Annotated in this window: 103 protein-coding genes and 1 tRNA gene (2 of these 104 running past the window's edge); 30 read left to right on the forward strand and 74 right to left on the reverse strand. The window is 63.0% G+C overall.

Translation table 11 applies throughout. The annotated features are described in order from the left end of the window. The 18 genes from KP004_RS11425 to prsT all read right to left on the reverse strand — a co-directional run. Window positions 1-694, reverse strand: partial view of an O-antigen ligase family protein gene (locus KP004_RS11425; protein WP_216798673.1) — the 5' portion only. Its footprint begins 587 nt before the window's first position; only the first 694 of its 1,281 coding nucleotides appear in the window; it begins with the start codon at window positions 692-694; the stop codon falls past the left edge of the window. Between the two features lie 7 nt (window positions 695-701). After that, on the reverse strand, window positions 702-1,913 hold the full coding sequence (locus KP004_RS11430) for a glycosyltransferase family 4 protein (protein WP_216798674.1): 1,212 nt from the start codon (window positions 1,911-1,913) through the stop codon (window positions 702-704). Further along, window positions 1,910-3,460, reverse strand: coding sequence for a phosphotransferase (locus KP004_RS11435; RefSeq protein WP_216798675.1), 1,551 nt, complete (start codon window positions 3,458-3,460; stop codon window positions 1,910-1,912). The genes KP004_RS11430 and KP004_RS11435 overlap by 4 nt, the downstream gene beginning before the upstream one ends. A gap of 2 nt (window positions 3,461-3,462) precedes the next feature. Further along, window positions 3,463-4,227, reverse strand: a complete 765-nt coding sequence (locus KP004_RS11440) for a class I SAM-dependent methyltransferase (RefSeq protein ID WP_216798676.1) — start codon at window positions 4,225-4,227, stop codon at window positions 3,463-3,465. Window positions 4,228-4,250: 23 nt separating this feature from the next. After that, window positions 4,251-5,723 carry a lipopolysaccharide biosynthesis protein gene (locus KP004_RS11445; protein WP_216798677.1) on the reverse strand — a complete coding sequence of 491 codons (1,473 nt, stop codon included), beginning with the start codon at window positions 5,721-5,723 and terminating at the stop codon, window positions 4,251-4,253. A gap of 39 nt (window positions 5,724-5,762) precedes the next feature. Continuing rightward, window positions 5,763-6,941 (reverse strand): glycosyltransferase family 4 protein, encoded by a 1,179-nt coding sequence (locus tag KP004_RS11450; RefSeq protein ID WP_216798678.1) that lies wholly within the window; start codon window positions 6,939-6,941, stop codon window positions 5,763-5,765. Beyond that, the gene (locus KP004_RS11455) at window positions 6,942-7,595 is read right to left on the reverse strand and encodes an exosortase C-terminal domain/associated protein EpsI (protein ID WP_216798679.1); all 654 of its coding nucleotides are present in this window, start codon (window positions 7,593-7,595) and stop codon (window positions 6,942-6,944) included. Continuing rightward, on the reverse strand, window positions 7,582-8,421 hold the full coding sequence (gene xrtA, locus KP004_RS11460) for an exosortase A (RefSeq protein ID WP_216798680.1): 840 nt from the start codon (window positions 8,419-8,421) through the stop codon (window positions 7,582-7,584). Before xrtA ends, KP004_RS11455 begins: the two co-directional genes overlap by 14 nt. Before the next feature lie 26 nt (window positions 8,422-8,447). After that, complete coding sequence (locus KP004_RS11465; RefSeq protein ID WP_216798681.1) at window positions 8,448-9,644, reverse strand: DegT/DnrJ/EryC1/StrS family aminotransferase; 1,197 nt, start codon at window positions 9,642-9,644, stop codon at window positions 8,448-8,450. Window positions 9,645-9,656: 12 nt separating this feature from the next. Beyond that, complete coding sequence (locus KP004_RS11470; protein ID WP_216798682.1) at window positions 9,657-10,691, reverse strand: FemAB family XrtA/PEP-CTERM system-associated protein; 1,035 nt, start codon at window positions 10,689-10,691, stop codon at window positions 9,657-9,659. After that, on the reverse strand, window positions 10,688-11,578 hold the full coding sequence (locus tag KP004_RS11475; protein ID WP_216798683.1) for an XrtA system polysaccharide deacetylase: 891 nt from the start codon (window positions 11,576-11,578) through the stop codon (window positions 10,688-10,690). The genes KP004_RS11470 and KP004_RS11475 overlap by 4 nt, the downstream gene beginning before the upstream one ends. Continuing rightward, a complete protein-coding gene (locus KP004_RS11480) occupies window positions 11,575-12,816 on the reverse strand; it encodes a TIGR03016 family PEP-CTERM system-associated outer membrane protein (RefSeq protein ID WP_216798684.1) in 1,242 nt (413 codons plus the stop codon). Before KP004_RS11480 ends, KP004_RS11475 begins: the two co-directional genes overlap by 4 nt. After that, window positions 12,813-13,967 (reverse strand): XrtA/PEP-CTERM system-associated ATPase, encoded by a 1,155-nt coding sequence (locus KP004_RS11485; RefSeq protein WP_216798685.1) that lies wholly within the window; start codon window positions 13,965-13,967, stop codon window positions 12,813-12,815. The genes KP004_RS11480 and KP004_RS11485 overlap by 4 nt, the downstream gene beginning before the upstream one ends. Before the next feature lie 18 nt (window positions 13,968-13,985). Next, window positions 13,986-14,837, reverse strand: coding sequence for an XrtA-associated tyrosine autokinase (locus tag KP004_RS11490; RefSeq protein WP_216798686.1), 852 nt, complete (start codon window positions 14,835-14,837; stop codon window positions 13,986-13,988). 52 nt (window positions 14,838-14,889) lie between these two features. Further along, on the reverse strand, window positions 14,890-16,377 hold the full coding sequence (locus tag KP004_RS11495) for an XrtA system polysaccharide chain length determinant (protein WP_239026776.1): 1,488 nt from the start codon (window positions 16,375-16,377) through the stop codon (window positions 14,890-14,892). 16 nt (window positions 16,378-16,393) lie between these two features. Beyond that, the gene (locus KP004_RS11500; protein ID WP_216798687.1) at window positions 16,394-17,200 is read right to left on the reverse strand and encodes a polysaccharide biosynthesis/export family protein; all 807 of its coding nucleotides are present in this window, start codon (window positions 17,198-17,200) and stop codon (window positions 16,394-16,396) included. Window positions 17,201-17,217: 17 nt separating this feature from the next. Further along, a complete protein-coding gene (locus KP004_RS11505) occupies window positions 17,218-18,573 on the reverse strand; it encodes a TIGR03013 family XrtA/PEP-CTERM system glycosyltransferase (RefSeq protein ID WP_239026777.1) in 1,356 nt (451 codons plus the stop codon). A 78-nt stretch (window positions 18,574-18,651) separates the two neighbouring features. Continuing rightward, window positions 18,652-21,297: an XrtA/PEP-CTERM system TPR-repeat protein PrsT gene (prsT, locus tag KP004_RS11510; RefSeq protein ID WP_216798689.1), complete on the reverse strand. Its 2,646-nt coding sequence runs from the start codon at window positions 21,295-21,297 to the stop codon at window positions 18,652-18,654. A 443-nt stretch (window positions 21,298-21,740) separates the two neighbouring features. Here prsT and KP004_RS11515 point away from each other — a divergent pair, with 443 nt between their 5' ends. The 3 genes from KP004_RS11515 (at window position 21,741) to KP004_RS21130 (ending at window position 24,117) form a co-directional block, all read left to right on the forward strand. Then, window positions 21,741-22,382 carry a PEP-CTERM sorting domain-containing protein gene (locus KP004_RS11515; RefSeq protein WP_216798690.1) on the forward strand — a complete coding sequence of 214 codons (642 nt, stop codon included), beginning with the start codon at window positions 21,741-21,743 and terminating at the stop codon, window positions 22,380-22,382. 159 nt (window positions 22,383-22,541) lie between these two features. Then, a complete protein-coding gene (locus KP004_RS11520; protein WP_216798691.1) occupies window positions 22,542-23,216 on the forward strand; it encodes a CAAX prenyl protease-related protein in 675 nt (224 codons plus the stop codon). Window positions 23,217-23,394: 178 nt separating this feature from the next. Further along, window positions 23,395-24,117: a PEP-CTERM sorting domain-containing protein gene (locus tag KP004_RS21130; RefSeq protein ID WP_239026778.1), complete on the forward strand. Its 723-nt coding sequence runs from the start codon at window positions 23,395-23,397 to the stop codon at window positions 24,115-24,117. 257 nt (window positions 24,118-24,374) lie between these two features. Here KP004_RS21130 and KP004_RS11530 read toward each other — a convergent pair whose 3' ends face one another. From KP004_RS11530 to KP004_RS11545, 4 genes are all read right to left on the reverse strand, one after another. Beyond that, entirely contained in the window at window positions 24,375-24,527 is a 153-nt protein-coding gene (locus tag KP004_RS11530; RefSeq protein ID WP_239026779.1) for a GSU3473 family protein, read from the reverse strand. 191 nt (window positions 24,528-24,718) lie between these two features. Further along, window positions 24,719-24,952: a hypothetical protein gene (locus KP004_RS11535; protein WP_216798693.1), complete on the reverse strand. Its 234-nt coding sequence runs from the start codon at window positions 24,950-24,952 to the stop codon at window positions 24,719-24,721. A 56-nt stretch (window positions 24,953-25,008) separates the two neighbouring features. After that, window positions 25,009-25,827 (reverse strand): flagellin N-terminal helical domain-containing protein, encoded by an 819-nt coding sequence (locus KP004_RS11540; RefSeq protein ID WP_216798694.1) that lies wholly within the window; start codon window positions 25,825-25,827, stop codon window positions 25,009-25,011. Window positions 25,828-26,088: 261 nt separating this feature from the next. Further along, window positions 26,089-28,122 (reverse strand): M1 family metallopeptidase, encoded by a 2,034-nt coding sequence (locus KP004_RS11545; RefSeq protein WP_239026780.1) that lies wholly within the window; start codon window positions 28,120-28,122, stop codon window positions 26,089-26,091. A 132-nt stretch (window positions 28,123-28,254) separates the two neighbouring features. Here KP004_RS11545 and KP004_RS11550 point away from each other — a divergent pair, with 132 nt between their 5' ends. Next, complete coding sequence (locus KP004_RS11550; RefSeq protein ID WP_239026781.1) at window positions 28,255-29,118, forward strand: ChaN family lipoprotein; 864 nt, start codon at window positions 28,255-28,257, stop codon at window positions 29,116-29,118. 51 nt (window positions 29,119-29,169) lie between these two features. Here the strand turns inward: KP004_RS11550 and KP004_RS11555 are convergent, their stop codons facing one another. Next, window positions 29,170-30,390 (reverse strand): porin, encoded by a 1,221-nt coding sequence (locus tag KP004_RS11555; RefSeq protein ID WP_239026782.1) that lies wholly within the window; start codon window positions 30,388-30,390, stop codon window positions 29,170-29,172. Window positions 30,391-30,700: 310 nt separating this feature from the next. On the opposite strand from KP004_RS11555, the gene lexA reads away from it, so the two are divergent. The 3 genes from lexA to dinB are packed head-to-tail and all read left to right on the forward strand — an operon-like array spanning window position 30,701 to window position 32,789. Then, entirely contained in the window at window positions 30,701-31,306 is a 606-nt protein-coding gene (gene lexA, locus KP004_RS11560) for a transcriptional repressor LexA (protein ID WP_216798696.1), read from the forward strand. Window positions 31,307-31,310: 4 nt separating this feature from the next. Beyond that, entirely contained in the window at window positions 31,311-31,556 is a 246-nt protein-coding gene (locus KP004_RS11565; protein WP_216798697.1) for a hypothetical protein, read from the forward strand. Between the two features lie 3 nt (window positions 31,557-31,559). Beyond that, a complete protein-coding gene (dinB, locus tag KP004_RS11570) occupies window positions 31,560-32,789 on the forward strand; it encodes a DNA polymerase IV (protein WP_216798698.1) in 1,230 nt (409 codons plus the stop codon). A 49-nt stretch (window positions 32,790-32,838) separates the two neighbouring features. Here dinB and KP004_RS11575 read toward each other — a convergent pair whose 3' ends face one another. From KP004_RS11575 to KP004_RS11585, 3 genes are read right to left on the reverse strand one after another with little or no spacing between them, the layout of a single operon-like run. Continuing rightward, on the reverse strand, window positions 32,839-34,008 hold the full coding sequence (locus tag KP004_RS11575) for a glycosyltransferase family 4 protein (RefSeq protein WP_216798699.1): 1,170 nt from the start codon (window positions 34,006-34,008) through the stop codon (window positions 32,839-32,841). A gap of 21 nt (window positions 34,009-34,029) precedes the next feature. Next, window positions 34,030-35,367, reverse strand: coding sequence for a putative sensor domain DACNV-containing protein (locus KP004_RS11580; RefSeq protein ID WP_216798700.1), 1,338 nt, complete (start codon window positions 35,365-35,367; stop codon window positions 34,030-34,032). 16 nt (window positions 35,368-35,383) lie between these two features. After that, window positions 35,384-36,670, reverse strand: a complete 1,287-nt coding sequence (locus tag KP004_RS11585) for a nucleotide sugar dehydrogenase (RefSeq protein ID WP_216798701.1) — start codon at window positions 36,668-36,670, stop codon at window positions 35,384-35,386. Window positions 36,671-36,983: 313 nt separating this feature from the next. Here KP004_RS11585 and mutS point away from each other — a divergent pair, with 313 nt between their 5' ends. Together mutS and KP004_RS11595 are read left to right on the forward strand one after the other, a co-directional pair. Next, entirely contained in the window at window positions 36,984-39,593 is a 2,610-nt protein-coding gene (gene mutS, locus KP004_RS11590; RefSeq protein WP_216798702.1) for a DNA mismatch repair protein MutS, read from the forward strand. A 26-nt stretch (window positions 39,594-39,619) separates the two neighbouring features. Then, a complete protein-coding gene (locus tag KP004_RS11595; RefSeq protein WP_216798703.1) occupies window positions 39,620-40,891 on the forward strand; it encodes an N-acetylmuramoyl-L-alanine amidase in 1,272 nt (423 codons plus the stop codon). Window positions 40,892-40,985: 94 nt separating this feature from the next. Here KP004_RS11595 and KP004_RS11600 read toward each other — a convergent pair whose 3' ends face one another. Continuing rightward, complete coding sequence (locus KP004_RS11600) at window positions 40,986-43,094, reverse strand: DUF3426 domain-containing protein (protein ID WP_216798704.1); 2,109 nt, start codon at window positions 43,092-43,094, stop codon at window positions 40,986-40,988. Window positions 43,095-43,250: 156 nt separating this feature from the next. On the opposite strand from KP004_RS11600, the gene KP004_RS11605 reads away from it, so the two are divergent. The 6 genes from KP004_RS11605 (at window position 43,251) to phoU (ending at window position 47,872) form a co-directional block, all read left to right on the forward strand. After that, window positions 43,251-43,949 carry a DUF1573 domain-containing protein gene (locus KP004_RS11605; RefSeq protein ID WP_216798705.1) on the forward strand — a complete coding sequence of 233 codons (699 nt, stop codon included), beginning with the start codon at window positions 43,251-43,253 and terminating at the stop codon, window positions 43,947-43,949. 90 nt (window positions 43,950-44,039) lie between these two features. Beyond that, window positions 44,040-44,116, forward strand: a tRNA-Arg gene (locus KP004_RS11610). 319 nt (window positions 44,117-44,435) lie between these two features. Next, complete coding sequence (pstC, locus tag KP004_RS11615; protein ID WP_437178128.1) at window positions 44,436-45,440, forward strand: phosphate ABC transporter permease subunit PstC; 1,005 nt, start codon at window positions 44,436-44,438, stop codon at window positions 45,438-45,440. Further along, window positions 45,437-46,279, forward strand: coding sequence for a phosphate ABC transporter permease PstA (gene pstA, locus KP004_RS11620; RefSeq protein WP_216798706.1), 843 nt, complete (start codon window positions 45,437-45,439; stop codon window positions 46,277-46,279). Before pstC ends, pstA begins: the two co-directional genes overlap by 4 nt. A gap of 93 nt (window positions 46,280-46,372) precedes the next feature. Continuing rightward, window positions 46,373-47,131, forward strand: coding sequence for a phosphate ABC transporter ATP-binding protein PstB (gene pstB, locus KP004_RS11625; protein ID WP_216798707.1), 759 nt, complete (start codon window positions 46,373-46,375; stop codon window positions 47,129-47,131). Between the two features lie 69 nt (window positions 47,132-47,200). Then, window positions 47,201-47,872, forward strand: coding sequence for a phosphate signaling complex protein PhoU (phoU, locus tag KP004_RS11630; protein WP_216798708.1), 672 nt, complete (start codon window positions 47,201-47,203; stop codon window positions 47,870-47,872). Window positions 47,873-48,228: 356 nt separating this feature from the next. Here the strand turns inward: phoU and KP004_RS11635 are convergent, their stop codons facing one another. From KP004_RS11635 to pstS, 4 genes are all read right to left on the reverse strand, one after another. Then, complete coding sequence (locus tag KP004_RS11635) at window positions 48,229-49,080, reverse strand: MetQ/NlpA family ABC transporter substrate-binding protein (RefSeq protein ID WP_216798709.1); 852 nt, start codon at window positions 49,078-49,080, stop codon at window positions 48,229-48,231. A 30-nt stretch (window positions 49,081-49,110) separates the two neighbouring features. Continuing rightward, window positions 49,111-49,779 (reverse strand): methionine ABC transporter permease, encoded by a 669-nt coding sequence (locus tag KP004_RS11640; protein ID WP_216798710.1) that lies wholly within the window; start codon window positions 49,777-49,779, stop codon window positions 49,111-49,113. Window positions 49,780-49,794: 15 nt separating this feature from the next. Beyond that, window positions 49,795-50,559 (reverse strand): methionine ABC transporter ATP-binding protein, encoded by a 765-nt coding sequence (locus KP004_RS11645; RefSeq protein WP_216798711.1) that lies wholly within the window; start codon window positions 50,557-50,559, stop codon window positions 49,795-49,797. A 344-nt stretch (window positions 50,560-50,903) separates the two neighbouring features. Continuing rightward, entirely contained in the window at window positions 50,904-51,932 is a 1,029-nt protein-coding gene (gene pstS, locus KP004_RS11650; RefSeq protein WP_216798712.1) for a phosphate ABC transporter substrate-binding protein PstS, read from the reverse strand. A gap of 311 nt (window positions 51,933-52,243) precedes the next feature. On the opposite strand from pstS, the gene KP004_RS11655 reads away from it, so the two are divergent. Then, on the forward strand, window positions 52,244-54,856 hold the full coding sequence (locus KP004_RS11655) for a GGDEF/EAL domain-containing response regulator (protein WP_216798713.1): 2,613 nt from the start codon (window positions 52,244-52,246) through the stop codon (window positions 54,854-54,856). A 145-nt stretch (window positions 54,857-55,001) separates the two neighbouring features. On the opposite strand, the gene KP004_RS11660 is transcribed toward KP004_RS11655, so the two are convergent. Further along, a complete protein-coding gene (locus tag KP004_RS11660; protein WP_216798714.1) occupies window positions 55,002-56,621 on the reverse strand; it encodes an NADP-dependent glyceraldehyde-3-phosphate dehydrogenase in 1,620 nt (539 codons plus the stop codon). A gap of 224 nt (window positions 56,622-56,845) precedes the next feature. Here KP004_RS11660 and KP004_RS11665 point away from each other — a divergent pair, with 224 nt between their 5' ends. Then, entirely contained in the window at window positions 56,846-57,349 is a 504-nt protein-coding gene (locus KP004_RS11665) for a ferritin-like domain-containing protein (protein ID WP_216798715.1), read from the forward strand. Between the two features lie 12 nt (window positions 57,350-57,361). Here KP004_RS11665 and KP004_RS11670 read toward each other — a convergent pair whose 3' ends face one another. Continuing rightward, window positions 57,362-57,688 (reverse strand): type II toxin-antitoxin system HicB family antitoxin, encoded by a 327-nt coding sequence (locus KP004_RS11670; protein ID WP_216798716.1) that lies wholly within the window; start codon window positions 57,686-57,688, stop codon window positions 57,362-57,364. After that, window positions 57,685-57,939 (reverse strand): type II toxin-antitoxin system HicA family toxin, encoded by a 255-nt coding sequence (locus KP004_RS11675; protein WP_216798717.1) that lies wholly within the window; start codon window positions 57,937-57,939, stop codon window positions 57,685-57,687. The genes KP004_RS11670 and KP004_RS11675 overlap by 4 nt, the downstream gene beginning before the upstream one ends. Window positions 57,940-58,118: 179 nt before the next feature. Between KP004_RS11675 and KP004_RS11680 the strand changes: the two genes are divergently transcribed. Together KP004_RS11680 and KP004_RS11685 are read left to right on the forward strand one after the other, a co-directional pair. Then, entirely contained in the window at window positions 58,119-59,096 is a 978-nt protein-coding gene (locus KP004_RS11680) for a GlxA family transcriptional regulator (protein WP_216798718.1), read from the forward strand. Window positions 59,097-59,243: 147 nt separating this feature from the next. Continuing rightward, the gene (locus tag KP004_RS11685) at window positions 59,244-59,519 is read left to right on the forward strand and encodes a DUF2917 domain-containing protein (RefSeq protein WP_216798719.1); all 276 of its coding nucleotides are present in this window, start codon (window positions 59,244-59,246) and stop codon (window positions 59,517-59,519) included. Between the two features lie 10 nt (window positions 59,520-59,529). Here the strand turns inward: KP004_RS11685 and KP004_RS11690 are convergent, their stop codons facing one another. From KP004_RS11690 to KP004_RS11770, 17 genes are all read right to left on the reverse strand, one after another. Continuing rightward, window positions 59,530-59,970, reverse strand: coding sequence for an EamA family transporter (locus tag KP004_RS11690; protein WP_216798720.1), 441 nt, complete (start codon window positions 59,968-59,970; stop codon window positions 59,530-59,532). Window positions 59,971-59,981: 11 nt separating this feature from the next. Next, window positions 59,982-61,700, reverse strand: coding sequence for a hybrid sensor histidine kinase/response regulator (locus KP004_RS11695; RefSeq protein ID WP_216798721.1), 1,719 nt, complete (start codon window positions 61,698-61,700; stop codon window positions 59,982-59,984). Window positions 61,701-61,874: 174 nt separating this feature from the next. Further along, the gene (locus KP004_RS11700) at window positions 61,875-62,438 is read right to left on the reverse strand and encodes a manganese efflux pump MntP (RefSeq protein WP_216798722.1); all 564 of its coding nucleotides are present in this window, start codon (window positions 62,436-62,438) and stop codon (window positions 61,875-61,877) included. 216 nt (window positions 62,439-62,654) lie between these two features. Then, on the reverse strand, window positions 62,655-62,993 hold the full coding sequence (locus tag KP004_RS11705) for a DUF2845 domain-containing protein (RefSeq protein WP_216798723.1): 339 nt from the start codon (window positions 62,991-62,993) through the stop codon (window positions 62,655-62,657). A gap of 76 nt (window positions 62,994-63,069) precedes the next feature. Beyond that, window positions 63,070-64,170, reverse strand: coding sequence for an ABC transporter ATP-binding protein (locus KP004_RS11710; RefSeq protein WP_216798724.1), 1,101 nt, complete (start codon window positions 64,168-64,170; stop codon window positions 63,070-63,072). Beyond that, window positions 64,167-64,865, reverse strand: a complete 699-nt coding sequence (locus KP004_RS11715; protein ID WP_216798725.1) for an ABC transporter permease — start codon at window positions 64,863-64,865, stop codon at window positions 64,167-64,169. The genes KP004_RS11710 and KP004_RS11715 overlap by 4 nt, the downstream gene beginning before the upstream one ends. A gap of 167 nt (window positions 64,866-65,032) precedes the next feature. Further along, on the reverse strand, window positions 65,033-65,899 hold the full coding sequence (locus KP004_RS11720; RefSeq protein WP_216798726.1) for an ABC transporter substrate-binding protein: 867 nt from the start codon (window positions 65,897-65,899) through the stop codon (window positions 65,033-65,035). Window positions 65,900-66,173: 274 nt separating this feature from the next. Further along, window positions 66,174-66,986: a TOBE domain-containing protein gene (locus KP004_RS11725; RefSeq protein ID WP_216798727.1), complete on the reverse strand. Its 813-nt coding sequence runs from the start codon at window positions 66,984-66,986 to the stop codon at window positions 66,174-66,176. A gap of 271 nt (window positions 66,987-67,257) precedes the next feature. Beyond that, window positions 67,258-68,037 (reverse strand): TIGR04290 family methyltransferase, encoded by a 780-nt coding sequence (locus tag KP004_RS11730; RefSeq protein ID WP_216798728.1) that lies wholly within the window; start codon window positions 68,035-68,037, stop codon window positions 67,258-67,260. Window positions 68,038-68,099: 62 nt separating this feature from the next. Continuing rightward, on the reverse strand, window positions 68,100-69,155 hold the full coding sequence (locus KP004_RS11735; RefSeq protein WP_216798729.1) for a CgeB family protein: 1,056 nt from the start codon (window positions 69,153-69,155) through the stop codon (window positions 68,100-68,102). Beyond that, window positions 69,152-70,261 carry a CgeB family protein gene (locus tag KP004_RS11740; protein ID WP_216798730.1) on the reverse strand — a complete coding sequence of 370 codons (1,110 nt, stop codon included), beginning with the start codon at window positions 70,259-70,261 and terminating at the stop codon, window positions 69,152-69,154. The genes KP004_RS11735 and KP004_RS11740 overlap by 4 nt, the downstream gene beginning before the upstream one ends. A gap of 167 nt (window positions 70,262-70,428) precedes the next feature. Next, on the reverse strand, window positions 70,429-71,523 hold the full coding sequence (locus KP004_RS11745; RefSeq protein ID WP_216798731.1) for a CgeB family protein: 1,095 nt from the start codon (window positions 71,521-71,523) through the stop codon (window positions 70,429-70,431). A gap of 57 nt (window positions 71,524-71,580) precedes the next feature. Further along, the gene (locus KP004_RS11750) at window positions 71,581-72,726 is read right to left on the reverse strand and encodes a glycosyltransferase family 4 protein (protein ID WP_216798732.1); all 1,146 of its coding nucleotides are present in this window, start codon (window positions 72,724-72,726) and stop codon (window positions 71,581-71,583) included. A 213-nt stretch (window positions 72,727-72,939) separates the two neighbouring features. Next, window positions 72,940-73,941 carry a Gfo/Idh/MocA family protein gene (locus tag KP004_RS11755; RefSeq protein WP_216798733.1) on the reverse strand — a complete coding sequence of 334 codons (1,002 nt, stop codon included), beginning with the start codon at window positions 73,939-73,941 and terminating at the stop codon, window positions 72,940-72,942. 13 nt (window positions 73,942-73,954) lie between these two features. Next, a complete protein-coding gene (locus KP004_RS11760; RefSeq protein ID WP_216798734.1) occupies window positions 73,955-74,926 on the reverse strand; it encodes an MDR/zinc-dependent alcohol dehydrogenase-like family protein in 972 nt (323 codons plus the stop codon). Next, entirely contained in the window at window positions 74,926-76,986 is a 2,061-nt protein-coding gene (locus KP004_RS11765; protein ID WP_216798735.1) for an NAD-dependent epimerase/dehydratase family protein, read from the reverse strand. The genes KP004_RS11760 and KP004_RS11765 overlap by 1 nt, the downstream gene beginning before the upstream one ends. After that, window positions 76,983-78,104, reverse strand: a complete 1,122-nt coding sequence (locus KP004_RS11770) for an NAD-dependent epimerase/dehydratase family protein (protein ID WP_216798736.1) — start codon at window positions 78,102-78,104, stop codon at window positions 76,983-76,985. Before KP004_RS11770 ends, KP004_RS11765 begins: the two co-directional genes overlap by 4 nt. A gap of 461 nt (window positions 78,105-78,565) precedes the next feature. Here KP004_RS11770 and treZ point away from each other — a divergent pair, with 461 nt between their 5' ends. The 4 genes from treZ (at window position 78,566) to KP004_RS11790 (ending at window position 83,222) form a co-directional block, all read left to right on the forward strand. Beyond that, complete coding sequence (gene treZ, locus KP004_RS11775) at window positions 78,566-80,443, forward strand: malto-oligosyltrehalose trehalohydrolase (RefSeq protein ID WP_216798737.1); 1,878 nt, start codon at window positions 78,566-78,568, stop codon at window positions 80,441-80,443. Then, window positions 80,440-82,479, forward strand: a complete 2,040-nt coding sequence (locus KP004_RS11780) for an amylo-alpha-1,6-glucosidase (protein ID WP_216798738.1) — start codon at window positions 80,440-80,442, stop codon at window positions 82,477-82,479. Before treZ ends, KP004_RS11780 begins: the two co-directional genes overlap by 4 nt. Window positions 82,480-82,486: 7 nt before the next feature. After that, window positions 82,487-82,696, forward strand: a complete 210-nt coding sequence (locus KP004_RS11785; protein WP_216798739.1) for a hypothetical protein — start codon at window positions 82,487-82,489, stop codon at window positions 82,694-82,696. A gap of 229 nt (window positions 82,697-82,925) precedes the next feature. After that, a complete protein-coding gene (locus tag KP004_RS11790; RefSeq protein WP_216798740.1) occupies window positions 82,926-83,222 on the forward strand; it encodes a DUF2795 domain-containing protein in 297 nt (98 codons plus the stop codon). Window positions 83,223-83,270: 48 nt separating this feature from the next. Here the strand turns inward: KP004_RS11790 and KP004_RS11795 are convergent, their stop codons facing one another. After that, window positions 83,271-83,594, reverse strand: a complete 324-nt coding sequence (locus KP004_RS11795) for a BON domain-containing protein (RefSeq protein WP_216798741.1) — start codon at window positions 83,592-83,594, stop codon at window positions 83,271-83,273. Window positions 83,595-83,762: 168 nt separating this feature from the next. Between KP004_RS11795 and KP004_RS11800 the strand changes: the two genes are divergently transcribed. After that, window positions 83,763-84,179 (forward strand): hypothetical protein, encoded by a 417-nt coding sequence (locus KP004_RS11800; RefSeq protein ID WP_216798742.1) that lies wholly within the window; start codon window positions 83,763-83,765, stop codon window positions 84,177-84,179. Here the strand turns inward: KP004_RS11800 and KP004_RS11805 are convergent. Continuing rightward, window positions 84,176-84,931: a uracil-DNA glycosylase family protein gene (locus tag KP004_RS11805; protein WP_216798743.1), complete on the reverse strand. Its 756-nt coding sequence runs from the start codon at window positions 84,929-84,931 to the stop codon at window positions 84,176-84,178. The genes KP004_RS11800 and KP004_RS11805 overlap by 4 nt on opposite strands. Before the next feature lie 34 nt (window positions 84,932-84,965). Here KP004_RS11805 and KP004_RS11810 point away from each other — a divergent pair, with 34 nt between their 5' ends. Further along, entirely contained in the window at window positions 84,966-85,886 is a 921-nt protein-coding gene (locus tag KP004_RS11810; RefSeq protein ID WP_216798744.1) for a zinc dependent phospholipase C family protein, read from the forward strand. Window positions 85,887-85,892: 6 nt separating this feature from the next. Here the strand turns inward: KP004_RS11810 and coaBC are convergent, their stop codons facing one another. From coaBC to KP004_RS11885, 15 genes are all read right to left on the reverse strand, one after another. Next, window positions 85,893-87,098 carry a bifunctional phosphopantothenoylcysteine decarboxylase/phosphopantothenate--cysteine ligase CoaBC gene (coaBC, locus tag KP004_RS11815; protein WP_216798745.1) on the reverse strand — a complete coding sequence of 402 codons (1,206 nt, stop codon included), beginning with the start codon at window positions 87,096-87,098 and terminating at the stop codon, window positions 85,893-85,895. 8 nt (window positions 87,099-87,106) lie between these two features. After that, complete coding sequence (locus KP004_RS11820) at window positions 87,107-87,736, reverse strand: MBL fold metallo-hydrolase (protein ID WP_216798746.1); 630 nt, start codon at window positions 87,734-87,736, stop codon at window positions 87,107-87,109. A gap of 69 nt (window positions 87,737-87,805) precedes the next feature. Next, on the reverse strand, window positions 87,806-88,975 hold the full coding sequence (locus KP004_RS11825; protein ID WP_216798747.1) for a 3'-5' exoribonuclease YhaM family protein: 1,170 nt from the start codon (window positions 88,973-88,975) through the stop codon (window positions 87,806-87,808). A 791-nt stretch (window positions 88,976-89,766) separates the two neighbouring features. Beyond that, window positions 89,767-91,338: an NAD(P)/FAD-dependent oxidoreductase gene (locus KP004_RS11830; RefSeq protein ID WP_216798748.1), complete on the reverse strand. Its 1,572-nt coding sequence runs from the start codon at window positions 91,336-91,338 to the stop codon at window positions 89,767-89,769. Between the two features lie 10 nt (window positions 91,339-91,348). Further along, window positions 91,349-91,756, reverse strand: a complete 408-nt coding sequence (locus tag KP004_RS11835) for a response regulator (RefSeq protein WP_216798749.1) — start codon at window positions 91,754-91,756, stop codon at window positions 91,349-91,351. A 72-nt stretch (window positions 91,757-91,828) separates the two neighbouring features. After that, complete coding sequence (locus KP004_RS11840) at window positions 91,829-93,019, reverse strand: hybrid sensor histidine kinase/response regulator (RefSeq protein ID WP_216798750.1); 1,191 nt, start codon at window positions 93,017-93,019, stop codon at window positions 91,829-91,831. An 88-nt stretch (window positions 93,020-93,107) separates the two neighbouring features. After that, on the reverse strand, window positions 93,108-93,551 hold the full coding sequence (locus tag KP004_RS11845; protein ID WP_216798751.1) for a universal stress protein: 444 nt from the start codon (window positions 93,549-93,551) through the stop codon (window positions 93,108-93,110). Between the two features lie 33 nt (window positions 93,552-93,584). Continuing rightward, window positions 93,585-93,965: a response regulator gene (locus tag KP004_RS11850; protein ID WP_015719816.1), complete on the reverse strand. Its 381-nt coding sequence runs from the start codon at window positions 93,963-93,965 to the stop codon at window positions 93,585-93,587. Window positions 93,966-94,204: 239 nt separating this feature from the next. Then, window positions 94,205-95,074: a helix-turn-helix domain-containing protein gene (locus KP004_RS11855; protein WP_216798752.1), complete on the reverse strand. Its 870-nt coding sequence runs from the start codon at window positions 95,072-95,074 to the stop codon at window positions 94,205-94,207. A 1-nt stretch (window position 95,075) separates the two neighbouring features. Then, window positions 95,076-95,828, reverse strand: a complete 753-nt coding sequence (locus tag KP004_RS11860) for a tetratricopeptide repeat protein (protein WP_216798753.1) — start codon at window positions 95,826-95,828, stop codon at window positions 95,076-95,078. Between the two features lie 102 nt (window positions 95,829-95,930). Then, complete coding sequence (locus KP004_RS11865) at window positions 95,931-96,848, reverse strand: PfkB family carbohydrate kinase (protein WP_216798754.1); 918 nt, start codon at window positions 96,846-96,848, stop codon at window positions 95,931-95,933. A gap of 89 nt (window positions 96,849-96,937) precedes the next feature. Further along, window positions 96,938-97,801 (reverse strand): S-methyl-5'-thioadenosine phosphorylase, encoded by an 864-nt coding sequence (gene mtnP / locus KP004_RS11870; RefSeq protein WP_216798755.1) that lies wholly within the window; start codon window positions 97,799-97,801, stop codon window positions 96,938-96,940. A 62-nt stretch (window positions 97,802-97,863) separates the two neighbouring features. Next, the gene (rlmN, locus tag KP004_RS11875; RefSeq protein WP_216798756.1) at window positions 97,864-98,895 is read right to left on the reverse strand and encodes a dual-specificity RNA methyltransferase RlmN; all 1,032 of its coding nucleotides are present in this window, start codon (window positions 98,893-98,895) and stop codon (window positions 97,864-97,866) included. 65 nt (window positions 98,896-98,960) lie between these two features. Further along, window positions 98,961-99,374, reverse strand: a complete 414-nt coding sequence (gene ndk / locus KP004_RS11880; RefSeq protein ID WP_183346629.1) for a nucleoside-diphosphate kinase — start codon at window positions 99,372-99,374, stop codon at window positions 98,961-98,963. A gap of 147 nt (window positions 99,375-99,521) precedes the next feature. Further along, a complete protein-coding gene (locus KP004_RS11885) occupies window positions 99,522-99,722 on the reverse strand; it encodes a hypothetical protein (protein WP_183346630.1) in 201 nt (66 codons plus the stop codon). Between the two features lie 482 nt (window positions 99,723-100,204). Between KP004_RS11885 and amrA the strand changes: the two genes are divergently transcribed. Further along, window positions 100,205-100,756 (forward strand): AmmeMemoRadiSam system protein A, encoded by a 552-nt coding sequence (amrA, locus tag KP004_RS11890; RefSeq protein WP_216798757.1) that lies wholly within the window; start codon window positions 100,205-100,207, stop codon window positions 100,754-100,756. Window positions 100,757-101,053: 297 nt separating this feature from the next. Here amrA and KP004_RS11895 read toward each other — a convergent pair whose 3' ends face one another. From KP004_RS11895 to KP004_RS11915, 5 genes are all read right to left on the reverse strand, one after another. Continuing rightward, entirely contained in the window at window positions 101,054-102,379 is a 1,326-nt protein-coding gene (locus KP004_RS11895; RefSeq protein WP_199388241.1) for a citrate (Si)-synthase, read from the reverse strand. Window positions 102,380-102,595: 216 nt separating this feature from the next. Beyond that, on the reverse strand, window positions 102,596-103,786 hold the full coding sequence (locus KP004_RS11900) for a M24 family metallopeptidase (protein ID WP_216798758.1): 1,191 nt from the start codon (window positions 103,784-103,786) through the stop codon (window positions 102,596-102,598). Between the two features lie 127 nt (window positions 103,787-103,913). Beyond that, window positions 103,914-105,563, reverse strand: coding sequence for an AMP-binding protein (locus KP004_RS11905; RefSeq protein WP_216798759.1), 1,650 nt, complete (start codon window positions 105,561-105,563; stop codon window positions 103,914-103,916). 977 nt (window positions 105,564-106,540) lie between these two features. Beyond that, the gene (locus KP004_RS11910) at window positions 106,541-107,503 is read right to left on the reverse strand and encodes a D-2-hydroxyacid dehydrogenase (RefSeq protein WP_216798760.1); all 963 of its coding nucleotides are present in this window, start codon (window positions 107,501-107,503) and stop codon (window positions 106,541-106,543) included. A 10-nt stretch (window positions 107,504-107,513) separates the two neighbouring features. Then, window positions 107,514-108,104, reverse strand: a complete 591-nt coding sequence (locus tag KP004_RS11915; protein ID WP_216802527.1) for a DUF502 domain-containing protein — start codon at window positions 108,102-108,104, stop codon at window positions 107,514-107,516. A 343-nt stretch (window positions 108,105-108,447) separates the two neighbouring features. On the opposite strand from KP004_RS11915, the gene KP004_RS11920 reads away from it, so the two are divergent. The 4 genes from KP004_RS11920 (at window position 108,448) to mtaB (ending at window position 113,666) form a co-directional block, all read left to right on the forward strand. Then, window positions 108,448-109,806 (forward strand): S41 family peptidase, encoded by a 1,359-nt coding sequence (locus KP004_RS11920; protein ID WP_216798761.1) that lies wholly within the window; start codon window positions 108,448-108,450, stop codon window positions 109,804-109,806. Continuing rightward, the gene (miaA, locus tag KP004_RS11925) at window positions 109,803-110,732 is read left to right on the forward strand and encodes a tRNA (adenosine(37)-N6)-dimethylallyltransferase MiaA (RefSeq protein ID WP_216798762.1); all 930 of its coding nucleotides are present in this window, start codon (window positions 109,803-109,805) and stop codon (window positions 110,730-110,732) included. Before KP004_RS11920 ends, miaA begins: the two co-directional genes overlap by 4 nt. A 696-nt stretch (window positions 110,733-111,428) precedes the next feature. Next, entirely contained in the window at window positions 111,429-112,097 is a 669-nt protein-coding gene (cysE, locus tag KP004_RS11935; RefSeq protein WP_216798763.1) for a serine O-acetyltransferase, read from the forward strand. A 270-nt stretch (window positions 112,098-112,367) separates the two neighbouring features. After that, entirely contained in the window at window positions 112,368-113,666 is a 1,299-nt protein-coding gene (gene mtaB / locus KP004_RS11940; protein ID WP_216798764.1) for a tRNA (N(6)-L-threonylcarbamoyladenosine(37)-C(2))-methylthiotransferase MtaB, read from the forward strand. Here mtaB and KP004_RS11945 read toward each other — a convergent pair. Continuing rightward, a protein-coding gene (locus tag KP004_RS11945; RefSeq protein WP_216798765.1) for an ATP-binding protein crosses the window boundary here: on the reverse strand, window positions 113,663-114,609 show its 3' portion. It continues 274 nt past the right edge of the window; the window shows 947 of its 1,221 coding nt (coding positions 275-1,221); the start codon falls outside the window, past its right edge; it ends in the stop codon at window positions 113,663-113,665. The two genes, mtaB and KP004_RS11945, sit on opposite strands and share 4 nt — an antisense overlap.

Raw genomic sequence — 114,609 nt, forward strand, 5'->3', positions numbered from 1 at the left:
AGCTCGAGATGATCCCGGCGAGTGCGGCTGCCGGGAACAGCCCGAAGAACCACTGCTTCCATCTCGGCCACCCCTTTCTGAGGGAGAGGAAGAAGTAGGCCGACAGCGAAAAAAAGATGCACATCTCTATGCCGAACTCGCCTGAATTGGCAAACCAGCCGGGCCCGCCGCCGGTGCCGTCCTTGCCGAAGCCAAACCCTATGCTCGCCCAGCCTCTGAAGGCGAACTGCGCCATCTTGAAGTTGTAGACGAGGAACACCAGCATCATGAGGAGAAAACTGTCTTCGGTATCGAAGGCGTTGGCAATCAGCAGGTAGACCAGGAACCAGGATATGACGATGTATATCTTCGACAGCGAGGTCTCGGTGGAGAGCCCCATGATGCTGGATGAGAAGATCACCACCAGCAGCAGGAAAAAAAGCTTCCCCGCCGGGTTCCTCACGAAGTTCTTCTTGGTAAGCACCAGCAGCAGCATCGAGACGACGATGGCCACCGCGGCGTACGGCATCACGTCCAGCACCGGGTACAGAGTCTGGGGACGGATGTACTCGAAGAACAGGTACAGGTTGACCGCCCAGAACAGCAGGTCCTGCCGCCTGACGAAGGCAAGGAGAGAACGAAGCTCAAGGTTCTTGAGATCGCCCCCCGCATCCGGAAAATCCACCGTTGTTGCAGCGCTTTTGACCGCTTCCATGGTGCACCTACCTCATCTGTTTGGCATAAACATCTTGCATCTTGTCGGCGTACATCCTGCTGTCGAAGTGCTCCCGCACCCTGGCCAGTCCGCGCCCGCCCATTTCCCTCGCCAGCCCCGGTTCCTGCAGCAACCGCACGATGGCAGCCGCGAGATCATCCGGATCCCCGGGCTGAACCAGGGTCCCGGTTTCCCCGTCGACCACTATGTCGAGCGGCCCGCCTCCCCTGGTGGCGACCACCGGCTTGCCCATCGCCATCCCCTCGATGACGACCATGCCGAAGGGCTCGGCCCTGGTCGAGGCGTGCACGACGACGTCCATGAAGTTCATCAGGGGGGGCACCTGGTCGCGGTAGCCAAGAAAGACGACCTTCCCCGTCAGCCCCAGGTCGGCCACCAGTTTTTTCATCTCGACCTCGTAGCTCTCGTCGCCGTCGGAGGCCCCCCCGACGATAAAGCCGATCGCCCCCGGCACCTGCCTGGCGACCTGTTGCGAGGCGAGAATGAATTCCCTGACACCCTTCCACTGGATGATCCTGCCGAACAGCCCGTAGCGGCGCGATTCCCTGGGGACGTTCAGCTCCGCGTAGAGATGGTCGCACGCATCGGCGGTTGCGAAGTTCTCGAGATCGAGTGCGTCATGGACCAGCGTGATCTTTTCCTCCGGCACTCCGAGGTCGCGCAGGTTGTCGGCTATCGCCCCGGAGATGGCGATATGGTGGTCGATCCACCGCGCGTACAGCCTGGTGGCGAAGCTCACCTCCTCGAAATCCCTCAGGTGAGCCACGCACGGAACCCCGAGGAGCTTTGCCGCCATTATCCCGGGCAACTGGCTTCCCAGGATGTTATTGAGGTGGACCAGGTCGATCTTGTGTCTGCGCCCTATGTTATAGTACCTGATTGCCTCGGGCAGATACACATAACAGATCCAGAACAGTGATCTCAGAACGGTTAACAGCCTGGCAAAGGCCTTCAGCTTGAACAAGGGAAACGGCGCGATGCGCCTGTAGATCCTGTTGTCGATCCAGGGAAGCTTCGGGATGTAGTGATAAACAACCTGCCCCTCGAAGGCCCGGCGCAGGTACTCTATCGGCTGCCCGCTGACCACGACGCATTGGAAGCGCTCATCGAGGGCCCGGACCAGGTAGCCCAAGCTGATGATGGCGCCGCCGAAGGTGAAGGTGTTGTCCAGATACAGCACGCGGATCGGTGATTTCATAGCGGTTCCCTCGCGAGCAACATCTGGTGCGCGGCCACGTACTCGCCGCAGTGCGCCTGAAACAACTTGTGATACCGGGCTGAGCGCGCCAGGTACCGCAAAAAGGTCACGTAGTGCAGCAGCGCCCCCTGGCCGCAGCCCAGGTAAAACGCCGCCAGGGGAAGACCGGCGAGGGGTAATGCCAGCACCGCTTCGAAGGCAGCAAAGAAGTTGCACCCGCGCCGGATACGCTCCTTCTGGATGTAGTGGTTGACCAGGTCCACCGCCGGGAACTCGCTTTTCCTCCCGGTATCCCAGTCGATGACACCACGGACGGTACCGGTCACCGGATGGACCAGCACGTTGCCGTACCCGAAGTCACCATGAGAGGAGACAAGCTCCAAAGAGCGGCCCAAAAGCGCCTTCTTGATACCGGATACGGTGGTGCACAACGAGTCGAAGAAGGATTGGTCGATCGCCGGGCAGGCCCGGATCACCTCCATGTCCTCCCGGAACAGCGCGTCCAGGGTCGCCTGGTCCAAAAGCACGCGGTGCCCGCTGGCTTCTGCCAGCCGCGTCAAGAAGAGCTCCATGTCCCGGTCGGTGCGGCGCCGGATCCAGGGGGTCAGCCTTTTCCAGGCCAGCTCGCCGGGGAGCTTCGTTTCCAGGTAGACGGTGACACCGGGCCTCGTGCGCCGTCCCAAAGGGGTCGGGATCAGGCGCTGCAAAGCGGCGTCGCCAAGGCTGCGCAGATACCCGAGGTACTGCGCGTTCCTGGCGATTATGGCGTCGGAAGCCGCATCGAAAACCAGGCGTGCGACGAAGCGCCGCCCCGTCCCCTGCTCCGCGAGGAACAACACCACGGCACCCCGCGAACGGACGTCCACGCGCTCCACGAAACATGCGGAGCTCCCGCCGACATGGGCGGAGACCATATCGACCACGTCCCCGATGAGCATGCGCCCCCAGGAAGCCGAAGGGAGGACGACCACGACAGCACGCCTGGCAAGAAACCGGGCAAGCACCCCCTTTCTCGTCAGAGAAGCCGCCGGGAAAGCGTCATACCGCGTTGGGCGACCGGAAAAGTCAGCCGCAACGAGTTCCTGCAAACCTTCCCCCCCTGCAGCCGCAAGGAACCGCCGGGAGAGCGGGACGGCTTCAGGGCAGAGCCTTTCCAGGCGCCCCCGGAAAAGCTGCCACCGTTCGGCGAAGGTCAGCGGGCACGGGTCTTCCCCTCTTCCCCGCGACAACAGGGGGTTTTCCGCGACAATGACCACCACGCGATTCGCCGCTCCCCCGGCGCGCCCCTCAAGCAGAGCCGGTAATTCCCGCGACGAGCGCAACGCGGAAGAGTGCAAAAGGATCGTGGAGAACGGCTCCAGTTCGGATGGGTCGGACGGCAGCGAGTCGGCCGGCACGGCGCCGGCGTGTAATTCGCGCAGATGGCCAAGCCGCTCCCCGATGACGAGGACCCCTCCGGCCGCCCCTTCCGTATCGCGGCGGGTTTCGGACGCCGCCGCGGCTTCCGGCGTCGCCCCCCCACGAACTGTGGCCTCTGCGCACGACATTGCTAACGTTTCACCCCTATGGTCATGAAGCTTTCCGCGAATGATTCAAACGGGCCGCCGATCCTTTTCCTGTACAGATTTCTCTGCAACAGGTCGCACACCTTGATGCCGAGGTGCGTCGACCAGGGAAAGTAGTAGGAGCCCAGACAGACGGGGAAGGTCTCGACCCGGTCCAGGCCGCTGTCCCGGTAGAGCCCCTCCAGGTCGGCCCAGTCGATCCAGCCCGACTGGATGACGTCCCCCGCCGATTCCTCCTTTTTCTTGTCCATCCAGCGCGGGCTCTTGGTGATGATGATGAGGTGCCCCCCCGGGGCCAGGAGCCGGGCGCACTTGCCGATGACGGCGGCCTTGCTGTCCATGTACTCGAGGGCGCGCACGGAAAAGATCACGTCGAAGCTACGCTCGAACGCAACGTCGTCGCTGCCGAAATCACCGCACCGGGCCTCGATGCCCGCCGCGGGAAAGCGTTCGGCGAGGACCTTCAGCATTTCCGTCGAGATGTCGACGACGGTCAACTGCCGGGCCCTTTTCAGGCAGAGGTCCGTCCACGTGCCCGGACCGCACCCGATCTCGAGCATGCGCTCCACGGTGCCGGCAAGCCTGCCGAGGGCGAAGTCGACGGAGGCCTTGGTCTGGCGGTAGTGACTGCGGCTGATGGGGTTATTGTTCCAGCGGTAATCGAGGTAGCCGACGCCGAGCTCCCCTACCAGGCTCTCGTAATGGCTTTTGGTGGCGACGGACAGCGTCTTATCGATGGTTTCGGACATGTATCTCTCCCTGTGGCCCGGTTTCAGGGCCGCTCCGGCTGCAAGAATTTCAAGGTGTTGCGGACATAGTGCACGGCCTGCTCCCTTTCATGAAGGGTGAGGGCCACGCGGCATGCGGCAAGCACGAAGACGGTGAAGAGCGCTCCTCCGCCAACCAGGCCGGTGAGCAGCGAGTAAGAATCGAAGGCGGTTTTCGCGACATAGGTCCCGACAGCCAGAACCGATACCAGGGCAACGGGGAGCCAGTCATAGGCAAGCGGCAGCACCCGTTGCGACGCATAGTAGACCCAGAAGAACCTGGCCGCGTAAACGACCACGGTCGCCCAGGCCGCGCCGTAGGCCTGCCATTTCGGGATGAGCAGGAAGTTGACGACCAGGACCAACACGCTGCTAAACACCGCGCACACCGCGTAACTGCGGGTCTGATTCTGTACCAGCAGGCCGAAGTTGCAGAACGCGGTCCAGGCCTGCAACACGGCTGAGACCAGGAGAAGCGGCACCAGGGCATAAGCCGGATGGAACGACTTTTCCGCCATGATCTCGACGGTCTCCCTGGCGAAGATGGCCACGAAAAGAGCCGACGCGATGACGAACAGACTGAAGTAACGGAACACCTGGAGAAAGACGGCCTGGCCGTCGGGCTTCTTGTAGATTTCGAAACGCTGCGGCTCCCAGATCTGCTGGAAGGGGACCACGGCGAAGCAGGTGAGTATGAAGCCGAACTTGTACGCGAGCGAATAGATCCCCACGGTGGTCAGGTCTGCATAGGAGCGCAGGAAGAACCGGTCGGAAAAGGTGAGCAGGAAGCTCCCCAGGGACCAGAAGATGATGGGGAACCCGTAGCGCACCATCTCCCGTGCCTTGACGCCGCAGAACCTGAGCCCGGTCTCGCGTATCGTGTAGATCGACAACAGCACCGAGAGCGCCAGGTTGACGATCAGGGTGCTCTTCAGTATCCCGAGCGGCCCCGCCTTGAGGAGCACGACGAAGGAGATGTTCAGGGAAAGCTGGAGCACCAGTTTCAACAGGCTGAAGCCGACGAACAGCGCGGATTTCTGCCGGACCTTGAGAAAGATGCTCGGCAGCTCGATGCCGACGCTGAAGAACAGCGAAAAAAAGGCCACGACGAAAAAGGGCGTGTGGGCACTATCGGAAAAGACCAGCTCCGAGAAGCTGCCGGCAAAGCACAGGCACAGCAGCGCGGTGACTGCAAAGATCGCACTCATCAGGATGAATGCGGTGCTGATGACGGCGTTCTTGTCGCTTTCGTCGTCATATTTCGCATAGAACCGGTACACGGTGGCCGCTATCCCGAGACCTGCGACCATGGAAATGACGTCGGTAGTGAGCCCCACCAGTTCGAGTATCCCGTAGTCACGTGGGGACAGGTAACGGGTGTACACCGGCAGCAGCAGGAAGCTCGCCGCGCGCTGTGCGAAGGTTCCCACCGTGTAGGTGAGGGTATGTCTGCTGAGGCCTTTGAGAATGTCGCTCATAATGCACCGGATGAAAAACGGCACGTGCCTGAAAAGGCACTAGCCGGCCAGGATATCTTCTATTACAGCTCCGACGGAGGCGACGTAGCGGTCGAGGGAGAACCGCGACAGGACGATCTGCCGTCCGGCCGCCCCCATCCTCTCCCGGAGCGAGCGATCGGCAGCCAGGGTGAGCATGGCCTGCGCAAGAGCGGCCGCGTCACCCGGCGGCACCAGGATTCCGGAACTGTTGTCGTCAATGATCTCGGGTATGCCGTCCACACGGCTCCCGATAGCGGGTAACCCGCAGGAAGCGCCCTCGATGAGCGAGACGCCGAAGGCCTCCCTGCGCGAGGCAAGGAGGTTGATATCGAATACCTGCTGGTAAAGCGCCAGTGGTTCGGCCACCTCTCCCAAAAATGTCACCGCCCGCTGCACCCCCATGGTCTCGGCGGCACGCCTGAAGGCGGGTTCGTCCGCGCCGCTTCCCGCGAGCACGAGGTGCAGGGCGGCGTTACTCTCGCGTGCCAGCGCGAGCGCCTCCAGCACGACGTCGATCCCCTTGCGGTAAATCAGCGACCCCACCTGCCCCAGGACGATCCGGTCGGCGGGTATGCCCAGTTCCGCCCTCTCCCCCCCGTCCCGCTGCCGTGCGGGTGTGAAGCGCTCCGTATCGACGCTGTTGTAAATGACGGTCGAGAGCCCCTTCGGCCTGACCTTGCCGCAGAACTCGTCCCTTATGGCCCGGCTTACGAACACGCGCGCGGTGACCCTGTTCATCCGGTACAGCAGGATGTACCTGAGGTTGTACGGCGACCTGACGTGGGATACGATGGGCACCCCGGCCAGCTTGGCCGCGTAGTAGCCGGCCTGGGAGGGAAGGCCGTTGTTGCAGTAGACCAGCCGGATGTCGTTCCGTTTTATGTAGCGGGCAAGGGAAAAGACGGTCCGGAAGAACGAGGCCACCTGCAGGCGGAGGTAGCGGCCGTCGACCATGACCTCGGGGATCTCGGCGCAGCGGGCGGTCACGCCCGCGGCCTCCAGGGCCTGCCGGTACCGTTCCCGGTTGCAGATGGCGAAGAGCCCGAACCTTTCCCTGTCCAGTCCGTACATGATCTTCAGGAGCGAGATCTCGCTCCCCCTCATGGCGTCGTCGCCGTAATGCAGAAACAGCAGGTTGCAGCGGCCGTTCCGCCCTCCCTTGCTCGCTACTGCCGGCAGCGAGTCCACGGCGGCCACCTAGCGCTCCACCGGCCAGTAGCCGGGGAGCAGGTTCATCACCTTTTCGGCGAATGCGCCGGTCGTCTTCTTGGCCGAAGGCACCATCGCATCGGGAGCCGCCATGTACACCTCGACGAACGCGCCGTCGTTGCGGTTTCGCAGCACGCGCCCCTTGAAGCGTTCCAGATTCTGCCGCCAACCGGTGGCGACCACCTTGGTTCCGGCGGTCTGGTACCAGTGCAGCATGACGGTGCTCGCCCCGTCTTTCCTTGCGAGGACGTAGTTCACCGGGACGGGCTCCGGCCTTCCCTGCTGTTTCAGGGTCACGGTCCCGGTGTCCACGATGGCAGCACCTGCGCCGGGAAGGCAGGCGTATGGGTTGTGCCCGGTGCGCCCCCCTTTGGCCGTGCCGTAGTAGCCAATATAGAGAGTGACGACCTGCCCGTCGGCGTTGCGGTAGTGGCGATAGACATGCTGGTCCGCGTTCAGCTCCCGGTACACCAGCTCCGGGAAGACATCGTCAATGCCCCGGTAATCGCCGATGGTCATGGGCAATTTCTCCAGGTTGGTCCGCACCACGACGACCCGGGGACGGGCCGCGATGAACCCGGCGGCGGTCCCGGCGCAAACCAGCAGCACGAGTGCGAACAGGAAGACCTTAGTTCCGATCATGGGACACCTTCCTGGTAAGCAGCAGGTGGATCATCCAGAGCATGAGCAACCCGAATGCGAAAACCGCCAGACCGGAGAAATCGTGCAGGAAGCCGCGGGCGACCCTGTCGCCGAAATAGTTGGCCAGTATGCCGGTCCCGCTGATCCGGATGATGTTGGCAGTCATGGCGATGGGGACCGCCGCGACCACGATGAGCGCCCGCCGTTGCCAGCCGACCGGGGCCAGGTAGGCGAATATCGAACCCAGCATGGTGAGCGACATGATCGACCTGATGCCGCTGCATGCCTCCGCGACCTCGAGCTGCGTCCCCACGAAGTAAAGCATGTTCCCCTCGCGGTACACCGGGATGGCGCACATCTGGATGATCCAGGCGGAGAGCCGTGTGGCGATCAGCTGCAGCGGCATCGAGACGAGACTCATCACCGAGTAGGGAACCGGGACCATGAAGAGCAGGAACAGGACCGGGAAGGCCATGACCCGGATCCACGCGTTGCCCAGACAGAACCAAAGGAGGCCGAAGAGGGACGCCACCATGGCTATGCGCGCCGGGAAAGCGGCCCCGCCCGCGAAGCTCACGAGGTAGATCGCCAGGCTCGCTGCGAGGATAACGCCTCCCCACTTGGCACAGTCGATCTCCCCCGCGCTAAGTTCGCCCTTTTGGTGCCACAGGAAGTAGAGCGTCACCAACGGGACCAGGAAGCCATGGTTGTTGTCGGAATGGCTACCCCACTCCCCCACCATCTCCGGCACGATGGGTGAGAAGACCGCTAACCAGAGGGCGACCAGCAACGAGAGCTTTATCTTGTCGTTTCGCGATAAAGGCATGCAGATTCTCTCCATGAACCCTCAGTTCAACGGGCCCGGTACGACTCCCGCACCAGCCCCAGCAGATCCTCGAGGTCGCGCATCCTTACGTACGGGTGCAAAGGTATCGTCACCAACCGGTGCGCCACCTGTTCGGCGCAGGGAGCGGCGCAGGCCGCCATGCCCCGCAGTTGCGGGATGTTCGGGACGGCGTCCGGGTAGGCCGTTGCCGCCCCCAGCCCGGCCGCTTCGCTTTTTTCGATCAACCACCGCCTCTGCTCCCCATCCTCGAGCAGAACGGGAAACCTGATCAGGTTGGCGAGCGCCCCCCCGAGAGGGGCCGGCACCTCGAGCCCCGCCCGCTCCAGGACGGCCGCACGCTCAAGACGCGCCGCGCGCATCCGGGCCAGTTTGTCCTGCCACCCAAGCGTCAGCCCCGCCTGAAACGCGCCCAGCCGTTTGATCCCGAAACCGGGTTCGAAGGTGGTGTCCCCTATCCCGAGGAACGGCAGGGCCTTGGGAAGCCAGAACAGGCCGGGGCGGACCAGGACACAGAGCACGAGCGCGTAGCAAAGGGCCGTCACACCATCGATCCACCCTTCACGCGGCAGCGCCCCGGTGATCCGCCCTATGGCAGCGCCCAGTCGCGCGTCCCCCGTCAGGATGATGCCGCCGGAAACGGTGGAGAGGGCCTTGCCGCGCCCCAGGCTGAAGAGCGCGACGTCCCCGAGGGTGCCGAGCTTTCTTCCCCCGGCCTCTCCCCCCATGGCCTGGGCCGCATCCTCGACCACCGCGACCCCGTACCGGGAAGCGGCCCGCCTGAGCCGCTCCACGTCGGCGGGAAGGCCGAAGAGGTGGGTGGAAACCGCGCACAGGACACGCCCCCCGGCCAGGGCCTCTTCGAGCTTCGCCCAGTCGAAATCGAGCGTGCGGGGATCGATATCGCAGGGGCGCACCTTGAGCCCGGCCCTCACCACCGCCGCGGGGACCGAGTAGCAGGTGTAGGCGGGGATGAGGACCTCGTCCCGGCCCGCGCCGGTTTCCTTAAGGGCGGACAGGATCACGGCGAGGGCCGCCTTCCCGGAACTGAGCAGGAAGACGTGGGGCATGTCGTAGTACCGCTTCAGCTCCTCCTCGAACCTTTCGAGGGCCTTGTCGCCCGAGAAAAAGGCCCGGACGCCGCAGAGGATTTCCCTCAAGGATAACGGTGTGGCTGCCGGGGGAAGAGTTCTGCCGATGCGCATGGGACCGCTCCTCTAAGGTATGTTCCTCACGATGGGGGGACCCAGGATTCTGGTGAGCGCGACCGGCAGCCTCTGCCACCCCTTCACCGCGAGACGGAACTTCGGGTTGGCGGGGTTGAGCTCCGGAGGCCTCACGCCGTCTGCCAGGAGGTACTGCCAGTAAAGGGGGACCGGCTCAGCGCCCCACTGCCTCTTGAAGTGGTAGGTCCCCTCCCCCGGGGTCGAGCGCCCGAAGTCGAACTGTCGCGCCCCCGCACCGATGGCGAGCCTGATGGCCTCCCAGTAGAGCATGTTGTTGGGGCAGCAGTCCCGGAAGTCACGGTTGGAGGAGGCCCAGGGTACCTCGACCGTGTCCCGGAAACGGGTCATGATGCCGGAGGCGATGGTCTCGCCGTCCGCAAGCACCGAGATGACCCGTGCCTGGGCGTCCCGGGCCTCCAGCACGTTCTCGAAAAACGCCCGGCCGTACACCGGTGTCCCAAGGTCGCGCATGTTGCGGCAGAACACCCGGTAGAACCCGTCCAGCAGCTCCCGCCCCCCCGTGGCGACCTGCAGCCCGCTTTTTTGCGCCTTGCGCACCTGGTTGCGCAGCTTGGGGCCGAAGCTCCCCCACTGGCCGTCCGGGTCGGCGGCGAGGTCCAGGATCATGGTGACCTTGTGACTGCGGGTAGCCAGCCCGGGGAGGGGCTCCCCCAGGTGACGAAGCTCGAGGTAGGACGCGCCGCGTTCGGCCATGAGCCGCTCCCCCTCCGCCAGGAGCGCGTCCCGCGCGGCGGGGTCGCTGCAGAGCACCCCGCCGTAGTTGAAGAAGGGGACCGAAACCAGGAAGCTGCCAAAGAGCATGCTTTTCATATGGACGACCGGGAGCACCCCCACGGTCGTGCCGCCGGAATGGGCCAAGAGGTAATGCCCCGGGTGCCCGAAACTCTCCTCCAGCACCCGCCTCCAGAAGTAGCGGTGGTAGCTGGTCGCGGCCGGGTGGGAGCAGACGAAGCGGTCCCACTCCTGTCCGTCCCCACGGTAGCGCTCGACCGAGACCACGTTCATGAGTACACCCCGGTGATCTCGGCGAGGGGCTTTTCCCCTCCTGCCCCCGACAGCGCCTCGCTCATGGTGCCGAAGCGGATCCCCGACAGCAGTTGCCGCAGCTTCCCCTCCGTCTTGGCAAGGTTCAGATAGTGCCGGAACCGGGACTTCATTCCCGCGCGGATGCGCGGCTGGTCCGGGTCCATCTCCCAGGGGTGGAAGTAGAGCACCGCGGGCTCCCCTTCCCTGGCGTTGATCGCGTCTATGCAGCGGCCGAGCAGGGAGGCCGGGAAGAGCCTCAGGTACCCTCCCCCCGCCACCGGCAGCAGGAACTCCCGCCCCGCCAACCGGAGGGGGTAGGTGCTGAGGGGAAACTCCCGGATCACCCCCGAGGGGCGGCGTATGAGATGCGGAAAACGCGGCGCACCCGGCAGACCGTAGATGTCGTGGTAGACCGGGAAGATGCTCGAGTCGAAGCGGAACCCCTCCTCGATCAGGATGTCCAGCGCCCAGAGCGACCGCCTCGTTATCGAGTAGCTGGGCGCGCGGTAGCCGACCACCTGGTCGCCGGTGATGTCCTCCAACAGCGCCTTGGCGCAGCGCACGTCCTCGCGGAACCTCTGCGGCCCGATGCGGTAGACGAGTTCGTGGCCGAAACCGTGGCAGGCGATCTCGTGCCCCCGGTCCCGCACCTCCCGCACCAGGTGCGGGCAGCGCCTGGCCACCCAGCCGAGGATGAAGAAGGTCCCCCTGACGCCGAATGAATCGAACAGGTCCAGCACCCGCGCCGTGTTCCCCTCCACCCTGAGCGGGTACTGGTCCCACCTGTCCCGTTCCACGTACGGATCGAAGGCGGAAACCTGGAAGTAGTCTTCCACATCGACGGTGAGGGCGTTCACGACGTTCATCTGGTCAGCCTCATCTCCACGATCACGCGGTTTGCCTCGACTCCCCCCAGTGTGCTCCCAAAGCTGTTGCGATAGGTGATGTAGGTGTAGTTGGTGCCAAGCACCACGTGATCGCCGAGGGAATAGTCCAGACCGACCCCACCGGTCATGTGGTAGGGGTACTCCGAGCCTCTGTGTCCCTGCAGACGGTCCCCGGAAAGGTTCATAGTCATGGCAAGAACCGGGAGCAGCTCGTAGCGGCCGTTCAGGCCGAGATAGATCTTTTTCTGCACCTCCCCCGCGGCCCGCTGCTGCTTGTCGAACTTGGAGTAGGAGGCGTTGAAGCCCGCCGACCCGCGCGAGAAGCTGCGGTTCAGGGAGGCGTAATGGGTGACGGTCCTCGTGATGATGGTCTGCGGGTCCTCGGCGTACTGCACCTTGGTTCCGGCAGCCGCGTTCACCACTCCGAAGTCATGCCCGGCACCTACGTCCCAGAAAGGGTTGTTCATGCTGGCGCCGTTGTCGAAGCGCTGCCAGTCGTAGCCCAGGTTACCGTAGATAAAGGTACCGGGGCGGTAGTCATAGCGCAGCCCGGCATATACCTGGTGCAGATCGAGGTTGTTCATGCTGGTAGTGACGCGGGCGTAGCTGTAATAGGTGCTGAAGACAAGCCCTTCCTTCACCTCTTTGCTCCAGGTGGCGAAACCGTCATGCTCTTGTTTGTCGATCCCCAGTCCGCTCCAGTAGCGGGTGTCGCGGTAGCGGTAGCCGGTCTTCAACGAGGAGTCGCCGGGAAGGCGCCACGTCACGTAGGGGGATATCAGCGCGTTGTTCTGCAGGGTCTGATTCACCACCAGGCTCTCGGTGACCACATCGCGCACCACGTCGGTCGACACACGGCTGTAGCTGTCCGAGAGGTCCAGGTGGAGGAAGTCATCCAGGAACTTGAAGGCTCCCGTCATGGAGGCGCGGTGATCGAATTCGTCGCTTCGGCTTCCCTTGGCGAAGTAGCGGTAATCGATGCCGTAGGAAAGAGCCGCGGCGAACCCGCCCCCGTCGGCCTTCAGGGCGAGGTTGGGCTGGACCCGGGTCACGTAATCGGTGACCGGACTGCGTGCGTTCTGGAACAGGTTGTCGTTGTACTCCTGACCGACGACGAGCGACGGGGTGAACCGGTAATCGGCGGCCAGCGCCGGGGCCCCGGTGGAGAGCGCCGCCACAGAGGCCAGGCAGGTGATGCCTAAGAGAGCGTTTCTCATTTCTTGCCTCCCATGCCTACCCCGTCCATGAGACGCCGCGCAAACCCCGCGGCGGGACGGTCCGGCGCAGAAAGAGCCAGCCCCTGCACGGCGCTGGAGACCGTGGCGAGCCTCTCACCCAATTCGGCGACCCGCCGGTCCTGCTCCGCGGCCCGGTGGGAGAAGTCGGCCTGCATCTTGTGCATGGTCTCCGCGACGCTCTTCAGGGCCTGGGGAAGCCTCGCGGAGAGCTCGTCCTCCATGGCCTCCAGACGCCGCTCGATGCGCCCCAGGAGCTCCTCCCCCGCTTTACCGCCGGGAAGGGCGCCCTCGGGAGGGAGGTCGGGACCTCCCCCCCAGTAGGTCCTCTCGAAGTCGAGGTCGGCCCCCACCTCCTCGGTCATCTGCGCGGTGACGGTGCGGACCTCGTCCGCGAAGGCGGCCAGCATGAGAAAATCGCAGATGATGTTCACTAGGCGCGGGATGCCGCGGCTGAAGCGGTAGATGAGCTCCACGGCCTCCTCGGTGAAGTGGACCGCCTCGGGGTTGCCGGCGACCTTCATGCGGTGCAGGATATAGGCCCGGGTCTCCTCCAGGGACAGGGCGTGCAGGTGGCAGCTCACGCTGATGCGCTGGCGCAGTTGCATGAGCCCTGGGCTCGCCATGGTGTCGCGCAGCTCGGGCTGCCCCACCAGGATGATCTGCAAAAGCTTGTTGTGCGAGCTCTCCAGGTTGGAGAGCAGGCGCACCTCCTCGAGCAGGCCGGCCTCCAGGTTCTGTGCCTCGTCGATGATCAGGATCGGGTGGTTGCCGGCGGCGTACTGATCGAGCAGGAAGTCGTTCAGGTCCCTGAGCAGGGAGACCTTGTCCTTGCCCGCCGCGTCCATGCCGAATTCCTCGTTGATCATGGCCAAAAGCTGCTCGATGCTGACCCGGGTGTTGAACACCTTGGCGAGCACCACGCGCTCGTACTTCTTGCCGATCAGGTCGCGGATCAGCGTGGTCTTGCCGCTCCCCACGTCGCCGGTCAGAAGGAGAAAGCCCGCCCGCTCCCTGATGCCGTAGTCGAGGTAGGTGACCGCCTTGCGGTGCGACCGGGAGAGATAGATGAAATCGGGGTCGGGCACCAGTTCAAATGGTTTCTTTGCAAAGCCGAAAAATTCCAAGTACATGATCTGTCGCCTCGCTGGTTACGGCGCCCCCTGGTAATGCTTGTAGTAGGAGTAGCGCTCCCCATGCCCAACGTCGTCGGCGCCGTTGTACACCACCCCCAGGAGCCCGGGTCCCTTCACCGCCTCGTACGCCTCCAGGAGCTCGTCCTGGGAAGGAAGCCGCTCCCTCACCACCAGGAGCACCCCGTCGACGATGTTGGCCAAGACCCGGCTCTCCGCGAAGGGGAGCAGCGGGGGCGTATCGAAGATCAGGTAGCGGTCCGGGTAGCGGTGTTTCAACTCGTCCACAAGGACACGCATCTTCTGCGAGGTGAAGAGCTCCACGGGGTTTTCCACCCGGCTCCCGGAGCGGATCAGGGAGAGCTTGCCCAGGCCGGTCTGCACGATGGCCTGCGGGATCTCCGCCGTCCCCTTCAGGATGTCGGCAAGCCCCACCCCCTGCTCGATCTCGAGGTAGTGGTGCAGCGAGGGGCGGCGCAGGTCGGCGTCGACCAACAGCACGGTGTGGTCCAGCCCCTGGGCCAGGCTCACCGCAAGGTTCAGGGCGGTCAGGCTCTTCCCCTCGCCGGGAACGGAGCTCGTCACCATGATCGCGTTTTTGAAGGGCTCCCCGTCGGTCAGCTTGACCAACACCGACTTCAACTTGCGGTACTCCTCGGCCGCCGGGCTGTGGGGATCGAGGAGGTTCACCAGGAAGGGATGCTTGGGCGCCAGCACCCGCTCGGGGGGGACCGTCGGCGGCACGCCGGCCGGGGCCTGCGTGTGAACTGAACGGTCGACCTCGGCCGCGCTCCCATCGCCCGGTTGCTGCGGGATCCCTTCCTTTCTCAGCTGGGCGGCTTTTTCCATCGCCATTTCTATTCTGCTCATAGATAACCTCTCTGCCGCCGCTCCCCCCTCGCGCGGGGTGGGCGGGGCGTCGCTAGTGCATCATCCCCTTGATCCCCTGGCTGACCGGCGCCAGGTGGTCCAAAAGCCTGTCCATGTAGGGCAGATCGAGAAGTTCCATGGCCGGGAACACCAGCAGGAGCAGGAAGTACAGGGCCGCCCCGGCGAAGATGCGCAGCGATCTCCTGCGCAGCTTCAGCGCCTGCGGCAGGTCCAGCATGCGCGGCACCACGGCCAGCACCGGCACCCCCAGCCCCTTCACCATGGAGACCTCCTTCACCGACCCGTCCAACTGGTCGCGCAGCGCCAGGAAGCCGAGCCCCCCCGCCACTCCGGCGAGTATGCCCGCGAGCATGATGATGAGCCGGTTGGGACTCGACGGCTTCACCGGGAGTACGGCCGGATCGACGATGCGGAAGGTGGTGGACTTGTCCTGCACCTCCATCTGCTTGGAGACCTCGGACTGGCCGTGCCTGGAATAGAGCTGGTCGTAGATCTTCTTCTGGTTCTCGCGCTCCACTTCGAGCTTCGCGAGTCCCGCCTTGGCGGTCGGGATGCTCTGCAGGGTCTGCTTGCTCTGGGATATGTAGCGCCTAAGCCCCGCCTCCGCGTTCTTCAAGGCGGTGACCTCGGACTCGATCTTGGCCAGCTCCTGCGGGTCCAGGGGCTGCGGTTCCGCCCCCTTTCTCGCCTTGAGCTGCTCCTTGACCGTCTCGATGTCGCTCTTCACGGTGAGGACCTCGGGGTAGCTGTCGGTGTACTGCACCCTCAGGTCGTCCAGCCTTTTTTGCAGCGCGAGCAGCTTGGACTGCAGGGGGTCGTTGGCCTTGCGGGTCGCCTGGCGCATCCCCTCCAGCTGCCTGCGCCTGAGCTCCAGGTCGTAGAGCTTTTGCTGGGCCAGGTTGATCTCCTCGAAGAGTTTCCCCTCGTCGATGGAGATGATCCCCCCCTTCTCGCGCTTGTAGGCGTTCAGGTCGTTCTCGGCTTTCTGCAGCTTCACGTTGAAGGCGGAGATCTGCTCGGAGAGGAACTTGGTGGCGTCGTAGGACTCGCCCCTCTTGGAGGAGGTGTTCTGCTCGATGTACAGCCGCACCAGGGTGTTCACGAAATCGCGCGAAATCCTCGGGTCGGAGTGCACGAAGGAGATGATGAAGAGGTTGTTCTTCTCCTTCACCTTCACCGTGATGTTCTTTTGCAGCTCCTTGATGAGCTCCTCGTTGTTCGCCTCCTTGCCGAGGTTCATGTCCAGGCTCTCCATGGTCTTGGTGAGCAGGGCGCGGCTGGTGATGGCATAGGTGAGGACGTTGATGGTGTCTTCCATGGAGGGGGTCACGGTGATCCCCTTGACCAGCTCGCTGATCACGTTTTTCTCGATGAAGACCGTGCTCGACGACTCGTACTTGCGGGGCAGGAGGTAACTCACCGCGAAGACGACGGTCATGATGACGAGGGCGCAAAGGACGTAGAGCTCCTTGTGCCGGGCCACGAGCTGCATGTATTTCCTGTATTCGGATTCCTGCACGGCTACCCCCTTGAGCTTAGAAAAAGGCTTCCTTCACCAGGACGTAATCCCCGGCCTTCAGGTCGATGTTCTGGGAGAGATCCCCCTCCTTGAAAAGCTTCTTGGCCTTGACCTCCAGGGAGCGGGACTGCTCCCCCTCCTTCCTCCTGACCACCACGTCGTTCTGGTCGGCGAACTTCGTGAAGCCCCCCGCCTCCAGGATGGCCTCCATCACCTTCATCCCCTCGCGGTACTCGATGGACTTGGGCATGTTGACCGCCCCGAGGACGTAGACGCTGCGGTCGGTCAGAAGCGGCACGAACAGCGAGTCGTTGGTCTCGATCACCAGGTCCTGGGTGGTGTCCCCCTGGATGAAGAGGCGGTGCAGGTCGACCTTCAGCTTCTTGCCGTCGCGCAGCAGGTACGCGTTTCTCAGGTCGGCCGTCTTCACCTCCGGGAGCATGCACAAAAGCTGCAGCAGCGTGGTGCGCCGGGACAGGTCATAGACGTTGGCCTTGACGCCGGAGCCGAAGATGTAGACCTTGGAGTTGGTGATCTCGCGCACCGTGACGGTCACGATGGGATTTTTCACCAGTTCCTTGAGGCGCCCGGCCAGGTGGGTCTGCAGCTGGCTCGGCGTGCTGCCGCTGGCGACCACCTCGCCCAGGCCGGGGACGGTGATCTTGCCGTCGGGGCGCACCCGCACCGGGAAGTTCAGTTCCTTCACGCCCCAAACGGCGATGTCGAGGGCGTCCCCCTCGCCGATGACGTAGTCCCCCCCAAAAACCGACAACGGGAAGCTGCAAAGGACCAACAGCAACAACAGCCAGTACCTCATCCTCATGACATCCTCCTTTCACCTCATCTTCCCCGCCCGAACAGGACCACCTTCACCGTTTCCATGAGGATCTGGGTGTCCAGAAAGACGGATAGGTTCTTGATGTAGTACAGGTCGTAACGGAGTTTCTCGATGGCGTCCTGCACCGTCGAGCCGTAGGGGTAGCGCACCTGGGCCCAGCCGGTCAGCCCGGGCTTGATGGTGTGGCGCTTGGAATAGTAGTAGATCTCCCGCTTCAGTCGTTCCACGAACTCCGGCCGCTCCGGCCGTGGGCCTATGAAGCTCATCTCGCCGCGCAGCACGTTGAACAGCTGCGGGATCTCGTCGATGCGCGAGTTCCTCAAAAAGGCGCCGACCCGGGTGATGCGGGCGTCGTTCTTCGCGGCCCAGACCGCGCCGTCGCGCTCCGCGTCCTGGCACATGGAGCGGAACTTGTACAGGGTGAAGCTCCTCTCCCCGAGCCCCACCCGCTCCTGGGCGAAAAAGAGCGGGCCGGGGGAATCCAGCTTGATGGCCAGGGCGATCAGGGGGAAGGCAGGCGCGGCAAGCAACAGCCCTGTCAGGGAGAGCATGATGTCGACGCAGCGCTTGTACACGTTGACGAGGGCGGTGTGGTGAAAGCCGCTGGAGAAGATGATCCAGCTCGGGGTCATCTCCTCCAGGAGAAGCTTTCCCTGCACCGTCTCGTAGAAGGTCGGCGCGTCCAGGACCTCGATGCCGTTTAGCTTGCAGCGCATCATCTCCTGCAAGGGGAGCACCCCCCTCCTTTCGGTCAGTGCCACCACGATGGTCGAAACCTTCAGGTCCCGCGCGGTCTGGAGCAGATCGTCGCTTTCGGGGATGATCTGGGAGCTGAACAGCTCAGGCTGGTGCACGGTCTGCTCCGGGCGGTGCCGCTCGTCGCACTCCAGAAAGCCGGCCAGGGTGAAGGAGCCGCTTTGCGAGCTCAAAAGCCCCCCCAGCTGGCAGGCCAGGTCGCCGGTGCCCAGGATCAGCACCCGGTGCGCGAAGGGGACCCTGCGGGCACCGATGCCGGAGATCGCGTACCAGGTGAACTGCAGGATGATGAAGAAGCCCAGGGCGAAGAAGAGCACGCCGCGCCCCAACATCAGTTCAGGCGAGAGGTAGTAGACCACGGAAAGGAAGAAGAACGCGGCGCACCCCGCCTGCACGCAGGTGGCCAGTATGTCCCGCTTGCGGCTCTCCTTGGGAAGGACATACACCTCCATGAGGTAGGAGGAGAACAGGACCACGACCACGAACAGGGCCGCCGCCATCATGGCCTGGTCGGGCTGCCATTCCGCTTTCAGGATCAGTCCGCCGAACCTGGCCCACGCCGCGAGGAGCAGGGCCGCGAGGGCGAGGACGGCATCAACCAAGATGTATAAGGTAACCCGAAGATCCATAAGATGCCGTACCGTTTCTCCCCATGCCAGCGCCCGTCGGCGGGAGCGCTGCTACTTCGTCAACTGTGCCAGCAGCGTCTGGGCCGCCTTCCGGTCGGGATGATCCCCCATGGCCAGGGATTCCTGGAGCGCCTTCCGTGCTTTGCCGCGGTCCCCCACCAGCTGATACGCCAGCCCGAGATGGTAGCGCACCGTCGGGTCGCCCGGCAGCATGTTCGCCGCCCGTTCCAGCGCCTTCACGGCATCGGCGCCGCGGCCGTTCCGGCACAGGGCGTAGCCGACCGTGTCCAGGATGCCCGGGTTGCCGGGTTCCTGGAAAAGTGCGGCAACGGCAAGTTTCAGGGCGTCCTCCTTGCTCCCGTAGCCGTCCGCGCTCAGGTAGGCCAGGTTGTTCAGGGCAGGCACGAAGCGCGGATTTCTGTTCAGCATCGCCCGGTAACGGTCAGCGGCCTCGCGCTGCTGCCCCGTCCTCTGCAGAAGGTTCGCCACGGCAAGCTGCGCGGGGAGCGACTCGGGCTGCACCTTGAGCGCCTCCTGATAGCTTTTCATGGCGGAGGCTGTGTCGTTTTTGGCGCGGAAGAGATCGCCGAGGAGCAGGCGCGGTTCCGCGCTACCCGGCGCTATCCTGGCCGCCTTGTTGGCCTCTGCAAAGGCGGCGGCGGTGTCTCCGCTTCCCTGGTGGACCCGGGCGAGGACGAGATGCCCCTGGGGCGAGCCGGGATGGCGCGCGATCAGTTTCTCGGCCTGCTCTATCCCCTTCCCCTTCTCCTTCATGGCCAGGTAGGCTCCCACTTTCAGCAGGGTGCCCTGGTCCGGCTCGAGCGCCTCCACCTCGTCATAGACCTTGAGCGCCTTTTTGTATTCCTTTTGCGCCAAAAGGATCCGCGCCTTCGCCTCCAAAGGCGCGAGCGCGCGGGGGTCGAGCTTGGCGGCCTCGTCGAGCACGCCGAGCGCCTTGTCGGGGGCGTTCTTCTTCTGGTAATAGGCCGCGAGCACGAGGTACGCCTCGAGGCTCCTGGTCTGTTGCGCTTTTTTGTAGTAGCCGAGGGCATCGGCGTCTTTGCCGACCAGCTCGCTCAGGGAGGCAAGCCCCAGCAAGGCCCGCAGGTTGCCGGGGACCCTGGTCTGCAACTCGGAGAGTTCGGCCATCGCCTTCGGGTAATCACCAGTGGCGGCGTAAAAGCCGGCCAGGTTGTGGTAGCTCGCCGGGAACAGGGGGTCGGAGCGTTTGGCCTGCGCGAGGCTCTTCAGGGCGCCGGCCTTGTCGGCTGCGGCGAACTGCAACCCGGCCAGCGCGTTGTACAGCGGGGCGTCCCCCTTGCCCCCGGTCATGCCGGAACGGACCAGGGCGAGCGCCTTGTCACGCTTGCCCTGCTGTTGATAGTAGGAGGCGAGCAGCAGCCTGCTGTTCAGGGCGTCCGGGGCACCCTTCACCGCGAGGGCCAGTTCGCTCTCTCCCTCGGCGCCCTTTCCTTTGCTGAAGTAGAAGGCGCCCTTCTTGATGTGGGCCTGGACCAGTTTCGGGTCCAGGCGCGTGGCGACGTCCAGCTCCCGCATCCCTTCTTCGTAGAACCCCTGCTGCAGGTAAGCGCTCCCCAAGAGGCTGTGGGCCACGGCATCGGAGTCGTCCTGGGCCAGGATCTTCTTCACCTCGGCAATGCCGTCGTCCACCCGCTTCTGCGCCAAAAGGGTCTGGGCGATCATGAGCCGGGCCTGGCGCGAGGTGGGGACCCGGTCCACGATCACGCGGAACTGGCTGAGCGCGCTTTCCAGTTCTCCCTTGTTGTAATAGCTAAGCCCCAGGAACTGGTAACCGTCCGAGGAGGGTGCGAGCTTCACCGCCTGCATGAGGAAGGTGATGGCGTCGTCGTACTTCTTCCTGTAGAAGCTGACCACCCCCTTCAGCTGGTACCCCTCACCCTTTTTCGGGTACTGCTTCATCATCTGGTCGGCAGACGCCTCGGCGGCCTCCAGCTCACCCTTCTCCACCCGGATGAGGCCCAGCTTGTAGGCGGCATCGGTTCGCCCCGGGTCCAGCTGCACGATCTTTTGGTACCACCCCGCGGCACGGTCGGCGCTGCCGGCTCTAAGCTCCAGGGAACCGAGCATCGAGAGGGCCTGGAAATTCTTCTGGTCCCCCTGCACGACTTCGCCAAGCAGCGTCCTTGCCTTGTCCACCCGCCCCAGCGCGAGATCGACGGAAGCAAGCTGCAGCTTGGTGGCGGGACGCTTCGGGTCCGCAGCGAGAGAGCGCTCCAGAAGCCCCAGCGCTTCCTGGTATCTGCCGCGCACGGCATAGGCACTCCCCAGCGCCTCGAGCCCCTGGGCGTCGTCCCGGTGCACGGCCAGGTACCTTTCGGCCATCTTGCCCCCCTGCTCCCCTTTGTGCATGGCGTTGTAAAGCCGTGCCAGCTCGAGCAGCACGTCGTCGCGGGAAGGGTTCAGGGTGAGGACCTTGGTGTACTCCTTTTCCGCCTGCTCGTTTTTGCCGAGAGCGGCATAGGCCTTGGCGAGCTGCAGGCGGGCATCGTAGAAGTTGGCGTCTTTTTCGAGGGCGTTTTTGAAATAGACCACTGCACCGGCAGGATTACCACCGCTGAGCTGCTTCACCCCCTCCTCATAAAGGGTTTCCTTTGTCTTGCTGCCACAACCGGAAAGGCTAAGCAGCACCAGCAATAGCATTAAGCCCAGTTTCATTGCCAACCTCCAGACAGCTCTGACGGCGTCCACAGTAAATTAGATACAATTAAAACTTTCTAACACACTCTTAGCAGAATGGCTTTCACTTTTCAAGCTAATTCTCAGGCCACTGCGGCTTGGGCTGTGAGTAAAAACCGCCATCAGAGCCTGAAACAGGCAGGTCCTGCACTTCGCCTGCACGTCGTTTACCGCCATGCCGGGAGGGTTCGGTCCCGGCAGCAGGCCCGCCTCCCCAGCCGGGTTTGCCAGACAGTGGCGGCAGCAGCGGCACGATTCGGAAGTTGTCTCCCTGTCGAATATTTTTACACATGGCGGCGACGCTGCAAGCTTGAACGGCGTTTCAGAAGCCTATGTTAGCGATTTTTAACATAAGGCACGCCTCTTGCTCTAGCCGCTGTCACATTTGAATTTGTTAACTAAACCAACAAAAGGAGACAAAAATGAAGGGTTTTGCGGCATTAGTGGCTGGTGCTTTGCTTTTCATGGCGACGGGCGCAGCCCAGGGGAGTTACATCACCCTGAGCAATTCGGAACTGCTGACGGCTACTGTGATCGGCTCCAACAACCAGGAGGAGTATGGCGGCTGGTTCAAGGCGCTTGACTACACCCCGACGGGAACCTTGTTCATCCAGAACATGTCCAGGCCGATGGCCCCCGGCGCCCTCCCCTATTACGTGTACAGCTACGTCGGTGTCGACGCCGCCCGCGCCGGCAAGAGCGACCTCACCGGAGTCGACAGCTTCGAGCTGAGACTGGCCAACGTCAACAACAGCCCCTGGGAGCTGGCCCTTTTCGTCCAGGCCGATGGCGCCACCTACCTCAGCGACTACCAGGTGGTTCCAAACCAGAAAAACCCGGTCGACATGAAGAACTTCAGCTTCGACCTCTCACTGCTGGGGCCGGACCGCACCGACGTGGAGTACCTTGGGTTCGCGGTAAGAAGCATGCTGGACTACGACCCGAGCAACCCCGACGCGTACCATGTCTTGGCCGCTCCTGTCCCGGAACCGGGCACCGTGCTGCTGTTGGGTACCGGCATCTTCGGTCTCGCCATCTACGGCAAACGCCGCAAGAGGGCTTAGCTGCATCGACAATCAGCGCCTCTTGGCGCGTTTGAAAGGATATTCTGGGGAAAGTGATGCCGACTTTCCAGATAGCCAGGTGGACAGGCGGGTACCTATATGGTAGACACCTTCCTCATGAGAGTTACTTCGGCTCCCCAATACAGGTTGCGCAGCGTCATGCTGCCACGTGTCCTCCCCTTCGCCGTTTTTATGGGGTTCATCGCCCTTGAAGAAGGGTTACGCACTGACGTCGTGAAACCATGGCTGTCACTGCCGGACACGGCCCTGAACACGCTGTACCCGCTCAAGGCCGGCGCAACCGCGCTGCTGCTCCTTTTTTTCTGGAACAGATACCGGGAACTGCGCCTGCGGGATCTCAATGACCTCAAGGCCACCACGCTTTCCCTTTGCGTCGGAGCGGCAACCTTCTTGCTCTGGATCAAACTCCCGGTGACCTTGCCGATGGTGGGCGCCCCGGCCGGGTTCGACCCGGCCCTGTTCTCCGAGGGCGGACCGCGCCTGCTGATGACGGCGGCCAGGGTCGCGGGCGCGGTATTGGTGGTCCCGGTCATGGAGGAGTTGTTCTGGCGCTCGTTCCTGCTGCGCTACCTGATCCAGGCGGATTTCGAGTCGGTCCCCATCGGCCGTTTCAACTGGGGAGCCTTCACCGCGACCACTGTTTTGTTTGCCCTTGAACATCACTTTTTCCTGGCAGGCCTGGCAGCCGGGGCGGCCTACAACATCCTCCTGTACCGGACCCGCAGCATCGCCCACTGCGTGCTTGCCCATGCCGTCACCAACATGGCCCTCGCCTGCTACGTCCTTGGCACCGGCAGGTGGTATTTCTGGTAGAGCTTGATGGGCGGTTTGTCGAAGAACTTTACACCCTTGCCACCTCCCCTGGCGGTTGAGGAGCAAACGCATGTCATCCTGAGAAGTTGCAGAACTGGCCCGGCCTTTGCTAGATGATTACCGCAGCTGGCGTTATGTATGTCAACCAATCAGGTTACGGGAGCAAAAGGAGGAAGCCATGAGAACGATCAGGCAGGTAACGACGGTTATTGCGGCATTGGGATTGTTCATAGGTGCTGCGGTAGCAAACGCCTCAGTTGTTGATCTGACCACTTCCCCGTCCAGCGGTAGCATAGGGGTCGTGAACTTCTCAACCAACGATCAACATCCGACAGGCACCGGATACATCAACCCATTTCTGAGAATCCAGAAGGAAGGTACGGAAAGCGGCTACAACACCGACGCGCAAAAACCGCCACTCGATGACAAAGCAAGCATTTACACCCACTCCCTGCTGCTGTCGAACTTGGTCGCCACCGATGGCTACTACAAGTTTCTTTTGGACATCAACCAGACCGACCACAACCCGTTGCTCGATCTGACCGATGTGAAACTGTTTGTGGGCGGTACCGGGGATTCCAGCAAGCCGAACTTCACCGACCTCGGCGAGCAGATATGGGGCTTCTCCAGCGGCGATGTTGTCCACATGAACTATGACTTGAATCCTGGCAGCGGATGGGGTGACATCTACATGTATGTCCCCACCAGCCTCTTCACCGGCAAGAGCGGGTATTTCACCCTTTACTCCGAGTTCGAGGGCGCTAACGACGGTTTCGAAGAGTGGGCTGCCATGACCAGTAACCCTCCGCCGGTACCCGAACCCGGCACCTTCCTGCTGCTCGGCACGGGCTTCCTCGGCCTGGCCGTCTTCAGCAAACGCCGCAGAAACAACGCGGCATAACCGTCTGAACGGAAGACTAAGTCTTCACTTGAACAGCTGAAACACCCATAGTCTCGACAAAAATACTCCCCTTGGACCGACGCCCGAGGGGAGTATTTTTTTTGCGCTGGAGAACTATAAAAGGAAAGGATAAAAAAAGGGTGCCGTCTGCTTCGACAGCACCCTCTGCAAAAGGAGCGGCAAGCGTCTGCCGGCTTGTTGTTAGAAATCCCGACACCCCGGGGGGGGTGCTGTAAAGCAAATCGACAGTTCCCCGATCAGGCCGCCGCGCTGCCGGGATGCCTTCGTTCGGGACCTGCATAGCTCTTCTTTACTCTCGACGATCGGATCGGGTCGACTCCCACGATGACCCAGCCGGACGAGCGCAGGAACCTGGCGACGACACCGGCCTCGATGAGGCTTTCCAGCATGTAATCTTTTACGTAGTCATACCTCTTGTTTGTCCAATGCACTTGAACCAGCATAACTGCCCCCTCGCGCTGCAGCTTTTGTCAACTTAGCGCAGTTTCTGGTTATGACCTTCGTCAGCAGATACTTTTGCAATTCTCAGACCGGCCTTACCGATTATTGCTTCGCCTGCGTAGGGGGGGCTTCTCAGTGGCTAGAACTGCCCGAGGACGACCAGGGCCAGCCTCGAGGAATTGGCGAGTGGGGGCTGCGCTTCCTGCTGGGCCTTCATGAGTTGCTGGATATTGGCACCTTCCCGCCGAAGATCGACGGCGGCGGCGCTCTCTCCCCCCGCCGCTGCAGTCGCGTCCGGGGAGGCGGGCTGAGGGCCGGTTCGGGCGCCATCCTTGAGCAGGCTGCACATCGGCGGACGCTGTGATCGTTTCATATCCGCTCCTTACCCTGGGGGAAGGCGGGATGGCTGCGCCATCCCGCCGGGAAAAGCTAGAACAGCCTGAGGATGGCCTGGGCCGCGGCGGAGGAGAGGCTCAAGGAGGTGGTGCCCAGCGACTGGCGGGTCTGCAGCATGAGCATGTTGGCGCCCTCTTCGTTCATGTCGGCGAGGGTCAGGTTGTCGGCGCCGGTCTGCAGGGTGTTGATCATCTGGTCCGTGAAGCTTTGGCGCGTGGTGATGATGTTGAGGTTGGCGGCCAGCGCCTGGGTGTTCACCCTGAGGGTCGAGATGGCGGTATCCATCTTGGCGGTATCCGTGGTGATGTCCGAAACGGTCTGCCAGTTGCCGCTGGCCGCGGTGAGGCTAAGGCCGTTGGAGTTCGCCAGGAAACCTACCACGTCGAGGGTGGAGGTGGCGTCCTCGTTGAAGTTGACCGTGAGGGTGTTGATGTCGCTCAACAGGTTGAGACCGCGATAGCCCGAATCGGAGGAAAGGTTGTCGATCTGGCTGCGGATCGTGTTGTACTGGTTGGCGAGCTTCGACTGGACCGTTGTGTCGCTGGTGGAGAGGGCGGATTGGGCAACACCTTTGGCTGCGTTGATCAAGCCGGTGATGGCGGTGATGCCTGCGTTGGTCGCCGTTACCGTCTGCACCGCTTCGGACATGCCGTCCTTGCGATCGGAGAGGTCGCTGGCGCGCTGGTTGGCGTTTTGGGCGGCGAAATAGTTGGTCGGGTTGTCCAGCGCGCTGTTGACCTGCTTGCCCGACGACAGCCGCTGCTGGGTCCGGTTCAGCAACTGGCTGGTGTTCTGCAGGTACAAAAGGTTGGTCCTCATCCCGGCGGTCAAAGAGATATCACTTACTGTCATGGCGTTACTCCTTTTCTGGGCGGCCCGGCGTTCTGCCGGTGGTTTTCCAACCGCTTGCGTTGCTCGCACGGAAAAAGGTCGCAGAGTGGCCAGTTCGGCGCCCCCTCCGCACGCACGTAGTCTGCTTATCGACCTCGGGGAGTATATCTTAAATTTTTTTTAATTCAAAAAAACAAAGGGAATGGGTGGAGATGTTGCGGACGGAGCTTGAGCGCGGTTCCGGCGCCCCGGTGATGGGGCGCCGGCGGGGTCTACGAGGGGCTATTGGGGAAAGCGCGACACCACCCCAGCGTCGGCGGGGGCTGCGGTCGCCTTGCGTCGGTTGGCGCCGCCGGAGAAGAAGAGGTCGCCGTATTTGCCGTAGTGGGTCACCTTGGGGCCGTACTGGGCGGCGGCGGCCTGCGACCCCGGTTCGAACAGCGCAAACACTCCGCCGGCAGGCGTCCTGCGCTGCAGTACCGTGAAGCGCAGCGAGTCCGCTGGTGCCGCCTCCCCCGCCGGGGGCTCCGCGCCGGGAGGCAGCAGTGACAGGTCACCGGGAATGCCGCAAAAAAGCAGGTCGTGCGCCGCGGCCTGCTCGGGTCGCAGCGCCGCCTCGTCGACGATGCCCGCCTTGCCTTGGGAGAGCGAGGCGAGAAAGGCCCTGAAGCTCCCCTGGTCGGCCCGGCAGTTCCGGGTGATGACCCCGATCAGGTTGCCTGAGCCCTTGATGCTGTTCACGGTGGCCGGTATCTCCCCCGGGGCGAGGATGCGGAAGATCTCCGCATCCGGGTCGAGCAGCAGGCGCTGCGGCTCCCCGGGGGCGGCGAGCTCGAAGCCGGCGGCATCCCGTGCCGCAACCGCCACCAGCCGGGTGCGCGCCCCCGCCGAGGTTTCCAGCCGCAGCGGGACGTCCTGCGCGAAGTAGGGCGGGGACTGTCGCACCGTTCCGGTCACCTGCCATCCGGCTTCCTGGCGCCGGCTCCGCGCGTCGCCCAGGGAAAGTCTCGCTCCCCCGGTGCGCTCGATGAGGGACCTGATATCGGAAAGGTCCTTGCCGGAGGCCCGGGTGAAGGCATTCAGGAGGTCGCTCCATGAGGCGGCGCGGTACATCCGCTGCCGCACCACGTCCTTTAGGGCGCCGAAGAAGGCCTGGTCGCCGATCCGGGAGCGGATCATGTGGAACACCATGGCGGCCTTGCCGTAGCCGATGGCCCGGGAGGCGGGATCGTTGCGGCTCACGAAGGCGGAGAGCGGAAAATCGTTTTCAGGGGTGACCAGGGAGGCGTAGTCGATGAGGAGCTGCCTGCGGTATTCCACCGCCTCGGACTGCGAGCGGCGCTCCTTGAGCAGGTAGTCGGCCAGATAGGTCACCAGCCCCTCGCACCAGTTCCCTTCCGACAGGTCGACATCGATGCCGTTGCCCCACCAGGAGTGGGCGATCTCGTGCGGCAGACTGGTGTCCACGATGAAGGGGAGCCTGATGACGGAGCCGCCCAGCAGGGTGAAGGAGGGGAACCCGTAACCGGTGGGGAAGAAGTTCTCGACGATGGCGAACTTCTCGAAGGGGTACGGGCCGAAGAGCTCCTGGTACAGGGCGAGGTACCTGGCCGCCGCATCCAGGTAGCGCGGCGCGAGCCCGGCGTTGTCCCGGTAGAAGTAGCTGTAGAGCGTGATCCCCGCAGCCTTGCGCTCCTCGACCAGATAGGGGCCGGCGCACAGCGACAGCCCGCCGACCGGGCGTTCCTCCTGCCACACGGAACGGGTGGTGCCACCGGAGGTCTCCCGGGAAAGCCGGGCGCCGAAGGTGACCGCTTCGATGCCGGCCGGCGCCGTGACGGCGATTTTGCGGCGGGCGGGGACCTGCTCCGGAAGCGGGTACCACAAGGCGCCCCCGCCGAGGAAGGTACCCTCGCTGCCAATGGCGGCGTTGACGCCGTAGCTTGGATCCTCGCCGGCCGCGGGATGCCGCGACACCTGGTCGTTGAAGCCGGCCCGGAATGAGATCGCCACGCTGTTTTCGCCTTGCGGGAGCTCCATGTCGATGGCACCGGAGCGGAAGGTGAAGGGAAGGTCGCGCCCGCCGCAGCGCACGGACTCGATCCGGGCGGTTTTGGCAAGCCTCAGACGGACCGACCGGGTACCGGGGGCGAAGACGATGCGGGTGTCACCGGTGATCTCGTGCCGCGGGGGATCGATGGTTACCGCGATCTCCTGGCTTGCCACGGCGGGAGCCCCCGAGGCCACGGCGAAAAGGGGGAGCGCCGCAACGATCAGTACGGAAAAAAGCGATGACAAAACGGCAACCAGCTTCACAGACACCTCCCGCGGCGCGGCTCCCGCACCATGAAGCCTCTCGCGACGCCGGGCGAGAAGCGATTAAAGTTGTGATCGTAGCGGCGTTGGTGTAGGCTGCGGCTTCCAACCAAAACGGACCGAGGACCTTAGATGACCATGCCCAAGACCTTCGCCCTGTTCTTCGCCGTACTGTCCATCCTGACGCTCCCTTGCCACGCCCGCGCCGGTCAGTCGATCACCCGCGTCAGCGACCGGCAGGCGGTCCCCCTGCAGGAAGTTGTCGCCAAGGCCGAGGCAGCCGACCTGGTGCTGATCGGCGAGGTGCACGACGAGGCGCGGCACCACGACCTGCAGCTGGAGGTGATCCGGGAGCTCAAAGCGCGCAAGCTGCCGCTGGCCATCGGGGTGGAGGTGATGCAGTCGGACTACCAGAAGGAGCTGGACGCCTTCGTCGCGGGAACCATGTCCGAGGCGGAGTTCCGCCCCATCTTCGCCAGGAACTGGTCCTACGACTGGCGCCTTTACCGTGACATCTTCATGTTCGCCCGGGAAAACAGGATCCCCATCATCGGCCTGAACGTCCCCAAGGAGCTGGTGATCAAGGTTTCGCGCGGCGGCTACGCCTCGCTCACCCCGGAGGAGCGCAAAAACCTCCCAGAGGGGACGACCTGCGACCTGAACAACCCGCACACGGAATTTCTCAAACAATCCTTCGGCGAGATCTTCAAGCACAACGCCAAGGGGCGGGTGTTCCAGTACTTCTGCGAGGCCCAGACCCTGCGCAACTCCGGCATGGCGACCAACGTGGCCCGCTACCGCAAAAAGGCGCCCAAGACCAAGATCGTGGTGCTCAGCGGGGTCTGGCACGCGGTGAAGAACGCAATCCCGGAGCAGCTCGCACGCCAGGGGGCGAAGCTCTCCACCCTGGTGCTCATGCCCGAGATCAGGGAGTTCAGCGACGGCAAGGCCTCTCCCGATTTCGTCGACTACCTGGCCAGCTTCCCCTCACGTTGAGGGGAGGCCGTGCCACATTAAGTCCATTTCCTCGCGATTGCAAGTTTTCCCTCAGAACAGCTTGTTCCACATCAGCGTGACGCCGTTGCCCGAACGGCCGTTGCGCATCACCCCCGACTCCCAGCTCCAGGCCAGGTAGAGCGACGAATCCCAGACAAAGGCGCTGTCCAGGGCGACGGTGGCGGCCGCGCCGTGCATCTCGTCGAAGTCGACCCGGTTGTTGCCGACCGCGCTGGAGCGGTCCGCCCAGATGTAGGAGCCGAGCGTGCTCAGGTAGAGAAAGAAGGTGAGCTCGCGACGGTAACCCGCGCTGGCGGTGGCATAGCCGCGCGCCAGCACCCGGTCGTAGATCACCCCGGAATAGTGCGGCCAGGCGAGGTCGTACTGCTCACTCGGGAATGGTGCGCCGTTCAGGCGGAAGGCGTTGAAGCGGTCCCCCCTCCCCTGTGCCGTGGCCCCGGCGTAAAGGCTGAACAGGAGCCGGTTGCGCTCGGAGAGCCCCGGCACCCCCGCTGCCGCGACCAGGTACCCCTCCACCTGGGTGTAATCGAGGTCTCCCGTGCCGGCAACCCCGGTCTCGCCGCTCCAGCTGTCCCGGTGCAGGTGATCGACGTCGAACCCTGCGGCCACCCCCTCATGCGGCAGCTCCAGGAGGTTGCGGCGCAAGCCGTCGTAGCGGCAACGCAGCCGCGCGCCGTAAAGGGGGGTGTTGGGGGGGACCCAGAGGCCGGGAGCGCTGTCCGTCTCACGGTGGGCGTAGAAATATCCCCCGCGCGCCACCATCTGCACCCTGAGATCGTTGTCGACCTGGAAGGGATAGACCGGCCGGCGCCAGCCGACGCCGAGGGACCCGAGCAGGACGCCGTGATAGAGGGCGGTGCCGCGGATCTCTTCGCCGTTGCGCAGTTCCCGTCCCGCCACCGGCAGCGTGTCGTTCTCGAACTGGGCCACCAGGTCCCATCCCCCGAGGTCCCGCAGGTAATCGAGCTCGTTGACGAACACCGCCACCATGGCCCGGGCGTAGCCGCGCTCGGTGATGCGCCGATGGTAGAGGGCGGCCACCGGGATGATCGGGCTCTGCCCCTGGGCCGGCGCCAGCAACGAGGCGCCCACCGTGATCGAGGTCATGTCGGCGCGGTCCACGGCAGGGATGTCGACCTGCTGTCCCATGAAGGTCACCCGCTTCGCCTCGCCGGCAAGCGGGGTGTGATACACCGCTTCGTCGGCCGCCAGTGCGAGCGAGCAACAGAGCAGGAGCAGGCATGTCGCCATGACGCCCAGGGCCACCCTGCCCCCCCGGTCTGCGCCCCCTCTGGTACACCTTCCGGCGGACCGGCCGCCTCCGTTACCACCTCTCCCGCCTCTTTGTCTCCACGTCGCTGCACCCTTCACCTGCGTGACCTTGCTTGCCATGGCGGCCTCCGTTTTGATCTGGCTGGCGCTGCATCACCTGGAACACCGCTACACTATAATTTGAAAAATTTAATACTCAAGACGGCAGTCTCGGTCCGATTTGGGTATTGACACGGGATGGTTACCACCTGATAAGGTTGTCATCAGATAACCAGGAGGTGATCAACCAATGGAGCAACTGACGTCACGGCAGCAGCAGGTGCTGGAGATCGTTGCCGAGCACATCGAAGACTACGGCTACCCCCCCACCCTGCGCGAGATAGGGGCGAAGCTCGGTGTGAGCGGAACGCTTGGGGTCCTGAAACACCTGGAAGCGCTGGAGAAGAAGGGGTACCTGCGCCGCCAGGAGGGGAGCACCCGGGGGATCACCCTGAACCGGCAGGGTCAGGGAGCGAGTCTGCCCATCGTGGGGACGGTCCGGGCCGGGGCGCTGCACCCGGCCATCGAGGACATCGAGGGGCACTTCACCATCGACCGCTCCCAGCTGGACAAGGGGGGGACCTTCTTCCTGCGCGTGAAGGGGGATTCCATGATCCACGCCCACATCAAGGAGGGAGACCTCGCGCTGGTGCGCCCGCAACCGGACGCGCACAACAGGGACATAGTGGTCGCCATGGTGGCCGGAGAGGCAACCCTGAAGAGGTTTTACCGCGAGGCGAACCGGATCCGCCTGCAGCCCGAGAATCCCAACTACGCACCCATCTTCGTACAGGAGGGTGACGGCGAGGTGTCCATCGTCGGGAAAGTTGTTGGCATCTACCGGCAGATGGAGTAATTTCATGCAGCGCCTGTGCGACAGCATAAGGGTCGCCGCCATCTTCGCCCCCGGCGCCGGGATCCGGCCGGTCTGGTTCGAGTGGCGCCGCCAAAAGCACGCCGTCACCCGCCTCTCCTACTCATGGCAGGACTCCCTGGGGGGCGCCACCCGCTTGCACTTCGCGGTCTGTGACGACAGCAACATCTACGAACTGATGTACGACACCTCCGACCAGAACTGGACCCTTATGGGGGTCGAGGAGCAGTAGGACTTGGCAGAGCAGCGCATCATCCTGCACATCGACATGAACGCCTTCTTCGCCTCGGTGGAGCAGCAGTCGAACCCCGCCCTGCAGGGGAAACCGGTTGCCGTCATCGGCGCGGCCAAGCGCACCATCGTCACCACCTGCTCCTACGAGGCGCGCGCCTTCGGGGTCAAGACCGGGATGAACAGCTGGGAGGCGCGCCAGAAGTGCCCGGAACTGATCTTCGTGGTCGGCAACAACAAGAAGTACAGCTACACCTCGAAGCAGATCATCGGCATCATGCGCGAGTACACCCCGCTCGTGGAGGTCTTCTCCATCGACGAGGCGTTCCTGGACGTGACCGGGAGCCTGAGCCTCTTCGGCACCCCGGAAGCGATCGCCGGGATGATCAAGGAGCGCATCCGGGAGCGTTTCGGGCTCACCTGTTCGGTAGGGATCGCGCCCAACAAGCTCCTGGCCAAGCTCGCTTCGGACATGCAGAAGCCCGACGGGCTCACGGTGATCGCACCGGAGCGGGTGGCCCAGGTCATGGAGCGGCTGCCGATCCAGCAGCTGTGCGGCATCGGCGCCAAGACCCAGCAGCAGCTGGCGGCGTTCGGCATCAGGACCTGCGGCGAGCTGGCGAGGTTCCCGGTCGACATCCTGAAGAAGAAATTCGGAGTTACCGGGGAGCGGCTGCACTACATGGGGCTGGGTGTGGACGACGCGCCGGTGGTCCCCGAGGAGGAGGCCGAGGAGGTGAAGAGTGTTGGTCACAGCACCACGCTGGACGCCGACCTGTGCCAGCGCTCGGAGATACTGGCGGTGCTGCTGCAGCTCTCCGAGATGGTGGGGAGACGGGCCCGGAAATACCGCGTCACCGGCAAGACCGTGACCCTGACCGTCCGCTACCCGGATTTCACCACCTTCTCCCGCCAGATGAGCCGATCGGCCCCCACCAACAACAGTGACGAGATCTACCGGGACGCGGTACAGCTGCTGGACCAGCTGGAGCTTGCTCAGCCGGTCCGCCTGCTCGGCGTGCGCATCACCAACCTCACCCACCAGGCCGAGCAGCTGCCGCTGTTTGAGAGCGAACGAAAAAAGGCGCTCGTGGCGAGCGCCATGGATCGTGTCAACAACAGGTTCGGGGATTTTTCGGTCACCTTCGGCACCCTGCTCGGCAAGGAATGCGGCGCCAAGGTCATTTCGCCGGCCTGGAAGCCGGAGGGGGTTCGCAACGTAGACGCGGAGTGAGCGGTACCGCGGGATGAAGGTTAACGAGAGCGGTCCTGCGGGCGGGCTGTCACAGCCTCCGGATCAGCTGCAGCAACAGCCTCCCGTTTGCCGCCGGGTCGAAGTAGCGCCGGCACTTGTCCGCCCCGCTTCGGCCGATCTTCGCGGCGGTTTCCGGGTGGTCGAGGCAGTACTCGAGGGCACCGGCGATGGCGGTGACGTTGCCGGGCTCGACGATGATGGCGTCCTCCATATGGCTCAGGTAGCGGCGCACGTCTCCCACGTCCGAGACGATCACCGGGTTGCCGGTGGCCAGGTATTCGCCCAGTTTGAAGGGGAAACCAGCGTTGGCGTAGGTCGAGCCGGTCCGGGTCACGCAGAGAACGTCCGCCCCCTGCAAAAAACGGTAGAAGGCACTGTTCTCCAGGTAGCCGATGTACTGTATCGCGGGGTTCGCCGCGATGCGCGGCTGGTAGAGCTTGACGCTCGCCCCGGTGCCGCAGAGCATGAGGGTGCAGTTCCCCTTCTTTTCCTGCACCTTCTCGAAGGCGTCCAGGAGCTGCTCGATGCCGTCCTTCCTGGCGAACGACCCCGCGTAGACGATCCTCATCGGCCCCGGTTCCCTTTCCCCGACACCTTGCGCCTCGCACTTGGCCGAGATCGGGATCAGGCACAGCGGTACCGACAGCGCAACCTTCTTGCCGTAGAGCTTTCTCAGGTAATTGGAGATGACCACCACGCCGTCGGCCAGCCCCAGAAAGAACCGGTCCAGGACCTCGCCGGCCAGCCACCTGAGCTTCCCGGGGAGGCTCAGCTTGTCGTCGATATAGGTGCTGTCCTCGACGATGTCGAACACGACGAAATACCCCATGCGCTTCGCCGCCAGGATGAAAAGAAGATTTTCGACCGTCACCCCGCCGTAGCTGTAGAGCACGTTTCTCACCTGCGGGACCCGCCACTGCTTCAGGGCGACGATCCCGTCCCTGTGATACCTGAACAGGGCCGGAAGCAGGGAGAACCCGAGCTTGAGATCGGCCCCGATGCGCCGGTACGGGGTCCCCTGATAGCTCCCTTCCAGGTCCTCGTCCGGGACCTCCCCCGTGGGCCTTAGCTGCAGCACCCTGGTGCTCGCCGAATTGAGGTTCAGATAATCCAGGAAATGCTGGATCCGCTTGGTCGATGCCATCCCCGAGGGGTAGCCGAATTTCCCCATGAATACCACGTTGATGTCGCTTCCCATGACAGGCTCTCCCGTTTCCCGCTAAAACCCCGGCACACCGGTGGGAATCTGATCCCAATAGGTGACCGAGCCGTTGTGCCAGCGTACGATCTGGACGCTCTCGTCCTGCGAGATGACGATGGCGATGGCCTGGTGCAGCCGCTGACAGAGGCGATACGCCGCCCGGTGCCTGGTGCCCACCCCCTCGCTCAGTACCGACTCGCACTGTTCGCCCTCCGTGTCCAGGGCATGCGCCACCATTCCCACGCTGTCGAGATCCCCCGATATGACGCCGCCGAAGCCGAGCAGCTCCTGGCGCTTGGTGATGACCACCGCGCCGTCCACGGCGGAGAGCGCCGCGATGAAGTGGGCGACGTCGAAGATGGCCTCGTCCAGAAGCGCTATGTTCTCGTTCTTGCTGTTGACGTACTCGTGCCACCCCACCATCCTCCCCTCCGAGGCCGCGCTCCCGTTGATCTCCGCCAGGGTATTCATGATACGCAGGGTGAGCGACAGGAAGCGCTGCCGCGAATCGAATTCCAGGAACTGGTACTTCAGGGTCAGGTACGGGTTCTGCTCCATGATCTCCTCGGCCATCTCCGCCGGCAGGTACACCAACAGGCCGCCATGGTTGGAATTCCTGATCACGCTGATAATGCGGCGGATCGCCTGCTGGCCGATCTTGCTGCCGAACTGCGGGTCAAGGTCGGCCCAGGGGCGCTCGGCGCGCTGCCGTGCCTTGCGGTGCAGGGCGAAGGTTTCGTCGTTCAGGGAGGCGAGGCTCTTCATCATCCAGTCGGAGTTGAAGACGTCGAGGGTAGGACAGTTGATCTGCCCCCCGTTCAGCGAGGCGATGATCTCGTCCCCGATGCAGACCGAGATCTGCCCGGGACCGGTGACGTAGACCACCAGGCTGGGCGGCATGGGGGGGGAGGTTTTCCTGCCGCCGTACACGGCATGCATCCAACGGGTCCCCGAGTGGAGCAGCCCCCAGATCTGGGCGCCCAGGGCCGGGTCGATGAAGATGCCGATCAGGGTGCGGTAGAAGTCGGCGGCGGGCGCCAGGCGGTGCAGCTCGTACTCGTTGAAGGGACGCGTCCTAGAGAAGATGAGGCGGTGCATCCCGGTCGGCGGCCCCTCGTGGGCGGCGAACAGGTAGGAGTCCCTGATGATCAGTCGGAACATGACGGGGCGCTCCTCCTCGCGCAAAAGGCTCGCCTGGTAGCAGGTCGAGATCACCTGTTCCAGTACCCCGCGTTCGGGGAGCTGCAGGCTCCCCCGCTCCGCCTCCGGGCAAACCCGGTCCAGGAAAGCCTCGTCCCGCCACCGCGCGTGGATGAAGGCGACCAGTTCCCTGGGGTAGCTATGTCCCTCTCTCATGCCGTCCTCCACCCCCTCACAGGCACCAGACCCTGATCCCCGCGGCGGCCATCTGACGGTTGTCGTAGATCCCCTTGACGTCGATCAGGACCGGGTTCTCCACCATGAGGCTCGCGAACTTGGCCGGGGTCCACTGCCGGTAGACGTCGTGGGCCACCGCCACGATGACCGCCACGGCCGGTTGCAGCCGGTCCGGCTCCTTGAGCGTCACCCCGTAGGCACTCCTGGCCTCCAGGGGATCGGCCATCGGGTCGCAGACCTGGATCTTCAGCCCGTAGTCCCCCAGCTCGGCCAGGATGTCCACCACCTTGGAGTTCCTGAGGTCAGGGCAGTTCTCCTTGAAGGTGAGACCCAGCACCGTCACGTAGGAGCCCAGCACATGGTGCCCCGCCCTGATGATCTCCTTAACCGCACGCTGCGCCACGAATTTCCCCATGCCGTCGTTGATGCGCCGCCCGGCGAGGATCACCTGCGGGATGTATCCGATCTTTTCGGCCTGGTAGGTCAGATAGTACGGGTCGACGCCGATGCAGTGCCCCCCGACCAGCCCCGGTTTGAAGTTGAGGAAGTTCCACTTGCTCCCCGCCGCAGCCAGCACCTCGCTGGTGTCGATGCCGAGCCGGTCAAAGATGAGTGCCAGCTCGTTCATGAGGGCGATGTTCAGGTCGCGCTGGGTGTTCTCGATCACCTTGGCCGCCTCGGCAACCCGGATGGAGGGAGCCCGGTGCACCCCCGGGACCACCACCTCGGAGTACACCGAGGCGACCACGTCCAGAGTGCGGGTGTCCTGGCCGGAAACCACCTTCAGGATACTGGTGAAGGTGTGCTCCTTGTCGCCGGGGTTGATCCGCTCCGGGCTGTACCCCACGGTGAACTCTTCCGGGCTCTTCATCCCCGAAACCCGCTCCAGGATGGGGAGGCAGATCTCCTCGGTCACACCCGGGTACACCGTGGACTCGTACACGACGATGTCCCCCTTCTTGAGGGCCTTCCCCACCGTCTCCGACGCGCTGCACAACAGGGAAAGATCGGGCTGGTTGGCCGGATCGACCGGGGTGGGAACGGCCACCACGTGGAAGTCGGCCTCGCGCAGGTCCTCGATCCTGTTGGTGTAGCAGATGTCCGCGCTGACGAGTTCCTCGGCGGCGACCTCGCCGGTCCGATCGCACCCCGCGCGCAACTCGTCGATCCTTGTCGTGCTGATGTCAAAGCCGATGGTGCTGCGCATCTTGCCGAACGCCACCGCCACCGGCAGGCCGACGTAGCCCAACCCCACCACCGAAATCTTACGTCCGTGCCCCATGCCGCACCTCCCTTGCCGGCCCCTTGTGCCGGTCGTTCACGCCTGCGTCACCTTCGCCCCATTCCTGCTGCCCATAGCGCGGACAGCAGCGCCCCCCGCCCCCACAAAAAAACATTAGGCAATTTTAAGTTATTTGCCGCAAAGCTCCAGAGAGCGGGTGCAAAAAATGCATTTTTTCGCCGCCCCCCCGACGACGCCCCTCCCCGCTCCCCCGGGCCTACCGTTTCTTGGCTAACCAGGGCGGGGAAGCTTTACATGACCCCGCGATTTTGCTAAGATGCCCGCGTTTCTCTTCCCCCGAAAAGGTTTCCAAATGTCTGAAATGACGCCCATGATGCGGCAGTTCCTCGAGATTAAGGCAGAACACCCCGACGCCATCCTCTTCTTCCGGTGCGGCGACTTCTACGAAATGTTCCTCGACGATGCGGTGAAGGCCTCCCGCATCCTCGGCATCACCCTCACCTCGCGCAACAAGAACGCCGACGGGTCCGAGGTCCCCCTGTGCGGGGTCCCCTACCATTCCTGCGCCCCCTATATCGCCAAGCTGGTCGAGGCCGGCGAGAAGGTCGCCATCTGCGAACAGGCCGAAGACCCCAAGCTCGCCAAGGGGATCGTGAAGCGCGAGGTGGTGAAGGTGATCACGCCCGGTCTCGTGGTCGAGGATGCCTCGCTTTCCCCCAAGGAAAACAACTACCTCCTCGCCCTTTGCTGCGACGGCGAGTGCTACGGCCTCTCCTACCTGGACCTCTCCACCGGCGAGTTCCGCGTCACAGAGCTCTCCGGTCTGCAGGCGGCACTGGCCGAGGTGGCCTGCATTGCGCCGCGCGAGATCATCCTCCCCTCTTCCTTCCGGGAGCCGCAACGGTCGAAGGAGATGGCGCCGGTCGCCACCGACCGCAGCGTCACCTACTTCGAGGAGTGGGTCTACGACACCGACTACTGCAACCGCCTGATCGGCAACCAGTTCAAGGGCGCCAGCGCCGAGACCCTGGGGTGCCACACCCTGCCGGTGGCGCTGCTCGCGGCAGGGGCCGTGCTGCACTACCTGGTGGACACCCAGAAGGGGAATGCCCCGCACGTCACCGGGATCACCCCCTACAGCCAGAACCAGCACCTGCTCCTGGACGAGTCGACCCGGCGCAACCTGGAGCTCACCCAGACCATCTCCGACGGCAAGAGGAAGGGGTCGCTGCTGGGGCTCATGGACCGCACCGTCACCGCCATGGGGGGGAGAAAGCTCAAGCAGTGGATCAACTACCCGCTCATGGACCAGGAGAAGATCCTCCGGCGCCAGGACGCGCTGCAGGAGCTGATCGAGGCACCCGGCGTGAGAGCCGAGCTGAAGACGCTCCTGTCCGGGGTCTACGACCTGGAACGCCTGAACGGGCGCATCAGCCTCGCCTCGGCCTCGGCCAAGGATCTGGCCGCGCTCAAAGCGTCCCTTTCCCGGCTTCCCGCCATCAAGGAGCAGGTCGCCGCCTGCGCGGCACCCCTTCTGAAGGAGCTGGACGGCGGCATCGACCCGCTCTCGGAGATCTGCGACCTGATCACCCGCGCCATCGTCGAGGATCCCCCGTTCGTCCTGCGCGACGGCGGCATCATCGCCGACGGCTACAACGCCGAACTGGACGAGCTGCGCGCCATCAGCCGCGAGGGTAAGGGATTCATCGCCCGGCTGGAGGCCCAGGAAAAGGGGCGCACCGGCATCTCCTCGCTCAAGATCCGCTACAACAAGGTGTTCGGCTACTACATCGAGGTGACCAAGGCCAACGTCTCCGCCATCCCCGAGGACTACATCAGGCGGCAGACCCTCGCCAACGCCGAGCGCTACATCACCCCGGAACTAAAGGAATACGAGGAGAAGGTGCTGGGGGCCGAGGACCGCATCAAGGACCTCGAGTTCAACCTGTTCCAGGAGGTCCGCGAGGCTGCCGCGGCGCAGGGGGAGCGGATCGCCAGGAGCGCAGACCGCCTGGCCTGCCTGGACGTCTTGGCCTCGCTCGCCGAACTCGCCCACGACAAGGGGTATTGCCGGCCCGAGGTGCACGACGGCAGCGAGCTCTCCATCACCGAGGGAAGGCACCCGGTCATCGAGGATATGTACGCCTCGGAGCGCTTCGTCCCCAACGACACGCTGCTGGACAACGGCGAGAACCAGCTGATCATCATCACCGGCCCCAACATGGCCGGTAAGTCGACCTTCATGCGCCAGGTGGCGCTGATCACCCTGATGGCGCAGATGGGGAGCTTCGTCCCGGCCGAGAAGGCCCGGATCCCGCTGGTGGATCGCATCTTCACCCGTGTCGGGGCCTCGGACAACCTGGCCCGCGGCCACTCCACCTTCATGGTGGAGATGATGGAGAGCGCCGCGATCCTGAGGGGTGCGACGGCCAAGAGCCTGGTGATCCTGGACGAGATCGGTCGCGGCACCTCCACCTTCGACGGGGTCTCCATCGCCTGGGCCGTCGCGGAGTTCCTGCACGACAACAAGGCGCACGCGGCGAAGACGCTCTTCGCTACGCACTACCACGAGCTCACCGAGCTCGCCGTCACCCGCCCCGGGATCAAGAACTTCAACATCGCGGTCCGCGAGTGGAACGAGCGCATCATCTTCCTGAGAAAGATCGTTCCCGGCGGAGCCTCGCACTCCTACGGCATCCAGGTGGCGCGCCTGGCCGGGCTTCCCCAGGCGGTGATCGACCGCGCCAAGGAGATCCTCGCCAACCTGGAGAAGGGTGAGTACGGCGAAGGTGGCGTACCGCGGCTGGCGCGCGGCAAGAAGACCCCGCCCCCCTCCCCGCAGCTCTCGCTCTTCGATGCGGGGGAGGACCTGATCCGGGAGAGGCTCAAAGGCGTGGAAGTGGCGCTCTTGACGCCGCTTGAGGCGCTGAACCTGGTGGACGAACTGAAGAGGATGATCTAGATGGCACCGACGAGAGGGCAAGGCGCATGAAGCGTAGGGAATTCGTGAAATACCTCGGGCTGGCCGCCCCCTACTGCCGCTGGCTCGCCTGCCGGACCGTGGCGGCGCAGGGCTCTTTGCTGCTCGCGCCGCTTTGGAACGGAACTGCCCAGGCCGCCCCCGGCGCCCCCCTGGTGCCGGTCACCGAGCTGAAACACTGGTCCACCCCTGACTACACCAGGGTTTCCATCACCCTGGATCAGGAGGTGCACTTCGAGCACCACAAGCTCCCGAACCGGCTCTACCTCGACCTGCAGGGGACCCACCTCAACCCCGGCGTCAAGGACCTCAACATCGGTGACGGCTTGCTGAAAAGCGTGCGCATCGCGCAGTTCGCGGCCTCCACGGTGCGCGTAGTGCTCGACCTGGACAGCATCAAGGAGTACAAGGTCTTCACCTTTTCCGACCCCTTCCGTGTCATCGTGGACGTGAAAGGGGACCGCAGGCAGGAGATCTCGGCTTCCAAAGAGGTCATCGAGAGCGCGCCTACCGAGCCCAAGAACGTGGAGAAGGTCAACCCGCCGGAGAAGGCGAAACCGGTAGAGAAAGAGAAAGGTAAACAGGCGAAGTTCAAGCCGGGGCGGATCCGCAGGATCGTGATCGACCCGGGGCACGGCGGACACGACCCGGGCGCGGTGAGCCCATCGGGGACACGTGAGAAAGACATCGTGCTGCAGATCGGCCTGGACCTGGCCCAGAAGATACGAGAGGAGTTGGGCCTCGATGTCGTCATGACCCGTTCCACCGACGTCTTCATCGAGCTGCAGGAGCGGACCGCGATCGCCAACAAGGTGGGGGCGGATCTGTTCGTCTCCATCCACGCCAACGCCTCGCTCAACCGCAACGCCAACGGGATCGAGACCTACTACTTGAACCTCGCCAAGACCGAGAAGGTGGCCCAGTTGGCCGCCAAGGAAAACGGCACCTCACTGGAGAAGGTAAGCACGCTGCAGGCGATCCTTTTCGACCTGATGGCCAACTACAAGCTGAACGACTCCGCCCATCTCGCCGACGAGGTGCAGAAGTCGCTCTACAAGAAGGCACAAACCGGATATCCCACGGTGAAGAACCTCGGAGTGAAGCAGGGTCCCTTCTACGTCCTGGTCGGCGCCACCATGCCCAGCATCCTGGTCGAGACCGCCTTTTTGAGCAACGAACGGGACGAGCAGAAACTGAAGGATCCGCACTACCAGGCGCTCACCGCCGACGGCATCCTGGCCGGGATCAAGGGGTACATCACCAGCCTGAACAAGGCCTGAGCAACCGGCGACGTATTTTCTTCTCCCGTTGTAAAACGCAAAAAGGCCGGCATTATGCCGGCCTTTTTTATTGTCGTCTGCTTGTCTGTTCCGGTTACTGCCCTGAGGCCACCGTGGAGCCGACCACCTCGACACCGAAGTCGGCCGCCTCCTTGGGCACGTTGGCAAGAGCCACCACGAAACCGATGGAATGGTCCGGCTTGACGCCGAGATTGGAGAGCGAGTCGCCGAACTGGTTGTTCATGATGGACTCAATCTTCGCCATCGGCAGCGTGCTCAGCTGTTCCGCTGAGAGGCGGTTGCCACAGTAAGCTGTCTTTTGCACCAGCACCTTGCCCGCCTTGTCGAAGATGCTCACCTTCACCTGGATCGAGGCACGCGCCTTGCGGAAGGAGTTGACCGCTTCGCCGTTGACCACGAACAGCTCGCCCGCCTCCTTGTTCTGGTGGAACGAAGCCAGGGCGTTCTTGATGGTGATGCGCCCTTCCTCGGGGACCTCGATGCCGAACCACTTGGCTACGAAGCCGATGCCGTACTGATCAAGCTTTTTCATCGCCTCCGGACCGCTTTGCAGCAGGTACAGGCCGGCACCGCTCAGTGCCAACACCACGACCACGCAGATCCCCACGATGGCGATGGTAACAGCGGAACGCCCCTTGCGCCTGGAAGATATCGACAGCGGGGGGAGTTCCTCGTCGAAGCCTTCCTCCGGAACGGCGGCGGCGAAGGACTTGTCGCCGAAGCTGAAGTCCAGTGACGACTTGGCCGCCGGTTTGGGCTCTGCGGGTTCGGTGGAACCGGCGGGCTCCTCCTTGGCCTGGGCAGCGCTGACAGCCGCGGCAGCCCCTAACAGGCCCGCAGCAGCGGCCGCCGGAGCGGCTGTTTCGCTCGCCTGCGCAGCCTTGGACGTCTCGGAAAAAGAGAAGTCACTGAAGCTGAACTCCTCGTCCTTAGCAGGGGCAGCCTCCTCCTTGTCGCTCTCAACAGCAGCACTCGCAGCTCCACCCCCTGCGGCCTCGCTCGCGGCATCTTCTTCAAACGAGAAGGATCCCACCTCCGGTCCGGCAGGCTCTTCCTTGGCGGGAGCCGCCGGCTCTTCAAAGGAGAAGTCGCCGAAATCAAACGAATCGGTGGCAGCAGCAGGGGCAGGTTCTTCCTTGGGAGAGGCTGCCGGCTCATCGAAAGTGAAATCCCCGAATTCAAGCGAGTCGGCTGCAGGTGCGGCTTCCTCCTTGGCGGCAGCGGGTTCCTCATCAAAGGAGAAATCGCCGAACTCGGCAGTTTCGGCAGGTGCGGCCTCTTCCTTGGCGGCAGCGGGTGTCTCATCAAAGGAGAAGTCACCGAAATCAGCAGTTGCGGCAGGAGCTTCCGGTGCCGGTTCCTGGCTCGGGGCCGGGCTCTCGTCGAAAGAGAACTCGCCGAAATCGAACGCATCGGCGGCGGGCTGAGCGGCAGCCTCCTCCTTCACTGCGGGCGCAGGTTCATCGAAGGAGAGTTCGCCGAACTCCAGCGTATCCGCTGCGGCCGAAGGGGCCTCCTCCTTGACTGCCGGGGCGGAATCTTCAAAGGAGAGTTCGCCGAAATCCAGAGCAGACTCTGCGGCGGCAGGCGCGGGTTCTTCCTTGGCCGGGGACGGTGTCTCGTCGAACGAGAACTCCCCGAAATCGAAATCCCCGGCGGCCGGGGCCGGGGCGTTCGCAGCAGTAGCGACCGGCTCGTCGCTGAATTCGAACTCGTCGAACCCGCTGTCGGCTGCGGCAGGAGTTTCCTTACCGGCCGGCATGCCGGTTTCCACGTTGATGTCACCGAAATCGAAATCGTCTGCACCGGCTGCTTCCGCACCGGCGGCTGCAGCGGGAGCGGTAGCGGGAGCGGCAACGGGAGCAGGAGCAGGAGCGGGCTCGGGTTCAAAGTCGAATCCTGCCATGTCGTCCTGCTGCGGCTGGGGAGCCTCAGCACCGAACTGGAGAGGAGGGTTCTCCTGGCCAGCAGGCGCAGCAGCCGGCTCCTTCTCGGCCTGAGCCGCGGCTGGAGCCCCGAGTCCGGACAGCAGGGCGTCGAAATCCGACTCCTCAGCCTTCTGCTCGGCACCGGCCACGAACACGTGCCGGCACTTGGAGCAGCGCACCTTGACGCCGCCCGGCTTCAGCTTGGAATCGTCCAGCCTGAACTTCGTATTGCATTGGTCGCATTGGAGAATCATCGACCCCTCCGGAATGTTTTGGATCTTCCATTAATTTTCTCAACGGTTTCCTATAACAGAAGCAAATTATAGTGTCAATGATTCTGGTCGCCCGGGCACCTTTATGGTATAAATAGCCGGTGGACCGCATCCCAGCGATTATACAAGGGGAACACCATGAAACGTGCGTCGTTTGTATACCTTTTGTTCCTGCTCGTCAGTCTGTGCAGCACCGCCGTCTCATTTGCAGCGCCGGAACTGCTCGTAGAGCGCGGAACTTTCAATTTCGGCACCGTCGCCCAAGGAAGGAAAGTCCAGCATACCTTCGCCATCAAAAATAACGGCGACGCCCCCCTGCAGATCAAGAAACTGGACGCCTCCTGCGGTTGCACCGCCGCCAAGCCAAGCGTCTCGGTGGTCCCTCCCGGCAAAAGCGCCGAGATAGAAGTGACCTTCGACTCCGCCTCGTTCTCCGGAAAGGTCTCCAAGACAGTCACCCTGACCAGCAACGCCGGCAAGACCCCGAGCTACACCTTCACACTGGAGGGGACGGTGCTCGATCAACTGCAGGTAACCCCGCGACAGGTGAGCCTTGGCGCGGTGACCAGCACCACCCCCGTTCAAGCCAGGATCAATGTCACCAACAACAGCAACGTGGCGATAAAGCTGCTGAACGTCACGGTCACCTCCTCCTCGTTACAGATCAAGCCGACCATCAGGAAAGCGGAATTGAAACCGGGAGAGACCGGCACCATCGAGATCTCTGTCCTGGCCAAGCCGGAGGCGAAGATCCTGAGCGGGTATTTGCATGTCACCACCAGTCATCCCCAGAAGAAGGAGATCACAGTGCCGGTGTACGGTTCCATATCGAAGTGAGTCTGAGGCAGGAGAGGATGGAGCAGAGACTTTTTTTAAAGTTTGATCTTGAGTTGGTTCTCAAAATAGTGTAGTAATGAGTTCTTTCCCGGGCGGGTAGCTCAGTTGGATAGAGTACTGGCCTCCGAAGCCAGGGGTCACGGGTTCGAATCCCGTCTCGCCCACCATGTTTTAAATACAGACATACCAGTCTAGACAAAAGGCCCTGAGAAATCAGGGCCTTTTTGTTTCCTTCCTTTCACCGCTTTCTTCCCAAACGGCTTAGAGCGCCGATGCCGCTCGATCCAGCGACTCGCCGTCCCGCTGCGATGCCAGCGCGGCTGTCACCACTGGAAGCCCCCTGCCAACCAAGACCGCTTAGCGACGTCTTTGTTCATGAACATTTCCGCCAACTGTAACGAACCTGTAACATCCATGCAGCAAGCTGTGGGCGTATCAGAAGCGGTCCCTCAGCAGATCCGGGCGACCACACTTGGAGGAAACTACGTGGAGTTAGAGATGCGTTCCTGCTGCACACATGAGGCGGACCGACCCGAATCGGCCAGTACGAGAACCGAACCGGCATTGGCCAGGAAACTGGGTGGAGATGCCATCTTTCGTTACCTGACAACCTTTTTTGCCTTCAGCATCCTCGCGATACTGGCACTCATGCTCTACGAGATGGCAGGCGAGAGCCTGCCAGCCATCAAGGAGTTCGGCTGGAACTTCGTGATTTCAAAGGAATGGGACGCGGTGCAGGGGATCTTCGGGGCGCTTCCCTACCTGTACGGCTCGGTGGTTTCCTCGGTGCTGGCCCTCGCGCTCGCCACTCCCCTGAGCATAGGCGCGGCACTGTTCATAACGGAAATCGCCCCGGGCAAGATCGGTTCGATAGTGGCTCCGCTGGTCGAACTCCTGGCGGCCATCCCCTCCGTCATCTACGGACTGTGGGGGGTGCTGGTCATGGCACCCTGGCTGCAGAGCACGGTCCAGCCGTTCCTGATCGAGCATTTCGGCTTCCTCCCGTTCTTCGAGGGTGCCCCCTACGGCGTCAGCATGCTGGCCGCCATCTTCATCCTGATGATCATGGTGGTGCCGATCATCACCTCCATCACGCGCGAGGTGCTGCTGGCGGTGCCGCAGAGCCAGAAGGAGGCCGCCATCGCCCTGGGCGCCACCCGTTGGGAAACCATCAAGATCGCCATCCTCCCCTACGGCAAATCGGGCATCCTGGGTGCCGCCATCCTCGGCCTCGGCCGGGCCATAGGCGAGACGATGGCCGTCACCATGGTGATCGGCAACGCCCCCAACATATCGCTGTCGCTCCTCTCCCCCGCCTACACCATGCCCAGCGTGATCGCCAACGAATTCGCGGAGACCACGTCGAAGCTGCACGCCTCCGCGCTGATGGAAATCGGCCTGATCCTCATGGTGGTCACCCTGGTCGTGAACGCCATGGCGCGGCTCTTGATCTGGAGCGTGTCCAGAAGCGCCAAGGGAGGTGCGGCATGATGCACGGGATGGCGTTACGCAAGGCCAAGAACCACATGATGAGTTTCATCATGCTCGCCTGCACGCTCGCGGTGCTGGTGCCGCTCGGACTCATCTTCTTCCACATCCTGAAGATGGGAATCAGCTCGCTTTCCGTCGACTTCTTCACCCACATCCCGGCGCCGACCGGTGAGCCGGGCGGAGGCATGGCCAACGGCATGGTCGGCTCGGCTATCATGATCGCGGGCGCCTCGGTGATCGGGCTTCCCATCGGCATCCTCGGGGCCATCTACCTCTCCGAGTTCGGCGGTTCCAGGGTATCCACCGTGATCCGCTTCGCCGCAGACGTCCTGTCGGGCACCCCATCCATCATCACCGGCATGGTGGCCTACACGCTGCTGGTGGTGCCCATGAAGGGCTTCTCCGGCCTGGCCGGGTCGGTGGCGCTGGCGATGATCATGATCCCGATCGTGCTGCGCACTACGGAGGAGCAGTTGAAGATGGTGCCCGGCTCGCTGCGCGAGGCCTCACTGGCCCTCGGCGTTCCCTTCTGGCGCACGAGCCTCAAGGTGACCCTGAGAAGCGCCCTTTCCGGCGTCCTCACCGGCGTCCTGCTGGCGGTGGCGAGGATCGCGGGCGAAACCGCCCCGCTTCTGTTCACCGCACTAGGCAACCAGTTCTGGAGCAAGAACGTCCTGCAGCCGATGGCGGCGCTCCCCCTGCAGATCTTCAGCTTCGCCATCGCTCCCTACGAGGACTGGCACAAGCTCGCCTGGGCCGGAGCCCTGGTGCTGGTGACGGTGATGTTCGCCTTGAGCCTCACCGCGCGCTACTTCGGCAGGACCAGACGGGCGGGATAAAGATAGGTCAAGGTTGAGGTTGAGATTAAGGTTGGGGCGGCGGCACCTGAGTTTGCCGGACTTCAACTGCACACGGACTTCGAGAGGAAAGAGATGAACAACAAGGTACTACTGGAACAGGTCAACATTCACTTCGGCAAGACGCATGCGGTGCACGACATCAGCATGACCTTCCCGGAACACAGCGTCACCGCCATCATCGGGCCGTCGGGGTGCGGCAAGTCAACGCTGCTGCGCTCCATGAACAGGATGCACGACCTGGTTCCGTCCGCGCGCGTCACCGGCAGGATCCTGGTGGACGATGGCGACATCTACGACAAGGGCGTGGACCCGGTGGCCATCCGCCGTCGCGTCGGCATGGTGTTCCAGAAGCCGAACCCGTTCCCGGCCATGTCCATCTACGACAACGTCATCGCCGGCTACAAGCTCAACGGCAGGCTGCCGCGCGAGGAGGCCGACGAGATAGTCGAGAGCTGCCTGAAGCGCGTGGCGCTCTGGGACGAGGTGAAGGATCGCCTGAAGAGCAACGCCATGATGCTCTCCGGCGGCCAGCAGCAGCGCCTGTGCATCGCGCGCACCATCGCCGTCAAGCCCGAAGTCATCCTCATGGACGAGCCGGCCTCCGCCCTGGACCCCATCTCGACCCTGAAGATCGAGGAACTGATCGAGGAGTTGAAGGAGCGCTACACCATCATCATCGTCACCCACAACATGCAGCAGGCCGCCCGCGTCTCCGATTACACGGCATTTCTGTACATGGGGGACCTGGTAGAGTGCGGCGAAACCAAGAAGATCTTCACCACACCCGAGCAGAAACGGACCGAGGACTACATCACCGGGCGTTTCGGCTAGGGACGGCTAGAGACAAAGGGGACAGGCACCTTGCGGAGCCAGTCCCCCTCAAGACAGACAGGAGACACTATGGAGAGAGAGCATTTCAGCAAGCAGTTCGACAACGAACTGAACGTGATACGCGAAAAGCTGTTGGAGATGGGCGGCAAGGTCGAATCGATGATCGCCAACGCCATGAAATCCCTGGTGGAGCGGGACACCGAGCTGGCAGAGCGCACCATCGCGTTCGACCACGAGATCAATACCCTGGAGATGGTGATCGACGAGAAGTGCCTGGAGGTGTTGGCGCGCCGGCAACCCGCGGCACGGGACCTGCGCTTCATCACGCTCGCACTGAAGATAGTGACCGACCTGGAGCGGATCGGCGACCAGTGCGCCAACATCTGCAAGCGCGCGCGGGAGCTGAACCAGGAGCCGTCGCTGAAGCCCTATATCGACCTGCCGCGTATGGCGAAGGCCGCGTCCGACATGGTGAAGGAGGCGCTGGACGCCTTCGTGCGCGGCGACGATGCGCTGGCGATCAAGGTCTGCCAGGACGACCAGTGCGTGGACGAGCTGAACGAGCAGATCCAGCGGGAGCTTCTGACCTTCATGATGGCCGACCCGAAGACCATCAGCCGCGCGATGAAGATCATCCAGGTTTCCAAGTGCCTGGAGCGCATCGCCGATCACGCCACCAACATCGCGGAGATGGTCATCTTCATGATCAAGGGGAAGGACATCCGGCATACTATCGCGTAGGTCCGGCCAAATCCCCCCTGCCCCCCCTTTGACAAGGGGGGAACGTGATGCCCTTATCTAGGCTGGATGGAGTTGGATGTAGCACCCATGGAACGTGATGCCTTTATCTCGGCTGGATTGAGTTGGGTGGAGCACACCGTGGCTCGCCGCGCAGGGGGGGACTGGCTCCGTCAGGTGCCTGTCCCCTTGGTGCTTGGGGGAGGTCGCCTGTTTCCTTTATGCTTGGGTGCGGTGGCCTGTTTCCTGGATGAATCAAAAAAGCCCGCGCTGGATGCACGGGCTTTTTGTCTGTGAGGTCGGTGCAGTCGCTTGGTGATGCCGGCACGGGCTGCCGGGTCGCTGCGCGATGCGCGGGACTAGAAGGCGGGAATGATGGCCGCGCCGTACTTTTCCTTGAGGAACTGCTTGAGCTCGGGGGACTGCAGCGCCGCCAGCAGCTTCTTGATGTCCTCGCGGTTCTCCTCACCCTTGCGCACAACGACGATGTTGGCGTAAGGGGACTTGGCGTCCTCACGCGCGATGGCGCTCTGCGGGTCGATCTTGGCGTCGAGTATGAAGTTGGTGTTGATCACCGCGCCGTCCACGTCCGGGAGGGTCCTGGTGAGTTGGGCCGCCTCGACCTCGACAAACTTGATCTTCTTCGGGTTCTCCACGATGTCCTGCGGCGTCGCCTGGAAGTTGGAGATGCCGGGTTTGAGCTTGATGAGCCCCTGTTTCTCCAGGAGCGCCAGGGCACGGTACTCATTGGAGGGGTTGTTCGGGACGGCGATCTGGGCGCCGTTTTTCAGCTCGGCCACCGACTTGATCTTCTTCGAGTAGAGGCCGATCGGCTCCACGTGGATGCTGCCGGCCACGCTGAACTGGTAGTTCTTTTCCTTTACCACGGCCTCGAGATAGGGGACGTGCTGGAAGTAGTTGGCGTCGATCTGCTTCTCGGCAAGCGCAGGATTCAGCTGCACCTCGTCGTCGAAGGTCACCACCTCGAGGTTAACCCCCTGCTCCTTCAGCTTCGGAACCACCAACTTGAGGATGTCGGCGTGCGGCACCACGGCCGCCCCGACCTTCAAGGTCTTCCCTGCCGCCGGGGCCGCGCCCTCGGCACCCTTACCGGCCTCGCCTTCCTTTTTCTTGCAACCCGCCGCGGCCACTGCAACCAGTGCCAGTGCGACCAGGGCTACGCTCAACCTGCCGGTAAATCTGCTCTTCATCTTTGTGTCCCTCCGTTGGTAATCAGGCCCTTAGCCGAGCCTATGTTGGTTTCTGTTGATCCATCGCGCCAGCCGGTCGCCGCTCCACTGCACCCCCTGGACAAAAACGACCAGGATGAGGACGGTGGCGAACATGACGTCCTCGCGGTAGCGCATGTAGCCGTAACGGATGGCGAGGCTCCCGAGCCCCCCCGCCCCGATCGCCCCGGCGGTCGCGGTGAACCCGGTGATGGTGATGACTGCCAGGGTCAGTCCGAGCACCAGCGACGCCAGCGCCTCGGGAATCAGCACCTTGCGCACGATCTCCAGCGGCGTCGCCCCCATGGCCAGGGCCGCCTCCACCTTGCCGCGATCGACTTCCTTCAGGCTGTTCTCGATGATGCGCGCCAGAAACGGTGCCGCCGCGATCGAGAGCGGAACGCAGGCGGCCGTGGCTCCCAGCGTGGTCCCCACCAGAAAACGCGACAGCGGCAACAGCAGCACGATCATGATGATGAAGGGAAAGGAGCGGGTGACGTTGATCAGGGCACCCAGGACGCGGTTCAACCGCGGCGACTCCAGGACGTGACCGGTTGAGGTGATCACGACCAGCACCCCGAGCGGGAGTCCCAGCACGATGGCCGCGACGGTGGACAGCACCACCATGTACAGCGTTTCTCCGAAGCCCGTCAGGAGCATCGGTATCAGGTCTTCATGCATCGTCATCTCCTCGCTCTAGATACCCGCTCCGTACCCCTGCAACTGCGCGCTGTGTTCCAAAAACAGCTTCATGGTCGCGCTGGAAGGCGCCGAGAAGACCTGCTGCACCGGTCCGCTCTCGACGATCTCGCCCCGGTCCAGGACCGCCACCTTGCTGCAGATCTGCCGGATCACGCTCATTTCGTGGGTGATCAGGACGATGGTGAGGCCGAGCTTGCGGTTGATGTCGGCCAGCAGTTCCAGGATGGAGCTGGTGGTCTGCGGGTCGAGCGCCGAGGTGGCCTCGTCGCTCAGGAGCACATCCGGGTGGTTGGCGAGGGCGCGCGCGATGCCGACCCGCTGCTTTTGACCACCGGAGAGCTGCGCCGGGTAGCTGCCGGCCTTGTCGGAAAGCCCGACCAGGTCCAGGATCTCCTCGACCCGCTGCGCGATTTCCTTGCGCGGGTAGCCGGCCAGTTCGAGGGGAAAGGCGACGTTTCCCTGCACCGTCCTCGAATCGAGCAGGTTGAAGTGCTGGAAGATCATGCCGACCTTCTTGCGCGCTTCACGCAACTCGTGCGTCGCCAGCCGGGTGATCTCCCTGCCGTCGATGACGATGCTGCCGCTGTCGGGCTCCTCGAGCCGGTTCAGGCAGCGGATCAGGGTGGACTTGCCCGCACCGCTCAGCCCGATGATGCCGAAGATGTCCCCCTTCTCGATCTGCAGGTTGACGTCGCGCAACGCGGTGAACGTTCCGCGCGGCGTATGGTACAGCTTGTTCAGGCTGTCGATGGTAATCACTTGCCCCCCGGGAATGAGACACTGATGCCAAAAGGAGGCAACGGAATTCTCTTATGCCTCCAGCATTCTGGTCGGCGTTTGGCGCTTTCTGCTTTAGTCAATTATGGTGATAGGGGGTTTATCAAATTTGACCGTAAAAGTCAAGTACGTAGTCATATTAACACAAACAAACCCACCCGCAAACGCCGTAGAATGTATCTTGTCACGAAAAAAAAGGTGGGCCGGCAAAACGCCGACCCACCCCCTGAACCAAGGGGGACAGGCACCTTGCGGAGCCAGTCCCCTGTTCCCATCGCTACTCAAAGGGGGACCGGCACCTATCGGAGCCAGTCCCTTTTGTCGAACTATTTGATGGTTTTGATGGTCTTCTGCACCATCTTCACCACGCTCTCGGGAAGCGGAGCGTACAGCATCGGGGCGGCCATCTTCTGCCCCTTGATCATGGCCCAGTTCAGGAACTCGACCAGGTGCTTGCCTTTGGCCGGGTCCTTCTGGTTTTCGTACACCAGCAGCCAGGTGAAACCGACCACCGGGTAGGCGTCCTTGCCGGGCTGGTTCACCAGGGAGATGCGATAATCTGCGGGCATGTGCTTAACCGCAGCTGCTGCAGCGGCGCTGGTGGACTTGATGGAAGGCTCCACAAAGACCCCGGCCTGGTTTTTCAAAGAGGCGTAGGGAAGCTTGTTTTCGAAGGCATAGGCCAGTTCCACGTAGCCGATGGTGTACGGCGTGGTCTTGATCTGCCCGGCGACCCCTTCGTTTCCTTTGCCGCCCAGGCCGACCGGCCACTTCACCGAAGCGCCCTTCCCTACCTTCTTCGCCCACTCGGCATTCACACCGGAAAGGTAGTCGGTGAAGATGCTGGTGGTACCGCTGCCGTCGGAGCGGTGCACCACTATGATCGGCTTCGCCGGCAGGTTCACGCCTTTGTTGTCATCGGCGATCCTCGGGTCGTTCCACTTGGTGATCTTGCCCAGGTAGATATTGGCCAGATCCTCGGAGTTGAGCTTGATCCCGGAAGGTACGCCGGGGAGGTTGTAGGTCACCACCACGGCACCCATGACGGTCGGGATGTGGATCAGCTTGCCGGGCGCACCCTTGAGCTCCGCGTCGGAGAGGAACTTGTCGCTGGCACCGAAGTCGACGGTCTGGGCGGTGATCTGCTTGATGCCGCCGCCGCTGCCGATGGACTGGTAGTTGAACTTCACGCTCTTGTCGGCCTTGGCGTACTCGCTGAACCACTTGGAGTACAACGGGTACGGGAAGGTGGCTCCGGCGCCGTTGATAAGGGTCTCAGCGGATGCCTCGCCCGCAGCACCGACTGCGGCGACCAGGGCAAGGGCAAGGAATGCTTTCTTAATGGTCTGAATCATCTTTTCCTCCTCTTTGGGTTTGAGGCGACTATAGCGGCGTTTTGTTGCAGTCCGGTTACAACCGCTGCAAGAGTTTGTAAAAAAGAAACCGGAACCAGACTGCAGCGCCAGGTACGCCCTTCTCCGTCAGAAGGACACATCAGGAAAGAGCCGAGCCGAGACTTTCTCTCTTGCCCTGCAAAAATAAAACGATATTAATAAAAACTCCTAAAGCCGACAATCAGGGTCCCCGAAAAGGGGATACTGGGGCCGAGCAGGAACGCGTTGAAAGGAGTAGGCCGGGGACCTGCCGGACCTGGTTGGGGGCAGAGATGGCTACCATTGAAGACAAAGCGCAGCGCTCCGAGCGTCACGGCACAGCAGAGGGGTGCACCATTCTGCTGGTGGACGACAGCCCGACACAGGTGAAGCGACTGGAACATCTCCTCACCGGCGAAGGCTACCGCGTGCTGGTGCGCCGCGACGCCACGGAGGCCCTCGCGGGGCTGGCCGCAACCAAGCCGGACCTGGTCATCAGCGACGTCATCATGCCGGACATGGACGGCTTCGAACTGTGCCGCCGGATCAGGGTTTTGAAAGAGGCGAGCCAACTTCCGATCATACTGCTCACCCACCTCAACGACCCGACCCACGTACTGCGCAGCCTCGAGGTGGGGGCCAATTACTTCATCTCGAAGCCGTACCACAACGGGATCCTGCTGTCGCGGGTGGCAGCCGCCTTGCGGCGGGACCAGGGTGGCTGTGTCGCCGGAGAGGACGGCGCGGTGAGCTGCAACTACTACGGCAACCGCTACGCCATCGCCGCTTCCAAACCGCAGATCATCGATCTTCTGCTGGCGACCTACGAACTGGCCGTGGAGAAGAACCAGGAGATATCGAAGACCCATGACGCCCTGAGAAGGCTGAACGAAGAACTGGAAACAAGGGTTGCCAAACGGACGGTGGAACTCAGAAACACCATCAGCGAACTGAGGCAGGAGATCGCGGAAAGGGAAAGTGCCGAGGAATGCGTGCGGCGGCTGAACCGGCTCCACTCGGTGCTCTCCGAAACCAGCAAGGCGGTGGTGCACACAAAGGACCGGGAATCGCTGTTCCACGATTTCTGCCGCATCGCGGTCGACCACGGCTGTTTCAAGCTCGCCTGGGTCGGTATGGTCGACGCAGGGGGGACACTGGTCCAGGTGGTGGCCGCCCGTGGCACGACGGCCTACCTCGACGACCTTACCATCGGGCTGAACCAGGAGCCGACCGGCAGCGGGCCGACCGCTACCGCCATCAAAAACGGCAGCTTCTACATCTGCAACGACTTCCTCAATGCGCCCATAACGGCGCCCTGGCACGAGCGGGGGAGAGCCTACGGCATCCGCGCCTCGGCGAGCATCGCGCTGCGGCAGGAGGGCGAGGTCATCGGCGCCCTCACCCTCTACGCCGACAAGAAGAACTATTTCGACCGCCCGCAAATCGAATTATTGCGCCAGATGGGGGCGGACATATCCTTCGCCCTGGCCAACATGGTCCGGGAGGACCACCGGCTGGAGGTGGAACGGGCGCTCCTCGAAGAAACGGCACGCCGCCTGAAAGAACGGGAACAGCATACCCAGAAGATCGAGTACCTCGCGCACCACGACCCGGTCACCAAACTCCCCAACCGCTTCAGCCTGATGGCACGCCTGGCCCACTCCCTGGAACTGGCCAAACGATGCGGCAGCCGCCTGGCACTGATCTTCATCGACCTGGACCGCTTCAAGAACATCAACGACTCGCTGGGACACCACGTCGGGGACCACCTCCTCTTCCAGGTGGCGGGGCGCCTGCTGGAATCGATACGGAGCGCGGACATCGTGGCGCGTCTGGGGGGCGACGAGTTCGTCGTGGGGCTCCCCCTGCTCCGCTGCAACATTTCCGCGGCGCACGCGATTCGCAAGATCCAGCACGCCCTCTCCCAGAGCTACTACGTCGAGGGACACGAGTTGAGCGTCACCCCGAGCATCGGCATCAGCATCTTCCCCGATGACGGTGAGACGGTCCAGGAACTGATGAAGAACGCAGACCTCGCCATGTACCACGCCAAGGCGGGGGGGCGGAACAACTTCCAGTTTTTTACCGAGGAGATGAACCAGACGGTGCAGGAGAGGCTGGTCCTGGAGGGGGACCTGCGGGTGGCGATCGAGCGGGGAGAGTTCCTGCTGCACTACCAGCCGCAGATCGAGATGAGCACGGGGCGGGTGATCGGCGTCGAGGCGCTGTTGCGCTGGCAGCACCCGGTGCACGGGCTGGTGACGCCGGACCGGTTCATTCCCGTCGCCGAAGAAACCGGGATGATCGTCGCCATAGGGGAAGTGGCTCTGAAAACGGCCTGCCGGCAGTTGGCCGCCTGGTTGGCGGCGGGACTGCCACCGCTCAGGGTGTCGGTCAACCTCTCGGCGCGCCAGTTCAAGCAGGACAACCTTCCCGCCCTGTTGCAGGACGTGCTGCGGGAGACCGGGATCGAGTCCCACCTGCTGGAACTGGAGATAACGGAGAGTTCGGCGATGGAGAACCCGGCCGATGCGATCCTGCACCTGCGCGGTTTCAGGGAGATGGGGGTGGAGCTGGCCATCGACGACTTCGGCACCGGCTACTCATCGCTGAGCTATCTGAAGCTCTTTCCGGTGCACCGCCTGAAGATCGACCGTTCCTTCGTGAAAGACATCGACACCGACACCGACGACGCCGAAATCGCCGCGGCGACCATCGCGCTGGCCCACACCCTGGGCAAGGAAGTGGTCGCCGAGGGCGTGGAAACCGAGGCCCAGTGCCGCTTCCTGCAGGGGCAGCGCTGCGACATCCTGCAGGGATACTACTTCAGCCGCCCGCTACCGCCGGAAGAGATTGTTCCCTACCTGCGTAACAACGCCGTCCCCTCCCCTCTCGTCCGGGCTTGACCGGAGCGACCGGGAGCCCCTCGCAGAGCAAAGACCAGAGCCACACCTGTCCAGCTATTCCCAAGCCCCCCTCCCCTCGCGGGAGGGGGGTAGGGGGTGGGGGACTGGCTCCGCAGGTGCCTGTCCCCTTTTCACGTCTCCCTGTTCAGAGTATGTAATCGGTGGACAGGAAGTGGGACTTTCTTTCCTTCACGATGCCGGTGATGATGTCGCGGTTGGCGTCGGTCTCACGCGCGGCGACCACGATCCGGATCGAGAAGACACGCAGCGCGTCGGCCACGGACTGGGTCCCCTCGGCGGAGTTCTTCCTTCCGTTGAAGGGGAAGCTGTCCGGGCTTCTCTGGCACTTGCTGTTGATGTTGATGCGGCATACCTGGTTCACCAGGGCGTCGATCAGTTGCGACAACTGTTCCTCGTTCCTGCCGAAAATGCTCGCCTGCTGGCCGTAGTTGGACTGCACCACGTAGTCGATGGTCTCCTTCAGGTCGTCGTAGACCACCACCGGCACCACCGGGCCGAACTGCTCCTCGTGGTAGACCCGCATCCGGTCGGTCACCGGGTAGAGGAGCGCCGGATAAAAGAAGGAACCGCTCCGCGTGCCGCCGCCGGGATTCACCACCCGGGCGCCGTGCGCCTCGGCGTCGCGCAAAAGCCCCTCGAGGTATTCCGGCTTCTCGGGTTCGGGGAGCGCCGTGATGGCGACCCCGTCCTGCCAGGGCACACCGCACTTGAGCGCCGCGATCCCCAGCGCCATCCCCTCCAGGAAACGCTCGGCGATGTTTCGGTGCACGAAGATGATCTTCAGCGCGGTGCAGCGCTGGCCGTTGAAGCTGAGCGCGCCGGAGAGGCACTCCTCCACGGCGAGATCGAGGTCCGCGTCGGGGAGGATGATGGCGGGGTTCTTGGCGTCGAGCCCCAGCACGCAGCGCAGCCGGTGCGGACGGGGGTGGCTGGCGCGCAGCGCGTCGGCGACCTTGCTGGTGCCGATGAAACCCAGCACGTCGATGCGGCCGCTGGCCATCAGGGGAGGCAGCACCTCCTCGCCGTCGCCGTACACCGTGTTGACCACGCCGGCCGGAAAGCAGTCGCGGAAGGCCGAGAGCAGCGGCTCGAAGAGGAGGATGCCGAAGCGCGGCGGCTTGAGGATGATGGTGTTCCCCATGACCAGCGACGGGATCAGCGTGGTGAAGGTCTCGTAGAGGGGGAAGTTGTAGGGTCCCATGCAGAGCACGACGCCCAGCGGCGCCCGGCGGATCTGGCCGATGATCCCCTGGTGGATCACGAAGCGCGAGGAGACGCGGTCCAGCTCCTTGAGCGCATCGACGGTGTCCTTCAGGTAGGCGAGCGCGCGATCGAATTCGGCCTCCGCTTCCTTCAGGGACTTGCCGATCTCCCACATGAGGAGCTTCACCACCTCGCTGCGCTTTTCCTTCACGGCGCGGCTGAAGCAGGTCACGCACTGGATGCGCTCCCCGACCGACATGGTGGGCCAGGCCCCGCGGCCGTTATCGTAGGCGTTGACCGCCACGTCGAGCGCCTCGAGCGAGGCGGCCACGGAAAGGGCGGGCGCCTCACCGATCCTCTGCGCGCGGGGCTCGGCGCCGTCGAGCACCTGCACCGGTGAGAGCACCTCCTGCATGGGGCCTTCCCAGCGGCGCAGTTCGCCGCCGATTAGGTAGTAGTCCTGGCGGATCGGGTTCGCTATGCGATAGGGAACAGGGATTTCCTGCGGCAGCGGGGACAGACCTGCGATCTTCTTCTTCACTGTGCCTTCCTTACTGACAGACGTCATTGCCGGACCTGAGAATCCGGCCTCTGGTTGATACCGAGTGTGACTGACAGCTATACGCCAACACAAAAGAAGGGTCAACTGTTTGATGGTTTCTTCTCAGACCGATACAGAGATTGCGGATGCCGAAAGGCCCAGTATACTGCTTTGGTCCGAACAGTATTGACGGGGACACTACACCGGAACAAGGAGATACAGGTATGGGATCAAAGGGACGTGAAATAGTCGGCATGGATGTGGAAGAACTCCTGAACCTGCTCAACCGCGCCTTCTGCGACGAGTGGTTCGCCTACTACCAGTATTGGCTGGGTGCCAAAGTGGTGAAGGGGCCGATGAAGGATGCGGTCGGCGCGGAGCTTTTGGTGCACGCGACCGAGGAACTGGCGCATGCGGACATGGTGGCGTTGCGCATCATCCAGTTGGGCGGCACCCCGGTGACCAAGCCCGAGGAGTGGTACAAGTTCACCAACTGCGGCTACGACGCGCCCGACGATCCCTTCGTGAAGACCATCCTGGAGCAGAACATCAAGGGTGAGCAGTGCGCCATCGGCGTCTACAAGAAGCTCTTGGACCTGACCCGTGAGAAGGACCCGGTCACCTACAACATGGTACTCACCATCCTGCAGCAGGAGGTCGAGCACGAGGAAGACCTGCAGGCGCTTTTGGAGGATTACGAACTCCTGGTGGGCGCGCTGAAGGGATAGCCGGCACCCCTCTCAGGAGACCTTAGAGAAGACTTCGGCGGCCCACTGGTTGAGGCTCATACCATGAGCCTCAGCCATCATGGCGGCACGGGCATGAACCTCTGGGGGAAGCCGCAGCATGACTTTGCCGGAATATGGCTTCTGAGGTGCCCTCTTCAGTTTTTCGCAGGTGGCGAGATAGTCGTCGACGGCCTCCTCGAACGCCTGCCGCAGTGCCTGGACCGATTCTGCATGAAAGCCGATGACGTCCTTGATGCCTGCGATGCGTCCAATGAAACAGGCATCCTCATCGCTGTATTCGATCCTCGCTGCATATCCCCTGTATGTCATTGTGCTCATGGTTTAACTCCTGCGTTTTCCAGAAAGGTTCTTGCGTCTCGAACTTGGTACGGCTTCGCCTCCTTAGCTGGGTGAGGCCGGTAAAAAGTGGCAACAACACCATTGAGGAAGAAACGGACGCGGGATCCGCTCCCCTCAATCGTTTGTGCTCCTAGTGCGATGAACAGTGCCTCGATGCGGCGCCATTCCAAACCCGAAGGGACAGGATGCGTGAAAATGGCTTCCAGAGTTTGGCGGTGGCTTTTGTTCATGAGATCAGCATACCCAAGGCAAGTTCAGGTTGCAATCATATTTTGATATCACTTCTTCACTTTCGACACCGCTCCACCTGTAAAAATGGCAGAATCTGCAGGTTCGTTGTCCTTGAACGTGAGCCGGTGTTGTGTAATGATTCCGGCAGACTAGCAACGAGCGGAAACGAGGAGGTGCCATGGACGCGCCAATCACTATCGCGGTCGCCGCCTACGAAGGCGCGGAACTCTTGGACGTGACGGGGCCCATCGAGGTCTTCAACATGCTGAACCGCTGCCTGGGAGAATCCGCCCCGGACCGCCCCGGCTACCGCATCGTGATCCTGGCCGAACAGGCCGCCCCTTTCAGCACCTGCCCGGGGGTGCGCATCGTGGCGGATCACGCCTGGGAGGATCTGCCGGAACAGGCGGACACCATACTGGTGCCGGGAAGCCCGGACGACGCGCTCGCGCGGGCCATGCAGAACCGGAGGCTCTTGTCCTGGCTGGCAACGGAGGGGCCGCGGGCACGGCGCCTTGTCTCGGTCTGCACGGGATCGCTCATCTTGGCCGAGGCGGGGATTTTGAACGGAAAACGCGCCACCACGCATTGGATGGACTTGGAGCGACTGCGACGCGACTACCCGGAGGTGCTGGTGGAAAACGACGCCATCTACACCCGCGACGGGCACGTGGCGACGTCGGCGGGGGTGACCGCGGGGATGGACCTGGCGTTGGCCCTGGTAGAGGAGGATTTCGGCAGGAAGACGGCGCTCGCCGTGGCACGGCGCCTGGTGATGTTCCTGAAGCGGCCGGGAGGCCAGGCCCAGTTCAGCACGCAACTGCGGGCCCAGATGGTCGAGGGGGGACAGCTTGCCCCGCTGCTGGCCTGGCTCAGGGAGAACCCCTGCCACAAGGTAACGGTGGAGGATCTGGCGCAGCGGGCGGCGATGAGCCCGCGCAACTTCGCCCGGGTGTTCCTGCGCGAGACGGGCAAGACGCCGGCCAGGTACCTGGACCAGCTCCGACTGGAGCGCTCGGTCGCCCTGTTGGAGGAAACCACCCTGCCGCTGGAACGCGTCGCCCGCGACAGCGGCTTCACCTGCGCCGAGCAGATGCGGCGCGCCTTCATCCGGGACGTCGGGGTCACCCCCCTCGCCTACCGGACCCGGTTTTGAGGAGTTCCCCGAACAGCAAATCCCCTCTGTCTCCCCTTCCGCAAAGGGGAGGACGCGAGGCCTCATGCTGCGCTTCGTGAACAGCAGTCCGGGTGACGCCGGAATTCCGGTTGAACGTTTTGGGAGAAGTTCTGAGAGGAGGTTCTTATGCGCTACCTGTTGACCCAAGGAGAGGTCGTCACCCTGCAAGCCGATGACGCCATCGAATCGCTGTCGCTGGTCGCCGGGGCTATCTGGCTGACCCGCTCCTCGGATACCCGCGACTACTGTCTGCACCAGGCGACGCGTCTGGCGGTGGTGCGCGGCGAGACGCTGATCATCGAGGCGCTTACCCCTGCCACCCTGACGGTCAACTGCCGCGAGCGCCGCGCCGCGGTCCACATCACCACGGCCTGGCCCCACACCTCCCCCCGCACCGCCTGAACGGCGCGCCTTACCCTTTCACCGCCGGGGCGACCGGCCAGCTGATGATAATCACACCGAGGATGCAGGTCGCGATCCCCACCAGCCGCAGCCAGTGCATCTCCCCGCCCAGGAACCACGAGGAGAGCAGCAGCACGAGGGCCGACTGGCAGCCGATGATGGCCAGCGCGTACCCGGCGTTGGCGCTCGACGAGGTGGCGAGGAACATGGCCCAGTTGCCGAGCACGCTGCAGGCTCCCGCCGCCAGCAGCAGGGGCACCGCGGACTTCCAGGCCGGCCACATCCCCCAGTCCCCGGCCGACCAGGCGGCGAAGCTCACCGTGAGCACCAGCGAGAGCACCAGCATGGAGAACTGAACCGAAACGCCCCGTTTGACGGCGGCGGTCATGAACAGCACCATGAAAGCGAAGCTCACCAGTGCGGTGAGGGCCTGGGTTACGTAGTTCCACATGCCTGACCTCCTTATGGCTGTCGAGTATCGGGATTGTGATCGAGCACCTGCCGGATGGTCCGCCCCAGGGTCCGCGAGGTGTACGGCTTCATGAGACAGGCACGGATACCGTACTCGGCGTCCCTTTCGTCGACGATCTCTTTGAACCCGGTGCAGAGGATGATGGGGACGTCCGGGCGCAGGGTCGTGATCGCCTTGGCCAGGGATTTACCCGACATCCCCGGCATGGTGAGGTCGGTGATGACCAGGTCGAACCAGGAGGGATCGGCACGGAAAAGATCAAGGGCGCCCACGCTGTTTATGCACGTGACCACGCTGTAGCCAAGGCTCTCCAGTATCCCCTGCCCCAGAACGGTGAGGGACTCCTCGTCGTCCACGAACAGGACGCGCTCGCTCCCCTGCAACAGCTGCTCCGGGACGTCCTCTTCGCGCTGGATCTCCAGGGAGACCGCCGGGAGGAAGATCTCAAAGCAGGTCCCCACCCCCAGTTCGCTGTGCACCGCGATGACGCCGCCATGGTTCTTCACGATCCCCTGGACCACGGCGAGACCGAGGCCGGTCCCCTCCCCTGCGGGCTTGGTGGTGAAATAAGGGTCGAAGATCCGCTCCAGCATGCGGCTTTCCATGCCGCGCCCGGTGTCGCGCACGCACAGGTGCAGGTGATCCACCGGGTCCAGGTAGGGATAAGGGGCGAGTCGGGGGGAGCCGGCCGCAACGGTCCGCAACGAGACGGTCAGGGTCCCCCCGTCCGGGCGCATGGCGTGGGCGGCGTTGGTGCCGAGGTTCATCAGCACCTGGTGCAGCTGGGTCGGGTCGGCGAGCACCTTGTCCGCGTCGGGAGGGACGTCGATTTCCTTGACCATGGCAATGGAGGTGGGAAGCGAGGAGCGCAGCAGGCGGAAGGCGTCTTCGATCACCGCTGCCAGGTGCACCGGTTTTCGTTCCTGCTCGGTGTGCCTGCTGAAAGTGAGGATCTGGCGCACCAGGTCCGCCGCCCGCTGCGCGGCGACGAAGACCTGCTCCATCTCCGCCCGGCCCGTTCCCCCGTCCGGTACCTTGTGCAGCACCATGTCGGTGAAGCCGAGGATGGAGGTGAGGATGTTGTTGAAGTCGTGGGCGATGCCGGCGGCCAGCGTCCCGATCGCCTCCATCTTCTGCGCCTGGCGCAGGTCCTTCTCGGTCTTTCTCAGTTCGGCGGTCCGTGCCTCGACCCGCATTTCCAGCAGGTCGTTGGCCTCAAGGACGGCGCGTGTCGCCACCTCGGCCCGCTCCTTGGCAGCCACCAGTTCCTCGGTTCGCTCCCGGACCAGGTCCTCCAGGTGGTCGCGGTACTTGATCAGCTCGGCCTCGGCGACCTTCTGCTCCGTGATGTCGGTGCCGCTGCCGATCCAGCGCACGATGAGGCCTTCTGCGTCCTTTTGCGCGACCGCGCGCGACAGCACCCAGCGGTACTGGCCGTCGAACCTCCGGTTGCGGTGCAGGCAACTGTAGGGCTCACCCGTCTCCAGGGAGTGTTTCCATTTTCGTGCGGTGATGTCGACGTCGTCGGGGTGGATGATGCTGCGCCACGGTTCGGGGTCGGGCTCGCCGGGAATGAGTCCGTTGAACTCGTACCAGCGCAGGTTGGCGAAGTCCTGAGCGCCATCGGGCGTGGCGGTCCAGACGATCTGGGGGATCGTATCGATGATGAAGCGATACAGCTCTTCTGTGGGGTGGAGAGTATCGGTCACTCGGCCCTCTGTTACAGACAAGCTTTTACATAGGGTGCAGACGAGCGGCTACTTTGTTGGGAAAATATACAGGCCTTTTGTGACAGTTCAACCCTCTTTATCGTTTACGAATGAGACACAGGCAGTGACTGTAAGAGAAAAAGACGCCCAAGTAATGACTTTGGATGAGCGTCTTTACTTTAGGAGTGTGTGTTCCAGCAGGATCTTGAGACCGATCAGGCAGAGCACCACGCCGCCGCAGACCTCGACGCGCTTGCCCCAGTTGTCCCCGAGCCGGCGCCCCAGGAGCATGCCGCTCACGGTGAGCACGCCGGCAACGAGGCCGATGACCACGGAGGGAACCCACACGCTCACGCCGAGCATGGCCAGGGAGAGGCCGACCGCAAAGGCGTCGATGCTGGTGGCGACCGAGAGCATCACCATGGTGAGCCCCTTGGTCGGGTCGGAGGGCGAGCTATCGTCGTCCTCCTCGAAAGCCTCGACGATCATCCTGCCGCCGACGTAGGCCAGGAGGCCGAAGGCGATCCAGTGGTCGTAGGCGGTGATCCATTTCTGGACCGTGAGGCCGAGCAGCCAGCCGGCGATGGGCATGAGTGCCTGGAACAGGCCGAAATGAAAACCGAGGCGGAACAGGTGCCGTCCGGTGATGGGGTTGAGCACCGCCCCCGTGGCCAGGGCGACGGCGAAGGCATCCATGGCCAAGGCCAGTGCGATGCCGAAGATGCTGATCCAATCCATTAAAACTCCACAGGGGACTGGCTCCGCCAGGTGCCTGTCCCCTTTTGATTTTGACAAAGTCCCCCTTTGGCAAAGGAGGCTTCAAGCAGAAGGGACTGGCTCCGGGAGGTACCTGTCCCTCTGGCGGAACGTCACTTTCAGCTCAGCCACCATTTTCAATCACTAAAGGGGAAAGACTAAAGGGGACAGGCACCTGGCGGAGCCAGTCCCCCCCCGTTAATAGCCGTAATCGAGGCTCCGGATGCAGGAGACGCGGCCGTCCTGCAGCTCCAGCTGGTACTGGAACTCGTTGGGACCGAAGTTGAAGATCCAGTTGTCGACGATGATGTTGGTGATGCTCCTGGTCGACCCGGACTGCTGGTCCTTCTGCATCACCTTCTTGGAGCTCTGCGTGGTCGTCGCGGGTTGGCCGCACTTGGCAAGCACCTCTCCCGCGGAGTCACCGACCGACACGATGCCCCCTTTGCACCTTACGGTGTCACTGTCGGCATACGCGGCGGCGGACAGCATCATCACGGCCGAGAGGGCAGCTATCAGGTTGACGGCTTTTTTCATGCTCAATCCTCCTTGTTCTCCTGTTGGCAAAACAGATAGGAATATAAGGCACAAGCGATGTTTTGCAAAGCGCTATTTACGCGGCGCGCCTGCGGATGAGATGGACAGAGGTGGCCTTGAAGGAGGCGTGAATCTCCTTGCCCTCGGAGAGCTCAAGGTTGGCGAAGGATTCCCGGGTCACGTAGGCGGTAAGCGGGAATCCACAGTCCAGCAGCAGCTTCAGAAACGGCCCCATCGAAGAAACCTCGGCCACACGGCCGGGGTAGAGGTTACGCGCGCTGGTCCTGGCGTCGGGGTGACTTACGCTCACCGTGACGTTTTCCGGGCGGATGCAGCAGTAGACCTGGGTGCCCGGCTGTTCGTCCCCCACGGTGTCGAGCTCCCGACCCGCCACCTGGACCACGATCTGCTGATCGCGGTTACTGACCACCTCCCCCTCGAGGACCGTCTCCATCCCGACGAAGTTGGCCACGAACTCGTTCACCGGGTGGTTCATGACCGCGGCGGGGATCCCCTGCTGGACGATACGGCCGCTGTTCATTACCACGATGCGCTGCGACATCCTGAGCGCCTCGGACTGGTCGTGGGTGACCAGGATGGCGGCGATGCCACGGTCCCGGATGATGCGGTCCATGTCCTCGGTGAGGGCCTGCCTGGTGGGAGGATCGAGGTTCGCGAAGGGTTCGTCGAAGAAGATCACCTCGGGCTCAACGGCGAAGGCGCGGGCGAGGCTCACGCGCCGGGCCTCGCCGCCGGAGAGCTTGCGGGCGGAGCGCTGCGCCATGTGGGTGAGGTTGAAGCGCTCGAGATAGGTCGCCACGCGGGTCTTGATCTCGGCGCGCCCGAGTCCCCTGAGCTTGAGTCCGCTGGCCACGTTGTCGAAGACGGTGCTGTCGAAAAGAAGCGGCTCCTGCAGCACCATGGCGGTGCGGCGCCGCAGGTCGAGCCAATCGGCTTGGGAGTCGATCAGGCGGCCGCGGTAGGAGACGCTGCCGGTCTGGCGCTTCATGAGCCCCAAGAGCGACAGGAGCAGGGTCGACTTCCCTGCACCGTTGGGGCCGATCAGGGAGACGAATTCGTTTTCGGACAAAGAAAAAGAGGGTATGTCGAGCACGGTCACGCCGCCTCGATCAACCCTCAGCTCTTTCAGGTCGAGCAGGTTTTGTTGCTGCGTCATCTTGGTCTTTCCCGCTGCTGGATGTAGGTGAGGATGTAGTTGACGGCGAAGCAGAATAGCAGAAGTATCACCGACAGGGCAATGGCCATGTCGAAGTTGCCCCGGCCGGTCTCCATCACCGTGGCGGTGGTGAGCACACGGGTGTACCCCCGGACGTTGCCGCCGACCATGATGGAGGCGCCCACCTCGGAGATGACGCCGCCGAAGCCGGCCATAACGCCCGCCATCAGCGGCAGCCGCGCCTCCTTGATCAGCATCCAGACCAGTTGCACCCGGGTGGCGCCCAGGGCCAGGATCTGCAGCCTCAGGTTGGCCGGGAGGTTCTGCATGGCGCCGATGGTGACCCCCATGACGATGGGGGTAGCGATCACCGTCTGTGCGATGACGATGGCGGTCGGGGTGTACAGGAGTTCCAGGTAGCCCAGCGGGCCGTTTCTCCAGAGCATGATGGAGACGAAGAGGCCGACCACCACCGGCGGCAGCCCCATCCCCGTGTTCACCACGCTGACCAGTATCTTCTTGCCGGGGAAGCTGGTGAGCGCCACCAGCGTTCCGATGGAGAGACCGATCAGCAGCGAGAAGAGCGTGGCAAGCCCCGACACCTTGAGTGACAAAAGGGCGATGCCCAGCACCTCGCGATCGAGCGATGCGAGGAGCTGGGCAGCCTTGGTGAAACCTTCCAGTATTACGTCCATTCAACCTCCGTGAATGGTGGAGGGGGACTGGCTCCGCCAGGTGCCTGTCCCCTTGCTTGCTTGAGGGGGACTGGCTCCGCCAGGTGCCTGTCCCCTTGCCTGCTGAGCTGAAAGAAGCGTTCCGCTAGAGGGACAGGCACCTACGGAGCCTGTCCCTTCCGAGCCTTTTACAGCCCCAGCGACTCCGGCTTCTTGCCCGCATCCGGGAAGAACAGCGGAGAGCCGAACTCCTTCTTGCCGAAGGTGGAGATGATCTCCTGGGTCTTCTTGGAAACCATGAAGTCGGCGAACGCCTTGGCACCCGCGTTGTTGACCTTGGGCCACTTGGCCGGGTTCACCTCGATCACGTGGTAGACGTTGAGAAGCTTCGGCTCGCCCTGCACCATGATCTCGAGCCCCAGGTGCGCCTTCTTGTTGAGCGCGAGGTAGGTGCCCCGGTCGGCCAGCAGGTACCCTTTCTTCTCGGCCGCAACGTTCAGGGTCTCGCCCATGCCCAGGCCGGTCTGCTGGAACCACTTCTGACCTTCCGGGTTGATGGCGGCAGCCTTGAAGAGCCCCTTCTCCTTGGCGTGGGTGCCGGAGTTGTCACCACGGGAGAGCCACAGTGCGTTGGCTTTGGCGATGGACTTGATGGCGTCGGCAGCGGTCTTGGCGCCGCGGATCTTGGCCGGGTCGTTGGCCGGTCCCAGCAGGATGAAGTCGTTGTGCATGACCAGCTTGCGGTTCACGCCGAAGCCGTCGGCCATGAACTTCTTCTCGGCGTCCGGGGAGTGCACCAGCAGCACGTCGGCCTCACCCTTCTCGCCCATCTTCATGGCCTGGCCGGAACCGACCGAGATGGTCTTCACGAAGTAGCCGGTCTGCTTCTCGAAGATCGGGATCAATACGTCCAGAAGGCCGGAGTCCTGGGTGGAGGTGGTGGTGGCGAGGATCAGGTTCTTGTGTTCGGCAGCCCAGCCGGTGGAAACCGTGGCGACTGCGGAAAGCAGGAACAGGGCGACAAAAAGCGGCAACATTCTGAAAATTCGGGTCATCTCAAACTCCTTTTTGGGATTTTTCCTGCCTTTGGTGTCGAGCGTTATGGTGTTTTTGCTACAGCGGGTAAACGAAAAAACGGGGCGGTGCCCCTTTTTGCTCCGGAATCCGTACCCATGGTCCCTCCTCCCCTTGCGGGAGGGGGTTAGGGGGTGGGGGAAGGTGCCATCATTGCCGCGGCCTTGCGGCTTCACCGCCCCCCCTGCCCCCTCCCGCCTTCGCGGGCCGCAGCGCTACAGCGCGCAGGCCCGTCAAGGGAGGGGGAGGAGACACTTAGCTGACGCCGAGGATGACGCTGGAGGCCTTGAACAAGGTGCAGGCGTGCGAGCCCACCTTGAGGCCGAGGCTCGCACCACTTTCGTGGGTGATCACCGCGCTGATGGTGTTGCCGCCCCCGACTTCGACGTCCACTTCGGTGGAAACGGGCCCTTCCACGATCTTGGCCACGGTACCGCACATGACGTTGCGGGCGCTGATCTTCGCGTCGTGCAGGTCGGTGCCGACCATGACCGAGCTCGCCTTGATGATGGCGTACGCCGAGCTCCCCTCCTTGAGGGCGAGGTTCTCGACCGCCCCGTTGGTGATGACGGCAACCAGCGGCGCGCCGCCGGTAAGGACCAGGGTGACCTCCGCGTTCACCGCCCCCTTGGTTATCTTGGTGATGGTTCCGGACAAGACGTTACGGGCGCTTACTTTCATGGATATCCTCCGTAACAGCTGATAAAGACTCGCCGTGTCGCCGAGCCTCCCCTCGAGATTCTCCAGGAACCTCCGGTGCTCCTCCTGGAGCACGCCGTACTGCTTGACAACTTCCTTGCCGTAAGCGGTGAGGGTCGTGCCCCCTCCCCCTCTCCCGCCGGTCACCCGCTCCACCAGCGGCTTCTCGGCGAGGTTGTTGATCATGTTGACCAGATCCCAGGCGTTCTTGTAGCTGATGCCGACCGCCTTGGCCGCCTTGGTGATGGAACCCACTTCGTCGATCTTCTTCAAAAGGGCAATCCGGTCCAGCCCCAGGAACTTCTGCTCATCCTTGTGAAACCAGAGAGCCCCTTCGAGCTCTATGCCGCGTTTTGTGCCACGACTCAATTGACACCTCGTTCGGGAGCAGAGACTGTAAGAGTCCCTTCCAGGATCTGCCAATGCCTGACTCAGTATACATCACATCAGTGAGAGTAAAGCCGTTCACTGCAATGAATGAGGCCACAGACACAGACAGGATTCTCATCGCAGACTATCGTTATATCATAAACGCTATAGCGTAGACACAAAAAGTGCCCCGCATTGTGTATACCTTTTTTCATAGGTGAAAACGGCCGGTTGCATGATGGAACAAGGCGAGAGGCAAGGCGACGCCGGCTCATTCACCGGCGTTGGTGGCGGAGAGGTATTCCGAACGGTTCCAGGTGGTCATGCAGGAAGGGTGAGCCGGGTCGGGGTGACAGAGGTAGATCTCATCGCCGGGGTAACCGGCTATCTTCAGTCCGGCCGAGCGGAGCATCGCCTCGATGCCGGCATGGTTGGCGATCCACCAGTTGGTCGGGTCCCCGGCGAAGCGTTCCTCGATGAAGGCCATCTTGGGCCACCCCGCGTCGAGCAGCGCGTCCCGCTCGTTGATCCAGAAGTCATGCTGTCCGGCGACCTCGCGGCCGGGCATGGTGACGGTCTGGAACAGCATCATTCCCGCCGTTTTCTGCGCCACGATGTCGAGCGTCAGCATCGGATAGCGCAGGTGATAGAACACCCCCATGAACAGGACCAGGTCGAACTTCCCCTTCACCCGCGCCAGGTCATAGACCTGCATCTGCCGGAACTCGACCAGCTCCTGCAGGCCGTACTGCCCCGCAGCCCAGTTGGCCTGGTCGAGGTAGTGGCTGTCGCAGTCGATGCCGAGCACCCGGGCGCCGCGGCGCGCCAGTTCGAACGAGTAAAAGCCCGCGTTGCAGCCGATGTCGAGCGCACTCCACCCGGTCAGATCTTCCGGAATGCAGCCCGAGATCTCGCGCCACTTGAAATTGGGGAAATCCCCCAGGAAATGATCCGGTGCGGTCTCCGTCCCGTCGGGCAGGTGCAGGTTGTGGAACCAGGGGGAGAGCTCCCTGATATCGTCTTCCAGCGTTCTCGGTTTGGCGTGGGTCATGCGGGTACCTCAAGGTTATTTTGGCTGCGGGAGCCGGGTCACTGTGGCATCGGGGCGACACGTCACAGCGCGGCCAGGTATTCTTCCAGTTCCTCGGCGCGGCAGGCGGCAGAGTGGGACTGCAGCACCCGGGCACGGGCACGCTCCCCGATGGCCCGGCGCTCCTCGTCGGGGAAACGCTGCAGGATGCGCAACATCTCCTGGCTGCTGGAGGCGAGCAGGATCTCCTTTCCCGGCTCGAAGAACTGCTCCAGCCCCTGCCAGTGGTCGCTCACGATGGGGACCGCACACGCGGCCGCCTCGAAGAGACGCACGCTCGGGGAATAGCCCGCCACCTGCATATGTTTCCTGGTCAGGTTCAAGGTGAAGCGTTGCGAGCTGTAGAACTCGCTGTGGCACTCGGGGGGGAGATGTTCGATGCGATGCGTGTTCGCGGGCCACTTGAGGTCCGAGGGGTACTGCGCCCCGGCCACCACGAAGCGCCCCTTCTCCCAGGAGGAGGCGGGCCGGCACAGCAGCTGGTCCAGACCGGGCTGCCGATCGCGGCTGTAGGTGCCCAAGTACCCCAGGTCCCAGCGCGGGGTGATCTGCATCGGGTAATGCACCATGGGATCGACCGAGCAGTACAGGGCGCGCGCCGCCCGCGAACCGTAGTGACGCTCGATGTGGTCCAGGGTGGGCCCGCCCGTGAAAGATAGGTAGAGGTCGTAACAGGGAATGAGTTCCTCGCTGAGGTACTGGCACTCCCCCCGGTCCAGGGCGGCCAGGGTCACCGGGGTGTCGATGTCGTAGAAGGCCTTGATCCCCTTGGCGTGCTTGCTGACCCACTTGCCCACCTCGATACCCTGGTAGACGTAGGAGCCGACGATGACGCAGTCGGCGTCGCTGATCTCGGGGCCGTACTCGGAGAAGAGCTCGTCCAGCGACTTGTAGATCAGCGTGTTGCAAAATGGCGGTTCGGGCAGGTCGCGGTGGGTCTCGTACCACTGCGCGTCCCGCTCCAGGAACAGGATTTCGTGGCCGCGCTTGTCCATCTCACGCAGCAGCCCCCGGTAGGTGGTGGCGTGACCGTTGCCCCAGGACGAGGTGATGGACAGGCCGAAGACGACGATTTTCATGGTGCACCCCCGAGGTAGGCCCGACGTACCGGGCCGGCGGCGAAGATCTTCTGGAACTGCCTGGCCCGGTGCGCATAGGTGTGGTGCGCCCGCACCCGCGCCAGCGCGCGGGTTCCCATGGCCGCCGCGACCGAAGGGGTGAGCCGCTCCAGGATTTCCGCCACCTGGTCGCCGTTGTCCGCGACACAGATCTCCCGATCCGGCTCGAAGAACTGCTCGATGCCGTCCCAGCGGTCGGTGATCATGCAGGCGCCGGCGCCGGCGGCCTCGAAGACGCGGGTGGCGGGGGAAAAGCCGTTGCGCGCCATGCCGTCGCGGCTCACGTTGAGAACGGCCCGGGAGCTGCAGTTGAAGGCGTTGTGGTCGCCGGTTCCGAGGTGCCCCAGGTAACGCACGTTCTCCGAGCGTTCCTTGTCCTGCCAGCCGCTGCCGGCCAAAAGGAAGCTGCGGTTGGGAAGCTTGCCGGCCACGGAGAGGAAGAATTCCTCGACCCGGCGTTCCCGGTCCGGCAGCCGGTTACCCAGGAAGGAGAGGTCCGCCTTGAGGCGCGGCGCGGGTGGCACCGGGAAGTGGGTATCCGGGTCGAGCGCGTTGTAGATGGGGATGCAGTCGCGGGCACCGAAGCGGCGGTAGGCACGCACGATGGGGTCCCCGCCCCCGTAGGTCAGGACCATGTCGTACAGCGGGATCAGGGCGCGAAACGGGTCCCTGGGGTCACCCGCGATCCGCTCCAGGGTCGCCGGTGCGTCCACGTCCCAGAAGACCACCTGGGTCCCCGCCCGCTTCAGGCGCAGCACCTCGGACTCGAGCAGCGCGTCGAAGACACCGACACCGCTCGCCTTGATGATCAGGTCGGCGCCGCCGGCCGCCTCCAGGGAGCGGAACACCCCCTGCTCGGTGGCCGGGTAGACCACCACGGTGGCCCATTCCGGGTCCTCGATATCCCGGTGCGCCTGTCGGTCGTAGGCGTCGGGCTCGTAGAAGGTGATGCGGTGCCCCAGGCCGGAGAGCGCCCGCACCATGCCGCGGTAGTAGGTGGCTGCGCCGTTCCAGTAGGCGGAGACGAGACTCGAGGCGAAGAAGGCGATGGAAAGAGGGGCAGCCATGGCAGTTCCTTTCAAGAGGGAAGTTAAAACCCAAATTCCATAAGCAGTTACGCAAAGTCGCACGAAGAAGGCGCAAAGGACACGAAGGAAGCTTTGTCATTAACCACAGGTGTTCTTTCCGCTCTTAGCGGATACTTCGCATCTTTGCGTAACTGCTTTTCAATCTTTCAATCGATGCCGAGCTCGCGACAGATGGCCAGCAGTTCCTCCACGCGGTGGCGGCAGGTGTGACGGGCCAGGATGGTCTCCCGGCCGTGCTGCGCAAGGCTCTGCGCCCGCTCGGGGTCGTGCAGCAGGCTCTGCATCTGCCGCTCCATCTCCTTTCCGTCCCGGGCGTAGACGAGATCGGAGCCGCCGGTGAAAAGCCCGTCGCTGTCGACCCAGGGCGCCGACAGCAGCGGAATGCCGCAGGCCAGCGCCTCGAAGGGACGGATGGTCGGGATGCCGGGCAGGGTCTCCAGGTAGGGACGGCGCGGAATGTGGACCGTGAGCCGGAACCGGCTGAATACCCGCGGCACCTCGAAGTTGGGAAGCCAGCCGCCGTAGCCGATGCCCGCCTCGGCCAGCAACTGGAGCGCCCGGCTCGGGTAGCGCACGCCGTACACCACCCCCTTCAGGTGCAGCCTCCGCACCGGCTCCACGAAGAACTCGCGGATCTCCTGGCTGCGCTCGTCATCCCCCCAATTGCCGATCCAGACCACGTCCCCGACCTTGTCCGGCGACTGAAGCGGCCGGAACACCCGCACGTCCGCCGCCTCATGCCACAGCCAGACCCGCTGCGCCCAGCCGCGGGAGAGGTAGATCTCCCTGATCCTGCCGCCGTAGGCCAGCACGCCGTCGAACCCGGAGAGGTCGTAGGCGGCCATGGCCGCCTCGTCGGTGACGCTTCTGTGGTGGGTGTCATGGAACAGGAGCCGGTATCCGCCGCAACCTTTACGATGCTCCCCCAGGCGCCGGACCAGTTCGTGTTCGCTCCACTCGTGGACGATGACCAGGTCCGCCCCGTAAAGGATCCGGTCCAGGTCCAGCTCCTCGAGCCGGTATTTCACGCCGGTGAGCCCCGGATAGGCCTGCTGGAAACGGCGCAGCACCTCCTCGCCGCTGTCCCGCAGCATGTTGCTGTAACTCCAGCCGTTTTCCGGTTCGTAGACCGTCACCTCGTGCCCGAGCTGCCCAAGTTCCGTGACGATGCCCCGCAGGAAATGGGCGTTGCCGTGGTTCCAGTCGGAAAGGATGGAGTGGTAAAACATGACGATGCGCATATTTCGGCGTTCCTCCTGAGAATTGCCCCCTTCCGGCGTTTCTACCACCTTCCCCCGTCACTGCCGGCTGTGTATCTCGTTCCCGGCACCGAGGCGGCTGTACAGGGAGAGGTATCCCGCGGTCATCCGGGCGGCGGAGAAGCTGCGGCTTCGCTCCAGGGCCTTCTCCCTGAGGCTCGCCTGACGGTTGCGGTCGGCGCAGAGGGCGCGCAGCTGCTTTTGCAGGTCAACCGCCGATTCGGGATCGACGAACAGGGCCGCCCCGTCCCACAGCTCGCGCAGGCTGGGAATGTCCCCGAGCACCAGCGCGCAACCGGAGAGGGCCGCCTCCAGGACGGTGAGGCCGAAGGGCTCGTAGCGCGCCGGGAGCACGTAGATGGCGGCGGCCGCGTACCACGGCGCCAGCGACTCCGGCGCCAGGAAGCCGAGCCGGTTCACCCCGTCGACGTTGGCCGCCCCGCCGCCGGGTTGGTTGATCTCGCCCGCCACGTACACCGGCCAGGGGAGATCGTAGGCGTTGCGCACCAGCGCGCCGATGTTCTTCGCCTCGTCCCATACCCGCCCCACCGACAGGATGAAGTCCTCCTTCCTGCCGGGGCGGAACCGGGTACGGCCACGGGCGTTGTAGACCACCTGCGCGTCGGGAAGCGGCAGGTACAGCCTCCGGATGCAGTCGAGCATCGCCGAGGAGGGGGCAGCCACCAGGTCCGCCGCCGCCAGCCCCAGCGCCACCCGGTCCCGGTAGTGGTCCAGCCGCTGCGGCGCCTGCTCGCCGCGCACCGCCTCCCACCACGAGAGTACGCAGGAGTGGGCGACGACGAGGCACGGGCTGCGCCAGGGAAGTACGGCATGGGCGTAGCCGTTCAGGTGCACCAGGTCGGGCTTCAGCTCCGCCTCCAGGGAAAGGAGCCAGTCGCCGCTCTTCTCCACGTCGCCCCACGGGTCGTCCATCCACTCCAGTCGATAGCCGCTCTCAAACAGCGTGACGTTCGCCTCGTCGGCCACCTCCCGGCGCTGCCCGGGGGAAACCGGCCGCCCCATGGTGGCGAGGGCGATGCGCACCCCGTGGGGGGCCAGGCCGCGGCTGAGCTCCAGGACGTAATTCCAGACACCGCCGATGGGATCGGCGGTCATCAGAATCAGCCCCGGCGCGCCGGTAACGACCTGCTCGCCTGCTGCTGTGGTGGGAGTCGAATTATTCATGAATAAAAAATCCCGGCGGCGCAATTTTTAAATAATCGGTCGATATATTAGGTAGTAACGCCGCACCGTCTCATGAGTTCGAGGCGGCGCTTCGGCAGAGACCTCCCCCTTCCCTTGGCCCGCTGACGCGGGAAGGGCTCCGCTCGATTGCCGCCCGGCGCGGCTTATCGGTTTATCCGTGTATCTCTTTACCGATTTACCTGTTTATCTGAATTACTTCCCGTAGGCGGCATCGAGCACCTCCGCCACCCGGATCAGTTGCTCCGCCTGAGGATCGAAGGCGCCCCCTCCTAATCTCAGCTGACGCGCCCAGGCGACGGCGCACCTCCCTCCCCAGTCGTCGGGGGGAGCGGCGATGGTCTCGGTTGCGGTACCGCGGAAACGTTCGGCGACGAAGTCGTAGAAGGAGCCCTGCACGTTCTTGAAGCTCACGCCGCCGCGGGTCCCGTAGAAGCTCGATTCGATGACGGCTTCCCTTCCGGCCGAGACGTTCCAGGAGCAGGCGAGCCGCACCGCGTGCCCGTCCTCCAGCACCAGCGAAACCACCGCGTAATCCTCGACCTTCCCGGACCCCACCTTCAGCCGCTCACCGCCGGCGAAGATCGAGCTGGCCACGCTGCGCACCTCGGGGTATCCGAAGAACCAGAGGGCGAGGTCCACCAGGTGGCTGCCAAGATCCATGAGGCAGCCACCGCCGGAGAGCTCGGGGTCGTAGAACCAGTCCTTATCCGGGCCGTAGGCGTTGTGAAAGACGAGGTCGGCGGCGTAGACCTGCCCCAGTTCGCCGGTATTCACCAGGTGGTGCATCTTCTGGATGGCGTCGGTGTAGCGGTAGGAGAAATCGACCCCCAACAGCCGGTTCACCGTCCGCGCCGCGCCCACCACCAGCCGCGCCTCTTCCGCGTTTCTCCCCAACGGTTTCTGGCAGAACACCGCCAGACCGCGATCCAGCGCGCGCAGCGCCTGATAGCAGTGCCCGGCGCTCGGCGTGGCGATCACCACGCCGTCCAGCTCCAGCTCCAGGAGCTCCTCCAGCGATTCCACCAGTTGCGCCCCCGGCGCCAGCTTTCCCGCCTCCCGGGCGTGTTCCCCGCAGAGGTCGGCTATCGCCGCCACCTCGGCCTCGCCGCTTGTGACGATCGCTTCCAGCCTGTGCCGGCCGATCCAGCCGGTGCCCAGGAAACCGAGCCTCGGCAATGCCTGTCGCTTCTTCATCGTGTCCCCTTTCCTACTGCTCGATGCGGATCATCCCTTTCAGGAAGCCGTCGGGGCGGTGCTCCAGCGCCAGGTAGGCGTGCCCCAGCTGGTCCAGCGCGAAGGTGTGGGTGATCAGCTCTTTGAGCAGGAACATCCTGGACTCGACGGCGGCGATCCCGGCTCGCATCCCTTCCAGGTAGACCCGCGCCTCGCGCTCGTGCGCGTTGATGACGTCGATCCCCTTCCAGTTCCAAAGCTGCAGGTTGACCTGGCGCAGCCCGTCCTGGTGGTAGCCGGCGATGACGATCTTGCCCCCTTCCCGCACCAGTTCCCCGGCGAGATCGAGCGGCCACTGGTGCCCGGTCGCCTCCACCACGCGGTCGCACCCCCTTTCCCCGGCCAACTCCCGCACCCGGTCCATCACCCTCTGGTGATCGTCCAGGAGCACGGTCTCCTCGGCGCCGCAGCGCCTGGCCAGATCCAGGGCGAAGGGGCGGCGCGAGATGGCGATGACGCGCGCGCCGCGCGCCGTGGCGAGCGCGGTGAAGATCGCACCCAGAAAGCCCGCCCCGATGAGGGCCACGGTCTGCCCCGGTTCGATGACGGAGCGCCTGAACACGTTCATGGCGCACCCCACCGGCTCACCCGGGAAGGGCTGCCCGTCCAGCGAGGCGGGGATCTTCACCAGGGCGTCGGCCCGGACGCGGTCGTACTGCGCGTAGGCGTTGTAGGAGAGGAAGGTGACGCGGTCCCCCACCTTTACCCCCTGCACCCCCTCGCCCAGCGCCTGCACCCTCCCCCACCCCTCGTGGCCGGGAGCGCCCGGAAGCGCCGGGTAGCTGAACCAGGTGCGCCCCTGCCACAGCGGCAGGTTGGAGGCGCAGACGCCACACCCCTCCAGCGCCACCAGCACCTCCCCCGCCCCCGGTTCCGGCCGGGGTACCAGCTGCACGGCAGCCTCTCCAGGTCCGGTGATCACCGCCGCCTGCATCATCTCACTCATCAGATCGCCTCCACACCCGTAGCCGGGTAATTTTTCCCCGCCGCATCCCTCCCGGCGGCACGGGGCGGGAGGGTCAAGGAGTGGGCAAGCCAGCCGTACAGCCGCTCCACCCCCTCCCGCACAGAATGGCGCGGCGACCAGCCGGTCGCCGCGGCGAACTTCCTGGTATCGGAAACGTAGTAGCGCTGGTCTCCGGTACGCCACTCGTCGAAGCTGAGCTGCGGCAGGAAGCCGTGCAGATCGCGCAACAGTTCCAAAAGCTCCAAGAGGCTTGCGGCGCGCTCGGGCCCGCCCCCGATGTTGAAGGCCTGCCCCGAGAGCTGCGGCATCGCGTCCGCCGCGCGGCACATGGCGTCCACCAGGTCCTCCACGAAGAGGAGGTCGCGCACCTGGTACCCGTCCCCGTAGAGGGTGATCGGCTCTCCCCTGAGGGTCCGGATGGCGAAGTGGGCCACCCACCCCTGGTCCTCGGTGCCGTACTGGTGCGGGCCGTAGATGCAGCTCATCCTGAACACGGCGCTATGGATGCCGAAGCTGCGCGCGTAATCGAGCACGTACTGGTCGGCGCACCCCTTGGAACAGCCGTAGGGGCTCAGGAAATCGAGCGGGGTCCCCTCGGCGAATCCGTAGCGCCTGAGCTCCGGGTCCAGCGGCTGGTAGCGGCTGCCGTTTTTGCGGATGCGGCACCCCTCGATGCCCCCGTAGACCTTGTTGGTCGAGGTGAACAGCAGCGAGGGGCGCTCCTTGGCGGTGCGGATCGCCTCCAAAAGGGCGAAGGTCCCCTGCCCGTTGACCGCGAAGTCGGCGGCGGGGTTCTCGACGCTGGTGGTGACCGCGACCTGTGCCGCGAAATGGAAGACGTGGGAGCACTGGGCGATGGCGTCGTGCAGCGCCAGGTGGTTACGGGTGTCCGCGATCCTCACCTCGAGGCGGTCCCCGCAGTTTTCCTTGAGCCAGAGCAGGTTCTGCTCCACGCCGGGGCGGGACAGGTTGTCGTAGACGATGACCCGGCGTCCTTCCCGGGCCAGGTGATGCACCAGGTTGGTGCCGATGAAGCCGGCCCCGCCGGTCACCAGGATCGCCTTCTCCTCGTGGTTTTTCCTGTGCGCCGGCGCCGGCGTCGCCACCGCGCCGACCTTTTTCAGGGCCGTCACCTTCCCCTCCTCGAGCAGGCGGTAGAGCAGCTTCGGCGCCCCGTCCGCCTTGCGGAAACCGAAGTAGTATTCCCGTTCGTCCAGGTGGAACCGGTCCACCGCGGCCAGCGCCGGGTCCAGGTCGTCGACACCGTACCAGTACAGGCGCTGCGCCGGTGCCTCCAGGAACTCCAGGAAGACCCGGGCCTGTTTGAACTCGTCGTGCTGCCAGGTGGAGAAGCCGGCCTCGGTGACCCAGATCTCGCTGGGGGATTGGCGCTCGTCGAGGATCTCCCGAACCATGGCGATGTTGCGCCCCCACCCCTTCCAGGTGTAGTCGAAGATGTCGGGGAAACCGTGGATGCCGACCACGTCGATGTGCTCCATCACCCCGAGATCGAACATCCGGCACAGCCAGTGCCCGTCGATCGGGCTCATCCCGCCGAGCACGGTCTTCTTGCCCCGCTTCCTGGCCCAGTAGGCGGCGGCGCCGATCATCTCTGCGAACCCGGTCCAGTGCGGGTCGAGGGTCCAGTCCCATTCGCTCAGGTTGTTGGGCTCGTTCCAGAGCTCGACGTACTCGAAATGGTCGCCGAATTCGGTGATGAAGAGGTCGTTGAAGTCGGCGTAGTCCCTGGCGCGCCTGGGCGGCGAGGAGGTCTTCGCCTCGACACCGATCGACGGCGGGGTGTAGAGCACGCAGGGGAGCAGTTCCACCTCGCTGGACAGGCGCGGGATCAGCCAGTCGAACCACCCTTTCCCATCGCTGGTGTACCAGTCGGCCCAGGAGATGCCGGTGCGCAGCCGCCTCGCCCCGAGCCTCTTCATGTCGGCGAGCACCCGCTCCACCCGCTCCCGCTCGCCGACCCTGAACCACTCCACCATGCCGAAATGTTCCGGCAGCGGCTCGACACCCGGGCGGCTCATAGCGTCAGTCCCCGCTGGGCCAGCTCGGCATGCGCCTCGGCGACCCGGTCTACCGCAACCTCACCCTCCAGCCAGTTCGCCAGCTCCCTCAGCCCCTCGACAAAGGGAACCCGCGGCGCGTACCCCAGGATCTCCTTGGCGCTCTTGATATCGGCGAAGCAGTGCCTGATGTCGCCGGCACGGTAGCTGCCGGTGATCTCTGGCTCGATGGCGGTCAGGTTGAGCACCTCACAGAAACGCTCCAGCACCTGCAGTACCGATATGTTGGCGCCGCTGCCGATGTTGAAGAGCTGCTGCTTCTGCTGGTCCACCTCCAGCGCCAGCCGGCACCCGGTCGCCACGTCGTGCACGCTGACGAAATCGCGCAGTTGGCGGCCGTCCTCGAAGATGCGGGGCGGGTTACCGTTCATGAGCCTGGAGGCGAAGATGGCGAGCACCCCGGTGTAGGGGTTGGAAAGGGCCTGCCTGGTGCCGTACACGTTGAACAACCGCAGCGCGATCACCGGGATGCGGTAGCAGTTCCCGACGATGAGCGCCATGCGTTCCTGGTCGTACTTGGACAGGGCGTACACCGAGGCGAGCGACGGCGTCTTCTCCTCGGGCGTCGGCACCGGGATCAGCGGCTCGCGGTCATCACGAAGCGGCTCCCAGTCCCCCCGCTGCAGCTGCCCGACCTCCCTGCTCACGTCGTCGTAGCACGCCCCGCTGCTGTCCCGGTAGCGCCCTTCCCCGTAGATGCTCATGCTGGAAGCGACAATCAGCTTCCGGTCCCCCCGGGCCTGTGCCATCGCCTCGAGCAGCACCGCGGTGCCGCAGTTGTTGGCCGAGGTGTAGCGCTCGATCTCGTACATGCTCTGGCCGACCCCCACCATGGCGGCCATGTGGAACACCGCTTCGGTGCCGATCAGCGCTTTTTGCACCGCGGCCGGGTCGCGCACGTCCCCCTTGATCAGCTCGACCTCGAGGTCCAGGTACGACGGCCGGCCCGCATCGGGGCCGTGGACCTGCGGCACCAGGCTGTCCAGCACCCGCACCCGGTAGCCGTGACGCAGCAGCTCGTCGGCCAAGTGGGAACCGATGAAACCGGCTCCCCCCGTGATTAGAACGCTCCCTGACATAGGATCCTCCCTGAGGGGTGAGATATCTGCGGTAGCGGTCAATCTAATTAGCACAAGGTTAATTCATTCAAATTAACAAAACCCAATACTATCAGTGACGGATTTTCTGTCAAACACTTCACGCAAAAAAGTGCGCTTTCCCCCAATAAGATGGCGGACATGGCGAGTCTTCGCCCTCCTGCCTCCATGTACAGTTGCGTCACTCCGGCGGTCGGGGCGACACCGAGAAAAGCACATGAAGATGGTCCGGCGCCGTTTCGGTTTTAAAATTCACGGAGTGTGTTATTTTAAAGCGTGTTAATTTTTCCAGACAATGAACGTCCCCCTTTCGCAAAGGGGGATTGAGGGGGATTTAAAGTACGTTGCAGAAGGGGGCGCTGTGGCTACCTCGCCCCCCTGCCCCCTTTGCAGAAGTGGAGGACGCGAGGCCTCCTGCAACGCTTTGTGGCTCGGGAGGGGCGATGGCTGCGGTACAGAGAAGGATGCCGATCGGAGCGGAAGTGGTCCCGGAAGGCGTGCATTTCAGGGTCTGGGCGCCGGGGCACATGGAGGTGGAGGTGGTGCTCGAGGGGGCTCCGTCGCCGCAAGCGACCCTGCTCGCCCCGGAGGAAGGAGGCTATTTCTCCGGCATCTGCCGCGAGGCCGGTGCCGGCTCCCGGTATCGCTACTGCCTGGACGGCGGGGAGTGCTTCCCCGACCCCGCCTCCCGTTTCCAGCCCGAAGGGCCGCACGGCCCCTCCCAGGTGATCGACGCCGCAACGTTCGCCTGGAGCGACCAGGGGTGGACCGGGGTGGATCGCGAGGGGCACGTCATCTACGAACTGCACCTGGGCACCTTCACCATGGAAGGGACCTGGCGCGCCGCCCAGGAGCAGCTCCCGGCGCTCAAGGACCTCGGCATCACCATGGTCGAGGTGATGCCGGTAGCCGATTTCCCCGGCCGGTTCGGCTGGGGGTATGACGGCGTCAACCACTTCGCCCCCACCAGGCTCTACGGCAAGCCCGACGACATGCGCAGCTTCGTGGACCGCGCCCACAGCCTCGGCCTGGGGGTCATGCTGGACGTGGTCTACAACCATTTCGGCCCGGAAGGCAACTACCTCGCCCGCTTCTCGGACTTCTACTACGGCGAGAAGGAAAGCGACTGGGGCAAGGTGATGAATTTCGACGGCAGGCAAAGCGGGCCCGTGCGCGAGTTCTTCATGGTCAACGCCGCCTACTGGATCGACGAGTTCCACCTGGACGGCCTGCGCTTCGACGCCAGCCACGCCATCATCGACGACTCCGAGATCCACATCCTGGGGGACATCACCAGCCGGGTCCGGGAGCGCGCCGGCAAACGCCGCCTGCTGCTGGTGGCCGAGAACGAGAATCAGGACTACCGTTGCCTGCGCCCCAGGGAGGAAGGGGGCTTCGGCATGGACGGGGTCTGGAACGACGACTTCCACCACAGCGCCCACGTAGCCCTCACCGGCTACCACGACGCCTACTACTCCGAATACTACGGCTCCCCCCAGGAGATGATCTCCTGCGCCAAGTGGAGCTACCTGTACCAGGGGCAGTTCTATTTCTGGCAGGGGAAGCGGCGCGGCTCCCCCACCATGGGCCACAGCCCCGACAGCTACATCAACTACATCCAGAACCACGACCAGATCGGCAACTCCGCCTGGGGCATCCGCATCGACCGGCTCACCAACCCGGCAGGGCTGCGGGCCATGACCGCACTGCTGTTTCTGCTCCCCCAGACCCCGATGATCTTCCAGGGGCAGGAATTCTCGGCCAGCTCCCCCTTTCTGTACTTCGCCGACCTGAGCCCGGAGACCTCTCAGCAGGTCCACGCCGGCCGCATCGAGTTCCTGAAACAGTTCACCAACGTCGACTCCCCCGAGGTGATCGACACCATCGACAAACCCTACGAGCTGGAGACCTTCCAGCAGTCGCGCCTCGACCTGAGGGAGCGCGAGCGCCACGGCAAGGTCTACGCGCTGTACCGGGACCTGATCCGTCTGCGACGCGAGGACCCGGTCTTCAGCCGCGGCTACGCCTGCCATATCGAAGGGGCGGTGCTGGGGAGATCGGGTTTTCTGCTGCGCTACTTCCTTGAGGAAGAGCAGCGCCTGGTGCTGGTGAACCTTGGGCGCGAGCAGCACCTGGTTCCGATCCCGGAGCCGATGCTTGCCCCCCCCTTCGGGTGCGCCTGGAAGACACTTTGGAGTAGCGAAAAGATAGAGTTCGGCGGTTCCGGCACGCCGAAGCTCGACACGGAGAAGTTCTGGCGCCTGCAGGGGTACGCGACGCTGGTACTGATGCCGGTGCCGGAGGGAGGGGACCAGCCATGACCACGGTGACGCGGGAATTCCATTTCGACCGCCACGATGAGGAAGTGAAGACCCGGCAGCTGCTCGAGCAGGAGTGGCTTGTGACCAACGGCCTGGGGGGATACGCCTCCGGGACGGTCTGCGGCGCGCTGACCCGGCGCTACCACGGCCTGCTCATCGCCGCCTACCCCTCGCCGATGGGACGCATCGTGATGCTGAACCGTCTCACCGAGGCGATCCGCTTCCCCGACGGGAGCATGCGCCGCTTCGGGGGGGACCAGAAGGAGGGAGGGCTCGACTTCCACGGTCTTGAGTATCTGACCGGGTTCCGACTCGAGGACGGCATGCCGGTCTGGCGCTACGAGCTGGACGGTACCGTGATCGAGAAGCAGCTGGTCATGGTGCACCGCCAGAACACGGTGCACTTGATCTACCGCCTGGTCTCCGGGGAGAAGATGGTGCGCCTCAAGCTGCAGCCCTACCTGCAGTTCCGCCCCCACGACGCCTCGGTCGACATCGTCTCCGACGATCCCTACATGTTCACCGCGGTGCAGAACCGCTACCAGATCTCCTCCGGCGCCAACTCTCCCCAGCTGAGGCTCGTGATCAACGGCGGCAGGGGTAACTTCACCCTGGAGGAGAAGCACAGCACCGACATCTTCTACGACGTGGAAAGCGCCCGCGGCTACGATTCCCTGGGGACGCTGTGGACCGCCGGGTACTTCGCGGTCGATCTCGCGAGCGGCCAGAACGCCTCACTCACCGCCTCCACCGAAACCTGGGAAACCATCGCGGCGCTCCCCCCGGCGGCGGCCCTGGAGATGGAGCGGGAGCGGCGCCGGCTTCTTGTCGCTGCGGCGGACCCGAGGGCACGTCAGGGGCTCCCGGCCGAGCTGGTGCTTGCCACCGACCAGTTCATCATCACCCCGGCCGGCCGCCACAAGGACAGCGTGCGGGCCCATGCCATGGGGGACGAGGTCTGCACGGTCATCGCCGGCTACCACTGGTTCACCGACTGGGGGCGCGACACCATGATCTCGCTGGAGGGGCTCACCCTGGCCACCGGACGCCACACCGAGGCGGGATGGATCCTGCGCACCTTCGCCCACTACGTGAAGAACGGACTGATCCCAAACCTCTTCCCCGAGGGGCACAACGAAGGGCTCTACCACACGGCCGACGCGAGCCTGTGGTTTTTCCACGCGCTGAACCGCTACCTTGAGTACACCAACGACCGGGCCACGCTGCACATGATCATGCCCCAGATGCGGGAGATCATCGACCGGCACCTTTCCGGCACCAGTTTCGGCATCGGGATCGACCCGAGCGACGGGCTTTTGAAGCAGGGGGCCGAGGGGTACCAGCTCACCTGGATGGACGCCAAGGTGGGGGACTGGGTGGTCACGCCGCGCCGGGGCAAGGCCGTGGAGCTGAACGCGCTCTGGTACAACGCGCTGCGCCTGATGCAGCAGTGGACCGAGCAGTCCGGGGACGAGCAGTACTCGCGACAGCTGAGCGCCTTTGCCGACCAGGCGTATCGCTCCTTCAACCAGCGCTTCTGGTACGCCGACGGGGGCTACCTCTACGACGTCGTCGACGGCGAGTTCGGCGACGACAACGCCTGCCGCCCCAATCAGCTCTTCGCCATCTCGCTCCCGTTCCCCGTCCTGGCGCGGGACCATTGGTCCCAGGTGCTGGACACGGTGCGCCAACGCCTGCTGACCCCGGTGGGGTTACGTACCCTCGCCCCGGGACACCCGGACTACAAGCCGACCTACCACGGCGACCTCAGGGCCCGCGATGCCGCCTACCACCAGGGGACCGTCTGGCCCTGGCTCATCGGCCCCTTCGTCGACGCGTGGATGAAGCTCTACCCGGACCAGGTCGGCGCGGCGCGCTCCTTTCTGGAAGGACTGGTGCAGCAGCTGAACCAGCAGTGCATCGGCTCCATCAGCGAGATCTTCGATGCCGAGCAGCCCTACAACCCCAGGGGTTGCATCGCCCAGGCCTGGAGCGTCGCGGAGATGCTGCGCTGCTGGCTTAAGACCGCCCAGTGACGCGGGGATGGGCGTCTTCCAGATCACGGCGCTGTTGACCACGCTCACCGCGACCATGGCACTCGCCCCCTCTCCCGTTGTCACCGTCCTGTTCATGGCGGCGTTTCTGGCGGCACTGGAGCAGCTGAACTCGCGTCGTCGCCTGCTGGACGTGCTGTCGCTGGCCACCGTGCTGGCAATGCCGATACCGAGAACTATCTTCGGAATCCAGGGTTAGCGCCCCATAGGGGGCCGGCCGCCGAACCAGTAGACGATGGTGCCGGTAAGATCGGCGATTACATTACCTGGTTCGTGTGCGGCACCGGGCTTTTGATGGTCCTGGCACAGCTCTGTTTCTGATCCCGATCGGTACTCATTGTGCGGGTTTTTTGAATTGATTAAAAAAAACCAATTCAATATAATCGACTTGTGATCGGGAATAAATAATTCAGCAGAAGGAGGAAGTTATGGCAACCAGGGGTACTGGTCATTCTCCGGCCGACGTGACAAAACATCTCAAAGGCATAGACTTCCCGGCTGAGAAACAGGACCTTCTCAAACATGCTCAGCACATGAAAGCTGAGAAAGTGGTCCTCGAGGAAATCCAGAAAATGGAAGACCGGGAATACGACAACATGGCCGACGTCATGAAGTCCTTCGGGAAAGAGCGTGGCGGTGAGGAGTCCGGACAATCCGGCAGGGCGAAACAACAGACAGGCGGGCAGGCAGGCCAGGGTAAATCCCACAGCAGGCCTCATCACTAACAAGCGACGCGCCCCCTCCATAAAGGAGGGGGCTTTTTTTTTGCTCCGCTACTTGGTGATCAGGTCGTTCTTCACTTCCCTCACTCCCTTCACGCCGCGGGCGATTTCACCCGCCCTCCTCGCGTTTTCAGCCGAATCCACGAACCCGCTCAGTTGCACCACCCCCTGGTACGTGGTCACGTTGATCTGGAAGGTCTTCAGCGCCAGTTCGTCGAAGATGGCGGCCTTGACGCGGGTGGTGACGGCCGCGTCGTCGACGTATTCCTCCGCAGTCTCGTGTTTGGTGGTGCGGGTGTCGTGGGTGCAACCGACGAGGGAAGTGAGCAGGCAGGCACTGACAAGGACCGTGATGATGCGATGTTTTTTAGCCATGACGATCTCCTTTCTGACTGAAATTGGCCACCTTAAAGCCGATTAAGGATAGCTAACCAAAGAAGGGAGTCAAGAAACGGGGAAAGGATTGATTTGAATTCTCCAACAGGGAATCTATACTTGGCGGGGTTATTCGGGGGGAGTCAATACTGGAGCCGGAGGTGATCAATGAAGCGGACGCTGCTGATACTGATGTTCCTGATGGCCGTCGCAACCGAACAGGCACAGGCGCTGGACGCCTCCATCTGCAATGCCGGCTCGGAGATCATCTACTATCCCAATGGAGATCTCAAATCGTGCAACCTGGGCGACGTCACCATCTTGAGCGGTGTGACGTGCAACACGCTCTCAACTGCGGAATTCTATGAGCTGGGCATGCTCAAAAGCTGCATCACCAAGAACTTTTTCTATTACGAGGCATTGGTCTGCAACGAGTACAGCTTGATCAGCTTCTATCCCTCCGGCAAGCTGGAGAGCTGTGTCCTGGCTACGCGGGCCGAGGTGGACGGAAAGACCTGCGTCGAGCAGCAGCCCATCGCGCTGTTCGAAACCGGCAAATTGAAGTCATGCACCAACCCGCGCTAGGCCGCTCCGGCCAGTCGGCGCATCACAAGCTTCATGTCCTCCCAGACGTGACGCTTGAGCCCCTCGTCCTCCAACAACAGCTCGGGGTGCAGGGTCGGCATGACCGCCCTGCCCCGGACGTCGTGCCATTTGCCGCGTACCCGCTCCAGTGAAGCGCTCCCGCCCAGAAGCAGCGCCGTCGCCTCTTCACCCAGCGCAACCACCGCCTCAGGCGCTACCGTCTCTATCCTTTTGATCACGCCGGCCGCCACGCCGGCTACGTCTCCCTCCGCATCGAAGCTCAGCAGGCAGACCTGGTCCGTCGTGAATTTCATGGCCCCGATGATCTTGGCCAGCAGGTCCCCCGCGGCTCCGTCGTACCCGGGGCCGGCCATCAAGAAGAGCAGGCGCGCCTGCGGGTTTCCTTCCTGGCGGCACGGAACTTCCGCGTCCTGCGCCGGGGAGGACACTGCCGCCGCAGATGCTACGGGTGCGGCGGCGGACACGGCAGCCTCGGCCGACACCGCTTCGGCTGGAATCGCCGCCTGTGCCTGTGCCTGTGCCTGTGCCTGTGCCTGCGCCTGCGCCTGTGCCTGTGCCTGAGCTGCTGCGGCCGCAGGAGCGACGGACGCACCGGAGGATGCAGCGGCCAAAGGCGGAGCCGTGACGGTGCCGGTAGCAAAGACGAGATCGTCCACACCGCTGTCGGCGAGATCCACCAGGTACCCTTTCAGCGAGCGTAACAGCAGCTCCCGCTCCTCCATCTCCGCCATCCTAAACCCCTTTACATTTCCGGTTTCATTAACTATGCTCGAAGGCATGCCGCTTTTACTGCTCGTCACATCCATGCTGGTCTTGGCGCTCCCCGAGCAGGCCCTCGCCTGGGGTGCCGGCGTGCACCTTCAACTGGGCATGAACGTGCTGAACAACCTGGACGCCCTGAAGCCGGCAGTCGCCGCCATCATCTCGGCCCATCCCTACGACTTCCTTTACGGCACCATCGCCGCCGACATCACGCTGGGCAAGAAGTTCACCCACTACCTGCAGCACTGCCACCGCTGGCGCATCGGGCACCGGGTCCTGGACAAGGCCGGCGATCCCGCCCAGCAGGCCTGCGCCTACGGGTATCTCAGCCACCTGGCCGCGGACTGCATCGCCCACAACTACTACGTCCCCTACAAGGTGATGCGCAGTTTTTCCTCGCTCACCCTCAAGCACGCCTACTGGGAGATGCGCTTCGAAAACTACGTGGAGAAGGAGATCTGGGAGACCGCGAAGAAGGTTTCGCTGGAACACTTCAGCAGCAACGACCAGCTGCTGCGCAAGGTTCTCTCGGACACCATCTTCTCCTTCGGCACCAACAAGAAGATCTTCAACTCCATCCTGCTGGTGAGCCGCCTGGAGAAATGGCAGAGCATCCTGCAGACCCTATCCGACAGTTCGAGCTACGTCCTCGAGGAAAACGACCGGGAGGAGTACATGCAGCTGGCCCAGGAAGCCGTCTTCGATTTCCTGAACAACGACGACTCCTCACGCTTCTTCCACGCCGACCCGACCGGTGAGCGGGCGCTGGCGGCGGCGGAGGCGGTGCGCAAGAATCTGCGCCTTTTGTACCGCACCGGCAAAATCACCAAGCCTCAGGCCTACGCGGAGCTCGACGAGTTGAAGCTGAAACTCAAGGAAGCGATCTGCGAGCCGGAACTGCTGCTGCAGATCCTCTCCAAGTAGCGCCTACTACTTCTTCTTCCTCGCCGCCCGCAACGTCTCCACGTTTTCCAGGATCACCCCCGCCAGTTCCTCTTTGCCCATCATCGGAAGTTCCTCGACGCGCCCGTCGCCGAACAACAGCTTGGCGATGTTGGTGTCGACGTTGAAGCCCGCGCCTTCCTGGGAGACGTCGTTGGCCACCACCATATCCAGGTTCTTCGCCTTGAGCTTCGTTCCCGCGTTGCGCACGAGGTCCTGGGTTTCGGCGGCGAAACCGACCAGGATGCGTCCCCCTTTGTTTGCCCCAAGCTCCGCCAGGATGTCCGGGTTCTTCTCCAGCTCTATGCAGAGGCTCTCCTGGCTCTTCTTGACCTTTTCCCCGGCGCGCGTCTTCGGGCGATAGTCAGCCACGGCGGCCGCCTTGATGACGACGTCGATGCGGGAAAGGCACCCCTGCACCGCGTCCCGCATCTCCTGAGCGCTCTGCACCCGGATCACCTCCACCCCGACCGGCGGTGCCAGGCAGCTCGGGCCGGTGACCAGGGTCACTGCCGCCCCCCTCAGACGGGCCTGGCGCGCGATGGCGTATCCCATCTTGCCAGAGGAATGGTTGCTGATGTAACGCACCGGGTCGATCTCCTCGAGGGTCGGCCCCGCGGTGACCAGGATTCTCTCTCCGGCCAGGCGCTTCGGGGTCAGGGCCGCCACGGCCTCCTCGAAGATCACCTCGGGCGCCTGCAGCTTCCCCTCCCCTTCATAGCCGCAGGCCAGCATGCCGCAGGCAGGGGCGACGAAGAGGTAGCCGTGCTGTTTGAGCCGCGCCTCGTTCTCCTGGTAGATCGGGTTGCGGTACATGTTGACGTTCATCGCGGGCGCGATCAGCACCGGCGCCCGGGTCGCCATCACGGTCGTGGTCAGCAGATCGTCGGCGATGCCGTGGGCGATCTTGCCGATGACGTTGGCCGTCGCGGGGGCGATGATGTAGAGGTCGGCGCGGTCGGCGAGCGCTATGTGCCCGATCTTCTCTTCCGAGATCAGGTTGAAGAGCTCCAGGTGCACCGGGTTGCGGGACAGGGTCTGAAAGGTGAGCGGCGTCACGAATTCGGTGGCCGACCTAGTCATCACCACGTGCACGTTGGCGCCGGCCTTCACCAGCAGGCGCAAGAGCTCCACCGCCTTATAGACGGCGATGCCGCCGGTGACGCCGAGAACGATCTCCTTGCCTTTGAGCATGGCTCCCCCTACTCGTTGAGGTACGGGTTGAAACGCCGCTCCTGCCCGATGGTGCTGGAGGGGCCGTGTCCGGGCCAGACGATGGTGTCGTCCGGCAGCGGCATGAGCTTTTTCTGGATGGAATCGATCAACTGGCCGTGGTCGCCGCCGGGGAGGTCAGTGCGCCCGACCGAGTCCGCGAACAGGGTGTCACCCGTGATCAGCAGCTTTTCGTTGGCGAGGTAGAGGCAGCACCCGCCCTGGGTGTGCCCGGGGGTGTGCAGCACCTCGATCTCGCGCCGCCCGAAGGCCAGTTTCATACCGTCGGTGAGAAAGGCGTCGGGCTCCGGAGAGTCCTCGACGTTCAGGCCGTACTTCTGGGCGGAGCGTCCGGCGTTGACGAGGAAGGGAACGTCCTCCTTGTGAGCCAGAAGCTGCGCCCCCGTCTTCTCCTTGAGAGTCCGGTTGCAGCCGATATGATCGAAGTGGCCGTGGGTGTTGATGATGTACTTGACCTTCAGCCCGAACTCCCTCACCGCGGCGAGGATCATCTCGCAGTCGGCGCCGGGGTCGACCACGATCCCCTCGTTACTCTGCTTGTCCCCCAGGATGAAGCAGTTCACCCCCAAGGGGCCCACCACTATGGTCTCGAATAACATGGCAATTCCTCCGTGCTGGGAGCCTCCGGTCCGTGAGGTGCGGGGCTCTCCGGTAGATGCGGCATGCCATCACTTCTTCAGGATGGCGAAGGGGTTGTTGCTGAAGGATTTACGCCCCTGGTCGCCGCCCCGCTGTTCCTGGCGCGGCTTTTCCGGCGCGGGTCGCTCCGGCTCGCTCATCTGCGGAGCTGGAGCGGGTACCGTTTCCGGCATCAGCTCGGAAGGCTCCAGGCAGTCGGGGAAGGCAGCGTGCCCGGGGGCCTCGGCCGGCTCCCCTCCCCCCTGCTCCGCGAGCGGCTTCTCCTTGAAGAAGTAGCGGTCGTAGAGGCGGTGGTACGAGGTCCAGCGCGATGGGTTGTCGGGCTCCTTGCGGATGTGGGTCCTGATGCCGTTGATCTTGGAATCGAGGTCGTCCAGGTAGTTCAGGATGGTCGCCTCCAGCGTCTTCGGGCGCTTGGGCGAGCCGTACTCGTACTGGCCGTGGTGCGACAGGATCATGTGCTTCAGCAGCATAGCGAGCTCGACCGGGAAGTCGGGGAGCTTCGCGATCCGCTCCTGCAGCATCTCGACGCCGATGGTGATGTGGCCGATCAGTTTCCCCTCGTCGGAGTAGTCGAAGCAGCGCAGGTAGGTCATCTCCCGCACCTTGCCGATGTCGTGCAGCAGAGCCCCGGTGATGAGGAGATCGCGGTTCAGCCCCTGGTAGAGCGGCACCATGGCGTCGACCAGCTTCGCCACGGCGAGCGAGTGCTCCAGGAGTCCCCCCAGGTAGACGTGGTGCATCCCCTTGGCCGCCGGTGCGGTGCGGTACTGGGCCAGGAGCTCCGGGTCCTCGAAGAAAGAGCGCAAAAGACGCGCCAGGTCGGGATCGGTAAGGGTCGCCACCATGGCGTGCAGTTCGGCGACCATGGCCTTGATGTCACGATCCGTCTCGGGGAGAAAATCGGCGAGTTCCACCGACTCTTCGGGGACCCGCTTCAGCTCGGAAACGATGAGCTGCATCTTGCCGAGATAGACGCTCGCCTTACCCTTGACCGCCAGGAAATCGTTGCGATCGAAGAGGGAGCCTACCTGGTCGGCGTTGTCCCAGACCTTGGCGTCGACCTCACCCGTCTTGTCCATCAGCTTCAGGGTGAGGTACGGCTTGCCGTTCTTGGCCATGGCGACGATCTTTTCCTTGACCAGGAAGACCGCCTCGACGACATCGCGGTCCTTTATTTCGGCAACGGTTTTTTTCAAAGTAAGGCTCCTTGTGTTGAAAGCTCCATGTTAAGTCAAAAGCAGTTACGCAAAGCACGCCGAGTAGGCGCGAAGCACACCAGGAAGGCTTTTTTGTTGTTAAACCCAAAATCCTTCTTTCCGTTCTTCGCGGGTACTCCGTGTCCTTTGCGATACCGCTTTTAAAAGCAGTTACGCAAAGCACGCCGAGTAGGCGCGAAGCACACCAGGAAGGCTTTTTTGTTGTTAAACCCAAAATCCTTCTTTCCGTTCTTCGCGGGTACTCCGTGTCCTTTGCGATACCGCTTTTAAAAGCAGTTACGCAAAGCACGCCGAGTAGGCGCGAAGCACACCAGGAAGGCTTTTTTGTTGTTAAACCCAAAATCCTTCTTTCCGTTCTTCGCGGGTACTCCGTGTCCTTTGCGATACCGCTTTTAAAAGCAGTTACGCAAAGCACGCCAAGAGGCGCAAAGCACACCAGGAAGGCTTTTTTGTTGTTAAACCCAAAATCCTTCTTTCCGCTCTTCGCGGATACTCCGCGTCCTTTGCGATACCGCTTTTAAAAGCAGTTACGCAAAGCACGCCAAGTAGGCGCGAAGCACACCAGGAAGGCTTTTTTGTTGTTAAACCCAAAATCCTTCTTTCCGTTCTTCGCGGATACTCCGTGTTCTTTGCGGTACCGCTTTTAAAAGCAGTTACGCAAAGCACGCCGAGTAGGCGCAAAGCACACCAGGAAGGCTTTTTGTTGTTAAACCCCAAAGTCTTTCTTTCCGCTCTTCGCGGATACTTACGCGTTCTTTGCGATACGGCTTTTAGCTTCCGGCGATCCGTGCCGCGATGGCGTCGGCCACGCGTATGCCGTCCAGCGCGGCGCTCATGATGCCGCCGGCGTAACCGGCACCCTCCCCGGTCGGATAGAGGCCGCGGTGGCTCAGGGACTGCAGATCCGCCCCACGCAAGATGCGCAACGGCGCGGAGGTCCGGGTTTCGACGGCGGTAAGCGTCGCCTCGGCGCTGATGAAGCCGCGCATCCTGCGGTCGAAGTGCTCGATCCCTTCCCTCAAGGTCGCCACGACCGGCATCGGGAGCAGCGAGGCGAGATCATACTCGGTCACGCCGGGACGGTAGCTGGAGAGGATCCGCCCCCCGCCCCGCCCGATGAAGTCGAGCAGGCTCTGGGCCGGCGCCCGGTAGCTCTCCCCTCCCGCCACGAAGGCGCGTCGCTCCAGCTCGCGCTGGAACTCGACTCCCGCAAGCGGCGAATGCCCGCCGAAGTCCGCCGGCCCCACGGTGGCCACCAGGGCGCTGTTGGCGTACGGGCCGTTACGCCGGTAGCCGCTCATGCCGTTCACCACCACTCCCCCCGCCTCGGAGGCGGCCGCCACGACCACCCCACCGGGGCACATGCAGAAGGAATACGCGGCACGCCCGGTCGCCTCGTTGTTGTAGGTCTGCGCGTATTCCGCCGGCGGCAGCGCGGGATGCGCGTTGCGGCCGTACTGGATCTCGTTGATGAGTGCCTGCGGGTGCTCCACCCGGAGCCCCACCGCGAACGGCTTCTGCTCCAGGGTCACCCCCAGCTCATTCAAAAGGGCGTAGGTGTCGCGCGCGCTGTGCCCCGGCGCCAGCACCAGGGAGTCGCACGGCTCTTCGTCGGCGTCGTTCACCACGATGCTTTGCACGGTGCCCTGGGCGATGCCGATGCCGGTCAGCCGGCTCTCGAAACCGATCCGGAAACCGGTCTCGATGAGGCGTTCCCGGATGCCGCGCACCACCGCACGCAAACGGTCGGTGCCGATATGGGGCTTGGCGGCGTAGAGGATCTCGGGGGGCGCACCGAAGTCGACCAGGCGCTGCAGCACCCACCCGCAGTTGGGATCCTTCACCCTCGTGGTGAGCTTGCCGTCGGAGAAGGTCCCGGCACCACCCTCGCCGAACTGCACGTTGCTCTGTTCGCAAAGCTCGCCCAGGCGCCAGAAGCGCGACACGTCGGAGGCGCGCCGGTCCACGTCGCGCCCGCGCTCGATGACCCGCGCGGTAAGCCCGTACTCGGCGAGCCGCAGGGCCGCGAAGAGTCCCGCCGGCCCCATGCCGACGATGACGATGCGCTCCGCGGAGGCAAGCCTCGGGAACCGCAGCGGCGCTCCCGCCTCGACCCGGGACAGGTCGCCTGAAGGGCGGACCCGCGACTCATCCTTCAGGGTCACCTGGACGGTGTACACCAGCTTGATGGCACCCTTTTTCCGCGCGTCGACCCCTTTTCTGACCAGGGTGAGCGCCGTGATCTCCGATTCGCGCACCCCCAGCTTGGCAGCAGCCAGCGGGCGTAGCGCACTCTCCTCCACCCCGGGGACCAGGGTGAGGTTACGTAACAGAAATGGCATGGGGTGTCCGTCAGGCGGCGCCGGTGTCGCGCCGTTTTCTTTCCAGGAGCTGTTCGACGATGATGACGATGTCCAGCGGAGAGGTGGATTTAGGGATGTGCACCTTGGCGCCCATCTCGGGAATGGGGTGCTCGTGCGGGGCGCCCTGGAACATGGAGGTCAACAGGATGATGATCGGGTCCGGCTCCTTGGCCAGACGCCCGATCTCCAGCGATGCGCTCACCCCTCCCATCCGGGGCATCACCAGGTCGACTATGACGGCATCGAAGTCCTCGGCGGCGTAGGCCTCGACCCCGAGGAGGCCGTCCTCTGCGGTCACTACGGCGAAGCCCGCGCCGGTGAAGGCATCGGACATCACCTTCAGGAAGAACTTGTCGTCGTCTACCAGGAGGATTTTGCCCCTGTTCTCTGCTGTCATTTCGACCTCAAGGCATGATGGAATGGGCCATCATACAGAAATGCGGCCGAAAAGAAAAGTGGAAACCGCCCCTTACCTGGGCGCGTTGAGCGGCAGGCGCACCGCGAAGGTGGTGCCGGTGGGGTCGCTTTTCTCCACCTCGATCTTCCCCCGGTAGGTCTTCACGATGCGCAGCACCACCGAGAGCCCGAGCCCCGTGCCGCGGCTGTTGGTGGTGAAGAAAGGGTCGAAGATGTTGGGGAGGTTCTCCGGCGGGATGCCGGGGCCGGTATCGGACACCCTGAGGCTGATGTAATCCTGGTCCTGGTCGAGCTCCACGGTCAGGGTCCCCTCCTCGGGCATGACATGGATGGAGTTCAAAAACAGGTTGGTGAAGATCTGCTCGATCTCCATCGGGTCCGCCTTGATGGCGGGCGGGATGTTCCTGTAGTCGCGCACCACCTTGATCCGCTTCTGGCGCAGTTGCGGCGTGAACGCCTCGAGTGTGTGCTCCAGGACGCGGTCCATGCGCACCTCGCTGATCTCGAACTTGGGGCGCTTCGAGGCGTCCAGGAGTTTGCCGAGGATGTTGTCGATCCGGTCCACCTCCTTCAGGATCTTGTCGACGTATTCCTGGCGCTCCGGCTCGTCCAGCCCCCCCTTGATGAGCTGCACGAAGAGCGCGATGGAGTTGAGGGGGTTGCGGATCTCGTGCGCCATCCCGGCGGAGAGGTAGCCAAGCGAGGCGAGTTTTTCCGACTGGACCACCTCGGCCTGGGCCCGGGAAAGGGCCTCACTCTTCTCCTGTACCCGCGCCTCCAGCTCGCGGTTCCAGTCCGCGATCTCGGCCAGAAGCCTCTCGCGCTCGCTCAAGAGGGCCTTGTTCTGCAGCTCGATGCCGCGCAGCTTGAGGACGCTCTCGATGCGCTCGACGAGGTCCTGGTTGTTGAAGGGCTTGAGGATGTAGTCGGAGGCGCCCGCCTTCATCAGCTCGACGGCGATCTCCTCGCTCCCCTTGCCGGTGAACATGATCACGTAGGTGTCGGGGTAGAGCCTCTTGATCTCCTTGAGCGCGGTGAGGCCGTCCATGTTCGGCATCATGTAGTCCAAAAGGACCAGCTCGGGGCGCTCGACCTCGATGGTCGCCAGCCCCTCCTGCGCGCTCAGTGCGGTGAATACTTCGTAGCCGCGGTTTTTGAGGATGATGCCGGTGAGATCGAGGATGACCTTTTCATCGTCGACGATCAGCACGCGGCCGCGCGGCTCTTTCTCCGTAGTGGTCATATCGGGGCCTGCTCCTTCCCGTTGTGATAGCATTCGTCAAAAAAAAGGGGCAGCGAACGCTGCCCCGCATGGATGTATGCCGCGACCGTCAGGGGAGTCTGACGGTGACCACCGGGCAGTGTGCCTTTCTAACCACGCGCTCGGCGGTGGAGCCGAACAGCAGGTGGTCGATGCCGCTTCTACCCTGGGTGCCCAGCACGATGCAGGAGGAGCGGTCTGCTTCGGCCCGCCTCAGGATCTCCTCCCACGGCACGCCGGTGACGATCGCCGTCTCGTAGTTGTTGAAGTCGGCGATGTTGTTGGCGACGAAGGTCGCCATCATCTTCTGCGCCCCCTCTTCGATCTCCTTCTCCAGGTTCTCGAAGGAGACGTGCGGGACGTAGAAGCCGCGCAGGTCCACCGGCTCGTTGATGACGTGGATGATGGTCAGCCGGCCATTGAACTGCCGGGCCAACGCGAGGGCGTAGCGGAAGGCGTGGTCGGAGTTCTCGGAGAAATCGGTGGCGAAGAGAATCTTGTCGAAACTTGGCATCTGCTCCCCCCGTTCGGCCATTGGGTCAGTGGCTCAGTGGCTCGTTTCCTTGAAGATCTTTTTCAGGATCGACTTCAGCTCGTCGATCTTGACCGGTTTGTTGATGTATTCGAAGGCACCCAGGTTCATCGCCTCGATGTAGGATTCCACGCCGCCGTAAGCGGTGATCATGATCACGTTGCTCGCCGGGTAACTGCGGTTCAACTCCTTCAAGAAGGTGATGCCGTTCATCTCCGGCATGTTGATGTCGGTGACGATGAGGTTCACCTCCTGCTCGCGCAGGTAGTTGAGGGCCTCGAACCCGTTTGCCACACTGTCTACCAGGAACCCTTCCTTGGCCAACAACCGGGAGAGGCCGATGCGTGCATTCTCCTCGTCGTCTACTACTAGTATTCGCTTCGGCTGCTTTGGCAAGATCGGCTCCAGATTCTTATTAAAAACCGCAGGATTGATTCTAACACTGCGGTTAGATGTGTCAAGCGCGGTTGCGCGCTGCGGCCGCGATAATGTCGAGAAGGTGTAACTACCTGTCGCAACAGGCTTGCGGCGTCAAGGGGGGGACCATGTTGCCGTCGGCAGGAAACACCCCCGTAAGGCGCCCTTCCCATTAAAGCCTCAGCGCCCTCGTCTAAAACGCTGCCTGCTCCTCGCCGTCACGGTGCCGGCTGATCGCCCTTCAGTTCCACATGCGCCGGTTTGCCCGCTTCGCCCAGCGCCTTCAACGGCTTGCCGTTGAACTCGGCCTCGACGGCGCCGCCGTCACCGAGATCCAGGGCAAAGGAGCGCTGTCCCTTCCACTCGATGATGTCACCCGCTTTCAGGTCGTAGCGCTGGGAGATGCTGTCGTCGATAGTGATGCTGAGCCAGCTGTCACGGTTGAAACGAAGCCGCAACACGATGCCGCTTTGCTTGCCCGCCGGCGATGTCGGAGCGGTCTCGGTCCCGGCCGGCACCGGGGCAGCCGCGTTGCGCGCGCTGCTCACCGGCTTCTGCACGGGCTGGGCGACCGGCGCCGGCGCCGGGGAAGCGGCCGGTGCGGGGGCACTCGGGGGAGGCTGCACCCTGGGGGGCTCGCCCTCGGTGAAGAACAGCGCCGCGATCACCACGGCGCCCAGAAGCAGCGCCGGCACGATCCAGCGGCCGGGGTTGCGGATCCGGGCCCGCTCCAGGGTATCGATCCCGGTCGGCGGGGCCATCCCCTGCGCGCGCGGGGCATGCGAGGCGCGCGGAGCGCTCGCTTCGGGCTGGGCTCCCGGAGGAGGCGCCAGTCCCTTCTCGTAGCGGGCCACCACCTCGTCCCCGGACAGGGAGAGAAAGCCCGCGTAGAGTCTCAGAAATCCTTTGATGTAGGCGGCGTTGGGGAGCTTGCCGAAATCCCCCTGCTCGATGGCGGCAAGGTAGTTCTTGCCGACCTTGGTGACGCGGGAGGCTTCCTCCAGCTCAAGCCCCTTCGCTTCACGGACACTGCGCAGGTACTCCCCAACCGGCATTTCCGCGCCGTTTTCAACATCTGGCTCTGCCACGTTACCTCACCTTGAGCAGGTCCAGGTACTCCCTGGAGAGCTGCCCCATCTCGGAATCGGGGGCGATCCGCACCACTTCCTGGAAGGCGCTTTTGGCGGCATCGGCGTCCTTCAACTTCATCTGGGCCAGGCCCATGTGGTAGTGAGCGCTCGCGTAGGAAGGGGTCAGGCGCAGCGCCTTCTGATACTCTTCAACGGCAAGCTCGGTCTTGTTCATGGCGAAGTAGACCCGCCCAAGGTTCACCCTGGTGCGGGGGTCGCTGCCGTTTTTGGCGACCAGGCCGCGCAGGACGGCCAGGGCCTGCTGGTAGTCCCCCTTGCCCAAGTAGGCGAGCCCGAGATTCCCCGCGGCGTTGTCCTGCCCCTGGAAGAAGAGATCCTCCTGGACCACCTTGAACTGGGCGATGGCGTCGTCCCAGCGCTTCATCTCCAGGTAGTTGACCCCGAGGTTGTTGCGCGCCTCGGAGTAGTTCTCCCGCAGGTCCAGCGCCTTGAGATACTTGGCTTCCGCGAGCTCGTAGCGTCCTTTGCGGAAATAGGTAAGCCCCAGAAGGTTAAGCAATTCGGGGTCTTTGGGGGTGAGCTTCTCCGCCTCGGTCAGTTCCTGGAGCGCGCCGGTGAAGTTGTTCTCGGCAAAGAAGGACTGCCCCATCTGGTAGTGATAGATGGACTTGTTCTTCTCAGCCTGGCTCAAGGCGCATCCAGAGGCAAGCAGGAGGAGGGCAACCGGCATGAAGGTTCTGGGACGGATCATAAACCTCACGGTAAACTCGCGGAAATACACCGGGAAAAATTAACAGATATGATCATCATTGTCAATGAAGAGCCATTTACCAGGCGCCCCGCAGCCGCACAATCACAGCTCCCCCACTCCCTGGAAGTGGGTCATGTTCTTGAAACTGCGGTAGCGCGCCTCGATCTCCGGATAGGTCAGCGTCTTCAGGCGGTCCAGGCTGAACGCCTCGACGTTGAAGGATGCCATCACCGAGCCGAAGATGATCGCCTGGCGCACCCCCTCGTCGGAGAGGTTGCCGGTGTTGGCCAGATACCCCATGAAACCGCCGGCAAAGGTGTCCCCTGCCCCGGTCGGGTCGAAGACCTCCTCCAGGGGATAGGCGGGTGCCGCGAAGACGGAATGGCCGTTGAACATGAGCACGCCGTACTCGCCGCGCTTGACGATGAGGTTCTTGACCCCCAGGGCGATGATGGCGCGGGCGGCCTTGACCAGGTTCACCTCGCCGGAGAGCTGGCGGGCCTCACCCTCGTTGATGATCAGGAAATCGACCCGGCTGATCACCTTCTTGAGCGCCTCGATCTTCGAGGAGATCCAGAAGTTCATGGTGTCGCAGGCGACCACGCGCGGCTGTTTCACCTGGTTCAGGACCTCCATCTGCAGTTCGGGGTCGATGTTGGCCAGGATCAGGTACTGCGCGTCGGCATACGCCTCGGGAATCACGGGCTTGAAGCTCTCGAAGACGTTCAGGTGGGTTTCCAGGGTCTGGGCCTCGTTGAGGTCGTAGCCGTAGCGCCCTTTCCAGTGGAAGGTCTGGCCGGGGACGCGGGAAAGCCCGGTGAGGTCGATGTTGCGCGAGTTGAGAAAGCGGGTGTGTTCCTCGGGGAAGTCCTCCCCCACCACGGCAACCAGGTTGACGTCGGTGAAAAAGCTTGCCGAGGTGGAGAAGTAGGTGGCTGAGCCGCCGAGAACGCGGTCTCTCTCCCCGAACGGGGTCTGCACGGAATCAAGCGCGACGGATCCAACGACGAGTATGCTCATAAAGCCTCCGGTGTGTTGCGGATCTGGTTGGTTCGAGTTGCAGGGCACGACGGCACCCGCCGGCTGCTCCGGCGGGTGCGGCGCGGGTATTACAGGTATTTGCCGAGGATCAGTTCCAGGTTTTCCCGGGTCTCCACCGGAATCACCGAGGTGTCGCTGATCACCGCGTACTTCAGGGCGTCACCGCAGGCGCAGCCGCGCCCCGCCGCCACGCGGGTCACGGCCCGGCGGATGATCTTCTTGGCGGTGGCGACGTTGTTCTTGATGATCTCGATGATCGCCTCGACGGAGACGTCATCGTGGGACTCGTGCCAGCAGTCGTAGTCGGTGGACAGGGCGATGACCCCGTAGCAGATCTCGGCCTCGCGGGCGAGCTTCGCCTCGGTCAGGTTGGTCATGCCGATGATGGAGGCTCCGAGGGAGCGGTACAGGTGGCTCTCGGCGCGGGTGGAGAAGGCCGGTCCCTCCATGCAGACGTAACAGCCACCCTTGTGCACCGTGGCCCCCACCTCGCCGGCGGAGCGGTACAGGATGTCGGAGAGCTCGCCGCAGACGGGATCGGCGAACTGGACGTGGCCGACCACGCCGTTGCCGAAGAAGGTGTCCTTCCTGAAGCCGCGGGTGCGGTCGATGAACTGGTCCGGCACCACGATGTGTCCCGGGACGATCTCCTCCTTGAGGCTGCCGACCGCGGACACCGAGATGATCCGGGTGACGCCGAGCTTCTTCATGCCGTAGACGTTGGCGCGGTAGTTCACCTCGCTGGGGGTGAAGCGGTGCCCCTTGCCGTGGCGCGGCAAAAAGACCATCTGCACCCCGTCCAGCGTGCCGGTCACGTATTCGTCGCTGGGGCGGCCGAAGGGGGTGTCCACCGTGACCTGGGTCACCCCGGTCATCCCCTCCATCTCGTACAGTCCGCTGCCGCCGATTACCCCGATTACCTCGTTAGCCATGAGTTCCCTCCAGCGTCATTGAATATAGAGTAGGTACTGTTCGGCTGGTCGTGTCAGCCGCGTTAATCGTTGTGCATCTGGTCCAGCTTTCCCTTCAGCTGCCCGCAGGCGGCGGAGATGTCCCCTCCGCGGCTGGAACGGGTGATCACGGTGACGTGCTTGTCCAAAAGGTACTTGTGGAACCGGTCGATGGTCTCCTGGGTGGGGCTCTTGAAGGAACAGCCGTCGTGCTCGTTGAACGGTATCAGGTTCACCTTGGACGGGATGTTGCTGATCAGGCGCACCAGGCGCTTCGCGTCGTCCAGGGTGTCGTTGAGATCCCGTATCATCACGTACTCGATGGTGATCCAGCGCCTGGAAGGAAGCGGGAAGGCCTTGCAGGCGGCCAGGAGCTCCTTCAGGGGATAGGCCCGGTTCACCGGCATGATCTGGTCGCGCACCTCGTCCGTGGTCGCGTTCAGAGATACCGCGAGGTTCACGGTGCAGCCGCGGCCGAGCTCGGCCATCTCCGGAACGAGGCCGGACGTGGAGACGGTCACCTTGCGCGTGGAGAGCTGGAAGCCGTCCGGGTCGGTGAGGATCTGCACCGCCGGGATCACGGCGGCGAGATTCGCCAAGGGCTCCCCCATCCCCATGAAGACGATGTTGTTCACCGGGTGCTCGCGCTTCACGGCGCAGACCTGGTTCACGATCTCGGCGGTGGTCAGGTTGCGGGCCAGGCCGAATGTGCCGGTGAGGCAAAAGGCGCACTTCATGGCGCAGCCGACCTGGCTCGAGATACAGAGCGTGTTTCTTCCCTCGTCCGGGATGAGCACACTCTCAACGCTGGCGCCATCGGCGAGCCTGAACAGGTACTTGCGGGTGCCGTCCTCGGAGGCCTCGACAGCCTCGGGGACCAGATTGCTGATCTCGGCCCGCTCCTTCAACACCGCGCGAAACTCCTTGGAGACGTTGGTCATCTCGTCGAAGTCCATGGCGTCCATCTGGTAGAGCCACTTGAAGATCTGCTTGGCGCGGAAACGCTCCTTGCCCAGCCCCGAGATGTACGCCTCGAGCCCGGACAGAGTCAAATTCTTTATGTCTGTCTTTTCCATACCTTCCGGATACTAAAAAAGCCCTTCTCGCGAAGGGCTCTTGGTCTGCCTGAACCAGCTTCGGATTAAACCAGTTCCAGCTGGTTGAAGAAATAGGGGATCTCGTAGGAAGCGGACTCCGGGGAGTCGGAGCCGTGTACGGTGTTCTCCTCGATGCTCACGCCCAGTTCCTTGCGGATGGTGCCCGCCTCGGCGTTGGCCGGGTTGGTGGCGCCCATCAGGCCGCGCCAGTCGGCGATGGCGTTTTCCTTCTCCAGCACCAGCGCGATGACCGGGCCGCGGGACATGAAGGTGCAGAGGTCGCCGAAGAACGGACGCTCTTTGTGCACGTAGTAGAAGCCTTCCGCCTGTGCCCTGGAAAGCAGGATCTTCTTCATGCCGACGATCTTGAACCCGCCGGCTTCGATCATGGCGAGCACCTTGCCGGTGACGTTTCTTTCCACTGCATCAGGCTTTATGATGGCAAATGTTCTTTCCATTGTTTCCTCCGAACCCATAGTAGTAAACGACCCTTCTAATTAGCATTCCGGTCACCGCGTTGTCAAGGCAAATGGCCGGATAGAGACGCAAAAAAAGCCCACAGATGAATCTGTGGGCTTCGTGAAACAGGGAGACCCTGTTTCAGCTTACTTCTTCTCAGCCGGAGCGGCCGGAGCAGCCGGAGCAGCTTCCGGAGCTTTAGCGGAGGACATCGGAGCCTGAGCCGGAGCGGCCGGAGCAGCCTGCTCAGCAGCCGGAGCAGCCGGAGCCTCTTCTTTCTTCTTGCAGCCAGCAGCAAAGGACAGGGCCAGAGCCAGGCAAAGTGCCAAGGAGATCAGTTTTTTCATTGACGATATCACCTCTTTTCTTTTTAGATTTACCATTACTGCGCAAGGCGCATGGTTTTTTTGTGCGACAACAAAGGGCGAATATACTAGCATTCACGGAAATGTCAATACTTTTTAAAGGTGCAAACCGCAAAAAAAAGTTAGAAGATTTTGCCAAACATTTGGATGGCGCGGCCAAACATGCAGGATACGGAATATTCGGCGCCTCCCGATCCGGAAAACGACAACGAGCGCCGAGCCGCGGCGCGTAACCTCCCGTTTCTTCGCAACTCTCCTACACGACACGCATCCCGGAGAACTACGTCCTCCCCGGCCGCCCCCTCCTGCCCCGCCGCGGCGGTACGGCTCACCCACCGGAACCTGAAAAAACTGCGGTGAGTCGAGGGTTCGGCAACGGTTCTTTCTTGTAAACGGCTCCCAAATATATTACTTTGGCCCAATTAATCTCCGGCGACACGGAGCAACGCCACCAAGGGGGACCCGTGAACGATACGCTCAACACCGCAGACAAGAAACTCCTTTTGCAACTCGCCCGCGAGGCGATAACCGCCACGGTCCAGACCGGGAAACTGAAGATGCAGCAAGTGGCCGACGACAGGCTCACGGCCGCCCAAGGGTGCTTCGTCACCATTAAGAAACAGGGAGCCCTCAGGGGCTGCATCGGCAATTTCAATTCGGACAAGCCGCTCTACCAACTGGTCCAGGAGATGGCCGCCTCCGCCGCCACCCGCGATCCGCGTTTCTACCCCATGAAGGAGGCGGACCTCGCCGAATTCGAGTTGGAGATTTCCGTGCTTTCCCCTCTCAGCAAGATCACCTCACCCGAGGAGGTCGAGGTCGGCAAACACGGGCTGTACCTGGAGAAGAACTTCTCGCGCGGGGTACTGCTGCCCCAGGTCGCCGTGGAGCACAAATGGGACCGGGAAACCTTCCTGAGCCAGACCGCCCTCAAAGCCGGCCTCAAAAAGGACGACTGGAAAGAAGGGGCCGACCTTTACGTCTTCAGCGCCGAGGTATTCGGCGAACAGCAGTAATTAAGTAAACAACGTCGGGAGCCGCTCATCGCCTGAGCGGCTTGCCTTCCCCCTCCCCTTCCCTGTCCCACTCCCTTCCGCTTTCCGCACTATTGCACAACGTCAAAAGCTGTAGCGCAAAGAACGCAGAGAATCCGCAGAGAACGCAAAGACGGCTTTAGGACTTCGGGTTTAACATCAAAGGCTCTCTTCGCGACCATTGCGCATGCTTGGCGTGCTTTGCGTAACTGCTTGCAAAAAAAAGAGGGGACACCTAAGTGCCCCCTCTCTCTTATTACAGTTGGCCGGCAAAGCCGATTACATCTTCCTGCCGCCCTCGGCAGCCCACTTCTCGAGCATGTCGGTGGTGACGGACTTCGGACGCTCGATGGCGTAGCCAAGACCGCGGTCCCAAGTGATGTTGGCCATGCAGCCCAGAGCGCGGCCCACACCGAAGAGAACGGTGTAGAAGTCCCACTCCTTGAGGCCGTAGTACCACTGGATGACGCCGGACTGTGCGTCGACGTTCGGCCAGGGGTTCTTGGTCTTGCCGTGCTCGGTGAGGACGCCCGGGGCGGTCTCGAAGATCATGGCGACCAGCTTGAACAGCGGATCGTCCTTGAGGCCCGGGGTCTTGAGGCAGAACTCGCGCTGCGCGGTGTAGCGCGGGTCGGTCTTCCTGAGAACGGCGTGGCCGTAACCCGGAACAACCTGGCCGGCGTTGAGGGTATCCCAGAGAGCCTTGGTGACGTTCTCTTTGGTCGGCTCGGCGCCGTTGAGCTTCTTCTGGAACTCCATGATCCAGCCCAGAACTTCCTGGTTGGCAAGGCCGTGCAGCGGGCCTGCGAGGCCGTTCAGGCCTGCGGCGTACGCGTAGTACGGGTCGGAGAGGGCCGAGTGCACCAGGTGGGTGGTGTGGGCCGAAACGTTGCCGGACTCATGGTCGGAGTGGAGGATGAAGTACATCCTGGCCACGTCCTTGTACTGCTCGCTCTGACCGATCATGTGGGCGAAGTTGGCGCCCATGTCGAGTTTCGGATCGATGCCGATCTGCTTGTCACCGCGGTACTTCAGGTTGTAGATGAATGCGGCGAGAACCGGGATACGGGCGACGATGTCGCTGGCATCCTCGTACACGTACTCCCAGGCGTCCATCTTGTTGAACTTGCCGCCGCTGTAGAAGGCAGCGAACTTGGAGTCCTTCTGCATCGCCATGATGCCGACGGAGAGCATGACCATCGGGTGGCTCTCTTTCGGGAGGGCGCGTACGGCGGTGTAGACGTACTCGGGCACAACCTGGCGGGTCTTGAACTCGGCCTCAACAGCGGCGACCTGGTCCAGGGTCGGAACTTCGCCGGTCAGCAGGAAGTACCAGAAGGACTCGACGGTCGGGTACTCGGAGCCGGCAGCTTTCGGCAGAGCCTCGAAGGTCTCCGGAATGGTCTTGCCGCGGAAACGGATGCCTTCCTGCGGGTCGAGATAGGAGATGTCGGTGACGAGCGACCTGATGTCGCGGGCGCCGCCGATGCACTGACCGATGTCCACCTTGTCGATTACGACGGAGCCGAACTCCTTGGTCAGCCTGGTGATACGGGGGCGGTGGGCCTGGATCTTCTCAAACAACTTCTCTTTTAATTGCGTCATGTGCCAGATCTCCTTTGCTGTTGGGGTTGAGGTACATACGTTGAATTACAAATCGAATCGCCCGCTGACACCGTGCCGGTCGATTGACTACACTCGGCCGGTTGCGTGAGGTAGGTATACTGTATACAAAGATTTTTCAAATGTATACCATTGCGCAGATCCAATTTCAACACAAAAAAATTGTGTTCTAGTATTTTGCATACATTTTAATTCACGCTAGAGCAGTACCAGTTCCTGGCTTGAGAAGGTGAGACGCTTAAGTCCCTGTTCGGAGAGATAAAAAGAATTTTCGATGCCGACTGCGCCCTCGCCGGGAAACACGAGTTTCGGCTCGAAGGCGAAGGCCATGCCTACCTGCAGGGTTTCATCGGCGAACCCCTTCGCGATGAAAGGGTACTCGTCTATTTCAATGCCCAGACCGTGGCCGATGAAAGAGATCTGGTTGCCGGCAGTACCCATGAAGTGCTCCGCGTACCCCATGCGCCGCGCCAGGTCGACGCAGGCGTCGTAGATCCCGCCCCAACTGGCCCCTTCCACCGCGAGTTCCACCATCAGCTCCTCGACGCGCAGCATGTCATCATAACCGCGCCGCATGCGATCCGACACCGAACCGATGGCGAACACCCTGGTCTGGTCCGCTAGGTAACCGTCGTAGCAGCTCGCCAGATCCACGATGATCGGCTCATCGCGTCTGATCCTGTTGTAGCTGGCGCCGTGCCCGAAGGCGGGGGTGAGCCCCATTCCGCCCAGCGCGGTGTTGGTGCAGGCGGGAGCTGCGCCGTCCGCGCCGGCAAGGACCTGGACTGCGGAGAGTTCCCCGTTGAAGGCGCGCATCCGGACATACGACTGGTGCCCCTCCTGGCGGCCCACGCGTTCCAGTTCGGAGGCGAGTTCGACCTCGCTCATACCCTCGCGGATCACCTCCGTGGCGCGCCGGTACATTTTGTCGGCCTGGGTGCCGGCATCCTGCAGGATGTGGATTTCGTAGTGGCTCTTGATCATGCGCACCCGCCTGATGGCGGGAGAGGCGTCCAGCGCCTGTGCGTTGGGAAACAGGGAGAGGTACTTCTGGTAGAGGTTGACCGGCAGGACGTCCAGTTCGAGCCCCAGACGTTGCGGCAGCGGGTGGCCGTGCTCGGTGAGGAGGCCGGCCAACTGGTTTAGGGAAGGAAGCGGGACCACGTGGGCGAGCCCGCTCTCCATGCGCGCCCGCATGAAATCCCTGCGCACGAGGTAGAGCGGAGCGCCGGACGCGGGGACGTAGAGCACACCGGTCTGCACGGTTCCGGTGAAATAGAAAAGATCGGCGTTTTGCACCATGAGGACCGCGTCCATGCCCGCGGCCGCCATTTCGACTTGCAGTTTCCTGTAGCGGTATTCCAGTTCATTCTTCGGCGTAAGCCGCATATCCCCTCCCCTCTCCCCATGAGCAGGACTCATGAGGAGGAGAAGGAAAGATAACTCACAATCGGTACCGCGTCAACCCCCGCAGGTCAATGAGATCAAGGGGTTATTAGAAAAGCTATCCTGCGGATCAGACATTTTCTTCCAGCTGCAGCTCGCGGATCGCCATCTCGCGCAGTTTGAACTTCTGGATCTTGCCGCTGGCGGTCATCGGGTAGGAGTCGACGAAGCGGACGTACTTCGGGATCTTGTAGTTGGCGATCCTGCCGCGGCAGAACTCCTTCACCTCCTCCTCGGTCATCTCGCACCCCTGTTTCAGGACGATGGCAGCCATCACCTGCTCGCCGTACTTGCGGTCCGGCACCCCGTAGACCTGGATGTCCGAAATCTTGGCATGGGTGTAGAGGAACTCCTCGATCTCGCGCGGGTAGATATTCTCGCCGCCGCGGATGATCATGTTCTTGATCCTGCCGGTGATCTTGCAGTAGCCGTTCTCGTCCATGACGGCCAAGTCACCGGTATGCAGCCAGCCGTCGGCGTCGATCGCCTTGGCGGTCTCCTCCGGCATCTTGTAGTACCCCTTCATGACCAGGTAGCCGCGGGTGCAGAGTTCCCCCTGCTTGCCCGGGGGGAGTTCCGCTCCGGTCTCGATGTCGACGATCTTCAGCTCGACGTTGGGGAGCACGCGCCCCACCGTGGCCACCTTCAGCTCGATGGGGTCGTCGGTGCGGGTCTGGGTGATGACCGGCGAGGATTCGGTCTGGCCGTAGGCGATGGTGATCTCGCTGGCGTGCATGTCGCGGATCACGCGCCGCATCACCTCGATGGGGCAGTTGGAGCCGGCCATGATCCCGGTCCTAAGCGACGTGAGGTCAAATTCCGCGAAACGGGGGTGCTCCAGTTCCGCGATGAACATGGTGGGGACGCCGTGCACGGCGGTGCAGCGCTCCTGCTCGATGGCCTGCAGCACCTTGAGCGGGTCGAAGATCTCCACCGGGACCATGGTGGTGCCGTGGGTGACGCAGGCCATGACGCCCAGCACGCAGCCGAAGCAGTGGAAGAACGGGACCGGAATGCAGAGACGGTCCTTCTCGGTGAAGCGCATGCACTCGCCGATGTTGAAGCCGTTGTTGACCACGTTGTGGTGGGTCAGCATGACCCCTTTCGGGAACCCGGTGGTGCCGGAGGTGTACTGCATGTTGATCACGTCGTGGATGGAGAGGGTCCGCTCGACCGCCTCCAGTTCGGTGTCGGCAACCTGCGCGCCCAGCTCGACGATATGCTCGAAGTTGATCATCCCGTCGGGAGCCCCGTCGCCGATGAATACCACGTGTTTCAGAAAGGGAAGCGTGGTGCTCGAGAGCTCGCCGGGTCTGCTGGCGGCAAGTTCCGGGACCACGCTCGCCAGCGTCTCTATATAATTGGTGTCCTTGAACCCCTGCACCAGGAAGAGCACGCTGGAGTCGGATTGTTTCAGCAGGTACTCAAGCTCCGCCGATTTGTAGCTGGTGTTGACCGTTACCAGCACCGCACCGATTTTGGCGGTGGCGAACTGCAGCGTCACCCACTCCGGCACGTTGTAGGCCCAGATGGCGAGGTGATCCCCCTTCTTCACCCCCATGCGCAACAGCCCCTTGGCCACCAGCCGGCACCGCTCGTTGAACTCGCGGTAGGTGTAGCGCAGACCGCGCTCGACGTAGACCAGCGCCTCGTTATCCGGATATTTTCCGGCTATGTCATCCAAAAGCGCCCCGACCGTCAAATTGATCTCTTTCGACATGATCCCCCCTACTGTTTCTTCACATCAAACAGTCGTTCGCGTAAAAACAACTCATTGGAAATAAAAGGTTTTACCAATTAACACAGCCTTCTGTGGCATGTCAAGAATTAAGGGATGCCGATCATTTGTTCGGTGGCTGTCAACAACGACATCGCGGAGGGCGGCCCGCAAGAAGGTGCGCCAGCGCCCTACGCCCTGCAGAAAATGCTTGACACACTTTTTATCCGCGAGACCGGGTGTTTAGCGTAAGCTACTGAAATCATTGATGGTGCAACAGAAACTTCGTTACGGTGACGGTGCCTATTCTGTAGGCAATCTGCAGAGGCGGGCAATTTACAAAGGCTTTTCCCTGTCTTCAACGTCTTTTCCACAGCGCTTTCCACAAACGGTGTGGACCAGAGAGAAAAAACAGAATTTGAAGCGTGACTTTAGATAGTTAGAACAAAACAGCTGTTACGCAAAGAACGCAAAGCATGCGCAGAGTTCACGAAGGGAGTCTTTGGGGTTACCCCAAAGTCCCAGGTTCTTCTTTCCGTACTTTGCGGATCCCCAGGGTTCTTCGCGCTATGGCTTTTAAAGGAGTTACGCAAAGCACGTGAAGCAGGCGCAAAGGTCACGAAGAGAGCGTTTGGCTTTACCCTAAAGTCTTAGGTCTTCTTTCCGTACTTTGCGGATACCCGGCGTTCTTTGCGCAACAGCTTTTAAAGCAGTTACGCAAAGTGCGCGAAGCAGGCGCCAAGATCACGAAGAGAGCGTTTGGTTTTACCCTAAAGTCTTAGGTCTTCTTTCCGTACTTTGCGGATACTCGGTGCTCTTCGCGCAACAGCTTTTAAAGCAGTTACGCAAAGTGCGTGAAGCAGGCGCAAAGGTCACGAAGAGAGCGTTTGGTTTTACCCTAAAGTCTTAGGTCTTCTTTCCATACTTTGCGGGTACCCGGCGTTCTTTGCGCAACTGCTTTTGGGAATTGGTTCGACCAGCTAAAGTCCGTTCACCACGTTCTGCAGGGTGCCTGCGAGGAAAGCGGAAATGTTGCCGGCAGTCGTCGCCATGAGGCGGCGCCGGGCGGCAAGGGTGGCCCAGGCGATATGGGGGGTGATGATGCAGTTTTTCGCGCTCAGCAGCGGGCTGTCGGCGGGAATAGGCTCGATGGCGGCGACGTCGACGGCGGCCCCGGCTATCACCCCGGCGTTGAGCGCATCGGCCAGGTCGCGCTCATTCACCAACCCGCCGCGCGAGGTGTTGATGAGCAGCGCGTGGGGCTGCATGAGCCGGAGACGGGCCGCATCGACCACCCCTTCGTTTTCCGCCGTCAGCGGGCAGTGCAGGCTGACCACATCCGCCCTGGCAAAGAGTTCGTCCAACTCGAGCCACTGCACCGCCATCCCGTCCGGCGCCACCTTGCGGCGCGGGTTGCAGGCGAGAATCTCCATCCCAAGCGCAGCGGCAACGGCAGCGACCCGGGCACCGATCCGCCCCAACCCGACGATACCGAGCGACCTCCCCTTCAGTTCGGTGAGCGGCTGCGCCACCAGGGTGAAATCGGCCGAACGGGTCCACTCCCCCCGCTGCACCGCGGCGTCGTACTGGGCCACCCGGTTGGTCAGCTCCAATAGCAGGGCGACGGCGTGCTGCGCCACCGAATCGCTGCCGTACTCCGGGACGTTGACCACCGGGATGCCCAGTTCCGCCGACCGCGCGAGGTCCACCACGTTGTAGCCGGTCGCCAGCACGCAGACCAGCCGCAGCTCGGGCAACTGCGACAGGGTCGCCGCGGACAGCCGGGTCTTGTTGGTAAGCACGATCTGCGCGCCGCGGCAGCGCTCCAGCACCAGCTCCTCGGGGGTGCGCTCGTGCACCACCAGCTCCCCGAAGGCGGCGACCTCGTCCCAAGGGTTGTCGCCGGGGTTCAGGGTATAGCCATCCAGCACCACGATCTTCACGGGCACCTCCCTAGTGCACCACCACGCCGCCGGAAACCACGAATTTCACCGCATCCTCGACGCTCATGCCGCAGTCGTACACCTCCGACTCCCGGAAGAACAGGGCAAAGCCCGAGGTGGGGTTGGGCATGGTCGGGACGTAGACCACCACCAGCTTCTCGCCGTCGCGCTCCACCTCGGCCGTCACGAAGCCGACGGCACGGACGCCGGTGCGGGGCCATTCGACGAAGACGGCCCTGCGGTAGGAGGTCTTCCCCTCCTTGAACACCTGGGTCAGCTGCTTGCTGGAGTTGTAGATCGACTTCACCAGGGGAATGCGGGAGAAAAGCTCGTCCCACCACCTGAGGATCCTGGTCCCCATCACGTTGGTCGCGAGCAGACCGGAGAGGTAGATGACGATGACGCCGGTCAGCATCCCCAGTCCGGGGATGTACGAGTGGTCGTTGATGAGCGCGGCCAGCAGCGAGTCGAGGTAGCTCCCCAGGATGCCGTCGGCGAAGTTGAACAGGAACTTCAGGATGAATATGGTGATGCCCAGGGGTACCACCACGAACAGCCCGGTGATGAATTTCCCCTTGAAATGCTTGATGATGTTCTCCACTTGTGCCTCCATGATGGACTTCGTCTGCGTTATGCAACAAAGTGGCCGCAGTGTCAACGCTTTTGGATGCGCCAGAAGGGACTGGCTCCGACAGTGCCATTCCCTCTCACGGAACGCTCCTTTCAACTCAGCCTGCATGCACGCTCCCCCCTTTGCGAAGGGGGGCGGGGGGATTTAGCCCAGGTAGCCATGGCACCCTGGACTGCTACAGCGTCACCCCCCCTAAATCCCCCTTTGCGAAGGGGGGACTTTTGAGCCAAATGGAGTTGACAACCACAAGGGCAAAAACATACAGTAGCACGTTACGGATTTATCCCCCCATCCCACGTCAAAGGCTCCCTCGATGTTGAAAAAAGCGTTCGCCATATCCGCTATCGCCGCCGTCCTCGCCGCCATCTTTTTCGTCGCGCCACTACTGGACAAGGAAGAGCGCGCCCGCAGAAGCGAGGCGGAGTACGTCTCCATGTTCAAAGAAGTAGTCGACATCGTCAAGGAGAGCTACGTCGACAAAGTCGACGACAAGAAGCTCATGACCGGCGCCATCAACGGGATGCTGGCCGCGCTCGACCCGCACAGCACCTACCTCCCGGTCACGGAGTACTCCGAGATGAAAGTGCACATGGCAGGCGCCTTCGGCGGCCTCGGCATCGAGCTGGACATGCGTAACGGCAAGCTCATGGTGAACGCCCCCATCGAGGACACCCCGGCCTTCCGGGCCGGCATCCTGGCCGGGGACCATATCTTCCAGATCGACGGGAAGCCGACCAAGGACCTTCCCATCAACGAGTGCGTAAGCCGGATGCGCGGCACCCCCGGAACCCAGGTCACCCTCACCATCATCAGGGAAGGGGCAGCGCAACCGCTCACCTTCCGTCTGACCCGCGCCATCATAAAGACCAAGAGCCTCAAGGCCCGCCTCCTCGAGTCCGGTTACGGCTACGTTCGCATCGCCGAATTCCAGGAGCGGACCGGCGAGGACTTCGAGAAGGCACTGAAGACGCTGGCAGCCGACAACGGCGCCCCCCTCTCCGGCCTCATCCTGGACCTGCGCTACAACCCCGGCGGGCTGGTGGACCAGGCGTACCGCGTGGCCGACCGGTTCATAGGCGAAGGGCTCACCAACGGCGACATCGTCACCACCAAGGGGCGCGACGCCGCCTCGGTGCACACCCTGACCGCCACCATCGGGGAAAAAGAACCCAAGTACCCCATGGTGGTGCTGATCAACGGCGGCTCCGCCTCCGCTTCCGAGATCGTCGCGGGCGCGCTGCAGGATCACAAGCGCGCGGTGATCATGGGTACCCAGAGCTTCGGCAAGGGGAGTGTGCAATCCATCATGACCCTGAACAACGGTGACGGACTGAAACTGACCACCGCCCGTTACTACACCCCGAGCGGCCGCTCCATCCAGGCCAAGGGGATCACCCCCGACATCGTGGTCGAATTCGCCAAGCCGACGGCAGCAAAGAAAGAGAAAGAGCAGGAGGTCCGCGAGCAGGACCTCGACGGCCACATGCAGGAAGTGCCCGAGACCAAGGCTCCCGCGCCGGCCAAGCCCGTCCACCCGGTCCTTTTGCCCCGCGTGAACGGCGCCGGCAAGGAGCTGAGCGAAGAAGAACTGCTGCAAAAGGACAACCAGCTCGCCCGCGCCCTCGAGCTCATCAAGGGAGTGAACGTCCTCAAAAAAGGTCTGCTCCGTTGACCGGCACGGGCGGCAGCAAGGCGCCCGCCTCCCCGAACCTGCTGGTGATACTCGGGGCGACCGCCTCCGGGAAGACCCGACTGGGGGTACAGCTTGCCGGCAGGCTGCAGGGCGAGATCATATCGGCCGATTCCCGCCAGGTGTTCCGCGGCATGGACATCGGCACCGGTAAGGACCTGCACGAGTACCAGGGCGTTCCCTACCACCTGATCGACGTGGCCCCACCCGGCCACGAGTTCAACCTGTTCCAGTTCCAACGTCTTTTCCTCGATTCCTTCTCCGACATCTCGAGGCGCGGCAGGCTCCCGGTTCTGGTCGGCGGCAGCGGCATGTACCTCGACTGCGTGCTGCGCGGCTACCGCCTCATCGAGGTCCCCGAGGATCCCGCGCTGCGGGAGGAACTCGCCCCGCTCTCCATGACGGAGCTTGCAGACCGGCTCATCGGGAGCAATCCCAGGCTGCACAACAGCACCGACCTCACCGAGCGGAGCCGGTTGCTGCGTGCCATAGAGATCGCCGAGTACCGGGGCGGAGCCGAAGCGCCCTGGCCGGAGATGACGCCTTTCACCATAGGCATCCGCTGGGAGCGCGCCCAACTCAGGGAGAGGATCACCAAGCGGCTCAGGGAGCGGCTGGAAGCTGGGATGATCGAAGAGGTGCAGCGGCTGCACGATGAGGGTACCGGCTGGGACAGGTTCGAGTTCTACGGCCTGGAGTACCGTTACGTGGCGCGTCACCTTAAGGGGGAAATCTCCAGGAACGACATGTTCCAGAAGCTCAACGCCGCCATCCACGACTTCGCCAAGAAGCAGGAGAACTGGTTCAAGCGGATGCAAAGCCACGGCACGGTGATCCACTGGGTCGAGGGAGCGGGCGACCCGCTGGCGGAGGCGCTGGAACTGCTAACAACATTCAAACAGGGATAAAAGGGATAAAAGGGATAAAAGGGATAAAGGCGTAAAGACTTTTCGTAACGCGAAGCCGCAAGGGCGCAAAGTCAGGCAAAACCTACAGAAACTTTGGGTTTAACCCAAAATGCTTTTGTTTTAGACGTGATCCCCTTCATCCCTTTTATCCCTGTTAAATGGTTCTGAAATCTTTTGGTTTCAGGTGTTATCCCTTTGATCCCTTTTATCCCTGTTAAATGATGTTGTCTTTAGATTTACTTTGCGCCTTTAGGCGGTACCGGCTGGTTCAAGCGGATGCAAAGCCACGGCACGGTGATCCACTGGGTCGAAGGAGCGGGCGACCCGCTGGCGGAGGCACTGGAACTGCTGACACCATTCAAACAGGGATAAAAGGGATAAAAGGGATAAGGGCGAAAACCTTTTCTCACGCGAAGCCGCAAAGGCGCAAAGTCAGGCAAAACCTGCAAGCCGCTTTTTGTTATACCTGAAATCTTTTGGTTTTAGGTGTTATCCCTTTGATCCCTTTTATCCCTGTTAAATGATGTTGTCTTTAGGTTTACTTTGCGCCTTTGCGTCTTGAGTGAGCGTAGCGAACGGGCGTGAGGCGGTACCGGCAGTTAATTATTGACGTAATCAGTGTGGTATGTTACGAAAAAAAAGGCGAAGCAGATGGTGCTTGTTTCGTTAACGTACTGGCAGCCAGGGAGGGTACCGATGTTTGCAAGGTTTAAATCGGACATTAAGGCAGTGTTTGACAGGGATCCGGCGGCAAGAAGTATGCTGGAGGTGATCTTCTGTTATCCCGGGCTGCATGCGATCTGGTTCCACCGGTTCGCCCACTGGCTTTGGAAGCACGAGCTCTATTTCCTGGGACGCTTCACCTCCCACCTGGGCCGATTCTTCACCGGCATCGAGATCCACCCCGGCGCCACCATCGGCAAAGGTTTCTTCATCGATCACGGCATGGGCGTGGTCATCGGGGAGACCGCCGAGATCGGCGACAACGTCACCCTCTACCACGGGGTCACCCTGGGCGGGGTCAGCTGGGAAAAGGTGAAGCGCCACCCTACCCTGATGGACAACGTCGTGATCGGCTCGGGCGCGAAGATCCTCGGCCCCTTCACCGTGGGCAAGGACAGCAAGGTCGGCTCCAACTCCGTCGTGGTCAAGGAAGTCCCTCCCAACTCGACCGTAGTCGGCATCCCCGGCCGCGTCGTGATGGCAACCGAGAAGCCCCAGGACCGCCCGGACCTCGAGCACGGCAAGATGCCGGACCCGGAGGCCAAGGCGATCTCCTGCCTGTTCGACCAGATTCGGGAATTGGAGAGAAAGTACGCCGCCCTCGCCGCCGATCACGAAGCCCTCAAGAAGAAACTCGGATAAAACCATTTCACAGGGATAAAAGGGATAAAGGGGATCACATCTAAAGATCAGAAGCTTTAACGCCAAGGCGCGGAGCCGCCAAGACGCAATGGAAAAGACGGTCTTGATTCTAAAAAGGGTTTGTCGTTCCCCAAAGGCCTTTTCCTGGCGTCTCCGTGCCTTGGTGTCTTTGCGTTAACAGAGATTTTTGCCTTTATCCCTTTTATCCCTGTTATCCCTGTTAAAAGTTTTTGTCTTTATCCCCTTTCATCCCTGTTAGCTTAGGATTTTATGACTAAAAGAATCGCCATCACCACCCTCGGCTGCAAGATCAACCAGTTCGAATCCGCCGCCATGACCGAAGCTTTGGAGCAGGACGGCTACAGCTTCGTCCCCTTCTCCGAAACGGCCGACATCTACGTCATCAACAGCTGCACCGTCACCGCCAAAACCGATGCCGAGTCCCGCCGCCTCATCAGGCGCGCTACCCGCATGAACCCCGAGGCACGCGTGGTGATCACCGGCTGCTACGCCCAGATGGCTGGCGACGAACTGCTGAAGCTGCCGGGGGTGAACCTCATCCTCGGCAACAGCGAGAAGAAGGACATCGTCGGCTTCATCAAGGGACTGAAGGATGAACCGCAGGCGGTGGTGAGCGATATCTCGCAGCAGAGGACGGGTGAAAGAACACAGTTGGAAAGCTTCGCCGAGCACACCCGCGCCTTCCTCCAGGTGCAAAACGGCTGCGACGCGCGCTGCGCCTACTGCATCGTCCCCTACGCCCGCGGGGCCAGCAGGAGCGTCGCCCCCCAGGAGGCGCTGGACGGCATGGCGGCCTTCGCCGCCAAGGGATTCCAGGAGATCGTCCTGACCGGCATACACCTGGGCGCCTACGGCCTCGACCTCGCCCCTCCTACCGACCTGCTCTCCCTGATGCAGCAGGCCGAGCAGCAGGGGTTGGTGCGACGCCTGCGGATAGGCTCGGTGGAACCGACCGAGGTGCCGGCCGAGATGATCGCCTTCATGGCCGGTTCCCGCATCGTCTGCCCGCACCTGCACCTGCCGCTGCAAGCAGGCTCCGACGGCGTACTCGCCCGCATGAACCGCGGCTATGACACGGCGCTGTTCCGTTCCGTGGTCCAGGACCTGGTCGCCGCCATGCCTGACGTGAGCATCGGCTCCGACGTGATCGCCGGCTTCCCCGGCGAGACCGACCGGGAATTCCAGGAGACCTACTCCTTCATCGAGTCGCTCCCCCTCGCCTACCTGCACGTGTTCCCCTTCTCGCAGCGCCCGGGAACGCCGGCTGCAACCATGGCGGCCCAGGTCCAGCCGCGGGTGATCAAGGAACGCGCCGAGGCGCTCCGCATCCTGTCGGAGAAGAAGAAGGCCGAGTATGCCGCACGGTTTGTCGGGCGGGAACTCCAGGTGCTGGTGCAAAAGGACGAAGGGGGACGCAAGGGGTTATCCAGGAACTACCTTCCGGTGCTCATCGAGGAGTGCGAGGGGCTGGTCAACCAGGAGGTCGGCGTGCTGATCACCGGGACCAACGGCGGGGAGTTGATCGGGAAACTGGCAGCGGCGCGCTAGAGGGTTACCGTCACCGTAGCGCCCTGCCCCACTTCAGCTTCTATCTTCACCTTGCCGCCGTGGCGGCTGACGATACGCTTCACGATGGCGAGTCCGATGCCGCGGCCGGGGAACTCCTCCTGGCTGTGCATCCGCTGGAAGGGAGCGAACAGCTTCTCCGAGTAGGCCATGTCGAACCCCGTCCCGTTGTCCCGAACGACGAAGGCGGAATGCCCCTCCCACTCGGTCGGGAAAACTTCCACCAGGGCGTGCTCCGTTTTCTGGGTGAACTTCCAGGCGTTTCCCACCAGGTGCTCCAGCACCACCTTCAAAAGGCGGGCATCGCCCCGCGCCGCCATCCCCTCCGCCACGCGTACATCGACCTTCCGCTCCGGTTGCGAACGGACCAGTTGCCCCACGACCTCCCTGGCCAGCGCGCTCAGGTCCACATCTACCTTGTTGAGCTTGCCCCGGACGCTGCGTGACAATTCCAGGATCGCGTCCAGCATGTCGGCCATGCGGCGGCTGGACCTCCTGATCCGGTCCAGGTAATCGTTGCCTATGGTGTTGAGTCTCGGTGCGTACTCTTCGGTAAGGGCCTGACTGAACCCCTCCAGGTGCCGCAAGGGTGCCCGAAGGTCATGGGAAACCGAGTAGCTGAACATCTCCAGGTCGCGGTTGGCCGATTCCAGCTGCGAGGTGCGCTCCACCACCCTGCGCTCCAGCTCGCCGTTCAACCTGAGCAGGCTCTCGTTTTCCTCGGTCAGTTCGCGGACCTTCTCCTCCAGGCGGGTGGCGACGACCTGGCTGTAGTCCCTGAGAAAGTCCTCCTCCTGCAGCGGGTGCGGCTCCGCCTCGCGCTCTGCGCCCGTTTCCGCCGCCAAAAGGCGCCCCACCTCCTCCCACAATGCATCCGGACGCATCGGCTTCTCCAGGAACGCCGTGGCTCCCAGGGAGGCAGCGA

The sequence above is a fragment of the Geomonas oryzisoli genome, assembly GCF_018986915.1.
Lineage (GTDB): Bacteria > Desulfobacterota > Desulfuromonadia > Geobacterales > Geobacteraceae > Geomonas > Geomonas oryzisoli.

Bases quoted from the DNA above. Each gene is read 5' to 3' on its own strand.
- KP004_RS11430 (WP_216798674.1), bottom strand. From the start codon at position 1,913: ATGAAATCACCGATCCGCGTGCTGTATCTGGACAACACCTTCACCTTC.
- KP004_RS11435 (WP_216798675.1), bottom strand. From the start codon at position 3,460: ATGTCGTGCGCAGAGGCCACAGTTCGTGGGGGGGCGACGCCGGAAGCC.
- KP004_RS11440 (WP_216798676.1), bottom strand. From the start codon at position 4,227: ATGTCCGAAACCATCGATAAGACGCTGTCCGTCGCCACCAAAAGCCAT.
- KP004_RS11445 (WP_216798677.1), bottom strand. From the start codon at position 5,723: ATGAGCGACATTCTCAAAGGCCTCAGCAGACATACCCTCACCTACACG.
- KP004_RS11455 (WP_216798679.1), bottom strand. From the start codon at position 7,595: ATGATCGGAACTAAGGTCTTCCTGTTCGCACTCGTGCTGCTGGTTTGC.
- xrtA (WP_216798680.1), bottom strand. From the start codon at position 8,421: ATGCCTTTATCGCGAAACGACAAGATAAAGCTCTCGTTGCTGGTCGCC.
- KP004_RS11465 (WP_216798681.1), bottom strand. From the start codon at position 9,644: ATGCGCATCGGCAGAACTCTTCCCCCGGCAGCCACACCGTTATCCTTG.
- KP004_RS11470 (WP_216798682.1), bottom strand. From the start codon at position 10,691: ATGAACGTGGTCTCGGTCGAGCGCTACCGTGGGGACGGACAGGAGTGG.
- KP004_RS11475 (WP_216798683.1), bottom strand. From the start codon at position 11,578: ATGAACGTCGTGAACGCCCTCACCGTCGATGTGGAAGACTACTTCCAG.
- KP004_RS11480 (WP_216798684.1), bottom strand. From the start codon at position 12,816: ATGAGAAACGCTCTCTTAGGCATCACCTGCCTGGCCTCTGTGGCGGCG.
- KP004_RS11485 (WP_216798685.1), bottom strand. From the start codon at position 13,967: ATGTACTTGGAATTTTTCGGCTTTGCAAAGAAACCATTTGAACTGGTG.
- KP004_RS11490 (WP_216798686.1), bottom strand. From the start codon at position 14,837: ATGAGCAGAATAGAAATGGCGATGGAAAAAGCCGCCCAGCTGAGAAAG.
- KP004_RS11500 (WP_216798687.1), bottom strand. From the start codon at position 17,200: ATGAGGATGAGGTACTGGCTGTTGTTGCTGTTGGTCCTTTGCAGCTTC.
- prsT (WP_216798689.1), bottom strand. From the start codon at position 21,297: ATGAAACTGGGCTTAATGCTATTGCTGGTGCTGCTTAGCCTTTCCGGT.
- KP004_RS11515 (WP_216798690.1), top strand. From the start codon at position 21,741: ATGAAGGGTTTTGCGGCATTAGTGGCTGGTGCTTTGCTTTTCATGGCG.
- KP004_RS11520 (WP_216798691.1), top strand. From the start codon at position 22,542: ATGCTGCCACGTGTCCTCCCCTTCGCCGTTTTTATGGGGTTCATCGCC.
- KP004_RS21130 (WP_239026778.1), top strand. From the start codon at position 23,395: ATGAGAACGATCAGGCAGGTAACGACGGTTATTGCGGCATTGGGATTG.
- KP004_RS11530 (WP_239026779.1), bottom strand. From the start codon at position 24,527: ATGCTGGAAAGCCTCATCGAGGCCGGTGTCGTCGCCAGGTTCCTGCGC.
- KP004_RS11535 (WP_216798693.1), bottom strand. From the start codon at position 24,952: ATGAAACGATCACAGCGTCCGCCGATGTGCAGCCTGCTCAAGGATGGC.
- KP004_RS11540 (WP_216798694.1), bottom strand. From the start codon at position 25,827: ATGACAGTAAGTGATATCTCTTTGACCGCCGGGATGAGGACCAACCTT.
- KP004_RS11550 (WP_239026781.1), top strand. From the start codon at position 28,255: ATGACCATGCCCAAGACCTTCGCCCTGTTCTTCGCCGTACTGTCCATC.
- KP004_RS11555 (WP_239026782.1), bottom strand. From the start codon at position 30,390: ATGGCGACATGCCTGCTCCTGCTCTGTTGCTCGCTCGCACTGGCGGCC.
- lexA (WP_216798696.1), top strand. From the start codon at position 30,701: ATGGAGCAACTGACGTCACGGCAGCAGCAGGTGCTGGAGATCGTTGCC.
- KP004_RS11565 (WP_216798697.1), top strand. From the start codon at position 31,311: ATGCAGCGCCTGTGCGACAGCATAAGGGTCGCCGCCATCTTCGCCCCC.
- KP004_RS11575 (WP_216798699.1), bottom strand. From the start codon at position 34,008: ATGGGAAGCGACATCAACGTGGTATTCATGGGGAAATTCGGCTACCCC.
- KP004_RS11580 (WP_216798700.1), bottom strand. From the start codon at position 35,367: ATGAGAGAGGGACATAGCTACCCCAGGGAACTGGTCGCCTTCATCCAC.
- KP004_RS11585 (WP_216798701.1), bottom strand. From the start codon at position 36,670: ATGGGGCACGGACGTAAGATTTCGGTGGTGGGGTTGGGCTACGTCGGC.
- mutS (WP_216798702.1), top strand. From the start codon at position 36,984: ATGTCTGAAATGACGCCCATGATGCGGCAGTTCCTCGAGATTAAGGCA.
- KP004_RS11595 (WP_216798703.1), top strand. From the start codon at position 39,620: ATGAAGCGTAGGGAATTCGTGAAATACCTCGGGCTGGCCGCCCCCTAC.
- KP004_RS11600 (WP_216798704.1), bottom strand. From the start codon at position 43,094: ATGATTCTCCAATGCGACCAATGCAATACGAAGTTCAGGCTGGACGAT.
- KP004_RS11605 (WP_216798705.1), top strand. From the start codon at position 43,251: ATGAAACGTGCGTCGTTTGTATACCTTTTGTTCCTGCTCGTCAGTCTG.
- pstA (WP_216798706.1), top strand. From the start codon at position 45,437: ATGATGCACGGGATGGCGTTACGCAAGGCCAAGAACCACATGATGAGT.
- pstB (WP_216798707.1), top strand. From the start codon at position 46,373: ATGAACAACAAGGTACTACTGGAACAGGTCAACATTCACTTCGGCAAG.
- phoU (WP_216798708.1), top strand. From the start codon at position 47,201: ATGGAGAGAGAGCATTTCAGCAAGCAGTTCGACAACGAACTGAACGTG.
- KP004_RS11635 (WP_216798709.1), bottom strand. From the start codon at position 49,080: ATGAAGAGCAGATTTACCGGCAGGTTGAGCGTAGCCCTGGTCGCACTG.
- KP004_RS11640 (WP_216798710.1), bottom strand. From the start codon at position 49,779: ATGCATGAAGACCTGATACCGATGCTCCTGACGGGCTTCGGAGAAACG.
- pstS (WP_216798712.1), bottom strand. From the start codon at position 51,932: ATGATTCAGACCATTAAGAAAGCATTCCTTGCCCTTGCCCTGGTCGCC.
- KP004_RS11655 (WP_216798713.1), top strand. From the start codon at position 52,244: ATGGCTACCATTGAAGACAAAGCGCAGCGCTCCGAGCGTCACGGCACA.
- KP004_RS11665 (WP_216798715.1), top strand. From the start codon at position 56,846: ATGGGATCAAAGGGACGTGAAATAGTCGGCATGGATGTGGAAGAACTC.
- KP004_RS11670 (WP_216798716.1), bottom strand. From the start codon at position 57,688: ATGAGCACAATGACATACAGGGGATATGCAGCGAGGATCGAATACAGC.
- KP004_RS11675 (WP_216798717.1), bottom strand. From the start codon at position 57,939: ATGAACAAAAGCCACCGCCAAACTCTGGAAGCCATTTTCACGCATCCT.
- KP004_RS11680 (WP_216798718.1), top strand. From the start codon at position 58,119: ATGGACGCGCCAATCACTATCGCGGTCGCCGCCTACGAAGGCGCGGAA.
- KP004_RS11685 (WP_216798719.1), top strand. From the start codon at position 59,244: ATGCGCTACCTGTTGACCCAAGGAGAGGTCGTCACCCTGCAAGCCGAT.
- KP004_RS11690 (WP_216798720.1), bottom strand. From the start codon at position 59,970: ATGTGGAACTACGTAACCCAGGCCCTCACCGCACTGGTGAGCTTCGCT.
- KP004_RS11700 (WP_216798722.1), bottom strand. From the start codon at position 62,438: ATGGATTGGATCAGCATCTTCGGCATCGCACTGGCCTTGGCCATGGAT.
- KP004_RS11705 (WP_216798723.1), bottom strand. From the start codon at position 62,993: ATGAAAAAAGCCGTCAACCTGATAGCTGCCCTCTCGGCCGTGATGATG.
- KP004_RS11710 (WP_216798724.1), bottom strand. From the start codon at position 64,170: ATGACGCAGCAACAAAACCTGCTCGACCTGAAAGAGCTGAGGGTTGAT.
- KP004_RS11715 (WP_216798725.1), bottom strand. From the start codon at position 64,865: ATGGACGTAATACTGGAAGGTTTCACCAAGGCTGCCCAGCTCCTCGCA.
- KP004_RS11720 (WP_216798726.1), bottom strand. From the start codon at position 65,899: ATGACCCGAATTTTCAGAATGTTGCCGCTTTTTGTCGCCCTGTTCCTG.
- KP004_RS11730 (WP_216798728.1), bottom strand. From the start codon at position 68,037: ATGACCCACGCCAAACCGAGAACGCTGGAAGACGATATCAGGGAGCTC.
- KP004_RS11735 (WP_216798729.1), bottom strand. From the start codon at position 69,155: ATGAAAATCGTCGTCTTCGGCCTGTCCATCACCTCGTCCTGGGGCAAC.
- KP004_RS11740 (WP_216798730.1), bottom strand. From the start codon at position 70,261: ATGGCTGCCCCTCTTTCCATCGCCTTCTTCGCCTCGAGTCTCGTCTCC.
- KP004_RS11745 (WP_216798731.1), bottom strand. From the start codon at position 71,523: ATGCGCATCGTCATGTTTTACCACTCCATCCTTTCCGACTGGAACCAC.
- KP004_RS11750 (WP_216798732.1), bottom strand. From the start codon at position 72,726: ATGAATAATTCGACTCCCACCACAGCAGCAGGCGAGCAGGTCGTTACC.
- KP004_RS11755 (WP_216798733.1), bottom strand. From the start codon at position 73,941: ATGAAGAAGCGACAGGCATTGCCGAGGCTCGGTTTCCTGGGCACCGGC.
- KP004_RS11760 (WP_216798734.1), bottom strand. From the start codon at position 74,926: ATGAGTGAGATGATGCAGGCGGCGGTGATCACCGGACCTGGAGAGGCT.
- KP004_RS11765 (WP_216798735.1), bottom strand. From the start codon at position 76,986: ATGAGCCGCCCGGGTGTCGAGCCGCTGCCGGAACATTTCGGCATGGTG.
- KP004_RS11770 (WP_216798736.1), bottom strand. From the start codon at position 78,104: ATGTCAGGGAGCGTTCTAATCACGGGGGGAGCCGGTTTCATCGGTTCC.
- treZ (WP_216798737.1), top strand. From the start codon at position 78,566: ATGGCTGCGGTACAGAGAAGGATGCCGATCGGAGCGGAAGTGGTCCCG.
- KP004_RS11780 (WP_216798738.1), top strand. From the start codon at position 80,440: ATGACCACGGTGACGCGGGAATTCCATTTCGACCGCCACGATGAGGAA.
- KP004_RS11785 (WP_216798739.1), top strand. From the start codon at position 82,487: ATGGGCGTCTTCCAGATCACGGCGCTGTTGACCACGCTCACCGCGACC.
- KP004_RS11790 (WP_216798740.1), top strand. From the start codon at position 82,926: ATGGCAACCAGGGGTACTGGTCATTCTCCGGCCGACGTGACAAAACAT.
- KP004_RS11795 (WP_216798741.1), bottom strand. From the start codon at position 83,594: ATGGCTAAAAAACATCGCATCATCACGGTCCTTGTCAGTGCCTGCCTG.
- KP004_RS11800 (WP_216798742.1), top strand. From the start codon at position 83,763: ATGAAGCGGACGCTGCTGATACTGATGTTCCTGATGGCCGTCGCAACC.
- KP004_RS11805 (WP_216798743.1), bottom strand. From the start codon at position 84,931: ATGGCGGAGATGGAGGAGCGGGAGCTGCTGTTACGCTCGCTGAAAGGG.
- KP004_RS11810 (WP_216798744.1), top strand. From the start codon at position 84,966: ATGCTCGAAGGCATGCCGCTTTTACTGCTCGTCACATCCATGCTGGTC.
- coaBC (WP_216798745.1), bottom strand. From the start codon at position 87,098: ATGCTCAAAGGCAAGGAGATCGTTCTCGGCGTCACCGGCGGCATCGCC.
- KP004_RS11820 (WP_216798746.1), bottom strand. From the start codon at position 87,736: ATGTTATTCGAGACCATAGTGGTGGGCCCCTTGGGGGTGAACTGCTTC.
- KP004_RS11830 (WP_216798748.1), bottom strand. From the start codon at position 91,338: ATGCCATTTCTGTTACGTAACCTCACCCTGGTCCCCGGGGTGGAGGAG.
- KP004_RS11835 (WP_216798749.1), bottom strand. From the start codon at position 91,756: ATGACAGCAGAGAACAGGGGCAAAATCCTCCTGGTAGACGACGACAAG.
- KP004_RS11840 (WP_216798750.1), bottom strand. From the start codon at position 93,019: ATGACCACTACGGAGAAAGAGCCGCGCGGCCGCGTGCTGATCGTCGAC.
- KP004_RS11845 (WP_216798751.1), bottom strand. From the start codon at position 93,551: ATGCCAAGTTTCGACAAGATTCTCTTCGCCACCGATTTCTCCGAGAAC.
- KP004_RS11860 (WP_216798753.1), bottom strand. From the start codon at position 95,828: ATGATCCGTCCCAGAACCTTCATGCCGGTTGCCCTCCTCCTGCTTGCC.
- KP004_RS11865 (WP_216798754.1), bottom strand. From the start codon at position 96,848: ATGAGCATACTCGTCGTTGGATCCGTCGCGCTTGATTCCGTGCAGACC.
- mtnP (WP_216798755.1), bottom strand. From the start codon at position 97,801: ATGGCTAACGAGGTAATCGGGGTAATCGGCGGCAGCGGACTGTACGAG.
- rlmN (WP_216798756.1), bottom strand. From the start codon at position 98,895: ATGGAAAAGACAGACATAAAGAATTTGACTCTGTCCGGGCTCGAGGCG.
- ndk (WP_183346629.1), bottom strand. From the start codon at position 99,374: ATGGAAAGAACATTTGCCATCATAAAGCCTGATGCAGTGGAAAGAAAC.
- KP004_RS11885 (WP_183346630.1), bottom strand. From the start codon at position 99,722: ATGAAAAAACTGATCTCCTTGGCACTTTGCCTGGCTCTGGCCCTGTCC.
- KP004_RS11895 (WP_199388241.1), bottom strand. From the start codon at position 102,379: ATGACGCAATTAAAAGAGAAGTTGTTTGAGAAGATCCAGGCCCACCGC.
- KP004_RS11900 (WP_216798758.1), bottom strand. From the start codon at position 103,786: ATGCGGCTTACGCCGAAGAATGAACTGGAATACCGCTACAGGAAACTG.
- KP004_RS11905 (WP_216798759.1), bottom strand. From the start codon at position 105,563: ATGTCGAAAGAGATCAATTTGACGGTCGGGGCGCTTTTGGATGACATA.
- KP004_RS11920 (WP_216798761.1), top strand. From the start codon at position 108,448: ATGTTGAAAAAAGCGTTCGCCATATCCGCTATCGCCGCCGTCCTCGCC.
- cysE (WP_216798763.1), top strand. From the start codon at position 111,429: ATGTTTGCAAGGTTTAAATCGGACATTAAGGCAGTGTTTGACAGGGAT.
- mtaB (WP_216798764.1), top strand. From the start codon at position 112,368: ATGACTAAAAGAATCGCCATCACCACCCTCGGCTGCAAGATCAACCAG.